Genomic DNA, 114424 nt, shown 5'->3' with positions numbered 1-114424 from the left:
GCCGTGGTCTGGGCCGGCCGGCTGCTGCGCGCCCCGCTGCCGGAACGGGTGGCCGGTATCGACCTGTTCATGCGGCTGCTGGCAGAGTCCGAGTCGGCGGGCATCTCCGTGTACTTCCTGGGCGCCAAGGAAGAGGTGCTGGAGGAGATGCTGCGCCGGGTGGCCGACCGCTTCCCCGGCCTGAAGGTGGCCGGCAGCCGCAACGGCTACTTCGACGACTCCCAGCAGGAATCCATCGCCGGCGCGATCGCCGACAGCGGCGCCCAGATGCTGTTCCTCGGCATGACCTCGCCGAAGAAGGAGATCTTCACCGCCGCCTACGGCGAACGCACCGGCGCCCGCGTCGTGCACGGCGTCGGCGGCTCCTTCGACATCCTGGCCGGAATCACCAGGCGGGCCCCAGTGGTCTGGCAGCGGCTGGGAGTCGAGTGGCTCTACCGCGCACTGCAGGAGCCGCGCCGCCTCGGCCGGCGCTACGTCACCACCAATGCCGCCTTCCTCCTCATGACGGCGCGGGAGCTCATCCGGCTCACCCCGTCATCCGCCTCCGCGAACAGGAGCAACTGATGCGTGTCGTCGTGGTCGGACAGGGATACGTCGGTCTGCCGCTGGCCATCCGCGCCGCCGAGGTCGGACACGAGGTGATCGGCTACGACGTCGACTCCCGGCGGATCAAGACCCTCGCCGCCGGTGAGTCCTTCGTCGAGGACGTCTCCTCCGAGCGGATCCGCGCGGCCCTGGACAACGGCTCGTACCGCCCGAGCGAGTCGGCCCGCGACTGCGGCGGTTTCGACATCGCCGTGGTGACCGTGCCGACCCCGCTGCACGAGGGCACTCCCGACCTCCGGTACATCAGGGAGTCGGCGGTCACCCTCGCCCGGTACCTGCGCCCGGGAGCCACCGTCGTCCTGGAGTCGACGACCTATCCCGGCACCACCCAGGAGCTGTTCGCGCCGATCCTGGAGGACGGCTCGGGCCTCGCCGCGGGCGCCGACTTCCACCTCGGGTACAGCCCGGAGCGGATCGACCCCGGAAACGCCGTCTGGGGGTTCAAGGAGACCCCGAAGGTCGTGTCCGGGGTCAACGAGGCCTCACTCAAGGCCGTTCAGGACTTCTACGCGCAGCTCGTCGACACCACCGTGCCGGTGAGCTCACCCAAGGAGGCCGAGCTCGCCAAGCTGCTGGAGAACACCTTCCGGCATGTGAACATCGCGCTGGTCAACGAGATCGCGATGTTCGCCCACCACCTGGACATCGACGTCTGGCAGGCCATCGACGCGGCCTCCACCAAGCCCTTCGGCTTCATGAAGTTCACGCCCGGACCGGGTGTCGGCGGCCACTGCCTGCCGATCGACCCCTCGTACCTGTCCTGGCGGGTGCAGCGCGAACTCGGCCAGAGCTTCCGCTTCGTGGAGCTCGCCAACGACATCAACAACCACATGCCCGAGTACGTGACGCGCCGTATCAGCGACCTGTTCAACGACAGACGTCGTTCGGTGAACGGCTCACGCGTCCTGCTGCTCGGGCTGGCGTACAAGAAGAACACCAGCGACGCCCGTGAGTCGCCCGCCCTGCGGATCTCCCAGCTGCTGCTCGACATGGGGGCCCAGGTCAGGGCGGCGGACCCGCACGTGGTCGAGAGTCTGCCGGTGGACAGCCGGCTGGTGCGGGTCGAACCGACCCCGGAGGAGCTGACGGCCGCCGACGTGGTGGTCCTGCTCACCGACCACGACAGCTTCGACTACGAACTCATCACCGAACACGCCCCCTTTGTCCTCGACTGCCGCCGCCGGCTGTCGGCGGGCCCCACGATCGAGGTGCTCTGAACATGACGCGAGTCGTCTGCGTCGCCGGGGCGCGCCCCAACTACATGAAGATCAAACCGGTGATGGACGCCCTGGAAAGCCGGGGCGCCGAGGTGATCCTCGTCCACACCGGCCAGCACTACGACCCGGCCATGAACGACGTGTTCTTCGCCGACCTCGGCATCCGGCCGCCCGACCGCTTCCTCGGGGTCGGCTCCGGCAGCCACGCCGAGCAGACCGGACGCGTGATGACCGCGTTCGAACCGCTCCTCGACGAGGTGTCCCCGGACATCGTCGTGGTGGTCGGCGACATCAACTCCACCCTGGCCTGCGCCCTGGTCACCGCGAAGGCCGGGCCGCTGCTGGCCCACGTCGAGGCCGGTCTGCGCAGCCGCGACTGGAGCATGCCGGAGGAGGTCAACCGCGTCGCCACCGACCGGGTCAGCGACTATCTGCTGGCCCCGTCGCCCGACGCCGTCGACAACCTGCGCGCGGAGGGGTACCGGGACGACCAGATCCACCTGGTCGGCAACGTCATGATCGACACTTTGCTGGCCAACCTGGAGCGGGCCAGGGCCTCGGACGTTCTCGACCGGTACGGCCTGTCCAAGGGCGAGTACGGCCTGGTCACCCTGCACCGTCCCGCCAACGTGGACGACCCGGAGGTCCTGGCCGCGCTGCTGAAGGCCCTGGGCGAGATCGCCGGCCGCTGCCCGCTCCTGCTGCCCGTGCACCCGCGCGCCTCGCAGCGGCTGGCCGAGATCGGCGTCCCCGGGGGCATCCGGCTCGTACCGCCCGCCGGATACCTGGACTTCATCGCCCTGCAGGACTCCGCCCGCATCGTGCTGACGGACTCCGGTGGCATCCAGGAGGAGACCACCGCGCTGGGCGTGCCGTGTGTGACCCTGCGGGACAACACCGAGCGGCCCATCACCGTCGAACAGGGCACCAATGTGCTGGCCGGCCGGGATCCGGCGCGGATCGTGTCCACCGTGAACCGGGTACTGGACGCTCCGCCCGCACCGCGCAGGCCCGACCTGTGGGACGGCCGCGCGAGCGACCGGATCGCCGATGTGCTGCTGGAGGGGGGCACCGCGAGCACCCGGCAGAGACCGACCGACCAGCCGGGAGCCAGGGACCGCACGTTCCCCATATGATCCGCTTGAAACACATGCTCGTAGAACATTTGGCCGCAATGGGGGACCGCCATGGATCTCGCTGAGATCTTCCGTGTCACGCGCAGGCGCTGGTACGTCCTGTTGCCCGGACTGCTGCTGACCGCCGGTCTGGTGGCCGCCGTGGTGATGCTGGTTCCGGTCACCTATCAGTCGCAGAGCACGGTGCAACTTCTCAACTCGCAGAAGGCCACCGTGGCCTACGGCGGCAACCCCTTCCTCAGCACGCAGACCTCGCTCACCGGCATGGCCGACAGTCTGGCCCGTAACCTCAACTCGGACAGTTCCGTCCGGGAGCTCAAGTCCCGTGGTGCCACGGGTACGTTCGAGGCCAAGATCGCCGACAACGCGCAGGGGCCGCTCATGTGGCTCACGGTCACCGGCACCGACAGGGACTCGGTCCTGGCCTCGGACCGCATTCTGACCGCGTATGCGGGGGACCGGCTGAAGCAGTTCCAGGAACAGCAGTCGGTCGAGCCGCAGGCCATGATCCGGCTGTGGCCGATCGTGAACCCGCAGCCGCCGGTGGCGCAGACCAAGACCAGGCTCGAGTACATGATCATGGCCGGCGGTATGGGCCTGGTGCTGAGCCTGATCGCCGTCTTCTACGTGGAGGCGCGCCGCCGGACGCACCCGGTGGCGAACCCGGAGGAAGTCGCACAGCAGGCCGCGCAGCCGGTCGACGCCCCCGAGGCGGCGCCGGCGGCCGAGTCCCGCGCGACCGCCCCCCGGCCGGCGGCCGAGGAGTCGGTCGCGGAACAGACGATCGCTCTGCGCACCCCGCCCGCCTGGGCGCGGTCCGCCAACAGGCCTGCCGCGGAGCCGAGAGCGGGGCGGGCCGCCACGGTCGTGGCACCCGCCGCCGAGCCGCTCGACGAGGAGTCGACTCATGGACAGCGTTCGCACACCGGACAGCGGGACCGCTGAACCCAGCGACACCCCCGCTCCGCCCGCTGCCCCCTCCCTGGGCGGGAAGGTCCGTTCGGCTGCCCGCTGGAGCCTGATCAACACCGTCGTCATGCGGCTGGGCAACTTCGCGACCGGCATCCTGCTGGCGCGCTTCGCCCTCGGACCGGCGGAGTGGGGTGTCTACGGCATCGCCCAGACGGTGCTGCTGGTCCTGCTGTCCGCGAACGAGCTGGGCGTGGGCCTGGCCATCGTGCGCTGGGAGGGCGACGCCCGGCGGTTCGCACCGACCGTACTGACCCTCAGCGCCCTCTCCAGCGGCCTGCTGTACGTGGCGCTGTTCGCGGCGGCGCCGACGGTGGCGGGCCTGCTCGGCTCGCCGGACGCCGCGGGCGTACTGCGGGTGATGTGCCTGTGTGTGGTGATCGACGGGGTGGCGCAGGTGCCGGCCGGTTTCCTCACCCGGGAGTTCGCCCAGGGCAAGCGGATGATCGTCGACGCCCTCAACTTCGTGGTCAGCACCTCGGTGACGCTGCTGCTGGCCTTCGAGGGCTGGGGCGCGATGAGCTTCGCCTGGGGAGCCGTGGCGGGGAACGTCGTGACGCTGTTCGGCTGCTGGCTGGCGGCGCCGGGCACCCTGAAGTTCGGCTGGGACCCCGATCAGGCCCGGGCGCTGCTCAGGTTCGGACTGCCGCTGGCGGGGGCGAGCATGCTGGCCCTGGCGGTGGTCAACGTCGACACCATGGTGGTGGGCGCGACGCTGGGCAATGTGTCGCTGGGCTTCTACGTGCTCGCCTTCAACATGTCGGGCTGGCCCGTGCGGATCATCTCCGAGGCCGCCCGCCGGGTCTCCTTCGCCGGCTTCTCCCGCCTGGCCGACTCACCGCAGGCGCTCGCCCAGGGCTTCAGCCGGGCCCTGGGTGTGGTGATCACCGGCACCGTCCCGCTGTGCGTCCTGCTGGCCTGTCTCGCGGAGCCGGCCATCGTGACGATCTACGGAGACCGGTGGGGCCCCGCCGCCGCGGCACTGCCCTGGCTGATGGTTCTCGGCCTGATCCGCATCGGCAGCGAACTCGCCTACGACTGTCTGGTCGCGATCGGCCAGCGCCGCTCGCTCTTCCTGGTGCAGGGCCTGTGGCTCGCGGCCCTGGTCCCGGTGCTGCTCGTCGCCGCCCGTATGAACGGCATCGTCGGGGTCTCGCAGGCCCATGTCCTGGTCGCCGGCGGCCTGGTGGTGCCCGTGTTCCTGGTCGCCCTCAGCCGTGGTGGCATCGGCTTCGGCCGGATCGCCAGGGCCTGCTCGTGGCCCTTCATGGGCGGGGCCGTGATGGCCGCGATCGTCCTCGGCCTGCAGCGGCTGTTCGGCGACGGCCGGCTCGCGCTTCTCGCCATCAGCACGATCGCCCTGGCCGGCTACACGCTGTGCGTACTGCCCAGCCGTGACTTCCTGCGCGGTGTCGACCGCGGCGACCGGCCCCACCACGGCCGGCACCGGTCCTCCGCATCGGTCCGGCCTCCCCAAGAGGACATGAGGTGAACCCGATGTCACGGCGCATCAGCCGGAACTCGCTCGTGGGACTGCTGCTCGCGGCGCTGCTGGCGGTCCTCGGCGCGGCCTGCTCGGGATCGGGATCGGACCGGTCCCTGTCGCAGGACTGCCAGGACGACGGGCCGACCTGCCGTACGAGCGGGGCCCCGGCGTCACCGAGCCCGGATCCGTCGGCCAGTGTCGGCGAGGCGACGAGCAGCCCCACCGCGTCGCCGTCCCCGACGAAGAAGCCCACCCCGACCACCAGGCCCACTCCGTCCCGGAAACCGACCGCGACGCCAGGCACCGGCAAGGCGTCCGGCGCCCCGGCGGCCAGGACCGACTGCGCCTCGCCCGGCGACTGCGGCTTCCCCGACGCCGACACCACCGGACCGCGGACCGCCCTCAAGCCCCACAGGACCGGGTACTGGGCCGTCCGTACCAACGGGCTCGTCATCCGGGGCCAGGACATCACCGGCACGCTCGACATCTACGCGAACAACGTCACCGTCATCGACACCAGGATCACGTCGGACAGCTGGTGGGGCATCAACCTGCGCCCCGGATTCAGCGGCCTGAAGGTCCTGCACTCCACCATCACGGCCGTGCCCGGCAAGGGGCCGGACAACGGGGGCGTGGACTACGCGGTGTCGAACATGGGGGTCAGCTCCATCGAGGTCGGCTGGTGCGACGTCTCGGTGTACGGCGACGCCCTGTCCATGGGGCAGGGGAACCTGCACGACAACTACGTGCACGACATCGAGCCGTTCATCAACCTGGGCGGCGAGTGGCAGCACACCAACACGGTGATCAGCGGCGGCGGCAACACCGGCCACCTGATCATCCGCCACAACACCCTGCTGAACCCGACCAGCCTCAAGCAGGGTGCCTCGGGCAGCATCGGCCTGTTCGCGGACACCGGCGTGGTCCGCAACGTCACCGTGGACGACAACTGGATCGCCGGCGGCGCGTACGCCCTGTACGGCGGTGACACGGGCGCCACCGGGATCAGGGTCACCGACAACATCTTCTCGACGGAGTACCACCCCGGCTCCGGCGGCTACGGCGTGGTCGCCCACTGGAACGCGGGCGGCGCCGGAAACATGTGGCGGAACAACCGGATGTCCGACGGCCGCCTCGTCCAGCCCGAGCCGTCGTCGTGAGCGGCGTCATGCGCCGTGTCGCACGGGCGCCCTGGACACTCCTCAAGGCGCTGTTCGGCTGGCTGGTGCTCTTCGAGGCCAGGAACAAGGTCCTGCTGGCACCCACCGCGGTGCGGCTGCGCCGGATCGAGAACGCCGAGACCCGACGGCTGGGCGCCGGCCTGCCGGCGCCGCCCTCGGCGCTCGTCGCCACGGTGATCGCCACCCACCGACGACCGGAGGCGCTGCGAGCCGCGGTGCGCTCGGCTCTGGACCAGACCATGCGCGACCAGGTCGTGATCGTGGTCGACGACGGCGCCGGACTGCCCGAACTCCCTGACGATCCAAGGCTGTTCGCCGTCTCGCTGGCTCACAACACCGGCGTGGCGGGGGTCGTGCGCAACGTGGGCATCCGCCTCAGCCGGTCGCGGTACGTGGCGTTCCTGGACGACGACAACCTGTGGGAACCCGACCATCTGGAACGGACGCTGGCGGTCCTGGAGTCCCCCGACGGGCCCGACGGCGTCTACACGGCGCTGCGCCGCGTCCTGGCCGACGGAAGCGAGCGGGACGTCCTTTCGGTGCCCTACGACCGGCGCCGGGCCGCCCGCGAATCCTTCCTGGACACCAACGCCTTCGTCGGCCGCCGCAATCGCTCCCTGCGCTTCAGCCGTCTGCGCCGGACACCGGAGGTGATGCCCCGGGAGGACTGGGAGCTGATCCACCGGTACGCCCGTAGGCACCGGGTGCTCCATGTGCCGCACCCCACCGTCCGCTATCTGGTGAACCCGGCCAGCTTCTACACCCGGTGGTGACGTCCGGATGAAGCCGCCCTGCTCCTCCGACCGTTGCTCCTCCCCCGCTGCTCCCCTCCCGTTCCGAACACAGGTGGTTGATCCCATGCCCCGCTCCCGCGCCCTCAGGAACAAGTTCGTCGACGCACCCGGCTCACTGGGCGAACGTATGCGCGTCGCCCGCTGGGAGCGGTTTCGACGGTGCTTCCCCGGCATCGAGAACATGAGCGTCGTGGACCTGGGCGGGACGGCCGACATGTGGCTGCGCGCACCCCTGCGCGCCAAGCACGTCCACCTGATCAACCTGGCGGAGCATCCCGCCGAACTCCCCGACTGGATCACCGCGGAGGTCGCCGACGTCACCGACGAGGCGGTCGCCGCCGAGCTGAGCGCCAAGGGCGGCTACGACCTGGTGTTCTCCAACTCGACCATCGAGCACGTGGGCGGCCACAGCCAGCGCCGGAAGTTCGTCTCGGCCGTCGAGTCACTGGCGCCGCTGCACTGGATCCAGACGCCGTACCGGTACTTCCCCGTCGAGCCCCACTTCGTGGCGCCCGGCTTCCAGTTCCTGCCGCTCGCCGCCAGGGCGCGTCTCGTACGCCGCTGGCCGCTTGTCCACAGCCGCCCCGACAGCCCGGAGTCGGCGATGGACGCGGTGATCAACATCGAGCTGCTGACCCGCACCGAAATGCGCTATCTGTTCCCTGGTTCGGTGCTCCTCAGCGAGCGGGTGCTCGGTGCCCCGAAGTCACTCATAGCCGTCAGAACGGAGCCCGTATGCTGAACAACCTGGTCAACAGACATGACGCGGACCGGTTACTGCGCAAGGTTCGGCGATGGGAACTCGACCCGGTGCTGGCCAAGTTACGGGTGCGGGGCGGTGCGCGAGTGGTCCAGCACTGGTCCCAGGTGGACCCGTCGCTGACCGAGTGGTGGGCGATACCGGCGGTCGTCAAACGCTGGAACCTGCTGATGACCGGCGACCCCGACACCTCCTTTCCCGAGTACGTGGCCGCCGAGCACTTCGCGCCGCGCACCGGTCTGCGCGGCCTGTCGCTGGGGTGCGGCACCGGCGGCAACGAACTGCTCTGGGCGAAGACCGGCGCGTTCGGCCTCCTGGAGGGCGTGGACGTGGCGCAGCAGCGGATCGACTTCGCCACCCGCGCCGCCGCCGAGCACGGCCTCTCCGACGTCCTGCGCTTCCGGGTCAGTGACGTCAACCGGATGGCCGGCGACGGGGAACGCTTCGACGTACTGCTCGGCCTGCAGTCGCTGCACCATTTCGACGACCTCGACGAGACCCTGCCCCGGCTCTCCCAACTGATCGAACCCGGTGGGACGTTCGTGGTCGACGAGTTCGTCGGCCCCACCCGGTTCCAGTGGACCGACGGCCAACTGGAGGCGGCGAACGACCTCCTGGCCCGGCTGCCCGAGGAGCGTCGGCGCCTGGCCGACGGCCGGACCAAACACCGTGTCGTGCGGCCCAGCAGGCTGTCGATGGTGCTGGACGACCCCTCGGAGGCGGTCGACGCGGCGGCGCTGCTGCCGGGCCTGCGGCGCGAGTTCGACGTCGTCGAGGAACGGCCGTACGGGGGTACGGTGCTGCACATCGCGTTCTCGGGGATCGCGCACAACTTCCTTGACCAGGAGCCTGCGACGCTGGCGCTGCTGGAACGGTGCTTTGCTTTGGAGGACGCGGTCCTCCCCGACGTGGGGCACGATTTCGTTGCCATGGTGTGCCGGCCACGGAGTACTGGCTGAGGGGGTACCGCTATCTGTTGTCGGCCTTCTGCGGCGCCGTCGTGGCTTGTCGCGCAGTTCCCCGCGCCCCTATAGGGCGCCCCTGTGGACGCTCGCTGTTATGGGCCCGGCGTGTTGCGCAGGGCGCCCGGTCGGGCCAGCGCGGCTGCCGCCGCGCGGGCGGCCGGGCGGCCCAGCGCCGCCCGCGAGGTCTCCCGGAGCAGGACCGCCGTACGGAAGGCCGCTGTGGGCAGGGCACCGTGGCGTTGGCGGTACAGGCGGACGCGGTTGAGGGTGAGCAGGGTCCACAGGCGGGGTGACACCTGGGAGTCGCCGCCCAGGTGAACGGCCTCGGCTGTGGGCTCCAACTGGGTGGCGTAGCCGCGGTCGCGGGCGCGCAGGCAGTACTCGGTCTCCTCCGAGTAGAGGAAGAAGGACTCGTCCCACAGGCCGCAAGCGGCCAGGCAGTCCGCCGAGATGGCCATGAGCGCGCCGGTCGCCCAGTCCGCGCGCGTGGGCCGCCGGTACGCGGCGGGGTCGGTGACCAGCTCGCTCAGGCGCGGGAACCGTCCGGCCCTGGTGTTCCCGATGAGGGCTTCGCCGAGCGCCCGGGTCACACTCGACTCGCGGCGCAGCGAGCGGTGGGGTGTGTCGCTGCCCTCTTCGTACAGAAGGGGTACGGCGATGCCGACACCTTCGCCGAGACTGTCGACGAGGCGTTTGGCGCAGCCCTCCCGCATCCGGATGTCGGGGTTGCAGATGAGGACGGTCCCGTACTCACCGGCCGCACCCAGCGCCGCGTTGACCCCGGCCGCGTACCCGGCGTTGCGGCCGGTCTGGACGACGGTGGCGTCGGGGGCCAGTGTCCGGAGAACCTCGACGGTGTCGTCGGCGGAGTCGTTGTCGGCGACGACGAGGCGCCAGTCGAGGCCGGCCATGCCGTCGGGAAGCGCGGCGAGGAACCCGGGAAGCACCGAGGCACTGTTCCAGGTGACGACGATGACGGCGACGGGGCTCATCGGGACTCCACGAGTTGGGGGAGCTCGGCTTCGGATGCCTCAGGGAGAGCTGGGGCCTTCGCGGTTGCCTCGGCCTCGGCCGCCTCGCGGCGGATGAAGCCGAGGTAGCTGCCGCCGGCCCCCAGGGTCAGGAAGAACATCCCGGCGTACATGGGGAAGCTGAGCGCGTCGAAGGTGGCGCTGATGACCAGGGCGACCAGCGCCGAGGCGAGGAACGCCTGCCCGAGTTCCCGGTCCGACTCGGTGCGGGCGAGCCGGCGGATGGCGCCGCCGGTGTGTATCCCGGTGACGAACAGGGCGAGCAGCGCGATCAGCCCCACGATGCCCATCTCGGCGAGGGTCAGCATGTACTGGTTGTCGGTGAAGAAGTACAGGTCGGGGGTGAAGGTGCCGAACCCCCTTCCGAACCAGGGGTGTTCGTCGAGATAGGGGACAATCGCGCTGTACTTCACGGTGCGCGCCTGGGTGCTGCTGTCGGAACCGGCGAAAAAGGTGGCGAACAGGTTGGTGATGGTTCCGATCAGCCCGGGAATGATCACCTTGAAGCCGGCCACCGAGGCCACCACGATGCCGATCGCGGCCCAGCGACGCTCCGGCTTCCAGCGGGGCACCATCACCAGGATCACGATGGCGGCGCCGATGATCGACGTCCTGGACACCGTCAGCGGAAGCGCACCCGCCATGATCGCCACCGGGGCCCAGCGGCGCAGCGCGCCGGCGTGACGGCGTACCGGATCGAACGCCTGGTGGACGGCGAAGGGAACGAGGATGGCCAGCATCCCGCCGAACTCCAGCGGATGCGCCGTGGTGGAGCGCGGCCGGGTGAACGAGCCGCGGTCCATGGCACTGATCCCGGCGGTGCTCGACTGCAGACCGGGGATGTGGATGGAGTCGGCGATGTTGGTCGCCGCGAAGAAGTCGTAGTAGCCGATCAGGGCGACCACCGTGCCCAGGACGACGAGCCGGCGCATCAGGGTCTCCAGCCTGCCGCGATCCTGGATGCCGGCCGAGGTCAGCACCACCAGCGCCACCCACACGCCGAGCCCGATGAGCCCCCGGTCGGCTCCGAGGACCTCCTCGTGCGAGCTGTCGCGGCTCGCGTCCGCGAGGTACGACAGCAGCACCGCCACGGCGAGCAGGCACATCGCCACGCGCGGCAGCCTGGTGCCCTCGGCGGGACGGATACGGCCGCCGAGCCAGGTCGCGAGGTACCAGAGAAGCCCCAGCAGTGCGAAGACGTTGGCCGGGGTGCCGACGCCGCCCAGCGCGGGCAGGGTCAGGTTGGACGGGACGAAGAAGGCCAGCGCCAGATAGCCGGTGAGGATCGTCGTGGCGTCCAGCCTCCGCACCAGCAGGCCCCTGGGCTCCCGCTCGGGCGGCTGGGCGCGATGGCGCCTGGGCACGTATCCGGCCGTGGCGCGTCCCCGGCGGCGGACCACCGCGACACCCTCGGCCAGGATGGACAGCAGGAACGCGCTGACGATCCCGACGATGAGGACGGACGCGATGTTCTGGTACCGGGCCTTCGACTGTGAGACCGGTGTCTGCGGCAGCACGACCGGTGCGGCCTGCACGGAGTACTTCGCCGGCACCTTGGAGGCGGCCTGCAGGGCCTTCAGCTGCTCCCCGGTGAACTTGGTGAGGATGGTGGTCTCCCGCAGCACCTTCGCCCGGTCGGTGCCGGTGACGCTCAGGGTGAGCAGCGGGCTGTCGGCCTCCGGCGCGAACCCGGCCGTGTACCGGTCGGTGACCCCGCGGGAGTGCAGTTCCTTGGCCGAGTCGCTCGACTGGAGGGTCCTGATCAGTACGTCGGCCGTGACGACCAGTGAACCGCCCGCGTTCGATATGGGGTTGCCGAAGGTCGGCGCCAGATCGGCGACCGCGGTGGAGTCGAGGAGCGTGACGGAACTCTGCGACTCGTAGGACACCGGGATCGTCCGGTACAGATAGCCGCCCGCGAAAAGGCTGAGCAGGGTGAGGGGCACCATGAAGTACCAACGCCTGCACATGATCGCCCAGATGTCGCCAAGGCTCATGTTTTCTCCCCCCGGCCCGGTGCCGCGTGACCGGACGTCCGGGCTCTGGCACAGCATAGGCCCCGTGATCTGGTGGCGATCTGCCCCCGCGCCTGCGAGGATCGGTGCCGACGGAAGGAATCCCCGTGTCGCCCCGTGACGTCGCCGAAGCGCTGCTCCGCCGCTGGTACGTGCTTGTGCTCGCGCTCCTGCTGACGGCCGTCGGCGCCTACCCGGTGATCCGCCCCGCTCCGCGGTATGTGAGTTCGGCGGTGGTCGTCCTCAAGCCGCCGGTGACGGGGAACCAGCCGAACCAGCTGACGAATCTGCAACCGCCGCTCGCCACGCTTTCGTACGGCGTCATCCAGCAGCTCGAATCGCCTGCCGGGCGCAGGGAGCTGAGTTCCGCGGGCGTCCACGGGACGTACCAGTTGATCCCGCGCAACAGCGGCACCAGCGCTACGCCCGCCTATCTGATCCCGTCGCTGCAGATCCAGGCGCGGGCGTCCGACCCGGTCGAGGCCGACACGGCGGTCCGCAGGATCATCGACGTGTACTCGGGGCATGTGGCGGACGTCCAGGAGGCGCAGGGGATCTCGGCGGCGGCGCGCATCAACGCCTCCGTCCTGGTCGCCCCGAGCGCCGCCCAGGTGCTGGGCACCAAGAGCCGCGCGGTGGCCGGTACGGCACTGCTGGGCGTCACCGCCGCGCTCCTGAGCGCGCTGTGGTTCGACCGGTACGCACTGCGCCGCAGGAGCAGGAAGGACGCCTCGCCGGACCCGCGCCGCCGCGCGAGTACGGTACCCGTGGCCAACTGAGCCGGGCACCGTCACCGCGTACTGAACGGAGCGTTCGCGCATCAGATGCCGCGGCGCTTCCAGGACTGCCACCACAGCCACTCCCGCCCGCGATCGACCACTGCCGACCACACCAGCGGCTGGAGGTACGGCATCAGCCCGGCACCGACGCGCTGGCGCCGGTACAGCGCCTGGTACTCGGGAAGGGCGGTGAAACCGGGGCGGCACTCCGCGGCGAAGGCGACGAGGTCGTCGACCGGGACGATGTCGGTGCGCCCCCGGTCGTAGGCGCGGTACGCGCGCCGCAGGGCATAGCGGGCGAGCCGGGTGTGCACCGTGTCGGCCAGCCGCTCGGCCTGCGGGAGCTGGTCGGCGCATTTGGCGAGGACGGAGTCGAAGGCGACGAGGCGTTGGCGGAGGTCGTCGAGCTGGCCGCCGAAGTCGGTGGTGGACATGTTGTTGCCGTGGACGCGGTAGAAGGCCTGGTCGGCGCCGCGTATGTAGCCGACGTCGGCGCGGGCGGCGAGCCGCATCCACATCTCGATGTCGCCGGCGTGCGGAAGTTCGGGGTCGTAGCCGCCCACCTCGCGCTGCAGGCTGGTGCGGACGACGACCTCGGGCGAGGTGATGCAGCCGGTGCCTTCGCGGAACCGGCGCTCCAGCCACCAGTGCCCGGGATAGACGACCGAACCGGTGCTCTGCGTACGGGCCTTGGGCAGCGGGCCGCCGTGCTGGAAGCGCAGGGGACGGCCGTAGGCGAACCCCGCCTCGGGATGGGCGTCCAGCAGGGCGGCGGCGCGCACCAGGGCGCCGGGGACCAGCCGGTCGTCGGCGGAGAGGAGCGCGACGTAGTCACCGTCGGCCCACTCGAGGAGGCCCTCGTTGTAGGTGGCGATGTGTCCCTTGTTGCTTTCGTGGACGCGGACCTGGATGCGTGGGTCGGCGGCGGCCAGCTTGAGAGCGGTCTCCGCCGAGTCGTCGGGGGAGGCGTCGTCGATGATGAGTACCCGGACGTCAACGCCGTCCTGCTCGTCCAGGACACTGCTCACGCAGTCGGCGAGGAAATGGCCGTACTTGTAGCAGGGGATGACAACACTGACGGTACTCATCTGTTGGGGAAGCCAATCCCCGGCGGTGGCCTCCCGCGAGTGTGCGGGAGGCCACCGCCGGTGGGTTGTGATCGGTCAGTTCTTCTTGCGGACGGTCTTGCTGGTGAGGGTCCAGACCCGGGACGTCACCGTGTGGTGCTGCTTGTCCTGGGCCGTGACCGTGATCCTGAACCGCGTGCCGTCCGGCAGCGGGGTGGACAGATGGACGGACACCTTGTGGGTGGCCCGGTTGTAGGAGAGGACGGCCTTGGCCTTGAGCTTCCCGGCGGCAGCGGCCTTCGCACCCGGCAGGACGGTCACCGTCGCCTTCACCGTGGACAGCTTGGCGGTGCTGGGCAGCGAGGTGACCAGGGGGTTCGCCGCGTCGGCGGTGTGTGCCAGCGCGGAGGTGCCAACTTCCGAGGAAGTGCCCGACGTCAGTGACGCGGACGGGTCGTCGGCGGTGAAGACCGGACCGACCCAGTAGTTCGCGGATCCGTAGGAACCGTTGGGGAAGGCCACGTCACTGCCGTACCGGTACAGCCCGTTGTGGGCCGTGCTGATGTCGGCGGTGGCGGTCAGCGGATAGGACTTGTGGGCCGACGCGAAGTAGCCGCCGTCGACCGCGTAGTTGCCGTTCGGCGCGTGGTAGGAGACGACGTACGCGGTGTCGGCGCTGATCGCCACCGGGGTCGCGAAGGTCATCGTCTGCCAGCCGGAGGCGGACTCGGTGGTGAAGGTGCCGGAGGCGAGGAGCGTGCCGTCGGCGGACCAGAGGCTGCCGGTGTGGGTGCCGGTGTTCGTGGCGCCCTTGTAGAAGGTGACACCGGTGACCCAGCCGCTCGCCGAGGACTGGAACCTGGTGCCCAGTTCGAGGGAGTTGGGGTCGTCGGTGACGGCGGTCCTGGCCGGCACGGTGCTGGTGGTCCACAGCGTGCAGGGGCAGGTGACCGCGGGCGGGGTGGAGCTGGTGGTGAACGACCACGTCACCGGGGCGGTCATGGCGTTGCCCCACAGGTCCTCGGCCTGGACGGACGCGGTGTACGTGGTGTGCAGTTCCAGTTCCGTCGACGGGGTGAAGGTCGCCTTGTTCGACGCGGGGAGGGTGATGGCCCCCGGCACGGTGTTGCCGTTCGGGTCCTTCACGGTGAACGTCAGCGTGTCGGCGTCGATGGCGTGGTCGAAGACGGCCGACACCGGTGCCGTGATCGACGCGCCGGTCGCCCCCGACGTCGGTGAGGTCGAGGTGACGACGGGCGGGGTCGTACTGGCCGTCGAGGTGTCCAGCACCACGTCCACCCAGTAGTTGCTGCCCGAGGACGCCGAGGACGGGAAGGCGCTGGTCGAGCTGTAGCGGTAGACGCCGTTGCCGCCGTCGGTGCCCGACTGGAGTGCGGTGAGCGGGGCCAGGCCGGCCGCGCTGTTGGAGAAGTAGCCGCCGTCGTAGGAGTATCCGCCGTTCGGGGCGAAGTACGAGGCGACGTAGGTGGTGTTGGCCTTGACGGTCACCGGGGTGGCGAAGTTCAGCTGCTGCCAGCCGGAGGCCGTCTCGTTGGTGAAGGTGCCGGTGGCCAGGCGGGTGCCGGAGGCGCTCCACAGGCTGCCGGTGTGGGTGCCGGTGTTGGCGGGTGACTTGTAGAAGCGGACACCGGTGATCGAACCGGCCACCGTGGTACGGACCTTGACGCCGAGCTCCAGCGGACCGTTGTCGCCCGCGTTGAGGGTGCCGGGCACCGAGGTGGCGGGCCAGACGGTGCAGGGGCACGCCTGGGGGCCGACGGTCACCGGGATGGTGGTGACGGCGCCGATGTTGACGCTGTCGTCCACGGCACGGACCTTGACGGACGCGGTGCCCGGGGCAGTCGGTGTCCAGCTGTAGGTCCAGGACGTCAGTCCGGTGGCGGCGTTCCAGGTCGTTCCGCCGTCGGTGGACACCTCCACGCGGGCCACCACGCCCCCGGAGTCACTGGCGGTGCCACTGATCGTGACCGGCTTCAGTGCCGGGACGGTGACCCCGGAGGCCGGGCTCGTCACGGTGACGGCCGGGCCGGTGGTGTCGGTGGTGGCCGTGGCGGAGACGAGGTTGCTCTGCAGGGTCAGCGGCTGGACGCCCATGTCGGCGAGGATGTTCACCGTCGCCTGCTGCATCCGGGCGTCCTCGGTGACCACCACGTCGTCGGGGTCATAGGTGGGGAGGTTGGTGAGACCCCACGACCACTGCACGGTCCCCGACCCGAACACCAGTGCACCGGAGTCCTGGTCGCGGAACTCGACGAGACTGTGCGTCGCGGTGCCGTTGCCGTACATGTTGCCCCAGTCGAGGCGGTACTTGCCGTCGGTGATGTCCACTGTCGTGGACGACACGTCGATCGCACCGGCGGGTCTGGTGCTGTTGGTGAGGTCGCTGTCCCACTCGTAGCCGAGCGTGCCGGTCGGGAAGGTGGCCGTCTGGCTCGACGTGAGGTTGGCGATGGAGGTGTTGCGCCAGATCCGGTTCCTGCCGTACGAGCCGGGGACCGTGATCGCGTCGTCGCGGGAGCCGTTCACCTGGAACATGGAGCCGGTGAGGATGTTCGGCGGCTGGTAGGTCTGACCGTAGGAGGTGCTGGTCGGGTCCATCCAGGTGCCGGTCCAGGTGCCGCTGGGGTCGGCGATGCCGTTGCCCTGCGCCATCTTGGTCATCTTGTAGCAGACCAGGGTCCGGTTCGCCGTGCTCGTGCCGTCGTTGCTCGCGGCGAGCCGGGTCTTCCAGAACACCTCGTTGCCGCTGAAGAAGGCCTGCCGGACGCCGGCCTTCCTGGCCGCCAGGACGTTGGAGTACTGGCTCTGCGTCCAGTACTCGTCGTGGCCGGAGGACAGGTACACCTTGTGCTTCGGCAGCAGGGTGGCGCCGTTGGCCGACACGTCCACGCCCGACAGATAGCTGACGTCGTAGCCGTTGCGCTCCAGCCAGGACAGCATCATGAACTCGGAGCCGTAGATGCCGTTGTCACCGCCGATGTCCAGCGGCCGGTTGTAGCTGACCTCGTAGGCACGGCCGTCCGGCGCAGGGCCGGCGCCTCCGTAGAGGTCCTGGCCGCCGTAGTCGTTGTAGGCCTGCCAGGTCTGGTCGCTGGTCTGCACGACGATGTTGGAGGTGCTGGAGTCCTTGCGGACGACGAACGGGTACGGCATGAGGCCGTCGCCGTCGTTCTGTGTCAGGTTCGCGATGTACAGGCCGGACACCGCGTCGCTGGGCACCGTCCAGTTCACCGTCACGGGCCAGCTGCCGCAGTCCACCAGGCCGGTGCTGCTCTTGGTGGTGCAACTGGCGGGGTTGGAGGTGTAGTTGGCCGGATAGTTCACGGCCACCTGGGCCGCGGTCGAGATCAGGCGCGCGCCGTCGCCGCCGTACCAGCCGAGTCGGTAGATCTCCACGTGGTACGAGACCGGCGACTGGATCTTGAACTGGACGGTGTCACCGGCCTGGACGCTCTCCTTGGTGGAGAACCCCTTGATGCCACCGTAGGCGTTCGGCGCGTACCAGTCGGACATCGGGCTGCCCGACTTGGAGTTCTCGCAGACGATCGCGTTCGAAGCCGTTCCGCACGGATCGGATGCCGCCTGTGCGGGCAGGGCCTGCGGGAGCACCGCCCATATCAATGCTGCTACGACGGCGAGGCGCCCGCCCCGGATCCGTCTGCTCCATCTGTTCATGTGTACCTCTCAGCGGTGCTGTGCACTGTGCAGGGGCCGACCCATGCAGTCGGGGTGGAGCGTGAATGTGGGGGCCGGTCAGCTTTGGAGCGCCCTGGCGAGCGTGTCCACGACGCGCTGCTGCTGATCGGGGCTTATTTGGGGGAAGAGCGGCAGCGACAGGATGCGGTCCGCCGCCTTCTCGGCGTGGGGGAAGTCGCCGCGGGCGTGGCCGAGATGTCGGTATGCCTCGGTGAGGTGGACGGGGGCGGGGTAGTGCACGCCCGCGCCGATGCCTTCCGCGTTGAGCTTGCCTACGACGTCGTCGCGGTCGGTGCCGGCGACCTGGACGACGTACAGGTGCCATACGTGGACGTTGCCGACGTCCGTCGTGGGGAGCACGAGCCGCCCGGCGGACGCCAGGTCGGCGAGCAGTGTGTCGTAGCGGGCCGCGGCGGCCCGCCGGGACGCGTTGCCGTCCGCCAGCCGGGCCAGCTTCGCCCGCAGGACGACGGCCTGCAGACCGTCCAGGCGGCTGTTGAACCCGGGTACGTCGTGGCGGTACTTGGCGACGCCGCCGTGGTTGGCGATCGCGCGCACCAGGCCGGCCGACTCCTCGTCGTCGGTGAGCACCGCGCCCGCGTCGCCGTAGGCGCCCAGGTTCTTGCCCGGGTAGAAGCTGGTCGCCGCGATCCCGCCGTTGCCCGGCGACCGTCCGTCGCGGGTGGCGCCCTGGCACTGGGCGGCGTCCTCGACGACCCGTACGTGGTCGGGCAGCCGACCGGCCAGCCCCGTCACCTCGGCCATCTGCCCGTACAGGTGCACCGGCACCACCGCGCGGGTGGCCGGGCCGACCGCGTCCAGCGCGGCCTGCGGGTCGAGCAGGTAGGTGTCGGGCAGGCAGTCGGCCAGGACCGGTCGCGCGCCGATCCGGGCCACCGCGCCCGCGGTGGCGATGAAGGTGTTGGCGGGTATGACGACCTCGTCGCCGGGCCCCACCCCGCTCGCTCGCAGGGCGAGTTCGACCGCGTCGGTGCCGTTGGCGACGCCCACGCAGTGCGCGACACGGCCGAACTCGGCGTACTCGCGCTCGAAGGCCCCCACCTCGTCGCCGCCGATGAAGGCGGTGTTGGCCAGGACTCGTTCGAATCCGGCCCGTACCTCGTCGGCGACCTCCTCGTGGGCCGCCTTGAGGTCCACCAACGGAATCTGGTTCATGCGACTGGTCCCCCCAGTTGCTGTGTCAACAGTTCGTCCTGCGCGGGCGCCGCCGCCGCGCGCAACCGCCGGGCCGGGCTCCCCACCCAGACCTCGCCCGGCGGCACATCACCGAGCACGGCACTGCCCATCCCGACCAGCGACCAGGCGCCGACCACCGTGCCCTCCCTGACCAGGGCCCCGGAGCCCACATAGGCGCCCCGCTCCAGCCGCGCTCCCCCGCCCAGCCGGACGCCGGAGGCGATCGTGGCGAAGTCCTCGACCACGTCGTCATGGGTGAGGACGGCCTGCGGCATCACCGCGACATGCGCGCCCACCCGCACGGCGGCGGTCAGGACGCAGTGCGCGAGCAGCACCGAGCCGGGGCCGACCTCCGAGGTCGCCGACACCGACGCCGTCGGGTGGATCACGGTGGCGTAGCGGTCCGTGGACAGGCCGAGCCTGCGGACCAGGCGGGCCCGGGCCGCGTAGTCCCGGGGGTTGCCCACACAGATCACGACCCGCGCCCCGGGCAGGTCCTGGACCAGGTCGCAGCCGCCGAGTACGGGCACGCCGTCCACCTCGGTACCGTGCAGGGCGGAGTTGTCGTCGAGGTGCCCGAGCATCTCTATGTCACCCGCGTCCCGTACGGCCTGTGCGGTCTCCCGGGCGAAGCCGCCCGCGCCGATGATCAGGAGTCCGCTCATCTTCGGGCCTGTTCGCGCAGCGCCGCCACGACGCGGTCCTGCTGGGCCTCGGTCAGCGTGTGGAACAGCGGCAGGATCAGCGAGTCGCGGCTGATCCGCTCGGTGACCGGCAGCGGCGCGCTGGGGTGGCCCTCGTAGGCGGGTTCGAGGTGCGAGGCCATGATCCCGCGCCGGGCGGAGACGCCGGCCTCGGCGAGCGCGGCGAGCAGGTCGTCCCGGCCGACGGGGAAGTCCTCGTCCAGCAGCACCCAGTAGGACTGGAAGTTGCTCTGCCCGTGCTCGGGGTCGCGTACCGGGGTGAGGCCGGGGACGTCCCGCAGCAACACGTCGTAGCGGGACGCCAGTTCGCGGCGGCGGGCGATCATCGCGTCGAGTTTGCCGAGCTGGACCAGGCCGATCGCGGCCTGGACGTCCGTCATCCGGTAGTTGTAGCCGACCTCGAGGTAGCTCTCCAGGACCGGCTTGCTGCTCGAATGGCGTTCGGCGGCCGAGGCGTTCATCCCGTGCTCGCGCAGCCGGCGCAGGCGTGCCGCCCACTCGGCGTCGTCGGTGGTGATCATGCCGCCCTCGCCGGTGGTGACGAGCTTGCGGGGGTGGAAGGACCAGGCGGCGATCAGCGCGCCCTGTCCGACGGGCTTGCCGCCGACGGTCGAGCCGATGGCGCAGGCCGCGTCCTCGACGAGGGGCAGGTCCCAGTCGGCGCAGGCGGCGCGCAGGCTGTGCACCTCGGCCGGTACGCCGCCCTGGTGGACGGCGAGGACGGCCCTGGTGCGGGGGGTGCGGACCGCGTCCACGGTGGCCGGGGTCAGGTTGCCGGTGGCGAGGTCGACATCGGCGAACACGGGTTCGGCGCCGACGTAGCGCACGGCGTTGGCGGTGGCGATGAACGACAGCGAGGGCACCACGACCTCGTCGCCGGGCCCGAGACCGAGCGCGACGAGCGCCAGGTGCAGGGCGGTGGTGCAGGAGCTGACGGCGATGCCGTGTTCGGCGCCCACCCGCTCGGCGAAGGCCTGTTCGAAGGCGGCGACCCGGGGGCCCTGGGCGACCCACCCGGACAGCACGGCGTCGGAGGCGGCCTTGGCCTCCTCCTCGCCGAGCCAGGGGATCATCACCGGGATGCGGTCGGTGCTCACTTCGCGGCCTCCGCTGCGGCGGCGTCGGCGACGCGCTCGGCACGCCACCACTCCACCAGGTCCCTGAGCCCCGTACGCAGGTCGATCCGCGCCGTGAAGCCGAGCCGCTCGGCGGCCTGGGTGGTGTCGGCGAGCCGCCGGACCACGCCGTTCACCGCGCGGGCGGGCCCGTGCTCCGGCTCCAGGCCGGACGCGCCCATGGCCTCCAGCAGACCGTCGGCGAGTTCGCGCAGCGAGGTCTCCGTACCGCTGGCGACGTTGAACACCTCGTCGGTGAGGTCCGACTCGGCGGCCAGCACATTGGCTCTGGCGATGTCCCGGACGTCGACGAAGTCCATGGTCTGGGTGCCGTCGCCGAGGATCAGCGGCGGCTCGCCCGCCTCGATGCGCTCCATCCAGCGGATGAGCACCTCGGTGTAGAGGCCGTGGATGTCCATCCGGGGGCCGTAGACGTTGAAGTAGCGCAGCGCCACGTAGTCCAGTCCGTACATGGCGTGGAAGCTGCGCAGCATGCCCTCGTTGAAGGCCTTCGCCGCGCCGTAGAACGTGTCGTTGTTGTACGCGTGGTGGCGCTCGGTCGTCGGGAAGGTCTCGGCCATGCCGTAGACGGACGCCGAGGACGAGGCGATCACCTTGCCCACCCCGGCCTCGGCCGCCGCCTCCAGGACGTTGAAGGTGCCGTCGACCATGACCTCGTTGGCCAGCCGGGGTTCCTGCGCGCACTGGGTGATGCGTATCGCGGCGAGGTGGAACACCAGGTCGGCGCCCTCGGTGACCTTCCGTACGGTGGCGGCGTCCCGGATGTCGCCCTCGACGACCTCGACGACGCCGCTGGGCATGGCCTTGGCGAGGTTGGCCCGCCGTCCGCGCACGAAGTTGTCCAGCACCACGATCTCGCGGGCGCCGCCCTCGGCCAGGAGGTCGACGAGATTGGAGCCGATGGTGCCCGCTCCCCCGGTGACCAGGATCTTCTTGCCTCGTACGCTGCTCAACTGCCCTGCCCTCTCAGTGAATGGGAACGTCAACGTCCGGCACGCAGACCGACGACCGCGCCCTTGAATTCCAGACTCCGGGACGCCGCCTCGAGAATGTCGAGCACCCGCAGGCCGGCCCGGCCGTCGGTCAGCGGCGCCCGGCGCTGTCTGATCGCGTCGCCGAACTCGTCGACCATGCTGCGCAGCGCCTCCTTCTCGCCGATGGCGGGCGCGACCATGTCTCCGGAGCGGTAGGACACGAGCATGTCCCGGCGCTCGTCGGCGCCGATCTCCTGCGGCGCGGCGAGGTCCACTCCCCGGTCGTAGACGGCCACGCGCTGGAGGGGGTTGAGGTCGTCCCAGACCAGGGTCCGTTTGGCGCCGCCCACCATGGTGGTGCGGACCTTGGTCGGCGACAGCCAGTTGACGTGCACGTGGGCGATGGCCCCCGTGTTGAGCTGAAGCGTCAGATAGGCCACGCAGGCCTGTCCCGCGCCGATCGGGTCGGCCCCGTGGGCGGCGACCGCGACCGGCTCGACGTTGTCCGGGAGGATGAAGTCCAGGATCGACAGGTCGTGCGGGGCGAGGTCCCACATGACGTCGATGTCCTTCTGGACGAGCCCGAGGTTGATCCGGACCGAGTCGACGAAGTGGATCTCGCCGAGTTCCCCGGAACGGACCAGCTCCCGGATGCGGCCCACGGCGGGCGTGTAGCAGTAGGTGTGGTCGCACATCAGGGTGAGCCCACGCTCCTCCGCCTCGGTCACCAGGCGCATCCCGTCGGCGTAGGTCGACGCGAGCGGCTTCTCCACGAGGACGTGCTTGCCGGCGCGCAGGGCGGCCAGCGCGATGTCGAGGTGGGTCCCGGCGGGCGTGGCCACGGCGATGGCGTCGACGGTCGGATCGGCGAGGACGGCCGCGTAGTCCGAGGTGGCCTGGACGGTCGAGTAGCCGCCGAGGACCCGCTGGGCCCGGTCCACGTCGAGGTCGCACAGCCAGCGCAGCCTGAACTGCTCGCTGGCCTGGAAGTTGCGTACGAGGTTGGGACCCCAGTAGCCGGCCCCGACGACCGCGATCCCCAACGGTTGTGCGCCCTGCGTCACTTGGTTCCTCTTCCGTCGGTCCATCAGTAGGCCCCCGTTCCGCGCACCACCGCGGACCCGGTGCGCGCCAGGATCTCCAGGTCGAGACCCATCGACCAGTTGTCCACGTATCCGAGATCGAGCCGGACGGCCTCGTCCCAGGGCAGGTCGGAGCGTCCGCTGACCTGCCACAGCCCGGTGAGGCCGGGCTTGACGAGCAGGCGGCGCTTGACCTCCGGCGTGTACTCCTCCACCTCCTCGGGCAGCGGCGGACGAGGGCCGACGAGCGACATGTGGCCGCTGATCACGTTGATCAGCTGCGGCAGTTCGTCGAGCGACGTGCGGCGCAGCACCGAGCCGACCCGGGTGATCCGCGGGTCCTCCTTCACCTTGAACAGCAGACCGTCGCTGTTCTCGTTGAGGTGCTCCAGCTCCGCCCGGAGGGCCTCCGAGTCCGGCCGCATGGTGCGGAACTTGAACATGGTGAAGTGGTCGCCGTACCGGCCCACCCGCTGCTGCCTGAACAGCGTCTGCCCGGAGCTGTCCAGCCGGACGATCAGGGCGATCAGCAGCATGGGCAGCGCGAGGAACGCCAGGAGCGCCGCCGCGAGCGACCGGTCGAGCAGTTCCTTGGGCAGCCGGGAGATCCGGGTGAGGTTCGGGGCCTGTATCCGGACCAGCGGCACCCCGTTGGTGGGGCGTACCGCCAGCCGGGAGGCGGACACGTCGGTCAGTACGGGGGCCAACAGGAAGTCGACGCCCTGCACGGCCGCTGTCCAGGACATCCGGCGCAGGACGGAGGCATCGGCCTCGGGGATCGGCACTGCCACCACGGTGCTGATGCCCATGACCCGGACCACGTCGTCCATGTCGCCGACGCCGCCGAGTACGGGGAGTCCCAGCTTGTGGATCTCCGACCGGTTCTTCGGATCGCTCAGGCAGACTCCGGCGACGTGCAGTTCCTGTGTGCCGCCTCGGCGGAGTACGGCGACCAGTTCCACGATGCCGCGTGACGGCCCGACCAGGAGCGTCGTGCTCCGGTCCCGGCCGCGGGCCCATCTTCGGTGCAGTCGGCGGCGGAGCGCGTAACGGCCGGGGAGGGCGATCACGACAGCCGGCACTGTGGCCATGATCATGTCATGAAGAAGTCCCTCGTCGTGCGCGACCAGATAGTGCGTGCCCGCGGCCAGCGCCGGCAGCACAAGGGCGCCGCGGAGCACCCGTCGATACTCCTCGGTTCCCAGACCCAGAGCGGTGCGGTCGTAGGAACGATGGGCGACCATGACCACGATCCACATCGGGGGCAGCACCAGGGCCACCGCCCAGCGGCCGTACACCGCGTGGATCAGGAAGGCCGCGGCGACGGCCGCGAAGCCGTCCGCGACCAACAGGGCGATCCGGTATTTGCGATCCCAACGTCTTCGGCGAGCTTCCGGAGTCCTGCGTTCCACAACCGGTTGCTCATGCGTGACCTCAATGGCCATGCTCCCCCCACCACATGCGCGGCTACCCCCCGATCGAAGTGCCCTCCACACAGCGACACTGGAAAGCCAGGGAGCGTCAGCGGTTCCCCAACCGCTTCATGCCCCCCAGCATGCATTTCCTGCAAGTTCAAATTCGTGCAAAAAGCCGCACCATGACATCAAGTCAAGGACAGTTCCCCACCCAAACCGGTCCGGCGGCACTCAATCTAGACCACAGAACGCAATGACGGGAACGGTTGAACGAAACACACATCGCATTAGTGACACTGACGGCATACTGCCCACGTGACGAGCATCGTGATCCCGGCCCACAACGAGGCGCAAGTCATCGGCCGACTCCTCGATTCGCTGATGGTCGACTCCGCCGACTCCGCGGACTCCGCCGACGGCGAGACCGACATCGTGGTCGTATGCAACGGTTGTACGGACGACACCGCGCGGATCGCCGCCGCCCGCGGACCGCGCGTCCGCGTGGTCGAGATCCCCACCCCCTCGAAGCACGCCGCCCTGCGCGCGGGAGACGACCACGCGCGTGGCTTCCCCCGCCTCTACGTGGACGCCGACGTCGTGATCACGGGCGCGGACGTACGGGCACTGGTCGAGCCGCTGAACGACGACACCTCGGGCATCCTGGCCACCGCCCCCGAGCGGCGGATCCCGCTGACCGGCTGCGGCTGGCGGGTGCGCGCCTACTACCGGGTGTGGCAGCGCCTCCCCGCCGTACGCGAAGGGCTGTTCGGCCGGGGCGTCATCGCGCTCTCCAAGGCCGGGCACGCCCGGATCGCCGTGCTGCCCCCGCTGATGGCGGACGACCTGGCCGCGTCCCTGGCGTTCGCTCCTGGGGAGCGGCTCGTGGTCGGCGGGGCCGGTGTCGTGGTCCACCCGCCGCGCACCTGGCGGGATCTGATGAGACGGCGGGTCCGGGCCGCCGTGTCCACCGCCCAGGTGGAGCAGCATCAGGGGCCGGAGGACGCCTCGGCACGCACGAGCGTGGCGGATCTGAAAGCCCTGGTCCGCAGGGATCCGAAGCTCCTGCCGAGTGTCGTAGTCTTCCTCGCGGCGGCGGTCGCCGCCCGGCGGGCATCCAGAAAGGCCATCCGGGCTCAGGACTTCGGTACCTGGCTACGGGACGAGAGCAGCCGGCAGAACTGATCGCACCGCACCTGGAGTTCCCGATCATGTATCTCACCGACCGTTCCGCCCCCGGACAGGCGGACACCGAACAGGGCCGAAGACGCGGCCCGGGGCACAAGGTCGCCCCGGTCGTGCTCGTGCTGGGCTCGGTCAGTCTGATAACCGACATCTCCTCGGAGATGGTCACCGCCGTTCTGCCGCTCTACCTCGTCACCACGCTCGGTTTCACCCCGCTGGTGTTCGGCACCCTCGACGGTGTCTACAACGGCGTCAGCGCGCTGGTGCAGCTCACCGGCGGCCACCTCGCCGACCGGGTGCGCAACCACAAGCTGATGGCCGGGCTCGGGTACGGCCTGTCCGCGCTGTGCAAGCCGCTGCTCCTGCTCGTGAGCAGCATCGGCGCGCTCGGCACGGTCCTCGCCCTGGACCGGACCGGCAAGGGCCTGCGCACCGCGCCGCGCGACGCGATGATCTCCCTGTCCACACCGTCCGAGAGACAGGGCCGCGCCTTCGGCGTGCACCGGGCGATGGACACCACGGGCGCGATGCTCGGCCCACTGGCCGCCTTCTTCATCCTGCGCGCGGCGACCGACGGTTACGACGCCGTGTTCGGCGTGAGCGCGTGCGTCGCCGTGCTCGGCGTGCTGGTGCTGGTGCTGTTCGTACCGGGCAGACGGCAGGGCGCACGGCCGGACGAAACGGGCGCGACGGACACCAAGCCGCCCGTGCGCGTACGCGAAGCGCTGGCGCTGCTGCGGCTGCCGCGGCTGCGGGCACTCGCGATCTGCGCCGCGCTGCTCGGCCTGACGACGGTCAGCGACGCCTTCGTCTATCTCCTCCTCCAACGGCGTGCGGGCATCGCCGACGAGTGGTTCCCGCTGCTGCCGCTGGGCACCGCCGCGGTGTTCCTGCTGCTGGCCGTGCCCCTCGGCACACTGGCCGACCGGATCGGGCGGCGCACCGTGTTCCTCGCCGGGCACGCCAGTCTGCTCACCGCCTACGCCCTCCTGCTGTGGGCCCCGGCCACGCCGGCCCTGCCCTTCCTCGTCCTCGCCCTGCACGGCGTGTTCTACGCGGCCACCGACGGCGTACTCCCGGCCGCCCTGGCCGACATCGTGCCCGAGCAACTGCGCGCCAGCGGCCTCGCCATCGTCGGGACGAGCCAGGCGCTGGCCCGGTTCTGCTGCTCGCTGGCCTTCGGCGCCGCCTGGACGGTGTGGGGCGACGGCCCGGCACTGGCCGGATCGGCGGTCGGTCTGCTGTGCTGCGCGGCCGTCGCGGGCATGTTGCTGCGGCCGAGCGGTGAAACCCGATGACCACCACAGTCACCACGCCCCAGGGATCCCCATGACATCGCTGCGCCGCCGCCTGCTCATACTCGTCACGGGGGTGCTGATCCTCGCGGGCGTGGCAACCGGCGTGGTCCTGCACGCCGCCGACCGCGCGGACCGGGCGAACCGGGCGCAGCCGGGCGGTCCCTCCGTCAGCACGGGCAGGCTGACGCTCGACCAGAAGAGCCGCCTGACGTTCGTCAACGCCGCCTCCGGCCCGCATCGCACCGCGGTCGCCTCGGTCCCGTCCACCGACCCCGGGGCCGGCCGGACCGCCTCCGACCTGAAGTGCGCGCGCTTCTACGCGGCGGCCGGCACCGGCGTCTGCCTCCAGTCCGTCCCCGGTGTCCTCAAGCAGAGCAACCGCGCCCTCCTCCTGGACGCGAACCTCCGCACCCTGCGCACCTATCCGCTCGCGGGCGCTCCGAGCCGGGCCCGGGTCTCGCCCAGTGGCCGCTTCGTCGCCTGGACCGTCTTCGTCTCCGGCGAGTCCTACGCGTCCGCCTTCTTCTCCACCCGGACGTCGATCCTGGACACCCGCACGATGAAGCTGACGCCCAGCCTGGAGACGTTCTCCATCGTCCTCGACGGCAAGCCCTACCGCGCCTCGGACGTCAACTTCTGGGGTGTCACCTTCGCCTCCGACGACGACACCTTCTACGCCACCCTCAACACAGGCAGCAAGACCTACCTGGTCCGCGGTTCGCTGTCCGAGCACAAGGTCACCACCCTGCTGGAGAACGTGGAGTGCCCCTCGCTCTCCCCGGACGGGACGCGCGTCGCCTTCAAGAAGCGGGTCCTGTCCCGTACCGCCCTCTGGCACGAGTACGTCCTCGACCTGGGCACCCTGAAGGGGACGGCGCTCGCCGAACGCCACAGCGTCGACGACCAGGCCACCTGGCTCGACAACAACACCGTCGCCTACGCCCTCCCCACCGACGGCAAGGTCGGCAGCAGCGACCTGTGGACCGTACCCGCGAACGGCACGGGCAGCCCCCGCCTGCTGATCGCGGGGGCTTCTTCCCCGGCGCCGCTGTAGACGGCGGCGGACGGGCCCGCCCGCGTCGAGGTGAACGCGGGCGGGCTCGTCGCGGTCAGGGGGCGCCGCGATCGCAGGAGAGGTCTCGCAGCCGCACCGCGTCGGCCATCGCCTGCATACCGGTGTCGTTGGGGTGGAGGTGATCGCCGTTGTCGAAGAACGGCAGGATCCGCTCGTGGTCGTAGGGGCTGCGCAGGATGTGGTCGAAGTCGGCCACGGCGTCGAACTCGCCGCCGGTGCGGATGAATTCGTTGACCTCCCGCCGGACCGCCTCGGCCGCCGCGTCCCACTCGGACCAGCCCTTGAAAGGCCCGACCGTCGCCCCGACGACACACATGCCGGCCGTGTGCGCACGGTCGATGATCCGGCGGTAGCCGCCGATCAGGTCCTCGGCCGTGACACCGGTGTGGGCCTTGATGTCGTTGACGCCCTCGAAGAGAAGGACCGTGCGTACGCCCGGGTGGGAGAGCACGTCCCGTCGCAACCTGTTGAGGGCGCTCTGCCCGGCTCCGTCGGCGAGGACCTTGTTGCCGGAGATCCCCTCGTTGGCCACCCCCTCGATGTCGGTGTCGTCGGCGGCCCGAAGGCGGCGGGCCAGGTAGTCGGGCCAGCGGCGGTCGTGATCGGCGGTGGACTGCCAGCCGTCGGTGATGGAGTCGCCCAGGGCGACGACCGCACCGACGTCCGGGCCCGTCCGTACGGTGACGGCGTCCAGGTAGAACCAGGAGCCGGTGGTCCCGGTCCAGTTGGCCGCGCCCTCCTCCGCCACGTGGTCGCCCGCGCTCGTGTAGGACGTCCGCATCGCCATGCCGTGACCCGTGGCCGGGCCGCCGGCCTCGGCCGCGTACAGGCTGACCACCAGCGAGGTCGCCGCCGGCAGCCGTCCGGGCAGCGGATCACTGAGCACGGTCTCACCGGCGGGTACGGTGACGGACCGCTCCCCGCCGAACGTCAGCGGCCGGTTGCTCCCCCGGACCAGGGCGGCGCCCTCCTTCTGCACGCCCGCGTATGCCCGGCCGAGGGTCAGGGGCCGGTCGCCGAAGGCGTTGGACAGGCGGACGCGCAGGTGGGTGCCGCCTGCGCTGGTCCGTACGACGAGCCGGTATCCGCGGTTCGAGCCGGCCTCGCCCATTCGGTCGGCGCTCGCACCCCAGGTGACTGTCTCGTGCGCCGAGGCATGCGCGGGAGTCGTGGCATGGGCGGGAGTCGTGGCATGGGCTGCCGTGGCCGACGCCGTCAGCAGCTGTGCGGCAGCGGTCCATGCGACGACCGGAAGGGCGAGTCGCCGAAGCAAGCCCGGGAGGCGGACGGTGTGTCGACGCACCGCTTCACCGCCCCAGGTCGCGCAGCGTCACGGACCGGCCGGGTGACAGGGTGAGTTCCCGTCTCCTCGCCCCGTACGCCAGCGTGGTCGTGCGGCCTCCGACACTCGTCACCGTGGCCTCGGTCGGCCTGCCGTCCTTCCAGCTCAGATCCACGGTGAAGCCGCCGCGTACGCCCACTCCCGTGATCGATCCGGACGCGGCCCAGGCGTCGGGCAGCGCGGGCAGCAGTTCGACATGGCCGGGGCGTGAGTACACGAGCATCTCGATCATCGCGGCGGGCGTGCCGAAGTTGGCGTCGATCTGGAAGATGCCGCGGCCCTGCTCGACCTGGTAGATGTCGAACAGGTTGGGCGCGGTGCCGTTGCTGCCGTCGGCGGAGGGCCGCAGGTTGTTCACGACGAGCTGGTAGGCCTTCTCGGCGTCCTTCAGACGGGCCCAGCACAGACTGCGCCAGGCGTTCGCCCAGCCGAAGCTCTCCATGCCGCGCGCGGTGAGCAGCGCCGTCGCGCCCTCGACGATCTCTTCGGGCGTTGATCCGTCCGGGCGGATCCGGTCGCCGGGGAACAACTGGACGAGTGGGGAAAGGTGCCGGTGGGTGCTCTCCCCCAGGTTGTCGGGGGACATCCACTCCTCCAGCCAGCCCGTCTTCGGGCTCACCTGAGGCAGGTAGAGCCGTCTCTGCAGGCCGGCGACGGTCCGGGCGTACGCACTGTCCTTGCCCAACACCTCACATGCCTTGCGGTAGTTGGCGAACAGTGACCAGACCAGTTCCTGGGCGTACGTGATGCCCTTGGCGTCGAGCGGGCCGTGCTCGGGCGACCAGTCACTGTCGGCGACGAGGACCTCCCGTTCCCCGCCGGTGACCGGGTCCGTGACGGTCGTCGTCAGCAGCCTCGCCTCCCAGAACTCACAGGCGCCCTTGAGCATCGGGTGGATACGGGCGAGGTGGGCGCGGTCCTGGGTGAACTCGTAGTGTTCGTAGAGGGAGTTGCACAGCCAGGCGTTGCCGGCCGGGTGCCACCACCAGCCCATGCCGCCGTGGATGTTGGTGGAGATGCCGACGGTCCAGCCGGCGATCCTCCCGGTGGAGTTGCGGTAGCGGTTGCGGGGGTCGTTGAAGTGGGTGCGGGTGAGTTCGGTCCACGAGGGCAACTGGGCCAGGCAGTAGTCGGTGAAGGCGTCGAAACAGTCGGACAGGGCGGCCCGGTCGGCCATCCAGTAGTTCATCTGGAGGTTGATGTCGGTGTGGTAATCGCCCATCCAGTCGGGGTCGTTGCCGTCCAGCCACAGGCCCTGGAGGTTCAGCGGCAGACTGCCGCGTGAGCCGGCGATCATGAGGTAGCGACCGAACTGGAGGTAGGACGCCTCCAGTTCGGGATCGGGCGTGTCATCCGTGTGGCGTGCCCTGATCCGCTCCCAGGTGTCCATGCCCCGTTGCGGCGCGGTGGAGGTGCCGAGCGACACGTCCATGCGCTCGAACAGCCTCCGGTGGTCGGCGACATGGGTGTGCAGCAGGGTGGTCGCGGAGTGCCCGGCGGCGCCGAGGACCTTGGTGCGCGCGAGCTTTCGGGGGTCGAGCGACGGATCGCGGTAGTCCTTGGCCGCGTCGGGCGCGTAGTCGGTGCCGCCGGTGACGATCACCGTGACGCTCCCGCAGTTCCGGAAGGAGATCCGCGCCCCGTCGACGGCGACGGTTCCCCCGCTGCCGTACGCGGTGACGGCCGCCCCGTACCGCAGCCGGTTGGGCAACTGCGCGCCGAAGGAGGCGTAACGGCCCGCCGGTACACCCGTGGTGGTCTCACCGTGGGTGCCCTCCAGGCTGATGTCACCGGTGTAGCGCCCGCCGCCGTCCTGGGTCAAGTGCAGGACGATGACGTCGTCGGGGGCGCTGGCGAACACCTGCCGCCGGTACGTCACACCGGAGCGCACGTAGGAGGCGGTGACCAGGCCCTGACGGAGGTCGAGGGCGCGCCGGTAGCCGGAGACGGCCGAGAGGTCGTGGTCGGGTATGTCGACGGTCAGCTTGCCCAGCAGGGTGAACGAGCCGAAGTTGTCGCGGGCGTAGGGGAACTGGCCGTCGTTGTCGAGGGTGCCGTTGCGTTCCCCGGTCCACATGGTGGCGTCGGTGATGAACAGCCGTTCCCGGCCCGGGTCGTTGCTCACGAGCGCCCCGAGGCGGCCGTTGCCGACCGGGAGGCCCTGGGTGATCATCGAGCCGTCGTCGGCGGGTGCCTGCCACCACAGTTCGGTGGAGGTGCCCTTGGGCAGCATCGGGGAGTCGGCGGGTCTCGCGGGTGCGGCGGAGGCGGTGAATGCGGGCCCGCCCAGGGCGGCGAGGGCTCCGGAAGCGGCGGCGAAGGAGAGAAGGCCGCGTCGGCCGGGGAGGGGTCGCGGCGAATCGGGGCGTGGGGTGTCCATGGATGCGCTCCCTTGCGAATCGGCCGTCAGGACAGGTTCGGTACGTCGACCCGGTCGATGTCCGGGGCGTAGCCGTCGCCGCTGTCGAAGGTGATGGTGTTGGCGCCGGCCTTCAGGTTGAGCGGCACGCTCACCGTCTCGACGGTCCCCCAGTCGCCGGTGGAGGGGAACTTGTGGCTGGTGGCACCGCCGCCGTTGGCGGAGATCCGCACGGACCGCGCGTCGCCGCTGACGTAGGCGATGTCGACGACGTACCGTCCCGCCTTCGCGACCGAGACGCCGTTCACCGTGAGCTTCCCGCCGACGTAGAGGTTGCCGACCTTCTTGCCTCCGGAGCAGGCCCCGCAGCCGGCCACCGAGGCGTTGCCGCTGAGGGTGTTGGTCCCCGACTCCGCCTCGTAGGCCGTCTTGGCCAGTGCCGGGCCCTGCTGGGTGACGGTGAACAGCCGCGAGCCGTGCGTGGGCAGCGCCTGCGTGACCTTGTCCGTGTACGTGCCGAGGTTCTCGTGGTTCCACAGGTCGCGGACCTTCGCCTTGCCGGAGAAGCCGAGGGTGGACCAGTCGGCGGTCACGGACGCGGGCGCGTTCCCGAGGTTGAACAGGGCGACGGTGAAGCTGCCGTCGGGGTTCTCGGCCGCCCAGACCTGCTGGTCGTCGGAGGGGGTGAGGGGCCTGGCGGGCGGGGTGGCGCCCTGGTTGACCGCGATGACCTCCTTGTTGGTGAGCAGGGAGAGCCCGTAGGAGTCGAGGCGCGTCAGGTCGTCACCGGTGTAGAGGGGCGACTTGGCGACGGCCCACAGGGTGGCGTAGCTCTGCCGTTCGGCCTTGGTGAGCCCGTCCATCTCGCCGTTGCCGACGTTGAGGGAGTCCAGGTCGTTCCAGCCGCCGGGGCCGGCGTGGCGGGTCCAGGCGGGGGTGTCGTCCCACCGGTCCTCGACGGAGTTCTCCCAGGTGACCAGCGTGTTGCAGTAGCACTCGACGTCGGTGTCGACGCGCCAGCCGTTGGAGTAACGCTTCCAGTCGGCGGCATGGCCGATGTCGAGGGACCAGGACAGTTCGAGGTGGATCGGCCGGCCGGTGGCGGCGATCGCCTTCTGCCATGCGGCGACATCGGCAACGTTGTCGTAGTTCTCCCCGCTCTTGAACGAGCCCGGACCGACACCGTCCAGTTTGAGGAAGTCGTAGCCCCAGTCGGCGAACAACCGGGCCTGGGAGTCGATGTACTTCTGGGCACACGGCCGGGAGAAGTCGATCTTGTACGCGCTGTCCCACCCGTTGGTGGTGCGCAGGTCGCCGTGGACGATGTCGGCGGTCGTGCAGTCCCCGGCGTTCCAGACGGGAACCCGGCCCTCGCCGTACGCCTCCTTCTCCAGGCCGACCGGCAGATAGATGCCGGCCTTGAGCCCCTTGGCGTGGAGGTCGTCGGCGACGGCCTTCATTCCGCGGGGGAAGCGCCCGGGGTCGGCGGCCTGTCTGCCGTATCCGTCGAAGCGGGGCTTCCAACTCATGTCCCGCCACCAGCCGGCGTCGATGTTGACGTACTCGTAGCCGTACGGCCTGAGCTTGGCGGCGAGGGCGTCGGCCTGCTTCAGGACGTTCTTCTCGGTCAGATAGCTGTAGTCGCCGTCCGGGTTGAGCCCCGGATACCTGGACGACTGCATGCTCCAGCTCGTCCAGCCCATGTACGGCCGGTCCGTCGGCGCCGGGGCGGCGTCCGCGGCCGGGGTGGCCGTGGCGGCGGGGGTGAGCGCCGCGAGGCCGGCGGTCAGGGCGAGGACGAGCAGAGCTCTGCCGGTGCGGCGGGCTCGGTAGGGGGACAACCGCATGACTGTGACCTCCGGGTCGGTGAAGGACGTACGGGTTCGCGGGTGCGGTGCTGGTCCGGTTGCGGGCGCGCCGAATCGCGCGTCCTGGGCGGCGGGGTGGAACGGACGGGCCTCGGCGGTCCGCGTCACTGCTCCTTGGGCGTGTCCGATCTGATGAAGGACTGGATGGCGGTGGCCGCCGCGCCACGTGCCCACTCCTCGAAGGGCAGCGGACGCGTCCTGACGTCGCAGCGCGCGGCGGCGCCGAAGGCGGAGGCGGCGAAGGTCTCCCTGATCCGCTCGGCGAACAGGTCGTAGGCGGCGAGTCCTTCGCCGGAGATGATCACTCGTTCGGGTCCGAGCAGATTGACCACGGACCCGATGGCCCGTCCGATGGCCGCGCCCGCACGCGCGTACACCTCGCGGGCTCCGGGGTCGCCGCGGTGGGCGAGTTCCAGAGCCTCGGCCGCGTCGGCCACGTCGATCCCGGTCTCCGCCCGTACGTCGCGCACGATCGCCGAGTCGGAGGCGATGGCCTCCACACAGCCCCGGTTGCCGCAGTGGCACCGCGGGCCCGCCGGGTCGAGGGAGAGATGCCCGATCTCACCGGCGACACCGTGCGCGCCGGACACCACCCGGCCACCCACGACAAGACCGCAGCCGATACCGGCACCCACCGTGACCAGGGCGAAGTCGGACAGGCCCACGCCCGCGCCGAACCACTGCTCGGCGACGGTGAGCGCGCGGACGTCGTTGTCGACGGTGACCGGCAGCCCGACGGTCATGGCGGCGAGGTTCGCGAGCGGCACGTCACGCCAGTCGAGAAACGGGGAGTACCGCACCATGCCCTCCGCGCGGTCCACCTCGCCGGAGACGGCGACTCCCACGCCCCTGACCGGTACCCCGAACCCTTCGGCGTCGGTGAGCAGTTCGAGGACGAGGCCGCTGAGGGTGGCGAGCACTCCCCCGGGGCGCCGGTCGCCGAGCGGGGTGTGGCGGGCGACCCTGATGCGGCAGCACAGATCCGTCAGCACGGCGATGATCTCGTCGCCCGTCACCTTGACCCCGATGAACAACGCACGGTCGCCGTCGACCCGCACCGGGTTGGCGGGGCGGCCGAGCGCCCGCCGGTGCTCCTCGTCGACGTCCTCGATCAGGTATCCCGTCTCGATCAGAGGCCGGACGGCCTTGGTCACCGCGGCGGGAGACAGGGCGGCCCGCCGTGCGATCTCCGCCCGGGTGAGCGGGCCGTGGGAGAGCACGATGGTGAAGATCTGGGCGGCGGCGGGCGTATGGGCCGGGAACGTCTCGGAAGGGGGCGACGAGAGCATGGCCGGAACGTACGGTTCATTCTTTTCTGTTGTCAATAAAAGAAGCACGATTACTGTGAAGTCGCTGTCCCTCCTTCTCGTACTCGCGCGTCAGCCAAGGAACGACAACCGCGTCCAAGAGCTCGCGGCGAGGGCGGAGCCGACGGTTCACCGACACGGCGGTTACGACGATCAACAGGAGAGAATGATATGTGAGGGGAATGTAAAGACAAGGGGGCAACTGTGGTAGCGGACAAGGTAGTTGGGGACAGCGGGGACGGGGCCCCGTTGCTGGGCCGCTCCGTCGAACTGGCCCGGTTCGACGCGCTGCTCGACCGTGCCGCAGACGGCGCGCGCGGCACGGCACGGGGCGAGGATCTCCGTGACAGCGGCCGTTCCCGGCTCGTCGACATCACCGGTGAGGCCGGCATCGGCAAGAGCCGGCTGCTCGGCGAGGTCTGCGCGCGGGCGCGCCGACGCGGAATGACGGTACTGCGCGGCAGAGCCACGGAGTACGAGCGGCAGGTGCCGTTCCAGGTGTTCACCGACGCGCTCGCCCACCTCGACCCGCACGCCCTGGACGGCTTCCAGGAGACCGACGCGGTGGCGCCCCTTCTCCAGCGGAGCGGCGCGGTCGACCGTTTCGGACTGCACCGGTCCACGGCCGCCCTGCTCGCCCGGCTCGCCGCCCCGTCCGGGCTGCTGCTGGCCCTCGACGACCTGCACTGGGCGGACCCGGCGTCACTGGAGCTGCTGGACCATCTCGTACGCCATCCCGTGCACGCCCCCGTCGTCCTGGCCGTGACACGCCGTGACCGCCAGAGTCCCGAGTCCCTCGCCGCCAGGCTCACCCGAGAACTCGACACCGGCACGGTCGTCAGACTCGGTCTGAGACCGCTGAGCGCACGCGACTGCGCCGAACTGGCCGGCCCCGGCCTGCCGCCCTCCGAGTCCGCCGCGCTGTACGCCACGAGCGAGGGCAACCCGTTCTACTTCCTGACCCTCCTTCAGGCCCACCGCGGGGGTACGTCGTCCGAGTCCTCGGCGCCGCCCGGACTCGGCACCCTGCTGCTGGACGAACTGACCGCGCTCGCCCCCTCCCGGCGCGGCATCGTCGACGCCGTGGCGGTACTGGGCGAGCACGCCACCCCGGCGATGGTCAGCCGGGTGACCGGCCGCTCCGGCACCGAGTTCACCGCCGACGTCCACGCCCTCACCCGACGCGACCTGTTGCGCTCCGCCCCGCAGGGCCTGCTGACCCTGCGTCATCCGGTCGTGCGAACCCTCGTCCACGAAAGCACGCCTTTCTTGAGGCGCGTCGAGATCCACCGGCTCGCAGCGCAGGAACTGGCCCGCGCGGGTGCCTCCGCCGCCGAGCGGGCCCACCATGTGGAACAGTCGCTGACCGCCTGGGACCCGGCAGCGGTGGCCGTGCTCGACGAGGCCGCCGCACGAACCGCCCGAACGGCCCCGGCGAGCTGCGCCCACTGGCTCGATGTGGCACTCCGCCACCTTCCGCACACTCCCGAACACACCGCCCGGCGGCGTGAGTTGATCCTGAGGCGGGCCCGCGCCCTGGCCGCGTGCGGTGGTCTTCGCGAGAGCCGCGACCTGCTCCAAGAGCTGATCGCCACCCCGCGGCGGTCACCCGGTGGCCCGGCCACCGGCGAGAACCAGGGCCGCCTCAGAGCGCGCGCGGTCGTCCTGTGCGCGCTGGTGGAGCGTCATCTGGGGCGCTGCACCGAGGCAGTCGCGCTGTTGCGCCGCGAGCTGGCTCGCGGCCCCGCCCCGGCCGACGTCGTCCGGCTCGGCCTGGAGCTGGGCTCGGCCGCGCCCCAGGACAGCGACACCTCGTACGCCCAGGTGCGCACCGAGGTCGAGGTGGCGCTCGCGGCGGCCCGGTCCATGGGGGACGAGGTCGGGGAGGCGGGCGTCCTCGCCGTCGCCGCCCTGGGAGAAGCGTACGAGGGCAACATGACCGCCGCGCATGGATTCGCCCGGCAGGCCGCCGCCCTGGTCGACTCCCTGCCCGACAACGATCTCACCGCGCTGTGCGAACCACTGGCCCGGCTCGGCTGGGCGGAGGCCTTCCTGGAGCACTACCCGGACGCGGAGCGGCACGCGCAGCGCGGCCTCGACATCGCCCGCCGCAGCGGCCAGCTCTATGTCGTGCCCCATCTGCTGCTGTGCCTGTCCCATGTCCGGGTCCAGACCTGCCGGATCTCCTCGGCGCTGGAACTCGCCGACCAGGCCGAGGACATCGCCCGCGGGATCGGCAGCGACCAGTTGCTCGCGTTCGTACTGGCGAGCAAGGCCGCGGCACTCGTCGCCGCCTGCCCGCCGGGCGATCCGCGCCCTCTCGCCGTCGCCGAGGAGGCGGTGGCCGCGGCCGGTACCGGGGTCGACTGGTGGGCCTCCACGGCCTGGTGCATCTTCGGTTGGGCCGCGCTCATGGCCGGCGATCCGGTCCGCGCCCGGGACGCGATGCTCCGGGCGGGCGGCCCCGAACTGCAGCGGATCCAGCCCTCGATGCGGCCGCTCTACCTGGAGATCCTGGTCACGTCCGCACTGGTGACGGGCAGGGCCGAGGAGGCCTGCGGCTGGGCCGAGCGGGCGCGTAAGGAGGCGGAACAACTGGGGCTGCCGATGCTGCGGGCGTCCGCGCTGCGCAGCGCCGCCCATCTGCCGCTTGCGCAGGGGGACACGGCAGCGGCGGCGGACCTGTTCGCGGAGGCCGCGGCGGAGAGTGCCCGCTGCGGCGCGGTCTTCTGGGAGGCCCACTCCCTGCTGCTCGGCGCCCCGCTGGAAGCGGCGGCGGGCCATGGCCGGGACGGCACGCGCGCCTGGCTCAGGGGGCGCCGGCTCGCCGAGGCGGGCGGCAGCGGAATGCTGGTCGGTCTCGCCGACGCCACCCGTCCGCCCGGTGACGGCTCCGAGGCTCCGTACGCTTCCCCGGACCGCGCCGAACTCACCCAGCGGCTGGCCACCCTGACCGCCCGGGAGCTGGAGATAGCCGAACTGGTGGCGCAGGGGCTCACCAGCCAGGCCATCGCGGACCGGCTCTACCTCAGCCGGCGTACCGTCGAGACCCATGTCTCCCGCGCCTTCCGCAAGACCGGGGTCTCCTCACGTACCGCCCTGGCCACGCTGATGACCCGCCGCCGCACCGGGAGCCGTTTCGGGGACGCCCGCGCGGAGCAGGACTGAACCTGGTCCAGGTGCCCTCGGCGGTGACCGGTGAGCTCTGCGAACCGGCCACCGCGGTCTCGGCCGGGAAGCCGCCTACCTGACGTCGACGAAGTCGCCGGGCGCCGTCGCGGAGCCGGTCGTGGCGGTGCCGGCGAAGACGAAGCGGTAGTCGCCGTCGACGCCCGCCTTGGTGGTGGTGCTCAGGGCACCGGTGCGGCTGGTCTTGACCGTCTTGAGGGTGGTGTAGGTGCTGCTGCCCTTCTTGCGGAACTGCAGCTTCACCGGCTGGGTCGCGTATCCCGTGGTCTTGCCCGTGCTCCAGTCGGCGCGGGTCAGCTTGCCGGTGACCGTGATGGTCTTGCCCTTCTTCACCGGCTCCGGGGAGGCGTTGACGGTCAGCTTGGCGGCACGCTTGATGCTGGTCCTGGCGACGTCGTCGTCGTAACTGGCGTTCGCGTAGAGGTCGTAGGCGCCCAGGAAGAGTTTCCAGGTCCCCGCGATGCCGTTGCCGTCCTTGAAGTCGACCGCGGGGTCGATGGTGAAGACCGTCTTGCAGCTGTAGCTGTAGCCGCCCTCGACCGTCGTCTCCGTGCAGACGGGGTTGTCGTCCGTCCCCAGGGCGCCGGTGATGGTGTCCGTGCTCGAACTGTCGGTGCCCTGCCACAGGAACGCCATGGTGAGCGCTACGCCTTCCTCGTCGAAGGCGGTGAACGTGACGGGAACGGCCTTCTTGCCCGTTACGCCGAGCACGATGTCCTTGCCGTTGTTGACGACTCCGTCCTTGAAGGTGGTGCCGCCCAGCGAGTCCTTCGGCTGAACGCTCCACGAGGCGAGGGCTCTGAGATCCGTCGCCGCCCCAGGGCGCTCCGCTGCCTGGGCGGCGCCCGGAAGAACGAGCGCCGAGAGTACGACGGCGCAGGAAAGGACGGTGGTCGCAGTGTGCATACGCATGTGATTCCCCCAGGTGAGGTCGGGCGGTCCTGCCGAACTGACCTTATGGCAGGGCCCGTTGATGTGGTGAAGAGAGGTCGGTGCGCGCCCGGATCCCGCAGAACGGAAGGGGCTCAGGGCGTGGGAGAGCGGAGGACGTCGTCGAGGTCGAAGCTGTGGTCGGGCGTCGGGTAGATGCTTGTCGGGTAGCGGCTCGTCGGGTGGAAGTCCGTCGGCCGGGAGCCCGGTGTGGGTACGTCGGCCGGGTCGGCGGTGGGCTTGCCGTCCGGGCTGCACACCTGCGGTGCCGAGGGCTCGGACAGTTCGTGGTCGGCGACCCGCTGCGACCGGAAGTCCACATGTGCGCGACCCCAGGCGTCCTCTTCGCCGCCGACCTCGACTTCCTTGACAGGCACGACGGAGTCTGTCCGCCCGTCCAAGCGTCTCGGTACGTACCTCATCGGTCGAACCAGTTCCTGGCTTCCACGGTGCTGAAGCCCCGCAGCACGAGGAGGGCGAAGGCGATGCCCGGGAGAACCGAGACGCCGGCTCCCTGGAGCAGGCCCAGCACACCGCTCAACAGGCTCAGCGCCTCGATGACGATGACCGTGACACGTATCCCGTTCAACCGCCTGTCCGCGAAAACGCCGCACAGCAGAAGCGCCCCGGCGATCAGCAGCGACAACACCGCCAGGAACCGGAGCAGCCCGGCCCCCTCGTCCTGACCGTGATCCGCCGCGTCGTTCACCACGGCCAGCAGCAGGGCGCCGGCCGCCAGGTTCAGCACGGCCTGGACCCATACCCCCACCAACGCCAGCCTGACGTTCTTCGGCAGCTGCGCTTTCACGCTCGGTGTCGTCATGGAGGCAAGAAAACGGCACGCGTGTCAGGGACACCTCGGTAGGAGTACGTATTCCATGTACGTATGTGCCATCGCCGCTGGCCGCCGCGGCTCGTACCGGTCGAAGGACGGTTTCGCGCACAGCCGGAGAGATCCGCCGGCGTCGAACCATCCCCGCGTCCCACGTCGACCTCACGCGGAACCACCAGGGGCACGCCTCAATCGGGCCAGCGGCGAGCTCCTGTCGAGCCACACCGCACTGGACCTCTCGAACCCGCCCGCGGCGGATTCCCCTACCGACGGGCGAGGCTCCACCACATGTGCGGGCGTGGAGTCTCGTGCCCGTTCCCCCGGTGCCGATGTCCAGGGCCTGTCCGGCGGATCATGCCGGAGACGCGGGGCTTGGCACGCCCTCCCCCAGAGGGGGGACCCCTGCGGCGTTGTCGTCGGTTGCCGACTCCCCCACGCTCGAACAACCTCGCGCGGGGGACCCCCATTCGCCCCGCTCACCTTCGTTTATCCGGCGCCGCAGCGCCCGTGGATCGGGTCACCTAGGGGTGTTGCCGCACCTGAGCGGAGTGCGGGTGGAGCAAGTGAGCCCAGAGGGCGGGGTGTTGCGCATTGTGGCCGCAGCCCCGGAGTGGGCTCCGGTACCGGTCGGCACGTGAGGCCCTTCGGTTGGATCTTTCTGTCGCAAGATCGTTCCTACCAGAGGCCAGCTCATTGGAGACGAAGAGTGCGCTCGTTACCTTTCGTCAGCGCGGGCGCGGATCCCTTCATTCGAACAGTATCCGGTTCCGTCTCGCTTCAGGCATAGCAGCCCCAGCAGTCGACCGAAATCATCGACCACCGCCAACCGGCGTCGCGCCTCGAATCTCATCACTGTTGCAGCAGCATCAAGTGGGTACGACGCCTGCACCGTTCTCCCGACGAGAGTTCCGAACTCCGTGACGGCCGCGGAATTGGAGGCGTCTTCGGGGATGTCCGGTCGCTCGATCGTCGTTATGAGCCGTCCGTCCGAGTTGACGACCAGGGCCATGTGGACGTGATCGTCGCTGAAAAGAGCTCGGAGGTCGTCCACCCTGGAGAGCGGTCCCAGGGTCTTGGGACAGGTGACCATGACATCTGCAACACGATTCCGCACAGTGGATCCATAGGTCATGGATCCGCCCGTGACGCTGCTCATTACAGGTACCAGTCCTTTATCTTCGATTTTTCACCTCACGGTATTGCTCCGAAACTGAAATGCCTTCTTGCGCGACACCCGCAACGGTGTGGGCGCGGGCCCGAACTCGGCGGATCCGAGGACGGTTTCGCGACCCAGCACCGGCTCACCGACTTGACCAGTGGTCGGGTGATCGTCTTCGGTCAGGACCAGTCCGCGCATGGTTATGGCGGCCGGGCGACTCGGGGTCGCCGGCCGGGTAGCGCCGTCAGCGCGGCGCGGAAACCGTCGACGGAGAGCAGGACCACGGGTGATCATCCGCCACTGATCGGTGGCAGCACAGCGATCTCGTCGCCGTCCTCGCATGGGGCGCCGCGCATCTCGTCGTACAGCATCTCTCCGTTGAGCCACACCCGGGAGTTCGCCAGCACGTGGGCGAACCCGCCGCCGTAGCGCCGGCGTGCCTCGTCGAGCACCTCGCCGAGCGTGCTGCCGGGAATCACGTCGCGAGCTCGGCCTGCCGCCTCCCGCGCGGCCGCGAACAGCAGCATTGTGGGCATGAGCCACTCTCCCCTTCGTTCCAGGTCACCCGCCGATGTAAGACATCTCCACCCGATCGCCGCGTGATGGTGTGCGGCGTCCGCGCAACTCCGAATAGCGGTCCTCCCGGGCGCCCCAGAGTGCGCGGATGGCGGAGCGCAGTTCCTCGTCGGAGGCGCCCGCTCGCAGCAACGCCCGCAGGTCGGTCCCGCCGGAGGAGAACAGGCAGGTGTGCACCTTCCCTTCGGCGGACAGCCGGGCTCGCGTGCAGTCCCCGCAGAACGGCCGCGTCACCGAGCCGATGACACCGATCTCCCCGACGCCGTCCCGGAAACGGTAGCGGGTGGCCACCTCGCCGACGTCGGTCGCACCGAGCGGTTCGAGCGGGTAACGGACGTCGATCAGGCGCACGATCTCGGCGGCGGGCAGCACCTCACCGAGCTGCCACTCGTTCGTGGCTCCTACGTCCATGTACTCGATGAAGCGCAATATGTGGCCGCTGCCCCGGAATCGCTCGACCATCGGCAGCACGCACCCGTCGTTGACTCCCCGCTTCACCACCATGTTCACCTTGACGGGGGTGAGGCCGGCGCGTGCGGCGGCGTCGATCCCGTCGAGGACCCGGCGCACCGGAACCGCGGTGTCGGCGAGTGCCCGGAACACGGCGTCGTCGAGCGCGTCCAGGCTCACCGTCACCCGGCGCAGACCGGCCTCCGCGAGGCGTTCCGCGTATGTCGGCAGCAGCAACCCGTTGGTCGTCATCGCGAGATCGAGCCCGGGGACCGCGGCGAGCAGCGCCACGAGGTCCGCGACGCCGCGTCGCAGCAGCGGCTCGCCCCCCGTGAGCCGGATCTTGCGCACGCCGAGGGAGGCGAACACCCGCGCCAGGCGCGCGATCTCGTCGAAGGTCAGCAGATCGGCGGGGCCGAGGTAATGGTGCCCCGGGCCGAAATGCTCGCGCGGCATGCAGTACCGGCATCGGAGGTTGCACCGGTCGGTGATGGAGATCCGCAGGTCGCGAAGGTGACGGTACCGGCGGTCGGCGACGGGCGTCATCGTCACGCCGCCGGTTCCGGGTTCCGGGCGAGGCACCAGCGGTGTGCCGCGGCGGTGACGTCGTCGATCTGGTTCCCGGTCGCCACCCAGCCGCTCGTACCGTCCCCGCCGTATTCGCGTTTCCATACCGGAACGGAGTCCTCGAGGACGTCGATGCAGAAGCGGGCCGCGGTGAACGCCTCGCCGCGGTGGGGTGCGGAGACCACGACCAGGACGCTCGCCTCGGTGACCGCCACCGGCCCGATGCGGTGGAACAACGCCACACGCCCGAGGGCGGGCCACCGGTCCCGGGCGGCTTGGGCGATCTGGCGGAGTCGCGGCTCCACGTGCCGGTCGAACGCCTCGTAGTCGATCCCGACGATCCCGGTGTGGTGCCCCGCGAGGTCGTCGTTGTTGTCGCGCACCGTGCCGGTGAAAGTGACGACCGCGCCACAGTGCGGCACGGTCGCCCATTCGATCGCCTCGGCAACCGGGACGCGGTCCCGAGTCAGGGCCACTCGGACTTCCTCGACCGATTCTTCCGGACAGCGGATCTGATCATTCACGACGGCTATCACGATGCGTTCCCTCGGGTTCTGGATCGGCACTGGCGTTCATCTTCACCGGTCTGGGCCGGCCGCACAGGACTCCGCGCGACAGGCTTTTGACCAGCGGCGACGGGAACGCGTAGGTGAAGCGGGATTTTCCGGCTGTTTACATTGCGACAACGATCCGCCTATGGACAGGGCCGAGTATTTCGCCGAGGAGGACTATTCCGACGCCGGGTGGGCACAGAACACGATCGAGGTAGGGCCATGACAGCGGCGGGGTCGAACGAGACGAACACCAGCAGACGTGAGGTCTGGCGGGACCTTCTTCGGGACCATTTCGTCAGCCTCGACGTGGACGTCGAACGGGGCTGCGGCACGTTCGACGGTGCCGTACGCAGCGACTTGCTCGGCCACCTCCAGGTGTCGGGAGTTCGCTCGGTGGACCAGGACGTCATCCGCACAAAGGAACTGCTGCGACGCGACAGCGAACGCTACTTCCAGGTCTGCCTGGTCCGCCGGGGTGAGGCGCGTGCCGTGCAGGACGGGCACGAGGCGACTCTTCGACCCGGCGACTTCGTCATCTACGAGACAGAACGCCCCTTCCACTGGTGGCTTCGTTCGGGTGTCGCCTCCCCCTACTGGGATCTCGCCGTCTTCACCTGGCCCCGCGACACGATCCAGCTCAGCGACAGCGAGTCGGCCTCGCTCACCTGCCGGGCTCTGGACGGCGGCAGCGGCATCACCGGGGTGCTGAGCAGGATGCTGACCGACCTGCTCGTCGCGAAGCCGACCGTCAGCGAGGGCGGCGCCGTCCGGATCGCCGATGAGATCGGCGACCTGGTGGCGACCATCGCGACCGAGGCACATGGGCCCGCTGCCGACACCGACCGGCACGCGGGCCTGCTGCGGCGGATCGACACCTACATCGAAGAGCATCTCGGCGATCCGGAACTGTCCCCGGAACGCGTCGCGCAGGCGCACTTCGTGTCAACGCGCCAGCTCCAGCGGATGTTCGCCCGCCGGGGACAGACGGTGTCCCAAGTGATCCGGCGCCAGCGACTGGAGCGGTGCCGACGTGACCTGCTGACCCGCCGGGGAGGCGAAGCCAGACTCACCGAGATCTGCGTCCGCTGGGGGTTCACCGATCTCGCCGTGTTCAGCCGGGCGTTCCGCGAGGTCTACGGCACGTCGCCCACCGCCTACCGCGCTCATGCCCGGGCGTAAGGACTGTCACTGGCCAGGTGCGCCATCGCTGGAGTGCCCCGGCACCGTGCCCAGCGCGGGATCGATCATGGGGACGAGGTTGTTCACCGCGAGTGCGGCCTCGCCGAAACCGACTGAGATCAACGCGACCTTGCCGTCGTAGTCGGCGATGTCGCCTGCGGCGTACACGCACGGCCGGCTCGTGCGCATGCTCCGGTCGACCGCGATGTGCCGCCCCCGCATCTCAAGCCCCCACCTGGCGAGCGGGCCGAGGTTCGCGGCGAAGCCGAGCGCGGCCACCACCGCGTCCGCCCGCAGGCTCTCGGTCGCCCCGGTCTCGAGGTCGCGCAACTCCACCTGTTCGACGCGGGTGTCGCCGCTGATCCGGTGCACCTCGTGCGGGGTGTACAGCCGCACGGACGAGGCGCGCAGCAGCCGGACGCTGTGCTCGTGCGCGCGGAACCGGGGCCGGCGGTGGACGAGCGAGACCGTGCGGGCGAGCGGTTCGAGCGCCAGCGCCCAGTCCACCGCTGAGTCCCCTCCACCGACGACCACCACATCGGCGCCGGTGAGTTCGGCCGGCTTCGGTACGAAGTAGCGCAGGCCACGGTTCTCGTACTCGGAGCCTGTAGGCAGCGGGCGCGGCGTGAAACTGCCGATCCCGCCGGTGACCAGCACTGCTTTCGCCGTGACCACCGTGCCCCGGTGGGTGGTCACGGCGATGCCGCCCGACGTGTCCTCAAGGGTCTGCGCGGTGTGCCCGAGCAGGTACCGGGGCTTCGCCTGGGACGCCTGCTCGACCAGGGCGTCGACGAGGTCCTGCGCCTTCACGGCGGGGAAGCCGGCGACGTCGTAGACCTTCTTCTCGGGATACAGCGCCGCCATCTGGCCACCGGGCCGGCCGAGAGCGTCGATGACCGTGACCGACATGCCCCGGAACCCGGCGTAGTAGGCCGCGTAGAGGCCAACCGGCCCGGCGCCGACGAGCAGGAGGTCGCTGTCGTACGTGTCAGCGCCAAAACCGGTCTCGTGCTCAGCCCTCACCGGTGCCACGCCTTTCCCGCAGCAGCGGGTGGTCCACGCCGACCGGTCCGCGCGACGACGCACCGCCGGCCGCATCCTCGTGCGCTTCGAAGAACTCGACAGCGGCCGCGGTGAACGGGGCCAGGTCCACGGGGATCCTGTGTTCCCAGTGGATCGCGTCGCTCGGGCAGGCGGGCATGCACTTCCCGCAGTCGACGCATTCGTCGGGGTGGATGTACATCATCCGGTCCCCCTGATAGATGCAGTCCACCGGGCATTCCTCGACGCAGGACTGGTCGAGGATGTCCACGCAGGCGTCGGTCACGACGTAAGCCATGGGTCAGGCCTTCTCTATCTGGACGAGTGTGTCGGAGAACGTGGGCGCGTTGCCCAGGTCGGCGAAGGCGGTGGGGTTCAGGGACGCCATCGTGGACAGCGACTTCGTGTGCATGCGCCAGCCGCCGTACGCCGACACGGCGACGCCCGCCAGGACGGACTTGTCCGCCTTCGCCTTCACCACGAACGAGCCGCGGTCGTTGAACACCCGCACGTCGTCGCCGTTGGCGATGCCACGCTCGGCGGCGTCGTCGGGGTGGATGAGGACGGTGGGCTCCCCTTGCACGCGCCGGTGCAGCGGCAGGTTGGCGCTGCTGGAGTTCAGGTAGGCGTGCGCCTTCGGGGTGATGAGGCTGAGCGGGTGCCGTTCGGCCAGTTCTGGATTGGTGCGCGCCGACTCGCGAGGCGGTACGTAGTGCGGCAGCGGATCGACCGGGGTGCCCGGCTGGTGGTCGTTGGAGCCCTGCCGGAACAGCGGCACCACGAAGTTCCCGACGGCTTCCGCGATGGAGGACTTGAGCTCCACCTTGCCGGACGGGGTGGGGAAGTCGCCCTCCGCGTACGGTGCGTACTGGTCGGCGGGCGGCACGCTCAGCCGCTGCCAGCCCTTCTCCTTCAGCGACTCGACGGTGATGCCCTGCATGGCGGGCGCCGACCAGTCGAACGCCTCGGCGATCATCTCGTCGTCCGTACGCCGGAACACCGGCTCGGTGAAGCACATCCGTGCCGCCAGCCGCCGGAACATCTCTGTGTTGGGCACCGCTTCGCCGAGCGGCTCGATCGAGCGGTGGTTGTAGGTGACGTAGAGGTGGCCCCAGGAGAACATGATGTCGTCCTGCTCCAGCTGGGTGGTGGCGGGCAGCACGATGTCGGCGAACTGGGCGGTGTCGGTCATGAACTGCTCACTGACGACGGTGAACAGGTCCTCCCGCATCAGTCCCTCGATCAGCTTGTCCTGATCAGGGCAGACGACCACGGGGTTGGAGTTGTAGACCATCAACGCATTGATCGGCGGGTCCAGTTCGAGCCCACCCGTGAGCGCCTGCCCCAGCAGGTACTGGTTCACGACCCGCTTGCCGGGCTGGAGCATGTCCGGACGCATCATCGCGCCCCAGTTGACCGGGAACGCCCACAACGGCAGCTGCAGAATCCCGCCACCGGGGTTGCGCCACGCACCGACCAGCGCGGGCAGACAGGCCAGCGTCCGCACCGTCTGGCCACCGCCGGCATGCCGCTCCACCGCCACCCCGATACGGATCACCGACGGCTGCGCGGAGGCGTAGCCGCGGGCGAGCCGGCGGATGTCCTCGGCGGGGATCCCGGTCTCCTCCGCTGCCCATTCGGGGGTGTACTGCTGCACCCGGTCGACCAGTTCCGCATAACCCACCGTGTAGCGGGCGATGTAGTCGTCGTCGGTCAGGCCCTCATTGATGATCACGTGCATCATCGCAAGTGCCAGCGCGCCGTCGGTGCCCGGCCGGATCGGGATGTGCCAGTCTGCGGCCCTCGCGGTACGGGTCTTCACCGGGTCCACCACGACCACGGTGGCGCCCCGCTTACGGGCTTCCGCGATGAACGGCCACAGGTGCAGGTTGGTGCTCATCACGTTGCAGGCCCAGATCAGGATGAACTTCGAGTGGACCAGGCTCTCCGGATCCACTCCGGCGCAGTCGCCGATCGTCATCGTGTAGGCCGTGCACGCACCGGAGTCGCAGTAGGTGCGCTCGGCGACAGTGGCGCCGAGCCTGGCGAAGAACGGATCGCCGACGTTGAGCCCGTTCAGGATTCCCTGAGTGCCCAGGTAGCTGCACGGCATGATGGCCTCGGGCCCGAACTCCGCGGAGATCGCCCGGAACCGGTCCGCGATCTCGCCCAGCGCCTGGTCCCAGGTGATCCGCTCGAACCGACCGCTGCCCTTCGGCCCCGTTCGCCGCATCGGGTACAGCACACGGTCCGGGCTGTACACCCGGTCCAGGTAGTTGTCGACCTTCACACACAAGCCACCGCGAGTGTACGGATGCTCCCGGTCACCGGTCACGCTCACGGCTTTGCCGTCCGTGACGGTGATCCTCATCGCGCAGGTATCGGGGCAGTCGTGCGGACACGCACCGCGCACCTCGACGGTACCGGTCGCTGCTGTTGCGCTCATCTGTCTTCCCCTCGGATCGCGTCTGTCTCGATCGTCGAAGTTCCGGCAGCCGACGGGTAGGCAACAGGCGACAGGCTTTTGACCAGGCGCGACAGACCCGGGTCACACGCCTGTGCGCTGACGGTGCGTCCGCGGGAAGCGTCGCCACGTCTGGGCCGTGGTTCCCGGGGTGTTCAGTCACTGGCCTCACGAAACCGAGACCGTCTTCGTCGCCTTCGTCGCGCCGCGAAACTCGATCGCGGCACCCCGCTGTGCGCCGATCAGCTCGGTTTCGAGTCCGGTGCTCAGGCTGGTCGGCTTCGGCGCGGCAGAAGCCGCGGCGGGCGAAGACCACGCGAACATTGCCGCCGGACTCTCCCACCCCGCCGGCGACGCTTTCCGCCGCCTCGCCACCCTCCGCGTCACGTGATCAAACCGGCCCCCTTGCGTACCGGTCCTGCGGCGAGCAGGCTCCGCCGAGACCCCCGCCGCAGGTCTTGCAGCGGCGGACGGCGGCGCGCTCGAGCAGCAGCGTGGCAGCCGTCCTCGGCGGCGGCGCCGGCCCGGCCTGCCCCGACGACGATCACGTCCCAGACGCCGGGCGCACGGACCGGGGCGGAAGACGACGGCATGCGGCGGTCACCTCCCGGCTGGTCGAACGGGTGGGCGCAGGCCGCCAGCAGCCGACGGCCGACCAGGCGACGGCAGGATCGCTCCCGCACGGAGCGTCGGGCAGGCCCACACCACCGTGGCGGGGACGTCCAAGGCCGGTTCGCGCTGGAGGCGGAGCGCAGGGCGACGGCCAGGAGAGAGCCCGTTCGGCGTCGGGGCCGCCGCAGTCCTGCGGGTCACCGTCGACGACGGCACCGGCTTCCCCACCGCCGCTCACCTCGCCTCCCACGCCGGGCTCGCCCCACCACGAGGAGGCCCCCTCGCGACTGATGCGGCGCGAGGGGGCTGCGGAGAACGGCCCGACGATTGTCGGATGGCGGTTTGTCAGCGCACGGTCATCCGCACCGGCACCACCGGGTACGTGTACGGCGTGTCCGTGCTGACCGCGAGCGCGGCCGTGTAGGTCCCGGCCATGTCCACCGCCGTCGCGCCCGCGTCCAGCCGGACGGTGACGGTCAGGCGCTGGCCGGGGGCGAGCGTATGGGTGGTGGACGTAGTGGAGAGCCAGCGGACGTCGGCTGCCGGGACGCAGCTGTCGAGGCCCGGCAACTGCTCGACATTCGCACGGGCGTCGAAGACGCTCGGCGCACCGCCGACCCGGTAGAACCCGCAGGCGCCACCGGCCCGGTAGAGCGGCGTGGAGGCGGCGGGCAGGGCCGTCCAGGTGCGGGCGGCCGGATCGTAGGCGTAGCCGGCGCTGGTGACGGCGCCGAGCAGGTTGCTGACCCCGCCGGAGAGGAGGAAGCGGCCGTCGGCGGTGGTGGCGGCCGAGGCCCACAGGTCGATGGGAAGGTCGGTGATCGGAGTCCAGGCGGTGGTGGCCGGGTCGTAGGCGTAGCCGTGCCGCGTACCCTCCACCACGGTGGTGCCGCCCGCGCAGTACAGGGTGCCCGAGACGGCGCCGCAGCCGAGCCAGGAGATGGCCTCGGGGTAGGGGGTGGTGGCGGCCCAGGTGTCGGTGGCCGGGTCGTAGACCTGCACTGCGGTGGCGCCGGTGCAGTATCCCTGGCCGCATCCGCCGACCAGGTACCACTTGCCGTCGAGTGTGGCGGAAGCCGCTGCCGCGTACCCGGCGGGCACCGGGGCGGCGGTGGACCAGGTGCGGTGCTGCGGGTCGTAGACCTCGGTGGTGGTCACGGTGCCGCCGTCCGCTGTCCAGCCGCCGGTGACGTACAACTTGCCGTTCAGGAAGGCGGACTGGGGTGACTCGCGGGGGGTGGGGTGGCCGCCGGGGATCGCCGTCCAAGCGGCGGCGACGGGGTCGTAGACGTAGCCGCCGGACAGAACGGAGGCGCCGTCGGTGCCGCCGACCGAGTAGACGCGACCGTCCGGGCCGGTGGCGACGGCGTTGTCGATGACGGGGGTGGGGTAGTCGGCCAGGGAGGTCCAGGCCGAGGCGGCGGGGGTCACGTCCGTGGACGTGGACGTGGTCTTCGGCTTCGTCTTCGTCAGCCGGTCGGGGGTGAAGTCACCGGGAACGTACTGCGGAGCTGCCGCGCGGGCCGTCGTCGCCGTCGGGATGTCCCCGGACCGCTCGGTGAGGCTGACGGTGAGCGGGGCCGAGCCGGTGTTGCGCAGGGTGACCTGGGCGGTGGTGGCTTTCCCCTTGCGTACGGTCTTGTCGACCGCCGCCGGGCTGATCGCCAGCTGTCCGGCGAGCAGCACCGCGTCGAGGCGGGTGGCGTGGTCGGCCTTGACGTTCACCTTCTTCGTTGCCGTGGTGTAGTGCTCGGCGCTGAACGCGACCTGCTGACGACCCGTCCGCGGCGCGAAGCGTACGTACGAACCGTCGCCCGCCGTGGTCGCCTTGACGCCGGTCCTGCCGCTCACCGTCGCACCGCTCAGCTGCCGGCCGGTGTTGCGGTCCGTCACCGTCCCGTACAGCAGCCCACCCGGCACCGGCTTGCAGGTCATGCCGCCGAAGGCGACGTCGTCGACCTGCCAGTAGTAGGCGTAGTCGCCGTTGTAGCGGAACCGCACCTGGACGGCGGACTTCCCCGCCGCGTCCGGGAGGGCGATGCTCTGCGTCCCGGGGCCCGCGGAGTCGGTGTCACGGTGCCAGACCGTGGACCAGGTCGTGCCGCCGTCGACGCTGAGGTCGATGTCGGCCTTGGAGTCGTCGTCGAACGGCTTGTAGAAGGTGCCGAAGCGGACCGCGGGCGTGTCGTAGCCGGTCAGGTCGAGGACCGGGGAGAGGAGGGAGGTGTTCTGCCGGTCGCCGGAGTAGCCGCTGTCGGCGATGGCGAAGTCGCCCGACCCGCCGGTGAGGTTGCCGCGCCCGGCCGGGTCGTCGAAGCGCCAGGTGTGGCCGCTGCCGGTGACGCTCCACCCGGCGGGCGCCTGCGTGCCGTCGAAGGTCTCGGTGGCCTCGCTGAACGTCTGCTTGTAGCCGGGCGCCACGCAGGCGGCGGCGTCGACCGGGATGCCGAAGTCCTTGCGGCCGGCCTTGGCACCCACCGTCAGGTCGGCCGTCGTGACCTGGTAACCGGTGTAGACCGGGTCGACCTGCAGGGTGTAGGTGCTGTTGGCGGGCAGTTCGAGGGTGTAGCGGCCGGTCGCCGGGTCGGTGTACGTCCGAGTGGACGGCTCGTTGGTGACCTGGATGCCCGCAGAGAGCGGCCAGCCGTGCCCGGAGCCGTCCTGGATCCGCCCGCTGACGGTGACCAGGGGCTGGGCGGAGAGCGTGAAGTCCCGGGCCACGGTCGCGTCGTCGCCGACCTCGACGGCGGCCGGCGTGGTGGTGCCGTAGCCGAACTTGGCGGCTGTCACGTGGTACGTGCCCGCCGGGAGCGTCATGTCGTACGTGCCGTCGGCGCCGGTCGTCGTGGCGTTCGCGCCGGCCGTGATCCGCACCCCGGCCACCGGGCCGCCGGCGGACGGGTCGGTGACCTTGCCGGTCAACCTGCCGTACGGGCCGGTGGTGAAGGCGACGGTGCCGTTCGGGGTGCCGAGGCCGGTGGGGCCGTCCCAGCCGGGGCCGGCGGTGCACAGATAGGCGATGGCACAGGTGCCGTTGGTGCCGCTGGTCACGTCGTTCAGAGCGCCGTTCGGCGCGCCGTCGCGGGCGCCGGAGTGGGCGTACGGGTAGGCGTTGGGGTAGGTCTTCGCGCCCGGCTTCCCGGCGAGCGCGTAGGTGGCGGCGATGATCGGGGCGGACGCGCTGGTGCCGCCGTAGACGCCCCAACCGCGGTCCTCGTACGTGTTGTAGACGCTGACCCCGGTCGCCGGGTCGGCGACGGCAGACACGTCCGCGACGGCGCGGTTGGCGCAGCCCCGGTCGGTCTGGAAGGACGGCTTGGAGGAGTAGGCCGAGCAGCCGCTGCCCGCCCCGGTCCACGCGGACTCGTTCCAGCCCCGGGGTGTCCCGCTGTCCCGGCTCAGCGAGGTCCCGCCGACCGCCGTGACGTACGGCAGTGTGGCCGGGTAGCTGTTGCCGTAGCCGTTGTCGCCGGTGCTGAAGGTGATCGCCACGCCCAGGTGCTTGTAGTAGTCGTCACCGGGCAGGTCGCCGAACGCGCTCTCGCTCCCGCCCCAGCTGTTGGAGACGTACGCGGCGCCGAGCGCGACCGCCGTGTTCTCCGCCTCGCCGAGGCCGTCGATGGACGGCTCGTCGGCCTCGACCAGCAGGATGTGACAGAGCGGGCAGGCGGCGCTGACCATGTCGAGGTCGAGGGCTATCTCGCCGGCCCAGCCCTGGTCGGGCTGTGGGTACTCGGTGCCGCCGCGCTGGTCGGTCTTACGGAAGCAGCCGCCTGCGGTGGTGCAGGGCGGCAGGCCGAACTGGGAGCGGTAGACGGCCAGGTCGGCCTCGGCGTTCGGGTTGTCGTAGGCGTCGACGATGGCCACCGTGACCCCCGCCCCGGCCACGTCGGACGGCAGGTCGTAGGCGCTCTGGAGGTCGGAGGGGCCCAACCCGGCGGGGGCCAGCAGGGGTTGGAAGCCTTTGCCGGTCTGCCGGACATCGTCGCGGGCGACCGCGAAGCAGGCCATCTGGTTGGGTTTGTCGGGTCTCGCGCAGAGGGGGTGCGTCGGCACGGTCGGGGCCGTCGAGGCGGTGTCGGCGGTCGCCTCGGTGGTGGCGGTGGCGGTGGCGGTCTGGGGAAGTGCCCAGATCAGTGTCATCAGGATGCTGAACAGGGCGGTTAACGCCGCCAGTCGGGTACGGAACAGTCCCACCTTGATCATCCGAGTCCTCCCAGATATTCACGGGCATAAGGGAAACGATCAGGCGGCAGCGTATTCCTTGTACATGTCACGTGTGTGAAGTTGTGCGCTCCTGTTTGATCGATTGGGCGGTAGGCTGCTGCCGCCGGGCGCCCCGCCGCGCGAGGCAATGCGCCGCCTGCCCCGGTCAAGCCGCACGCCGCCGAATCACCCCACCAAATATCCCGCCCGCTGAAGCCATCTCCCGTCACGCGAGCAAGCTGCTCGCCGCAGCCGGCCTGCACCGGCCACACATACGCCCTCAACGCCCTGGTGGCTGCCCCGCACTCACCGCACCCGTTCCGGTAACCGTCTTGACCTCGGACCCCGAGGACCTCCTCATGCTGTGCGGTCCTGGCATCCGCGTGGTGAAATTCTGAACCGCGCCGCAACCATGGCCTGGAGATCTGCCCGGACAACAGCACGCTTCATCAGAGTCTGACGGGCCGGATCTTCACCCGTTCTCGACGGCCTCGCCCGCGCCGCCGCCGAGGCCGTCGTCAAGCTGACGCCCCGTACCCGTACGCGAGGCCGCTCACACGGGGAGGGCCAGGCCAAGCTTCCTGCCAAGCGCAGACCCACCACGCCACGTCGCGCACGGGCTGAAGGAACCGGCGAAGAGCACACCGCCCGGCCACCCCGGAGGGGAGCCCTCCCTCAGCACGCCACGGCCAGAGCTCCCCTCACCTGTCGTGGTGCCGGGTCACCGGCGCCCCGCATACCGCTCTCGCGGAACTGGGCGTGGAAGCGGAACTGCGCGTGGAATGGGCGCAGTTGCCCGCAAGTGCAACGCCGTCGCGGGCCGCTGACGCTGGTTGCGGAACTGCCGCATCAGCTCAGCCCACACCAGCAGGATCGTCGCGGGCGCGGCGGCGGCGAACAGCATGTGCGCGCTGTCCTCACGCGCGCTGCGCGACGCCCACAGGCTCCAGGCGAGGGCCGTGGGGGGCTCTTCGTCGGGCAGACACAGGAGTGTCCTGCGGGTGATCGTGATGTGTTCGGCGGCCTGGCCGAGTCCGGCCAGTAGCACGCTCAGGTGCGCGATCTGCCCATGAGCGGCCTCCGCTTCCACAGCGATCTGCCGCTGACACCATCGGCCAGGCCACCATCGCGACGGCGGCAAACATCCCCACACCGCACAGCACGAGCAGCAGCGGGACGGTGGATCCCCGCGGGGCGCGCTCCGGGCGCGTGGTGTGCGGCATCACGGCTTCTTCCTCATCTTGGACGATCCCCGGACGTCGTAGTCCCTGGCGAGTCCGACGGTGTGCAGATGGGCGACCTCCGGCTGGGCGATGTCGTAGTCGAGCAATCCGGGGATGCGGATCTTCAGGTTCGCCTTGTGCTCACGGGGGACACCCCAGTCGTAGCGCTTCTTGATCTTCAGCGTGTAGGTGAACCCGTACTTGGTCCGCAACGAGCCAGATGCCCGCCACTGGAGGTGGTAGAGAGCGTAGTACCAGTCCGAGGACTTGTACCGGCCACTGGGATCGGCCTGGGTCCCCTTCCAGCCCGAGTCGAACACTCCGCGCATTTTGCCGTCGAGGTAATGGCGTACGGCAAGCCGGAAACGGGGGATTTCCTTGAGCATGCTGTCGGGGTGCAGCTTGAAGGTGGTCCCGACGTTGTACCTAACCGAGGAAGCTCAACCGGACCAGACGGTCCGTGTTCTGGGTGTTCGTGTCCACCAGGCAGACCGACTGCCATGTCCCCAACTCGAGTCGCCCGCCCAGCACCGGCAGCGTTGCGTGCGGCGGGACGAGGGCCGGGAGTACGTGGTCGCGGCCGTGGCCGGGGGTGCCGTGACGGTGCCGCCAGCGGTCGTCGGAGGGAAGCAGCGCGTGCAGCGCGGCGAGGAGGTCGCTGTCACTGCCAGCCCCCGTTTCGATGACCGCGACTCCGGCGGTGGCGTGCGGGACGAAGACGTTGAGGAGGCCGTCCCGGCCGTCCGCCACCTCCCTCAGGAAGGTCTCGCAGTCATGGGTGAGGTCGACGACCGCCTCCTCGGTGCCGGAGACGATGTTCAGGACGCGCGTGGTGAAGGCATTGGACATGTCCCCCATCATCACCCGGCCACCGGGAGCCACTCCTGACCTCTCTCCCACCCCTTGATACGAGTGGTCCATTCCGCGAGACACCATTGACCGTGGTCACGTCACCTGGCTACTTTCAGCGGCATGTTGTGTTCAGCCATGCTCACCACGCGCGGTCACATCGACCTGCTGCGGGTGGCCTCCGCCGCGTGTCGCCGCGGCTGCTGACGCCCTTTTCCGCTCCCTTCCCGCCCGTCTGGGCACCGCCCCACCCGCACGTCCGCGATCTGCCCTGATCCGCTTCGGACGCGGCGGCGCCGTGGGACACCTCCTCCCCGGCCGCTCCTCCCCTCTCCTCGTGGAGCACTCATGAGCATCAGCCATGCCCCACCCGGCTCCCCCAAGCCCGATATGCCGACCCAAACCGTCCGGGTACGCCCGAAGCCGCCTCCGGTGACGCCGAACGTGCCCTCCCCGACCTCGAACCCATCGTCCCCAGCTCCACGCGCCGCACCCACGTCCCCCGCTGGCTGCGCCGTACCTCGGGCCCGCTCCTGCTCCTCGCGCTCTGGCAACTCCTCAGCGGTACGGGCGCGCTGACGGCCGACATCCTTGCCTCACCCGGGCGCATCGCCCAGGTCGGCAGCGATCTCATCGCCGACGGTTCACTGGGCAACGCGATGGGCACCTCGCTCCAGCGGGTCGCCCTCGGGCTGCTCCTCGGTACCGTCATCGGCACCGGACTCGCCCTGGTCTCGGGCCTGTTCCGGGTCGGCGAGGACCTCGTCGACGCACCTGTGCAGATGCTGCGGACCGTGCCGTTCGTCGGTCTGATCCCCCTGTTCATCATCTGGTTCGGCATCGGCGAGGCCCCGAAGATCGCGATCATCACCCTCGGTGTGACCTTCCCGCTCTACCTCAACGTCTACGCCGGGATCCGTGGTGTGGACGCCCAGTTGATCGAGGCCGGGGAGTCGCTGGGGCTGTCCCGCCGACGCCCTGGCCGCGTACACCAGCGGCAGCGTCGACGCGTGGGCGGTGTGGGACCCATACACCTCTCAGGTGCTCAAAGGTGGACAGGGGCGCGTCCTGGCCGACGGAGAGGGTGTCGTCAACGGGCTCAACTTCCAGGTGGCGGCGCCCTCCGCACTGGGGGACAGCAAGAAGGCGGCCGCCATCAAGGACTTCGTGGAGCGGCTGCGGCGCGCCCAGGACTGGGTGTACGCGCACCCCGACGCGTGGGCCAAGGTGTGGGCGAAGGACACCGGGCTGCCGTACGACGTGCCGCTCGCCTCGGTGAACCGGTCCAACGCGACCCGTGTCCCGGTGGCGATCGACGACGCGCTCGTCGCCTCGGAGCAGAGCATCGCGGACACGTTCACCAGCCTCAAGCTCATCCCGAACAAGGTCGACTTCGCGAAGTACGTGGACCGGCGCTTCAACGACGACCTGCCCCCGTCCACCACCGCTCCCCGTCCCAGCAAGGAGTCGTGACCACCGCCGCACCCTCGTGGACCGGCGTGCGTACGCCTTCAACACCGATGGAGTGAACCGCCCCGTCACGTGCGTACGACCGCCGGACAACGAGGAACTCACCCAAATCGCCAAGCAGGCCGAGCAGTTGGGCTTCACAGGTGTACTGACGCCGACCGGCACCTGGTGCGAGGACGCCTCGCTGACGACCATGGCACTCGCCCAGCACACCGAACGGCTGAAGTTCCTGGGGGCGACCTGCCGGCGCTTCACCCACGGGCGGTTGCTGCTGAACGTCGTCACCGGTGGCGACGCCTCCGAGCAACGGCGCTTCGGCGACCGCCTCGACCACGACCGGCGGCACGCCCGTACCGACGAGTTCCTGCCCGTCGTACGACAGGCGCCCGACCCGTTGCCGCCACTCCTCTTCGGCGGGTCCTCCCCGCCGCGAGGCCCGTCGCGGCACGGCACGCGGATGTGTTTCCGACCTGGGGCGAGCCGCCAGCGCAGGTGAGGCAGAAGATCGACTGGATTGCCCGAGGGGTAGAGACGGTCCGCTTCGGGGTCCAGTTGCACACCATCTCGCGGGACTCGTCGGCCGAAACCTGGTCGACCGCGTACCGGCAGCTCAGCCGCCTCGACGGGGAGACGATCGCGGCGGCACAGGCGGCACTCGGCCGCAGTGATTCGGCGAGGCAGCAGCCCATGATCGCCCTGCACGGCGGCTCCCGCGGCAGACTGGAGATCTCTACGAACCTGTGCGCGGGCCCCGCGCTCGCCGGCAGCCACACCGAAGTCGCGGACCTCATCGAGGAGTACCACGCACTGGGCGTCGAGCACCTCTTGCTCTCCGGGTATCCGCATCCGGAGGAGGCGTACTGGTACGGCGAGAGCGTGATTCCCGAGCCGGCGGCTCGCGGGCTGCTGGAGCGTACGCCAGGGGCAGCCGGGGGTTCGCCGATGCTCGTGGCGAGCGGTCGCTGAACGCGCGACGGCCGTCGCGGGAAGATCCTCGACCCTCCCCCGGTTAGTAGAAGCGTGAACGATACCGGGATAGCTGATGGCGTACGAGAAGTCGATGTCGTCGTCATAGGCGCCGGCCAGGCCGGTCTGGCCGGCGCCTATCACCTGCAGCGCACCGGCTTCGTGCCGGAGCGCGACTTCGTCGTGTTCGATCACGCGCCGCGTCCCGGTGGCGCCTGGCAGTTCCGCTGGCCGTCGCTCACCTACGGCAAGGTGCACGGGATGCACGCGCTGCCCGGCATGGAACTGACGGACTCCGATCCGGCGCGGCCGTCCGCCCAGGTCATCGGCGAGTACTTCGACACCTACGAGCGCACGTTCGATCTGAAGGTGCGCCGTCCGGTGGAGGTACGGGCCGTGCGTGAGGGCGACGGAGACGCGCGACTGCTCGTCGAGACCTCGGACGGTGACTGGTCCGCGCGGGCGCTGATCAACGCCACCGGCACCTGGGACCGGCCGTTCTGGCCGCGTTACCCGGGCCAGGAGACCTTCCGGGGGCGCCAGTTGCACACCGCGCAGTACCCCGGGCCCGAGGAGTTCGCCGGGCAGCGGGTGGTCGTGGTGGGCGGGGGCGCGTCCGGTACCCAGCATCTGATGGAGATCGCTCCGTACGCCGCCGGGACCACGTGGGTGACCAGGCGTCCGCCGGTCTTCCGCGAGGGGCCCTTCACCGAGGAGTTCGGGCGGGAGGCCGTCGCCCTCGTCGAGGAGCGGGTACGGCAGGGGCTGCCGCCGAAGAGTGTCGTGTCGGTCACCGGACTGCCCCTCAACGACGCGATCCGGCAGGCACTCGCCGACGGGGTCCTCGACCGGCGGCCCATGTTCGACCGGATCACCCCCGACGGGGTCGAGTGGGCCGACGGCGAGCGCGTCGACGCCGACGTGATCCTCTGGGCGACCGGATTCCGGGCCGCTATCGACCATCTCGCCCCGCTCAGGCTGCGCGAGCCCGGCGGCGGCATCCGCGTCGAGGGCACGCGTGCGGTCGCCGATCCGCGCGTCCATCTGGTCGGCTACGGACCGTCCGCCAGCACGATCGGCGCCAACCGGGCCGGGCGGGCCGCCGTACGGGACATCAGGCGGCTGCTCGACCAGGAGCCGGCCGCTGTCTGACGTCCCGTAGGGCCGCGCGACCCGTCAGGTCACTTGGCAGGCTGCCCGCTCTGCCGCCCCTGAGCAGGGCTCTTCTGGTTTTTCAAATTTTTCTGGTTCTGGTTGAACTCGGCCACGTTGCGCTGGTGTTGGGCGTAGTCGGCCGTGAAGCGCGTGTCGCCGGGCTTGACGGTGACGAAGTACAGCCAGTCGCCCGGGGTCGGGTTGATGGCGGCGCGCATCGCCTCCTCGCCGGGGTTGGCGATCGGCGTGGGCGGCAGGCCCATGCGCTGGTAGGAGTTGTACGGGCTGTTGAGACGGGTATCGTCGGCCGTCGTTTTCAGCGTGGACCTGTTCAGCGCGTAGTTGATGGTCGAGTCCATCTGCAGCGGCATCCCGCGTTCGAGCCGGTTGAAGATGACCCGGGCCACCTTGCCCATGTCCTGCTTGCCTGCGGCCTCGGCCTGGACGATGCTCGCGATGGTGACGGCCTGGTAGACGTTCATGGCGTTGCGCTGTGCCCCGGCGGTGACCGGCGGGCCGCCGAACTTCTGGTTGGCGGTGTCGACCATGAACGACAGCAGGGATTCCGGGGTGGCCTTCTCCTTCAGCGGATAGGTCGCCGGGAAGAGATAGCCCTCGGGGTTGCCCTCGGCGTCGGTGGGGAGTTTCAGCCGGGCCTTGCCGAGCGACTTCCTCGTACTCCCGGCCGGCAGGGCGAGGGCCTTGTCGACCGCCTCGTACACCTGGATGGAGCGCCAGCCCTCCGGGATCAGGAGGGAGGTGGGCCGGGGGTCCCCTTCGCTGTCGACGCTCAGCAGCGGCACCGCCACGGCGGTGGCCGCGACGACTGCACCGGTCGCGATGAGGACGGCCCGGCCACGGCGCGTCAGGCGAATCGTTCTCCGTGACGGAGTGTTCATCTGCATGCGGGCACGGTAACCCGCAAAACCTTATAAACCCGACATATCTTCATCTTGTCCGATCGCACATGTCACCCGGTCGGCTCCAGCTGGGCGTCCCGGCGTACGAGGGCCGCATACCGCCCGTCCTGCCGCAGCAGTTCCTCGTGCGTGCCCCGTTCGACCGCGCGCCCGGAGTCCAGTACCACGATCTGGTCGGCGCCCCGGACCGTGGACAGGCGGTGCGCGATGGTGAGCGTGGTCCGGTTGGCCGACAGGGCGTCGATGGCTTCCTGGACGGCGTGTTCGGTACGTGTGTCCAGGGCGCTGGTCGCCTCGTCCAGGATGAGGACGGGCGGGTCGCGCAGGATCGTACGGGCGATGGCGAGGCGCTGTTTCTCGCCGCCGGAGAAGCGGTGGCCGCGCTCGCCGACGACCGTGTCGTACCCGTCGGCCAGGGACGAGATGTGGTCGTGGATCTGGGCCGCCCGCGCCGCCGCGTGCAGTTCCTCGTCGGTGGCGTCGGGTTTGGCGAAGCGCAGGTTGTCGGCGACCGTGGCGTGGAAGAGGTACGTCTCCTGGGAGACGACGCCAACCGCGCGGGCGAGCGTGTCGAAGTCGAGGTCGCGGACATCGACGCCGTCGATGGTGACCCGGCCGCCCGTCACGTCGTACAGCCGGGGCACGAGGTGGCCCAGCGTGGACTTGCCGGCGCCGGTCGGTCCGACGATCGCCAGGCTGCCGCCCGCCGGGACGGTGATGTCGACGCCGTCGAGGATCGGGCGGCTCTTGTCGTCGTAGCGGAACTCGACGTCCTCCAGCCGGACTTCACCCTTGATTGTGTCGAGGTGGACCGGGTTCTCGGGCTCGGTGATGTCGATGGGCAGGTCGAGGTACTCGAAGATGCGCTGGAAGAGCGCGAGCGAGGCCTGGATCTGGACGCCGGTGCTCAGCAGGCTGACGGCGGGCCGGAACAGTCCCTGCTGGAGCGAGACGAAGGCGACGAGTGTGCCGATCGAGACGGTCGGGCCGCCGAACTGGAAGGCGAGACCCGCGGCCCAGTATATGACGGCGGGCATGGCGGACATGACGATGCCGATGACGGCCATCCGCCAGCGGCCGGCCATGCTGGCGCGCACTTCGAGGTCGACCAGGCTTTCGGACTCCGCGGCGAAGGACTGCGTGAGCGAATCTGAGCGGCCCATCGTGCGGCCGAGCAGGATGCCGCTGACCGACAGTGACTCGGTGACCGTGGCGGCCATCGCGGCCATCTGCTTCTGTCGCTGGGTGGTGATCCGCTTGCGTTCGTTGCCGACGCGGCGGCTGATCCAGACGAACACCGGCAGCAGGAGCAGCGAGACGACGGTCAGGCGCCAGTCGAGGGCGACCATCGCGACGATCGTGGCGACGACGCTGGTGAAGTTGGAGACGAGAGAGGTCGCGGTGGAGGTGACGGTGGCCTGCATACCGCCGATGTCGTTGGCGATGCGCGACTGGACCTCGCCCGTGCGGGTGCGGGTGAAGAAGGCGAGCGACATGTTCTGCAGCCGGCCGTAGACGGCGGTGCGCAGGTCGTGCATGACGCGCTGGCCGACGGTCGTGGAGATCAGGGTCTGCAGCACACCGAGGACGCCACCGAGGACGGCGCTGACGATCATGCCGAGGGCGAGCAGACTGAGCAGTCCGGTGCGGCCCTCGGGAATCGCGACGTCGAGGATCTCCTTCAGGAGGAAGGGCGTCGCGACGGAGACGAGGGACGCCGCGGCGACGAGCAGACCGACGACGGCGAGCCGGCCGCGGTAGGGGCGGAAGAGTTTCAGGATGCGGCGGACCTGGCGCGGCTGGTCCGCCGAGTCGACGGACGGGGTCCAGGCAGGTTGGCGGTCGGGTTTCATGGGCTCCTTCGGGAGACTTGGTGATGACGATTGGCGGAGCATAGCTCATTGTTACCTATACTCACAATGAACTGCATCCTGATATTGTTCCCGCATGAGTTCCCCCGACGCCGACGGTCCGCTCGCCGACCAGTTGCTGAGTCTGACCCGCCGTCTGCACCGCAGCCACAAACACCAGCTGGAAGAGCGCGGAGTCGGTATCACCCCGGCCCAGTCCCGGCTGCTGCGCACCCTCTCGCACCACCTCCAGCACCACGGTTCCCCGCCGCGGATGGCCGATCTGGCGGAGCGCCTGGAGGTGGTGCCCCGGGCGGTGACGACGCTGGTGGACGCGCTGGAGGCGAGCGGCAAGGTGCGCCGGGTGCCCGACCCCGACAACCGCCGGGTCATCCACATCGAACTCACGGACGACGGACACAAGGCACTGGGCGAACTGCGCGGAGCGCGCAGGGCGGCGGCGGAGGAGATTCTCGCGCCACTGACGGACTTGGAGCGCGATGTACTGGGCAAGCTGCTGGACACGCTGATGGACGGGGGCGGGGCGCCGCCCGAGCGGCGCTGCTGAACCGGAGCGCCACCGGTCCTCCCAGACCGACGGGCCGTGGATCCGCCTCCCGGACTGCTGGAGGCGGACCCACGGCCCGTTTCGAACATCAGGGGTACGCAGGTCAGCTCGCGGGCTCCTTGGCTGCTGCCACCTGCGCCGGAACCGCCGCCTCCGCGGGTTCCTCAGCGTCCGCCGCGTCGTCCTCTTCCGAGATCACGATCTCCCGGTCCAGCACCTTCTTCGCGCGCTCCAGGTCCAGTGCGCCCTCCCAGCGGGAGACCGCGAAGACGGCGACGCAGTTGCCGAGCAGGTTCGTGACGACGCGCATCGAGTCCATGATGCGGTCCACACCGAGCAGCAGGGCGACGGCCCCGGCCGGGATGGCACCGAGCGAGGAAGCGGTCGCGGACAGGGCGAGGAAGGCCGAACCGGGGATGCCGGCCATGCCCTTACTGGTGAGCATGAGCACCAGGACCACGGTGATCTGCTGGCCGAGGCTGAGGTCCACGCCCACGGCCTGGGCGATGAACAGGGTGCCGATGGAGAGATAGAGCGACGCGCCGTCGAGGTTGAAGGAGTACCCCGTGGGCAGCACCAGACCCACGGCGTCGTCGCGCGCTCCGGCCTTGCGCAGCTTCAGCATCACGCGCGGCATCACGGACTCGGTGGAGGCTGTGCCGAGCGCCAGGAGCATCTCCTCACGGATGTAGCGGAGGAACTTCCAGAGGCTGAGCCCGGTGACCATCTTGAGAGCGACGGCGAGCAGCACGACGAAGAGCGCGGCAGCCGCGTAGCAGAGGATGATCAGCTTGGCGTACGTCTCGATCACGCCGAGTCCGTACTGGCCGATGAGGACCGCCATCGCGCCGAACACCGCGATCGGGGCGAGTCGCATGATGAAGCCGACGACCGCGAAGATGATCTCCTGGGCCTGCTCGATGGCGGGCAGCACCTTCGGCACCCTGGTGTGGCCGAGGTGGAGCAGGGCGGCGCCCACCAGGCAGGCCAGGATCAGCACCTGGAGGAGTTCGTTCTCGGCGAAGGCGCCGACGAAACTGGTGGGAATCGCGTTGACGACGAACTCGGTCGTCGAGGGCAGCGAGCCGCCACCCGTCTTCGCGTCGATCGCCGAGGTGTCGAGCGTCGACGGGTCGACGTTCATGCCCGAGCCCGGCTGGACGATGTTGGCGGCGAGGAGCCCGATGACCAGGGCGAGCGTGCTCGCCACCTCGAACCAGATCAGGGCCTTGAGCCCGATCCGGCCGAACGCCTTGAGATCTCCGGCCTTGGCGATGCCGACGACGACCACGCAGAACACGAGCGGCGAGATGATCGTCTTGATGAGCCGGGTGAAACCGTCGCCGAGCGGCTTGAGATCCGTGGCCACTCCGGGCCACAGCTTGCCGACGACGATGCCGAGCACAAGCGCGACGGCAACCTGCGCGAACAGTGAGGTACGCAGTATGCGTACGACGCGTCGCGGCAGGGACGGTACGGACTGCGGCACGAGCACTCCTCCAGGAAGTTTCTGGGATGCGGAAAAATGATTCCGCGTCGCACACTATTGAGGAGCCATGGATCCCGTCTGCAACCTCGGTATTTCAGCGGTGTAAATCATCGACCGTCCCCACCGCGCGCACAGCGTTCTCAGCAACCGCCGCGGTCCTCCGTGAGCACCCCCTGCACGCTCACCAACGAGCGGTCGTGGCATCCGGCCGAGCCGTACAGCCGGTAGCGCTCGCTCGTCGTCCCGACGGCGTGGCGCTGGTCGCGCGGCACGTTCGCCGTATACGTCGCGTCGCCCGTGTACGCGTCGTCGAGCCACGACCACGCCGTGCGCCGGCCCGCGAACGTCTCGGTGACGGCCTCCCGGTCGCCGAGTGTCAGCACGGTCCGCAGTCGGTCGCCCGCACCGAGCGTGGTCGTGCCGTCCATCGTGTACGTCCGCTGCGTACGGGTCGTCCTGGCCGGGCCGCGTCCGTCGACGGTGACGTTCTCGGCGTCCGTCCAGGTGGCGGTGAGTGCGTCGGTGTTCTCGCCGTCGGTCCAGCGGTGCTCGGAGGTGTTGGCGAGGGCGCGGCTGACGGTGGTGACGACCCGGCCGTGCGAGGTGTCGACGTACCCGGCGACGGTCAGCCGGTGACCGCCGTCGGTGTCGAGGCGGTGCTGCTGGTCGGCCGAACCAGGTGTGTACGTCGAGGAGTTGGCGAGGTCCCCCGCGTGGTGGGCGGTGAGCCTGCCGGTGACCCGCGCGCGCTCGGCGTCCTGCCAGACGAGGACGTTGACGGGGGTGCTCCAGCCGGCCTGTCCTTCCGGGACGCCGACGACGGAGACCTCCACGTCGTGCGGCCGGCCGTCGTTGAGGAGTCCGGCGAAGGGGGTCAGATCGTATTCGATCGGTTTGATGTCGAAGGCGCGTGGTCCCGGCACCACGTACCAGAGAAAGGGGTTGGACCAGCCGCCGGTCCACACGGTCGGGAACGGGGCTGCTATTCCGGCCAGTTGACCGTCGACCTTGATCTGCACCTCGCGGTACGGGCCGTCCGTGGCCTTGCAGGAGTAGGGGGCCGCATCGGGGACGGTGAGGTACCAGTACTCCTCACAGCCGCCGCCGGAACCGGTCGCGTACACCTCGGCGACGATGCGTTCGCTGTTGCGTGGAGTGGTGAGCGTGCCGTCCTGGAGGGTGAGGACGCGGTCGGGAGTGTCCTTCGCGGCGGGTGTGCCCGCGTAGAACGTCAGCGTGACCTTGACGTCGAAGATGCCGGTGTAGGTGTCGTTGACAACGTTTCCGATGAGCATCTCGACTGGCTGGGCCCTGCTCAGGGTGTCGCTGTAGCGCGTGACGTCCTTCTCGACGGACCAGGAGATGCCGTCGGGCGAGGGCTGCGGAGTGGAGGTACGGAGTACTTCGACGCCGCCGATGTGCAGGTAGCCGAGGCGGTCGTACTGACGCCCCTTGACCTTGCCCTCCATCCGCAGCACGACCTTGCTCCAGCTCGAGCCGCAGCCACTCGGGGGCTTGTACGTGCCCTCGTAGGGGGTGAAGTCCTGGAACCGGGCCTCGGCGACGGTGACTTCGCAGGACCTGGAACCGACCGGCCGCTTGACCGCGGGCGCCGCGGTGACCGGGTCGTGCCAGTCGGTGCCGAACTCGGCGGGTACGTCGAGGGGCTGGGCCGCAGTCTCGGCCGACCGAGCAGGCTCCGCTCCTAGGAGGGTGCTCGCCAGGAGGGTCGCTCCGGCAAGCATGGACATGATGATCCGGCTTCTCATGGCCGGTGTTCTACGGGCAGTCGGCCCCGCGCGGCAATGAGGCGAACAACCGCCAATCGGGCCGAAACCACGCCTCTCGCCGGAAAACCGTTTGCCTCCGACCACACGGTGACGCGAACCTTTCACGGCCCGTTGTCGGCCTTTCCGGCCCTTCCCTCCCCCACATCCACCCCCTCACGCGAGATGCGAGCCACTGGGACGTCATGAAGATCCAAGACCTTCCGTACCGAGACCCGGGTGTACCGGACGCACGCTCGGGCCCCAGATTTCTGTGGTGGCTCTTCCGCAACCAGCTCGGCGGGCAGCTCACCGCCCTCGCCTGGGGACTGGTGCACTTCGTGGCCGTGTCCGGGCTGCCGTTCGGCGTCGGGTTCGCCGTCCAGGCCGTCGTCGACCGCTCGGGCGAGCGGCTGGCCCTCGCCGGCGGGCTGATGGTGCTGTGCGGCGTCGCCATCGCACTCGGCGACAGCATGCTGCACCGGGCGGCGGTCACCAACTGGATCACGGCGGCGGCCCGCGTCCAGCAGCTGCTGGCCCGCAGGACCGCCCAGCTGGGCTCGGCCTTGACGCGGCGGGTCGCGGCCGGTGAGATCGTCGCGGTCTCCACGGGGGACGTGGAGAAGATCGGCTGGTTCGTGGAGGCCTTCTCCCGGTTCACCGCCGCCGCGCTGACCGTCGTACTGGTCTGCGTCGGTCTGTACGTCTACCAGCCGGCGCTCGGCATCGTCGTCGCCGTGGGCATCCCGGTCCTGGCCATCGCCGTACTGCCGCTGCTGCCGCGAGCCACCCGGCGGGCCGACTTCCAGCGTGAGAAGGCGGGCCGCGCGACCGAACTGGCCTCGGACACCGTCGCGGGACTGCGGGTGCTGCGTGGCATCGGCGGTGAGGAACTCTTCCTCGACCGCTATCGCCGGGCCTCGCAGGAAGTGCGGCACGCGGCCGTGCGCAGTGCCCGTATGTGGGCGCTGATCTCGGCGATCCAGGTGCTGCTGCCGGGGCTGCTGATGATCGCGGTCGTCTGGCACGGTGTGCACCTGGCCAGGCAGGGCCGGATCACCGTCGGCGAGCTGGTCACCGTGTACAGCGCGGTCATGCTGCTGACGTATCCGCTGCGACACTTCGAGGAGATCGCCATGGCGTACTCCTTCTCCCGGCCGTCGGCGAAACGGGCCGCTCGGGTGCTGTCCCTGGAACGCGCCACGGACACGGCGGGCTCGCGTGAGGCGGTGGTGCCGGCCGGGGATCTGTACGACCCCGCGACCGGGCTGCTGGCACCCGCCGGCTGTCTGACCGCGGTGGTGTGCGGCGATCCGGACGCGGCGGGTCTGCTGGCGGAACGGCTCGGCGGCCATCCTTCCGAGAAGGGCACGTCGGCACTCCTCGGTGGCGTACCGCTGGACGAGCTGCCGCTCTCCAGCACCCGCACGGCCGTCCTCGTCCAGGACAAGGACCCGGTACTGCTCTCCGGTTCGCTGCGCGAGCTGCTCGACGTGCCCGCCTCGGGTGCGGTGAGCGCCGCCGAGGCGCTGTCCGCCGCACAGTGCGGCGACGTGCTGGAGGCGCTTGTGCAGGGGTCGCTCGACGCCGAGGACCCGTTGGACGCGCGGATCACCGAGCGCGGGCGGTCGTTGTCGGGCGGGCAGCGCCAGCGGCTGGCGCTGGCCCGGTCACTGATCACGGATCCCGAGGTGCTCGTGCTCGACGAACCGACGTCGGCCGTCGACTCGCACACCGAGGCCCGGATCGCGGACGGGGTACGGGAGTTGCGCGCCGGCCGGACGACGGTGGTGTTCACCTCCTCGCCGCTGCTCCTGGACCACGCGGACCGGGTCGTGCTGATCCACGAGGGCGAGGTCGCGGCCGTCGGTGTGCACCGTGAACTGGTGCACAAGGAACCGCGGTACCGGGCCGTGGTGACCCGGGAGACCGAGGACGAGGAAGCCGTCGGCCGCGGCCTGGACGACCTCGATGACCTGGAAGAGCTGGCAGAACTCAAGGAAATCGGAGAGACGGCATGATCGGCGTGGCGCCACCGGCGTACGACCCGGCGGCCCCGACAACGGCGAGCACCCTGCCGGTCGGCGCCCCCGCGACCGTACGCGCCTACGTGGCCGAACTGTTCCGCAGGCACCGGCGTGCCTTCCTGCTTCTGGTCACCGTCAACACGGTCTCCGTGGTGGCCTCCATGGCCGGCCCGTACCTGCTGGGCGACCTCGTCGAGCGGGTCTCGGACGACGCCCGTGAACTCCATCTGGAGCTCGTCGTCGGACTGTTTGCCGTCGCGCTGGTCGTGCAGGCCGTGTTCGTACGGCAGGTGCGGCTGCGCGGCGCGATGCTCGGCGAGCGGATGCTGGCCGACCTGCGCGAGGACTTCCTGGTCAGGGCGGTCGGGCTGCCGCCGGGTGTCCTGGAGCGGGCGGGCACGGGTGATCTCCTCTCCCGCATCACGACCGACATCGACCGGCTCGCCAACGCGATGCGCGAGGCAGTACCACAGCTCGCCATCGGCGTGGTGTGGGCGTCGCTGCTGCTCGGCGGTCTCGTCGTCACGGCACCGCCGCTGGCGCCGGCCGTGCTCCTCGCGGTGCCGCTGCTGGTGGTCGGCTGCCGCTGGTACTTCCGGCGCGCACCCTCCGCCTACCGCTCGGAGGCCGCCGGGTACGCCGCTGTCGCCGCCGTGCTCGCGGAGACCGTGGACGCAGGACGGACCATCGAGGCCCACCGCCTGGGAGACCGCCGGATCGAACTGTCCGACCGGCGGGTCAGCGAGTGGACGGCCTGGGAGCGCTACACGCTGTGGCTGCGGTGCGTGCTCTTCCCGGTCATCAACGCCACCCATGTGACCGTGCTGTGCTCGGTTTTGATGGTCGGCGGGGTCTTCGTGCTCCAGGGCTGGATCGGCGTCGGCCAGCTGACCACGAGCGCACTGCTGGCCCAGATGCTCGTCGACCCGGTGGGGATCATCCTGCGCTGGTACGACGAGCTCCAGGTGGCCCAGGTGTCGCTGGCCCGGCTGGTCGGCGTCCGGGACATCGAGCCGGACGCCGGTGACCCCACGCTGGCCCCGGACGGGCGCGACGTGCAGGCGGACCAGGTGCACTTCGGCTACCGGGAGGGCGTGGACGTGCTGCGCAAGGTGTCCCTGGAGGTCGCGCCCGGCACCCGGCTGGCCCTGGTGGGCCCCTCGGGCGCGGGCAAGTCCACACTGGGCAGGCTGCTCGCCGGGATCTACGCACCCCGGACCGGCCGCATCACCCTGGGCGGCGCGGAGCTGTCCAGGATGCCCGCCGAGGAGGTCCGCTCGCACGTCGCGCTGGTCAACCAGGAGCACCACGTCTTCGTCGGCTCCCTGCGCGACAACCTGCTGCTCGCCCGTACGGACGCCGGGGACGCCGAGCTGTGGGCGGCGCTGGGCTCGGTCGACGCGGACGGCTGGGCCCGGGCCCTGGACGAGGGCCTGGACACCGAGGTCGGCTCGGGCGGGTTCGCGCTCACCCCGGCGCAGGCCCAGCAGATCGCGCTGGCCCGGCTGGTCCTGGCCGACCCGCACACGCTGGTCCTGGACGAGGCGACCTCGCTCCTCGACCCGCGTGCGGCCCGCCATCTGGAACGGTCCCTGGCCCGGGTCCTGGACGGCCGTACGGTCGTCGCCATCGCCCACCGGCTGCACACGGCCCATGACGCGGATGTCATCGCCGTCGTGGAGAACGGCCGGATCAGCGAGCTGGGCAGCCACGACGAGCTGGTCGCGGCGGACGGGGCGTACGCGGCGCTGTGGCGGTCGTGGCACGGGTGACACACCGGTGATCGGACAGCGGGGCGGGGCCGGGTCGGCTTCGTCCCGTTGCGCGGTCCCGGCAGGGGGTGGAACGCTGGAGGCGGCTGCCCGCCCGTCCGGGCGGCGCCGGGGCCGGTCCCGACCCACCTGGAGGTACCCGTGGACAGTGACGAGGGATGGGGAGACGACGTCTACCAGCCCGACGGATCCGAGGTTCAGGACGACGCGGGCCTCCTGGACGCCGAGGACACCCTGGTCACCGACGGGGTCGATGATCCCCTCGACCGTGGCTGGTCGCCTCCGGACCGGGCCTGGGCGGTGGAGCGCAGCGGTGTGACGGCGGCGGAGCGCCGACAGGGCGAGACCCTGGACCAGCGCCTGGCCGAGGAACTGCCGGACGTCACGGCACCGGACGGCGACGGCATCGGCGACTGTGCGGGCACGGACGGCGAGCCCCTGGACAACGAGGTGGGCGCCGCCCGCTCCGGTCGTCTGGTGGCCCCCAACGAGGGCGCGCACGAGGACGGGGAGAGCGGGCTGATCGCCACCGACGTGGGGATCGACGGCGCTGCGGCCTCTGCCGAGGAGGCCGCGATGCACATCGTCGACGAGGACGCCCTGTCCGGCTGACCGCCCCCCTGACGCAAGGGCCCCGCAGGGCCGACAGCCCGAGCCAGGAGTACACGCATGCAGCAGGACAAGCAGCCCGCCTACCAGCCGGTCGTCTTCCGCGACCGGACCGCCGGGTACGCCTTCCTGACCCGGTCCACCGCGACGAGCGAGCAGACCATCGAGTGGGACGACGGCGAGACGTACCCGGTCGTGGACGTGGAGATCTCCTCGGAGAGCCACCCGTTCTACACCGGCAAGGCCCGGACGGTGGACACCGAGGGTCGCGTCGCGGCCTTCGAACGGCGGTACGGCGGCGGGGACGGCCAGGACTGAGAAGGCCGTCTCAGCCGCCGGCGTCAGATGAAGTTGAGCGCCGCCGCGCAGCCCACTCCCCCGAGCAGCATGAACGCCGGCATGAGCACCTTCAGCTCGACCCAGCTGCCCGCCCGGAACCGCAGCGCCTTCGGCGGGCCGATGGGGTACCAGCGCTTGCGGCCGATCGGGACGGGCCACAGGACCGGGCAGCCGGACACCGTCAGCGCGTCCCCGATGTCGTGCACCAGCCCGCCGAGCACGATCGGCAGCCCGAGCCACAGATACGTCTGTCCCGGGTCCGTGAACAGCCAGTCCGCGCCGTTGCCCGGCTTGTCCAGGACGCCGGCCAGGATCCAGGCGCTGGTCGCTGCCAGCAGCCAGACCAGGACGTCGGCGCTGGAGCCGCGCGTCGCCCGCCACAGCAGGCCTTCGATGGCGAGCACGATGTGCACGAAGAGGATCGCCAGCACCGCCCAGCGGCCCCCGGTGATCGCCGCCGCGGAGGCGCCCCCAGCGATCAGGACCGCCCACAGCCAGGTGTGCGTCAGCGTCCGGTGCCCGCCCGAGCGGCGCGGGTCGCCCTGCTTCTTCGTCGCCTTGTAGACGGCGTAGGAGAGCTTGTCGACGATCTCGCACAGACCGCGCGAGACCGGACCGAAGGCGCGCGAGATGGTCGCCGCCTTGTGGTCGAGGTCCGGGCCGAGTGCGGCACCGGCACAGATCAGGGCACCGACCAGGACCACCGGCCAGGGCATCGGCTTGCCGGCCGCGGCCGCGGCGGCTCCGACCCCGAGCCAGGCTGCGGCCCCCGAGAGTGAGTGTGCTGGTCCCATCATGGCCGTGTCCCGCCCTATTCCTCGTACGCCGCTGTCCAGTTGACCGGGTGCGCTGACGCCCCGTCGGCGACACAGCGTAGCGGTCATGATCTTCGGACTGGCATCCGATTCCCCCTTCACCTGGGATCACAGGCAAGATGGGGGCGTGACCCTCATCGATCAGCTGCCGCAGACCGCAGACCCCGACGCCCTCTACGAAGCCTTCGAGTCGTGGTCCCAGGAGCGCGGTCTCACGCTGTACCCGCATCAGGAGGAGGCGCTGATCGAGGCGGTCTCGGGTGCGAACGTGATCGTGTCGACGCCCACCGGCTCCGGCAAGAGCATGATCGCGGCGGGCGCGCACTTCGCCGCGCTGGCCCGGGACGAGGTCACCTTCTACACCGCTCCGATCAAGGCCCTGGTCTCGGAGAAGTTCTTCGAGCTGTGCAAGATCTTCGGCACGGAGAACGTCGGGATGCTGACCGGCGACGCCTCGGTCAACTCCGATGCCCCCGTCATCTGCTGCACGGCCGAGGTTCTGGCGTCGATCGCGCTGCGCGACGGCAAGCAGGCGGATGTCGGCCAGGTCGTGATGGACGAGTTCCATTTCTACGCCGAGGCCGACCGCGGCTGGGCCTGGCAGATCCCGATCCTGGAGCTGCCGCAGGCGCAGTTCATCCTGATGTCGGCGACGCTGGGCGACGTCTCGATGTTCGAGCAGGACCTCACCCGCCGCACCGGCCGGCCGACCTCGGTGGTCCGCTCGGCGATCCGCCCGGTCCCGCTGTCGTACGAGTACAAGCTGACCCCGATGACCGAGACCCTGACGGAGCTGCTGGAGACCCGGCAGGCGCCCGTGTACATCGTGCACTTCACGCAGGCGCAGGCGGTGGAGCGGGCGCAGGCCCTGATGAGCATCAACATGTGCACGCGCGAGGAGAAGGACAAGATCGCCGAGCTGATCGGCAACTTCCGCTTCACCACCAAGTTCGGCCAGAACCTTTCCCGTTACGTCCGGCACGGCATCGGCGTCCACCATGCCGGCATGCTCCCCAAGTACCGCCGTCTGGTCGAGAAGCTGGCCCAGGCAGGCCTGTTGAAGGTCATCTGCGGCACGGACACCCTCGGCGTCGGCGTCAACGTGCCCATCCGTACGGTGCTGTTCACGGCGCTGACGAAGTACGACGGCAATCGTGTGCGGAACCTGCGTGCGCGTGAGTTCCACCAGATCGCCGGCCGGGCGGGCCGCGCGGGCTTCGACACGGCGGGCTTCGTCGTCGCGCAGGCGCCCGAGCACGTCATCGAGAACGAGAAGTCGCTCGCCAAGGCGGGCGACGACCCGAAGAAGCGCCGCAAGGTGGTCCGCAAGAAGGCGCCCGATGGTTTTGTCGGCTGGACGGACAACACTTTCGAGAAGCTGATCACCTCCGATCCGGAGCCGCTGACGTCCCGCTTCCGGGTGACCCACACGATGCTGCTGTCGGTGATCGCCCGCCCCGGCAATGCCTTCGACGCGATGCGGCACCTGCTGGAGGACAACCACGAGCCGCGCAAGCAGCAGTTGCGGCACATCCGGCGCGCGATCGCCATCTACCGCTCGCTGCTGGACGGCGGCGTCGTCGAGAAGCTGGACCAGCCGGACGCGACCGGCCGCATCGTGCGCCTGACCGTGGACCTCCAGCAGGACTTCGCGCTCAACCAGCCGCTGTCCACCTTCGCGCTGGCCGCGTTCGAGCTCCTGGACCCGGAATCGCCTTCGTACGCGCTGGACATGGTGTCGGTGGTCGAGTCCACGCTGGACGACCCGCGCCAGATTCTCGCGGCCCAGCAGAACAAGGCGCGCGGTGAGGCCGTCGGGGCGATGAAGGCGGACGGCGTCGAGTACGAGGAGCGCATGGAGCGCCTCCAGGACGTCTCGTACCCGAAGCCGTTGGAAGAGCTGCTCTTCCACGCCTACAACACGTACCGCAAGAGCCACCCGTGGGTCGGCGATCATCCTCTCTCCCCCAAATCCGTCATCCGTGACATGTACGAACGGGCCATGTCCTTCACCGAGTTGGTGTCCTACTACGATCTGGCCCGTACCGAGGGCATCGTGCTGCGCTATCTCGCCGGCGCTTTCAAGGCCCTCGACCACACCGTCCCCGACGACCTCAAGTCGGAGGACCTGCAGGATCTGATCGCCTGGCTGGGCGAGATGGTGCGCCAGGTCGACTCCAGCCTGCTGGACGAGTGGGAGCAGCTCGCCAACCCGGAGGTGATGACCGCCGAGGAGGCCCAGGAGAAGGCGGACCAGGTCAAGCCGGTCACGGCCAACGCGCGTGCCTTCCGTGTCCTCGTCCGCAACGCGATGTTCCGCCGCGTCGAGCTTGCCGCGCTCGACCAGGTGGGGGCCCTGGGCGAGTTGGACGCGGAGGCCGGCTGGGACGCCGACGCGTGGGGCGAGGCGATGGACAAGTACTGGGACGAGTACGAGGACCTCGGCACCGGCCCCGACGCCCGCGGCCCCCGGCTGCTGATGATCGAGGAAGAGCCGCAGAACAGGCTGTGGCGCGTCCGGCAGGCCTTCGCCGACCCGAACGGTGACCATGACTGGGGCATCAGCGCGGAGGTCGACCTCGTGGCCTCCGACACTGAGGGCCGGGCAGTCATCAAGGTCACTGCCGTCGGCCAGCTGTGAGCACAGGAGAATCGCACCCATGACGAACGCAGCCGAGAGACTCGTCGACCTGCTCGACCTGGAGCAGATCGAGGTCAACATCTTCCGTGGCCGCAGCCCCGACGAATCCCTCCAGCGGGTCTTCGGCGGCCAGGTGGCGGGCCAGGCGCTGGTCGCCGCCGGACGCACCACGGACGGCGAGCGGCCGGTCCACTCGCTGCACGCGTACTTTTTGCGCCCGGGCCGCCCGGGCGTGCCGATCGTGTACCAGGTCGAACGGGTCCGTGACGGCCGGTCCTTCACGACCCGGCGGGTCACGGCCGTGCAGCAGGGCCGCACGATCTTCAATCTCACCGCCTCCTTTCACAAGCCCGAGGAAGGCAGCTTCGAACACCAGCTGCCGCCGGCCCGGAAGGTCCCCGACCCGGAGTCCCTGCCGAACGTCACCCAGGAGATCAAGGAGCATCTCGGCGCGCTGCCCGAGCAGTTCGAGCGAATGGCGCGCCGTCAGCCCTTCGACATCCGTTATGTGGACCGATTGCTCTGGACCGCCGAGGAGGTCCAGCAGTTGGAACCGCGCAGCGCGGTGTGGATGCGCACGGTCGGCCCGCTGGGGGACGACCCGCTCGTCCACACGTGCGCGCTGACGTACGCCAGCGACATGACGCTGCTCGACGCCGTCCGCCTCCCGGTCGAGCCCCTGTTCGGCCCGCGGACCTTCGACATGGCCTCGCTCGACCACGCCATGTGGTTCCACCGGCCGTTCCGCGCGGACGAGTGGTTCCTGTACGACCAGGAGTCCCCCATCGCCACGGGCGGGCGCGGGCTGGCCCGCGGACGGATCTACGACGTCGAGGGCAGGCTGCTCGTCTCCGTCGTCCAGGAGGGGCTGTTCCGGAAGCTGAGCTGAGGAGTCCTGTCCTGTTCAGACCCGCGCGGCCCGCTTCCGGTCCCGGGCGGGGCGTGGGTTTCTGCCGCGCAGTCGGCTCAACAGGCCACGGGTTCGCTCGGGTGCCCCGGGTCGGCTGTCCTGTTGCGGGGGCACGGACCGGGCAGCCTCCTGCCCGAGCTCTTCGTACAGAGGCGGGACCTGTTCCGGCATCGGGCGCGGTGCGGGTCGGTGGTCGCGGGCCTCGGCCAGGGTTCCGGTCAGTTCTGCGCGGAGCCAGGCGATCTCGTCCGGGTCGTCCGCCGTCATGATCCGCTCCGCGATACGGGCGGCCGGCGAACCGGGCACCCCGTTGGCCGGCCGCTCCGGCCGGAAGCGGTTCAAGTGAGCGCGTTCGTACGGGTCGTCGATGATTTCCGTGACCTGGGCGGCATCGAGGAAGGACGCCACGACGGCGGCCCGCGCCCACGGGTCGTCGGCCGGCCGGAGCAGGAATCCCAGTTGTCGTCCCCGCCAGTTGCGAGGCCTCAGGTCAAGGCCTGCTTCGAGTTGGTCCCGCAGGCTTCGAGAAGTGCGGCCGGTCAGCAGCAGGGCGGAGTCCTTGCCTGCGGCGAACTGCCGTAGTTCGTCGGCGAGATAGAGCCAGACCACGGCCCTGTAGCGGTTGAGGTAGAAGTTCACGGGCGTCACCAGTCCCAGCCGCGCAAGGCGGGTGAACCGGGTGGTCGTCACATCCATGAGCTTCGCGCCATCTGCCGTGCCCACCGCCCGGACGCGTTCGCGCAGCGTCTCGGGGAAGTGGGCGTCGTTGCGCAGCCGGTCGATCTCGTCACGGCCGACGCGTCGGCCGCCGCCCCCTTCGTCAGGAACGGTACGGACACACCCGAGATGGACCGCGAGGTCGAACTCGCGGCGTTTCAACCCCAGTTCGCGTGCGGCACGGCTGGGCGCGAAGGGCGTTGCGGAGGTGTGGAGCGTGCCTGCGGCCGGTGCGGTGGCCGTCTGAGTGGGTTGTGTGGTGCTGACGCCGGACATGGTCGGTCTCCCCCGTGGAGTGGATGGCCCGCGCCGTGTGCGCCGGCCTCGGGAAAAACCGTAGCCGGTTCGGTGTCCGGAGCGGCGAGCCTGTGGACAACTCTCCCCGCAAGGACATATCCACAGGTCAGAGATCTGACGCCGGAGTCTGCTCGGGTGTCCTGGCATCCACGTCGAGGTGCTCGCCGACCCGGTTGACGAGCAGTGTCATCTCGTAGGCGATCTGGCCGATGTCGGCCTCGGCGCCACTGAGTACGCACAGACAGCTGCCGGTGCCGGCCGCCGTGACGAACAGCACCGCGTCATCGAACTCGATCATCGTCTGGCGTACCTTGCCCGCGCCGAAGTGACGTCCCGAGCCTTTCGCCAGGCTGTGCAGGCCCGAGGACACGGCGGCGAGATGCTCGGCGTCCTCGCGTCGAAGTCCTGTGCTGGCGCCTGTCACCAGCCCGTCGTTCGACAGGACCAGCGCATGTCGTATGTGTTCGACACGCTCGGTCAGATCGTCGAGCAGCCAGCCAAGTCCTTGGTTCTGCGCCATGTTTCTGATCTCCCCCTGCGGCAGGTCCTCCAAGCCGAAGGATCCGGTCAGTCAGCCTTCCCCACGGCCGCCCTCCGAGCAAGGAGGATGGGTGCATGGCACAGAAGATGACTGACGAGGAATGGCGGGCCTTCGTCTCGCACGGCACCCGCACCGGAAAACTGTCGACCGTCCGCGCCGACGGGAGCCCCCACGTGGCCCCGATCTGGTTTCTGCTCGACGGTGACGACCTAGTGTTCAACACGGGGAAGGACACGGTGAAGGGGCGCAACCTGGCCCGTGACGGCCGGGTCGCCCTGTGCGTCGACGACGACCGGCCGCCGTTCGACTATGTGGTGATTCAGGGCCGGGCGACGCTGTCGGAGGAACTCGACGACGTCCGGCACTGGGCCGCGCGCATCGGCGCGCGCTACATGGGCGAGGAGCGGGCCGAGGAGTTCGGCGCCCGCAACGGCGTTCCGGGGGAACTGCTCGTCCGCGTGCACATCGCGAAGGTGTTGGCGCAGACCGCCGTTGCCCACTGAGGGAGGACGCGGCTGAGCCGCGTCCTCCTCGTTTCAGCTCACGGAGTCGAGCAGCCGGGCGGTGTGCATCCGCCCGGCGTACTCGACCAGCCGGATCAGCACTTCCTTGCCCGAGTCGCGGTTGCGGGCGTCGCAGAGCACCACGGGCGTGCCCTGGTCGAGGTCGAGGGCGCGCGACACGTCCTGGACGCCGTAGGAGCGGGCGCCCGCGAAGCAGTTGACGGCCACCACGAAGGGGATGTGCCGGTGCTCGAAGTAGTCCACGGCGGGGAAGCAGTCCTCCAGTCTGCGGGTGTCGGCGAGGACGACGGCGCCGAGGGCGCCCTGCGACAGTTCGTCCCACAGAAACCAGAAACGGTCCTGGCCCGGCGTGCCGAACAGGTACAGCGAAAGGCCTGAGCGGATGGTGATGCGGCCGAAGTCCATGGCGACGGTCGTCGTGACCTTCTGGTCCACGCCGTCGGTGTCGTCCACCAACTGGCCGGCCTCACTCAGCAGTTCCTCGGTACGCAGCGGCCTGATCTCACTGACCGCGCCCACCATGGTGGTCTTGCCCACGCCGAACCCGCCGGCGACCAGTATCTTCAACGCCAGGGCGGACGTCTCGTCGTCCGTGGCGTCGGAGTGCTCGGAGACCATCGATCACTTCTCTCGGGAGGGCCGGCAACGGTCGAAGTCCATAGGTGCGTGCCACGCCCTCGCGGAGGGTCCGCGCGCGGCGTCGCCGCGTGTGGGCGAGGTCAGCATCATGACAACTGCCGCTCCCCGCCGGGGAATTGGACCGGTATTAGACCGATGTGACCGGCTCGCAGCCGTTCGGTGTCCGGAAGGGCGCACAACTCGGCGTGGTCCGGACGGTTCCGTGTCTGGCATCTACAGCGCCCTCAGTCCTTCGATCACCTCACGCAGAATGCGTTCGTCGGGCAGCTGCGCGGGCGGCACCGGACGGCTGACGGTGACGCAGCCCAGCTCCAGCAGGTCGCCGAGCAACACCCTCACCACACCTACGGGGAGGTCGGCGTCAGCGGCGAGTTCGGCGACGGACTGTGTCTCCGTACGGCACAGGTCGATGAGCGCCCGATGCTCGGGCCCGAGCGCGGTGTCGTCGTTCATGCCGGGCGCGCCCGTGTCGAGCGTGACGAGTGCGATCAGGTCGAAGCGCACCCCCGTGGGGCCGGGTCTGGTGCGTCCGCCCGTCATCGCGTACGGGCGGACGAGGGGCCCGGCCTCGTTGTCGTACCACTGGCTGCCCGGCTCCTGCAGGGTGCCTGTCGTGTCCTCGGTCATCCGCGCGGGCCGCCCTCTCGCCTCATCCGGCGGCGGGCGGGCGGCCCGCTGCCCGCGGCGCCGTGTGGAGGTGCTCGCCCACGCGTTTCACCAGCCGTGCCATCTCGTACGCCACGAGGCCCATGTCGGCGGTCGCCGCGGTGAGCACCGCGAGGCAGGAGCCGTCGCCCGCGGCGGCGACGAACAGGAAGCCGTCATCCATCTCGACCATGGTCTGCCGCACGCCGCCGGCGCCGAAGTGCCGTCCCGCGCCCTTGGCCAGGCTGTGGAAGCCGGAGGCGACCGCGGCGAGGTGCTCCGCGTCCTCGCGTTTGAGATCGGTGGAGGCGCCCACCGCGAGTCCGTCGTTGGACAGCACCACCGCGTGCCGTACCTCGCTGACGCGCAATACCAGGTCGTCCAGCAGCCAGTCGAGTTCGCCGGACCGCCGATCCGCCCTCGTGCTCGGGTCCTTGATCATGCGCGGTCTCCTTCGCTGCTGTCTCTGCCGGTTTCGGGGCCTCGGGTGGCTCCGCGGCGGGGTGAACTGCCGCCGCCGCGCACCCAGCCGTCGCGGTAGGCCACCATGCGGTCCCGTACGGCCTCGGGGGTGCGCTTCTCCTCACTCCGGGAACCCTGCGTGCGGGTCGGCTCCTCGGGGCGCTGTTCGCGCAGTTGCGGGGCGAGGTGCGCCTGCCGGACGCGGCGTGGGAGGTCGTCGGACTCCTCCGCGTCGCCGGGTTCCTCGGGCGTCCGGTGCAGTCGCAGGGCGGTCACTCCTGGTGGTGGGGTTTCGGGGGCGGTCTCCGCCGGGGCCTGTGCGGTCGCCACCAGTGCGGGGCGGTCCGAGGACGCCCGGACCGGTTCCTGGTGCGGGGCGGCGGCAGCGGGCACGCGCGCGTACTCTCGTTCGACGGCCGGCTCCCGGTCCACAGCTGCGCGGGGGGCGCGTTCCGCCGCGCCACCGTGCAGCAGGGCCGTGGGCAGCAGGACGACCGCGGTGGTGCCGCCATAGGGCGAGGTCCGCAGGTGCACCTTGATGCTGTGTCGCGCGGCGAGTCTGCTGACCACGAAGAGGCCGAGCCGGTCGCTGTCGAACAGGTCGAGTGTCTCGGACTGTTCGATGCGGCGGTTCGCCTCGGCAAGGGTCTCCTTGCCCATCCCGAGTCCCCGGTCCTCGACCTCCACGGCATAGCCGTTGCCGACCGGTTCGCCGGTGATGCGCACCCTGGTGTGCGGGGGTGAGAACTGGGCGGCGTTCTCGACGAGTTCGGCCAGGAGGTGCGTGAGGTCGGCGACCGCGGCGCCGGTGACGGACGCCTCGGGGAACTGACGTACCTCCACGCGCGCGTAGTCCTCGACTTCGGAGACGGCGGCGCGGACCACGTTCGTCAGGGAGACCGGCAGCCGCCAGGCCCGTCCGGGTGCCGCTCCGGAGAGGATGATCAGGCTCTCCGCGTGGCGCCGCATACGGGTGGTGAGGTGGTCGAGCCGGAACAGGTCGCTGAGCTCGTTCGGGTCGTCTGACCTGCGCTCCATGCTGTCGAGGAGGCTCAGTTGACGGTGTACGAGTACCTGGCTGCGGCGCGCGAGGTTGACGAAGACCCCGGAGATGCCGCTGGCCAGTTCCGCGCGTTCCACGGCGGCGCGCAGGGCCGCGCGGTGCACGGTGCCGAGGGCCTCCGCGACCTGTTCGGTCTCGTCCTCGGCGGGCGGTCCGGGGGGCGCCTCGGCCCGGATGTCGATCTCCTCTCCGGCGCGCAGCCTCAGCATGGCCTGCGGGAGTTTGTGCCGGGCGATCTCCAGGGCGGTGTTGCGCAGACTCACCAGCTCGACGACGAGGCCGCGTCCGATGCGTACGGAGATCACCAGGGACGCGACGACGGAGGCCAGGCCGAACAGCACCGCGGCGCCGGCCGGGGTGAGCAGGCCCCGGGTTAAGGGGTCCGCCCGGTCCGCGACGTCGTGGCCCGCGTCCGCCTCGATGGCACGCATGCCACCCTGCACGCGTGCGTGTGCCTTGGTCCAGGTGGCGTCGGGCGCGGCAGCGATCGCCCTGGCGCCCGGGCGGGCGCCGAGCACCTTGTCCTCGACGACGGCCAGTGTGGCGTACGCGGTGCCTGCCGCGACGCTCTGCCAGGTGGCTCGTTCGGGGCCGCGCAGGTCCGAGGCGGTGGCTTCGAGGAGGGTACGGCGGGTGTCGACGGCTCCCGTGAACAGCCGCAGCCGCGGTCCATCGAGGCGCCCCGCGAGCCGCGCCCCGGCGAGAACGGCGTCCTCCTGGGCCAACGCCTCTCCCGCGCGGGAGAATTCGAGCAGTACGCGCGCGTCGGAGCCGAGTTCGGCGTCCTGGATGCCGGTGAGCGCGCCGCCCACGGCGAAGGCCGCCGAGATGCTCCTGGTGTACTGCGCGTATGTCTCGGCCCAGCCGGTACGGCGGTCGAGCACCGAGGCCCGCAGTGTGCGCAGTTGTTCGACGCCGGCGACGAAGGTCTCCAGGCGCTCCGCGACTCCGGCGGGCAGTTCCTCGCCGTCGGCGACGGTGTTGCGGGCTCCGAGGCGCAGCTTCGCCACGGTCCGGTCGGTGCGCTCGCCGAGCGCCCTGAGGTCGCCGCCGGGGACGGCCGCCGGATCGGTGGCGTGGCGTACGGCGGCCGTGCGTTCGGCCTGGAGTGCGGCGACGGCGGCGGCGACCGGCGCACGCACCTGGGAGTCGACGCGCTGCAACTGCCGCAGCCGGGCGACGTCCTGGGCTGTGGTGACGGTGGCGTACGCCCACAGCGCGAGCAGGGACACAACCGGCACCATCAAGAGACAAACGATCTTCGCGCGGACGGATCCTGGCCGCACGCGCCAGCGTCCCGGACGCGTGGGCACCTCGTCGGGCAGGGCTCCGAAGGATTCCTCGGAGTCTTCGTCGGCCGGCGGACCGGCGTGCGCGCGGCGTCCGCGCGGCGGGGGCGCCGTCCCGGCGCCGGGTATCGGGGTCCTACGGGGTGTGCGCATGGCCTCCTCGCTCGTAGTGGTTCGGGGCGCGCTTGCGGGCGTCGTCGACCCGGTGCGCGCGCCTACCGGGCAGCGGCGCTGTCGACCGGTCGCTGGGCGGACGCGGATGCCTCGCGTTCCCCGGCCGTCGGCGACAACGCGACGAACGCCGAGGTCAGGAAGAGGTAGGACCCGAGGCCGACGGCGAGGGGGAAGATGAACTGCATCGCCGTGGCCCCGGGCAGCGTCTCGCCGGAGGGCGTGACGTCCACGTGCACCGCGAACATCCCGGTGTAGTGCATGCTGCTGACGGCCGCCCCCATGACGAGCGAGGCGACGGTCACCGCGATCGGTGACTTGATGTTCAGCGCCGCCCACAAAGCCGCGGTGGCCGCTACGACGGCGATCACCACGGAGAGCGCGACGAGCGCCGGGTCGTACTTCACGTCTCCGTGCAGCCGTACCGCGGCCATGCCGAGGTAGTGCATGCTCGCCACGCCCAGCCCGGTGGTGAGTCCACCGACGAAGAGCGCGCGGGCGCGGTCGTGTCCGTAGCCGACGGCGAAGACCCCGGTGGAGACGACGGCCATGGCGACGAGGAGGCTGAGGATGGTCAGCGGCACGTCGTAGCGGATGTCGGTGCCGCGGACGCTGAAGCCGAGCATGGCCACGAAGTGCATGGTCCAGATGCCGGTGCCGAGCGCGGAGGCCGCGGTGACGAGCCAGTTGCGGCGCGAGCGGCCGGTCGCGCCGAGCGCACGGACGGTGCAGCGCAGCCCGAGGGCGGCGCCTATGCAGGCCATCACGTATGACAGTACGGGGGTCAGCCAGCCGAAGGCGGCGTGGTCCAGGTGTCCCATGACCACGGGACGCTAGTGGGGGCACGGGAGCACAAAGGGGGCGCATTTCGAAAGGTATTGAAATATGGCAGGGAATTGCGCCTGAACGATCGCATCCCGCTCGAACGTGTGCGCCGTAGGGTACTTCTCGTCCGTGCGGGATCATGCGGAACATGAGCGACGACCACACACACGTCCAGGAGTTCTTCGCCGCCCGCGCGGCCGACTGGGACAGCAGGTTCCCGGACGACGGGCCCGCCTACGCCGCCGCGGTCGCCGAGTTGCGGCTGCGAGCGGGAGCCCGCGTGCTGGACGCGGGCTGTGGCACCGGGCGAGCTCTGGCGCCGCTGCGTGACGCCGTGGGACCCTCGGGAGTGGTCCTGGGAGTGGATCTGACCCCGGCGATGCTGGAGGCCGCGGTACGCGCCGGACGAGGCCTCGACGGGCAGCTGCTGCTCGCCGACGCGGCCGCTCTTCCGCTGCGTTCGGGGTCCCTCGACGCCGTGTTCGCGGCGGGCCTGATCGCGCATCTGCCGCAGCCCGGCGAGAATCTGCGGGAACTCGCGCGCGTGGTACGCCCCGGCGGCATCCTGGCGCTGTTCCACCCGATCGGCAGGGCCGCCCTGGCCGCCCGGCAGGGCCGACGGATCACCCCTGAGGACCTGCGCGCGGAGGCCAGTCTCGGCCCGCTGCTGGCCGGTTCCGGGTGGCACATGACCTCGTACATGGACGAGGACGCACGGTTTCTGGCGCTGGCCGTGCGACCCGCCTGACCCGGGCGGTCGTCGGCGACCGAGGCCCCTCACCGCACCTGCCCTCTTCTGCCGCCGGAACTCCGTCTCTACGTTGGACAGCAGCAGATGAACGATCAACCGGTACAACCACACAGGGGGAAGGTGGTCCGCATGTTCGGCGGTATCCAGAAATCGTTCACCAGTTTTCTCCGTTCCTGGCGCTCGGAAGCGGGCGCGGGACGGGAGAAGCGCACGCACAATCTCTTCGAGGCCGCTGCTGTGTATGTGTCGGCGTGTGCGGAGGACGACCAGGATCAGATGGACGAGGCCGTGACCTGGGTGTCGCCGGAGGCGCTGTCGTTCGGGGTGAACGAGCTGGCGTGCCGTGCCGTCATCGCCCTGGCCAGAGAGCGCGAGGCGTCGCCGCGGACGGTCGCCAGAGAACTCCTCGGCCTGCCGATGACCTGACCTAAGCGGGTACATCCGGTCGATTTCCCCCTGGCCGGCGGGAAAACAGCAGCTCCGGGTGGGGTGGGAGTCGTGACAGCGGCCTTCCGATCGGATTAGGGTGCGCGCCGATGGACGAACAGATGGGGAGACTGGGATGGCAGAGACGGACGAGGACGCCGTCGCCACCGCGGACGACGCGCTCTTTGTGCTCACGGCGGCGCTGCTGACGCCCGCGCAGTTCCCGAGCGTGCTGGGCGACGACTATCCGGAGGCGTGTGCGGCGCTCGGCCTCGCGCCTCTCGCCGACGGGTACGGGCTGGTGCTCGGCCAGGACGGCGACGGCGCGCGGTGGACGGTGGCCATCGACGACGTCTCCCTGGTCGCGGTCGCGATCGCGTCGTGGGACTGCGGCATGGAGTACGACCTGTCGCCCGAGGAGCACACGGTCGTCGCGGCCCTGCCCGGCTGGCCTCTCGCGGTCGCCGTCGCAGCTCCCGACGTGCCCGCGCCGCACGACCCGGGCCCCGAACTCACGGACCGGCCACCACTCGCTCCGCCGGACACCACCTCGTGGGGCCCGGCACAACGGCGTCTGGGCGCCGACGAGATCGCACGCCAGTGGGCGATCTGGCGGGAACAGCTCAGCGACGACGACTTCACCCCTCCGGGCGACAGATCAGCGGCGCCCGAGAACGAGCCGGCCGGGGCCGAACCGGACACGGACCGGGCTGCGGACACCACAGACCCGGCCGAGGACGCCACGACCCCGACCGATGACACCCTGGGCCGGGCCGAGGGGACCGTGAACCGGCCCCGTGGCGGCATCCGGCGCGTCCTCGCGGAGGCACGCGCGTACGTGGAGACCCCTCCACCCCTCGGCCGTGTCCGCTCCTCCTTCGCTCCGGGGGACGCGAGGACACTGCGCGCCGACGGTCCCGGCTGGTCGCTGGTGGCCAGGACCGACGACATCGCCTTCGTCCTGCTCGACGAGGAGCCCGGCGAGGTGATGCCGGTGGGCCGGGGCCCGGAGCTGCCCGGCCTCCTCGAAGCGCTCGACAAGATGGCCGTACGCCCCAGCTGAGCCCACCGACCGATGCCGTCCGGATCCGTGTGGTTCCGGACGGCGTTCGGCCCGTCGACGCACTCCGTGGGCCACACGGGGTGTCAGCGGGAGTGAGGCACGCGCGCCATCGAATGGCGCCGACTCAGCGGCCGATCTCCTTACGTGTGACGCGGCGCAACCTGCGCCGCTGCGCGGGGTCCAGCGCGAGATAGGCGGCCGCCGGGACTCCCAGCACTATCAGTAGCGCGGCCCACCAGGGCAACCAGATCCACAGGATGATCCCGGCTGCCACGCCCCCTGCGGCGATCTTCGCGTTCCTCGACATGACTGTCGCCTCCTCCGCGGCCAGTGCCGCTCTCTGCCATGAAAACGGGTCCGCGCCTCCCACAGTTCCGGACCGCGACCCTGAGACGTCCCTGAGACTCGACCCCTACTCGCCCCTGAGGGGCTCTCCTGCCTCGTACATGTGCAGCAGGGCCTGCCGGTACGAATCGACGAGCCCCGTCTCCGTATAGGGGATACCCACCTCCCGGCAGTAGGCGCGCACCATCGGTTGGGCGAGCCGCAGCTGCGGGCTGGGCATGCTCGGGAAAAGGTGATGCTCGACCTGGTAGTTGAGGCCGCCGAGGAACCAGTCGGTCAGGGCGCTGCCGCGGACGTTGCGCGAGGTGAGCACCTGGCCGCGCAGATGTCCCCAGCGCTCACCCTCGGGGTCGGGCATCTCCATGCCCTTGTGGTTGAGGGCGAAGGCCATGCCCAGATGAAGGCCGGCCAAGGCCTGGTGGAGGGAGGCGGAGGCGGGTGCCCGGCCCGGCGAAAGGGAGTCCAGCGGCAGCGGCGCGTACGCGGCGACTTGAGTCATCAGGAGCAGGTCTTCCGCCCGTTCGTAGTACGACCGGCCGTAGGCAGCCCTTCGGAGGCCTTAGGCCATTTGTGCCTGGCGGTCCGGTGGCTCGGCAGCGTTGCCGGTCCTGGCGGAGGAGTGGGCGGTCGAGGGCGAAGTGCTCGCACGCGCGCGTGCCGCGCTCGACTCGGCCTGGGACGAGGACGAGCGGCCGGTGCTGCGGGCGGCGCACAACCGGTGGACGGTGATCTGCGCGGGCAGCCAGCTGCGACTGGCCGGCCACCGCTGGTGGCCGCACCGGAAGCAGAGCGGCCCTCGGGCGCCCGCCGGACGGGCGGCTCCGGACCCGGGGACCGTGCCGGCGTCGATGAAGCAGCCAGCCGTGGAGGACTCTCAGGTCCCCGATGGGGACGAGGGCGACGGGTCGGAGCCCCGGTGTCCCGCGGGTTCCGGCCGGGGCGCAGGACAGGTCGATGGGGCGGCACGCACGCGTGGACCACGGTCCGCCGGGACGTCAGATCAGTGGTGTGGTGAGTTTCCGGGTGTCGGAGCCGAGGTCGGCGGCCAGACTGCACGCGACGTTGTCGATGCCCAACCGATAGCCCGCGGTGTCCGGATACTGCACCAGGCTGCCCTTCACGCTACCCGCTGGCTGTTCGGCCGCCTCGCGTTCCAGGACCGGCCGGCACAGGGCGGCGGCGGCGTTCTTCAGCGCATCGTCCGTCGCGTAACCGCCTGCGAGTTCGGCCACCTTCACGACCTCGGCGTCATGCGGATCCTCGCATGCGCGCTTCGCGGCCTGTCCGGGATGGGCGGCATCGGTGTTGAAGCAGTCGCCGGTTCGCAGCAGGTAGTACGGCACTTCGTCGTCGGCAAGCGGGATGAGCGACTCCAGGTCGCTCGGGAACTCGCTCGGCACGTCGGTGGGGAACTCGGTCGGAAGCTCGGTGGGGAGTCCGGACGGCAACGTGGGCAGCTTCGTGGGAAGTCCGGTGGGCAGTTCGGTCGGGATACTGAACGACGGCTCGGGGGTTCGGCTCGGGCTTCGGCTGCTCCCGGGCGGGCTCTTGTCCGGAGTGTCGTCACTTCCGGAGAACATGAGCACCACCGCGACGATGGCTCCGACCACGACGATCGCTGCGAGCAGGATGAACAGAGTGCTCGGACGCCTGCCGGGGCCTCGGGGACCGCCCGGGCCGTCGGGCGGTTCGGGCGGCAGCGGCGGCGGCAGCCAGCCCCCGCCGCCCTGTACAGGCGGTACGTCGCCTCCCGGAGGAGGTCCGTACCCGCCTTTGCCGTTGCCGTCATAGGGAGGGCCGTAGCCTCCCCCGGCGGGCGGGCCGAAGCCACCGGGAGGTGGGCCGAAGCCACCGCCCGGAGGCGGACTGCTCCCCGGCGGCCCGGGCGGCTGGGGCGGTACGGGCGGCATGGCCATACCGTCAAGACTCGCCGCGAACCGGTCAGCACGCCACCCCCACGCGGAAGTTGATACCGGCTCATGCCATGGGCCGCATGATTCCGGAGCAATCCGCGGAAGGACCGCTCACAGGGGATCAACCGGAGCACAGTTGTATGCGTCAGTGACCAGGGACGCCCATCGGTGGACAGGCGTCCCCGGCGCGCGACTCAGCCTCGGGCGCCCAGCAGATGGTCCATGGCCAGCTGGTCGAGCTGCTCGAAGGCCATCCCGCGCGCGGCCGTCGCCTCCACGTCGAACTCCTCGAAGGCCGAGCGGTCCGCGAGCAGGCCCGCCAGACCGTCCGCCGCCGTCTGCTGTGCCAGCTCGTCCAGACGCGAGGCGCGCAGCGCCGCCTGGACCTCCGGGTCGGCGCGGAAGGCGGCCGTACGCTCCTTGAGGATGAGGTAGTTGCGCATGCATCCGGCCGCCGAAGCCCACACGCCGTCGAGGTCCTCGGTCCTCGGCGGCTTGAAGTCGAAGTGCTTCGGACCCGCGTAACCGGCGGTCTCCAGAAGGTCGACCAGCCAGAAGGCGGCACGCAGGTCACCGGCGCCGAAGCGCAGGTCCTGGTCGTACTTGATGCCGGACTGGCCGTTGAGGTCGATGTGGAAGAGCTTGCCCGCCCACAGCGCCTGGGCGATGCCGTGCGGGAAGTTCAGCCCGGCCATCTGCTCGTGCCCGACCTCGGGGTTGACGCCGTACATCTCCGGGCGCTCCAGGCGCTCGATGAAGGCCAGGGCGTGGCCGACCGTCGGCAGCAGGATGTCGCCGCGCGGCTCGTTCGGCTTGGGCTCGATCGCGAACTTCAGGTCGTAGCCCTGGGAGATCACGTACTCGCCGAGGAGGTCGAAGGCCTCCTTCATCCGGTCGAGTGCGACCCGTACGTCCTTGGCGGCGCCGGACTCGGCGCCTTCCCGGCCGCCCCAGGCGACGTACGTCTCCGCGCCGAGTTCGACCGCGAGGTCGATGTTGCGGATCGTCTTGCGCAGTGCGTAGCGGCGCACTTCGCGGTCGTTGGCGGTGAACGCGCCGTCCTTGAAGACGGGGTGCGTGAAGAGGTTGGTGGTGGCCATCGGCACCTTCATGCCGGTCGCGTCGAGGGCCTGGCGGAAGCGCTTGATGTGCGACTCACGCTCGGTGTCCGAGGACCCGAAGGGGATCAGGTCGTCGTCGTGAAAGGTCACTCCGTGGGCACCGAGCTCGGACAGACGCTGGACCGTCTCGACCGGGTCGAGCGCACGGCGGGTGGCATCGCCGAACGGGTCTCGTCCCTGCCAGCCGACGGTCCACAGGCCGAAGGTGAACCTGTCCTCGGGGGTGGGCTGGTAGTTCATGCCGCGGCTCCTTGCTTGCTCCGACTATTTCGTCATGGCAGTTTACAAATTAGTATGCGGAAGCATCTCTGGGAAGAGACAACGTGTCCCTGAAACGTTTCCCTGAGCAGAGACTGAAGGTGGGGACGGGTCACCGCGACCCGGACAAGCACCGGAAAACACCAGGCCAGATCCCGCGGAGCCGCGGAAGAGGGAGAAACGCGATGTCAGCAGCCGAGGGTCCGCTCGTTGTCGGCGTGGACACGTCGACCCAGTCCACCAAGGCGCTGGTCGTCGACGCGGCCACCGGCCAGGTCGTGGCGAGCGGCCAGGCAGCGCACACCGTCACCACCGGGGCGGGGCGCGAGAGCGACCCACGGCAGTGGTGGAACGCCCTGTGCGAGGCACTGAGCCAATGCGGTGACGCGGCTCGCGAGGCCGCCGCCGTGTCGATCGGCGGCCAGCAGCACGGGCTCGTCACCCTGGATGCCCGGGGCGAGCCGGTCCGTCCGGCGCTGCTGTGGAACGACGTGCGCTCGGCGCCCCAGGCCCGCCGACTGGTCGAGGAACTCGGCGGTGCGAAGAGCTGGGCGGAGCGCACCGGAAGCGTGCCGGGAGCCTCCTTCACGGTCACGAAGTGGGCCTGGCTGGCGGAGCACGAGCCGGAGGCGGTTCGCGCCGTCAAGGCCGTACGGCTCCCCCACGACTACCTCACCGAGCGCCTCACGGGCCAGGGCACCACCGACCGCGGCGATGCCTCCGGCACGGGCTGGTGGGCGTCCGGGACGGAGGCGTACGACGCGGAGGTGCTCGCGCACGTGGGGCTCGACCCCGCGCTGCTGCCCCGGGTGGTCCGGCCGGGTGAGGTCGCCGGTACCGTCCGTGACGGCCACGACCTGCCCTTCTCCAAGGGCACCCTGGTCGCCGCGGGCACCGGGGACAACGCCGCCGCCGCGCTGGGCCTCGGGCTGCGCCCCGGCACTCCGGTACTGAGCCTCGGCACGTCGGGCACGGTGTACGCGGTTTCGACGCACCGGCCCACCGACCCGACCGGCACCGTCGCGGGCTTCGCCGACGCACGGGGCGACTGGCTGCCGCTGGCCTGCACCCTCAACTGCACGCTCGCCGTCGACCGCGTCGCGGCCCTGCTCGGCCTGGACCGCGAGGCCGTCGAACCCGGTACGGCCGTCACCCTCCTGCCCTACCTGGACGGCGAGCGCACCCCGAACCTGCCGGACGCCTCGGGGCTTCTGCACGGGCTGCGTCACGACACGACCGGCGGACAACTGCTCCAGGCCGCGTACGACGGGGCGGTGCACTCGCTGCTCGGCGCCCTCGATCTGGTGCTCGACGCGGAGGCGGACCGCTCGGCGCCGCTGCTGCTGATCGGCGGCGGCGCGCGCGGTACGGCCTGGCAGGAGACCGTACGACGGCTGTCCGGGCGGCCCGTCCAGGTGCCCGAGGCCAAGGAACTGGTCGCGCTCGGCGCCGCGGCACAGGCGGCGGGCCTGCTGACCGGCGAGGATCCGGCCGCGGTGGCCCGCCGCTGGGACACGGCCCGGGGGCCGGTACTGGACGCGGTGGAGCGGGACCAGGCGACGCTGGACCGGATCGCCGGGGTACTCTCCGACGCATCGCCGCTGCTCGAGCGGGGGACGGATGCCGTCTGACGGTCCCAGGCACGAACACGGATCGACGGAGCCGAACCGACATCCGCTGAAGGACGCCGACCGCCCCTGACGCCGACGTACGTACGCCCGTCCGCGAACGTCGGCTCACGGACACCGACCGAGGACTGACGGAGGCATGACCGCACCGCTGCACGAGGCCCGTCCGCCCGGCGCCGGCGCCCGGCTGCCCGACACGCAGCAGGGCATGCGCCGCCGCAACCTCGCGCGCGTGATGCACACCGTCAGCGCGGAGGGGCCGCTGTCCCGTGCCGGGGTCTCCTCACGCATCGGGCTGACCCGGGCGGCGGTGTCGACGCTCGTGGACGAGCTGATCCGCTCGGGGCTGCTCGAAGAGCTGGGCCCCGAGCGGCCCGGCCGGGTCGGGCGGCCCGGGTCGGCGCTCGCCGTGAGCGGGCGTGGTCCGGCCGGGATCGGCGCGGAGGTCGGTGTCGACCATCTCGCGGTCTGCGCGGTCGATCTGCGGGGCGCGGTGCGGGCGCGCGCCGTGCGACACGGCGCCAACCGCGGGCGCTCCCCCGAACCGGTGATCGAGGAACTGACCGGGTTGGTGCGGGAGGTGATCGCCGAGGTGGAGCGCGAAGGCCTGTGGCCGGCCGGTCTCGCGGTCGCCGTGCCGGGGCTCGTGGCCCGTGACGGGCGCACGGTCGTCCGCGCCCCCAACCTCGACTGGCACGACACGGATCTCGGCGCGCTCCTGCCCCCCGGGTTCCCACTGACCGTGGACAACGAGGCCAATCTCGGCGCGCTGGCGGAACTCTGGCTCGGAGACGGCACTCCGCCCGACTTCCTGCATGTGTCGGCCGAGATCGGCATCGGCGCGGCGGTGGTCGTGGACGGGCGGCTGCTGCGCGGAACGCGTGGGTTCGCGGGCGAGCTGGGGCATGTGCCGGTCCGCCCGGATGGGCCGGAGTGCGCGTGCGGCGGGCGCGGGTGTCTGGAGCAGTACGCGGGTGAGGAGGCGGTCCTGCGGGCGGCGGGGATCGAGCCGGGCGAGGACCGCGTCGGGCTGCTCGCGGAGCGCGCCGCGCAGGGCGACACAGATGTACGACGGGCTCTGGAGGGAGCCGGCACGGCACTCGGTATCGCACTGACCGGGGCGGTCAATCTGCTGGACCCCGAGACTGTCGTCCTGGGCGGTGCGCTGTCCGGGCTCGCGCCGTGGCTGCTGCCGTCGCTGGAGGCGGAACTGGCCCGGCGTACGGCGGGACCCGCCTGTGCGGTGTCGGTGTCGCGGCTGGGCCCCGAGGGTCCACTGCTGGGCGCCGCACACTCGGTGGTGCGGGCGGTGCTGGACGATCCGGGGGCCGTGGCGGGGCGGGGCTGAGCTGCCCCGACCGCGGCTTCGATCCCCGGCGCAGCACGGCACCGTCACCCGTTGGAGTGGCCGAGTTATCCACAATCACTCGGTCATCCACCGAAATTCATGGGCTCTTCCTGCCCGACCGCGAAGCCCCGTAGCGTGATCCACGTGAGGCGCCCGTCACGTTGCCGGTTGGTGCGCCCCTCCGCCGACCTTCCGCAGAACGGAGCTGTGCAGCGATGACCGACCCCAGGATCTTGACCGTGCGCCCCGAACCGGGCGAGTACGCCTGGACGTTCGGCGGCGCGCCGCCCGTCGCGCGGATCGCGCCGGGCACTGTCCTTGACCTGTACACGGAGGACTGCTTCGCCGGACGGGTGCGTTCCGAGAAGGATCTGATGTCCGAGGTGTGCGAGTTCCCGTTCCTGAACCCGCAGACGGGTCCCTTCCATGTGGAGGGCGCGGAACCGGGTGACACGGTCGCGGTGCACTTCGTGTCCATCGAACCGGCCCGGGACTGGGCGGCGTCGACAACGGTCCCGTTGTTCGGGGCGCTCACGTCCACGCACACCACGGCCACGCTGCAGCCGGCGCTGCCGGAGACGGTCTGGATCTGGCAGCTCGACCGGACGCGGCGCACGGCGCTGTTCCGCGCGCGGGAAGGCGACATCGAGATCGAGCTGCCCATGGATCCGATGCACGGCACGGTGGGCGTGGCGCCCGCCAACCTGGAGGTGCGGTCCGCGCTGGTGCCCGACGCGCACGGCGGGAACATGGATACGCCGGAGATGCGCGCCGGTGTCACCTGCTATCTCGGGGTGAACGTCGAGGGCGCGCTGCTCAGCCTCGGCGACGGTCACGCCCGCCAGGGCGAGGGCGAGACCTGCGGGGTCGCCGTCGAGTGTGCGATGAACACCGTGGTGATCGTCGAGTTGCTCAAGGGAGTTGCCACCCCCTGGCCGCGTATCGAGTCCGACACGCACATCATCTCGACGGGCTCGGCACGGCCGTTGGAGGACGCGTTCCGGATATCCCAGCTCGACCTGGTGCGATGGCTGGTGCGGGACTACGGGTTCAGTGAGCTGGACGCGTACCAGTTCGCGACGCAGGCCGTCGAGTCGCCACTGGCCAACGTCTGCGACACCAACTACACCTGCGTGGCGAAGATCCGCAAGGAGTGGCTGCCCGCCCGCGAGACCCATCGCGGGCTGCACGCACAGCTGCGCGAGACGGCGACGGCACTTCAGCGCTGAGCCGAGCACTTCTCAGGCATCCGCATCCTCCGGGCACGCCGACGCGTCTCATCAGCAGTACTTGCCATTCCCCCGCAGTCCCCGGTCTCCCGCCCTCTATCGAAAGGCATTTCACGTATGGAGCGGACCAGGTCGTTCCCCAGCAGACGGCGCGTGTTGAAGAGCTCAGCGCTCGCCGCCGGCACCTACGCCCTGCTCCCCGCTCCCCGGGTCGGGGCCCCGACCCGGTCCCTGGACTACCCGCTCGCCACGTGGGAGCCGGCGACCGCCGCCAACTACACGCGGTCCGGTCGCCCGGTGACCGAGGTCCCCGGCCTCGTCGTCATTCATGTCACCCAGGCCTCCTACGCCAACACTCTCGCCGTCTTCCAGCACCCGCGGAAGAAGGTGTCCGCGCACTACGTCGTGCGGTCCGGCGACGGACACGTGGCGCAGTGCGTACGGGAGCGCGACATCGCCTGGCACGCCGGCGACTGGAACCACAACCTGCGCAGCATCGGCATCGAACACGAAGGGTGGGTGGACCGCCCCGGCTATTTCACGGACGCCCTGTACGAGAAGTCGGCGGAGCTCACCGCGACGATCTGCACGCGCTACGGCATAGCGAAGGACCGTACGCACATCATCGGGCACTACGAAGTGCCTGGCACAGATCACACCGATCCGGGGCCCGACTGGGACTGGGCGCGTTACATACGCCTCGTCAACGCCGCCTGAGCGAAGCGGCGGTACCGTCGGTCGGTCTCCTGGCGTCGAAACGGTTGTCCCTGTCCATCCCCCGAGTGACGATGTCACCAGCCGCATCGCCTTCCGGGAGGCCCAGTTGACCGATCCATGGGTGGCCCTGGAACAGGGAGCCGACCCCGTCGAACGGGGACGGGTGCTACGTCGCGCGCACGAGACGTTCACCGAGGCGGGGACGGTGACAATGCCGGTGCGTTCCGTGGTGGCGGACTCCTGGAGACGTTCCGCCCGGGCGGGGGTGGGGCCGGACGGCACGGCGAGCGTGGAGCTGGTCGACGGCGACCTCGGCGCCTACCGTGCGGAGCATCCGCTGGCCCGGGTGATGCCCCTGTTCCGTGAGCTCATGGGCACCTTCGCCGCCGACGGCGAGCATCTGCTGGCGGTGTGCGACGCACAGGGCAGGCTGATGTGGGTCGAGGGGCATCCGGGCACCAGGCGGCTGGCGGGGCGGATCAACTTCGTACCGGGGGCGCGCTGGGCGGAGTCGGCGGTCGGTACGAACGCGCCGGGTACGGCGGTCGCCGTGGACCGGCCGGTGCAGGTGTTCGCGGCCGAGCACTTCATCCGGCAGGTGCAGCCGTGGACGTGCGCGGCGGCTCCGGTGCACGATCCGCGCACGGGACGGGTGTTGGGCGCCGTGGACATCACCGGCCGGGACGGGCTGGCGCATCCGCACAGCCTCGGGTTCGTGCAGGCGGTGGCGCGGGCCGCCGAGTCCCAGCTGGCGCTGCTCGTGCCGGCCGGCCCCGCCAGGGACACGGTCGAGCTGACCGCGCTGGGCCGTGACGAGGCTCATCTGCTCGTCGCGGGGCGCGCGTTGCGGCTCAGTCGTCGGCACAGCGAACTCCTCGTCCTGCTCGCCCGCCATCCGGAAGGGCTGACCGGGGACGAGTTGCTGTGCGCGCTGTACGAGGACGAGTCGGTCACACCGGTGACGCTGCGCGCCGAACTGGCCCGGCTGCGCCGTGTCCTGGCGCCGGGGTTGCTGGCGTCGCGCCCGTACCGGCTGACGGTGCCGGTCGAGTCGGACATCGACGTCGTGGAACGCTCGATGGAGACGGGTGCGGTCACGACGGCGGCGCGGGCGTACAGCGGTCCACTGCTGCCCGGTTCACGGGCACCGGCGGTGGCTCGGCTGCGGCGCAGGCTCGCCGACGGCCTGCGCACCGCGCTGGTCGCCCGCCGGGACCCGGATCTGCTGGCCGACTGGGCGCACGCGCCGTGGGGCGAGGACGACCTCGACGTATGGCGTGCGCTCGCGGCAGTGCGACCGACGGCGGCCGTACGGGCACGCCTGAACGAGCTGGAGGCGGAACAGGCGGCGCCGCGGGGTTGGGCACATCAGGCGGCCCGGCGCTGACGGAACGCCGGCAACGAAGGCCCGGGCGGCAGGTCCTGTGGCTCACGCGGGTGTCCGGCACCTGTCGATCCACGCCGCGGCGCCCTCGTAGGCATCACGTGCCGTGGCTGACCCCGCACGCATCCCATCCGGCCCCACCCCCAGGCGACCCGTACGCAACCTGTCTGCAACCTCGCCGCTTCTAGCCTCGCGGCGAGAGCGGCCCAACGGCGGGCGGCTCTGCTGAAGGAGGCAGGCCAGCATGACCCGTTACGCGGCGCCCGGTACCGACGGCGCGATCGTCTCCTACCAGGCGCGCTACGACCACTTCATCGGCGGCGAGTACGTGCCGCCGACCCGGGGGCAGTACTTCGAGAACCCGAGTCCGGTGAACGGGCAGCCGTTCACGGAGATCGCGCGGGGCACCGCCGAGGATGTGGAGCTCGCGCTCGACGCGGCGCACGCGGCGGCACCGGCCTGGGGCCGTACGTCGGTGACCCAACGGTCCGACATCCTGCTGAAGATCGCCGACCGGATGGAGGCGAACCTCGAAGCGCTGGCGGTCGCCGAGACCTGGGAGAACGGCAAGCCGGTACGGGAGACGCTCGCCGCCGACATCCCGCTCGCCATCGACCACTTCCGCTACTTCGCGGGCGCGATCCGTGCGCAGGAGGGGTCGCTCGGCGAGCTCGACGACGACACGGTGGCGTACCACTTCCATGAGCCGCTCGGTGTGGTCGCGCAGATCATTCCGTGGAACTTCCCCATCCTGATGGCGGTCTGGAAGCTGGCGCCGGCGCTCGCGGCGGGCAACGCGGTCGTGATCAAGCCCGCCGAGCAGACACCGGCATCCCTCCACTACTGGATGAGCCTGGTCTCGGACCTGCTGCCGGCGGGTGTGGTGAACATCGTCAACGGCTTCGGGGTGGAGGCGGGCAAGCCCCTCGCGTCCAGTGCGCGGGTGGCGAAGGTGGCGTTCACGGGTGAGACCACGACGGGGCGGCTGATCATGCAGTACGCCTCGGAGAACATCAAGCCGGTCACACTGGAGCTGGGCGGCAAGTCGCCGAACATCTTCTTCGACGACGTGTGGGCGGCGGACGACGACTTCCGCGACAAGGCGCTCGAAGGCTTCACCATGTTCGCGCTCAACCAGGGCGAGGTGTGCACCTGCCCGTCCCGCGCACTGGTCCAGCGCGGCAACTACGCCGAATTCCTCCAGGCCGCGGTCGCCCGCACCGAGCTCATCAAACCGGGACACCCGCTCGACACGGACACGATGATCGGCGCGCAGGCCTCCAACGACCAGTTGGAGAAGATCCTCTCGTATCTGGACATCGGCCGCCAGGAGGGTGCCAGGATCCTCACGGGTGGCGAACGCATCGAGTACGACGGAGAGTTGAAGGGCGGGTACTACGTCCAGCCGACGATCTTCGAGGGCGACAACCGGATGCGGATCTTCCAGGAGGAGATCTTCGGGCCCGTGGTGTCCGTGACCTCGTTCGACGACTTCGACGACGCGATCAAGACCGCCAACGACACGCTGTACGGTCTCGGAGCGGGTGTGTGGACCCGGGACATGAACACCGCGTACCGTGCGGGCCGCGCGATCCAGGCGGGCCGGGTGTGGACGAACTGCTATCACGCCTATCCGGCGCACGCGGCGTTCGGCGGCTACAAGCAGTCCGGGATCGGGCGTGAGAACCACAAGATGATGCTGGAGCACTACCAGCAGACGAAGAATCTGCTGGTGAGCTACTCGCCGAAGAAGCTGGGCTTCTTCTAGGCACACGAAAAAAGGCGCCTGACCTGGACTTTCACCCGTCAGGCGCCTCTCGCTCAGCCCGCTCTCGACCGAGCCCGGCTTGCGTGCTAACTCCCAATTCCTCCCACAGCCCTACCCCTCCTGACCAGTACTTCCGGACCAGTCACGGACCAAAGCCCCGGTTCAGCCCTCTGGTGCGTCGCCTTGGCTGACGCGCTGCCACTCGTTCATGGACTTCTCGATGAGTCGGTTCGCCTGCTCTCGAAGGCCGTCGAGGAACTTGGCGTTGTGGCGGAAGAGAACCTCGATGCTCTGGCCGGCGCGGCGGGCGCATTCCGCCGGGTCCACTCCGGAGTAGAGCCAGAACGAGATCCCGGCGTGCCGGAGAGCGTAAGGTCGCTTGGCCAGGCGAGAAGTGCGCTCAGTACGAGTCAGGGCGTACTCCCGGGCCCGCGCCCACGTGATGCCGTATGCGGCAGCGTCCACGTAGTTGCCAGCCTGGTTCCGGAAGAGTCGGCCGTCGGGTGCCATGTCGTACCGTTTCACATGGGCACGCAGCATGCGTACGAATTGCGGCGGGATGGGAACAGGCCGCGTCGCGCCTGCCGCGCGACGCTTGAGCGACTGCACCTCGTGCACCTCACCGTCGTCGGTCCACTCCTTTCCAGACGTGACAACTCCGCCCGAGAGGTTGAGCATCCCCCATCCAGTCTTCGGCAAGTGGCACTGATCGATCCGAAGATGGATGACCTCAGCTGGCCGCATAGCCGCGAAGTACATGCAGCCGAAGAACGCTTCAAGATGAGGACCCCGCCCCCGCTGGCGAGCAACGGCCTCAAGCAGTCGAAGCACCTGGGCCGGATTGGGAACGGCGGCCGGATCCACCTCCTCATTGACTGCTGGCGCTTTCCACCTGAGCCCGTTGAGGGGGTTTTCCGCGAAGTACCCTTTCTCCACCGCAGTGTTGAGAGCTTCGTTGAACGCAGCCCTCTTGCGTCGGGCTGTCTTGGCCGCAGCCGCCTTGCCGTCCAGTTTGCGGCACATCGCATCGCGGGCCCGCCTCAGAACGTGGGCTTCCGCGAGAGCGCTGACCGGCAGAGAGTTCCGCTTCATCCAGTCCAGCGCGTGGAGCCACTCCTCGCTGGGCTCGCGCTGCCAGGCTTTCTTGTTGAATGCCCACGAGTACAGGGCACGCCGTAGTATCCGCGGATCGGAAATCGTTGCGCCGGGGCGTACCAGGGCGGGCGTGATTGTAGCGAAGGCATCAGCCAGGGTACGACGGGTGTTGCCCGGCGTGCGCTCCCATCTTTCCTCGATGTATTCGTGCGCCAGGTCATACCACGTAGTCCGCTGCTTGATGGCCCGCAACTCGGATGCCGGCAAGCCGGTGTGCTCATCAAACGGCTCACCGGGGCCTCCCCCTGAGTGGTGGTCACGCTGATACTGGATCTGCTTGATCCGGAGGAAGCGAGAAGACGGCCGATGGCGATGAAGGACTATTCGGACGAGTTCAAGGCCGATGCCGTGGCCCTGTACGAGTCCACACCCGGGGCGATCTACAAGAGCATCGCCGCTGACCTGGGCGTCAACGGGCCACTCTGCGGGAGTGGGTGCTGCGGGACCGCGAACGCCGTGGCGTCACCGCCGCGGCTGCGAAGCCGGGCTCCACGCCCCCAGCGGCGGTGCCGTCCGCTGATCCGGACGAGCGGGTGCGGCAGTTGGAGGCCCGGGTTGCCGAGCTCGAGGCAAGTGAGCGCAAGCTCGCCACCGAGCGGGACATCCTCCGCAAGGCGGCCAAGTATTTCGCCGGAGAGACGAACTGGTGATCAGCCGCTTCCAGTTCGTTGACGACCACCGGGACACCTACGAGGTGAAGCGGCTCTGCCAGGTCCTGGACGTGAACCGGTCCAGCTACTACAAGTGGCTCGCCGGCGCCGATGCCAGGGCCACCCGGCAGCACAAGGACCGGGTCCTGGCCGAGGAGATCCGTGAGGTCCACGGCGAGTCCGGCGGCGCCTACGGCTCCCCACGCGTGACCGCCGAGCTCCGCGCGAAAGGGCGGCGGGTCAACGAAAAGCGGGTCGCCCGGATCATGCGGACGTTCTTCATCACCGGTATCCGCCTGCGCAGACGCGTGCGCACCACCGTCGCGGACCCGGCCACCTCACCGGTCCCGGACCTGTTCCAGCGGGACTTCACCGCCACCGAACCCGGCCTGAAATACATGGGCGACATCACGTATCTTCCGCTCTCAGGCGGGGAGTTCCTCTATCTCGCGACGGTGCTGGACTGCTTCAGCCGCAAGGTCGTCGGCTGGTCCATCGCCGGCCACATGCGCACCAGCCTGGTCGCCGACGCGCTGCGGATGGCGGCCTCGACCCGTGGCAGCCTGGACGGCGCCGTGTTCCACTCCGACCACGGAGCGCAATACGGATCCCGCGCCTTCGCTGATCTTTGCGCCCAGTTCGGGGTGATCCGGTCGATGGGCGCGGTCGGCACCAGCGCGGACAACGCGGCCTGCGAGAGTTTCCACGCGTCCCTGAAGCGCGAGACCCTCCAGGGCGCCCGCGACTACGGTGACGCCGGCACCTGCAGAAAGACGGTATTTGCCTGGCTGACCCGCTACAACACCCGCCGCCGGCACTCCGCCAACGGCCACCTCAGCCCCAACGAATACGAACACCGACACCGCACCGCTAAACTCACGCTCGCCGCGTGATCAATAACCGCGTGCCCACCTTCACGGGGGAAGGCCCAAGAGCGGCTCTGTCTGGAATGACAACCCGACACTGCCGTCGGGCGGTGCGATCTCAACCCAACCCGGTTCTTCCTTCTGTATCGGCCACCCGAGCAGGTCCTGGTAGAACAGCGCCAGCTCGTGGGCGTTTGGTGCATCAAGAGTGGTCGCGGCCAACGTGAAAAGCGGTTGGACCTTCATGCAGTGCTGCTGCCCGGTTTCGCTTTTGAAAGGCCGGACGTCACTCCTTCGACCGCTTACCGGCACCTCGCGATGCCGCCGTCTGCGACGCCTCGCTCCGCCCCGTAGGTCTTCGACCCGCACTGAGCGCGAACTTCACCCTTCTGTGTCTCCCCAGAATTTGCGCAGGGCGGTGACGAGCGCCGCGGGTGCCTCTTCGGCGATGTGGTGTCCGGATTCGATCGGGGCGCCGTCCAGGTGGTCGCCGGCCCAGTCACGCCAGACGCTCAGCACGTCGCCGTAGAGACCGACCATGTCGTCACGGGTGGCCCACAGCACCTGCAGAGGACAGCCGATGCGCCGGCCGGCCTGCCGGTCGGTGTCGTCGTGCTCCCGGTCGACACCGAGGCCGGCACGGTAGTCCTCACACATTGCGTGCACGGTGGCCGGATCATGGATGGCGCGCCGGTAGTCCTCGTACGCTTCGGCGCCCATGTGCTCAGAGGTCGCCTTGTACCAGGCGTCGGGGTCGGCGTTAATAATACGTTCGGCGGGCTTGTCGGTCTGTCCGAGGAAGAACCAGTGCCACCAGCTGGCCGCGAAGGTCGCGTCGCATTGCCGCAGCGCCTCCCCGATGGGAACGGCGTCCAGCACGCTGACGGCGGACACAGCTTCCGGGTGGTCCAAGGCAAGACGCGTAGCCACGTACGCACCCCGGTCGTGTCCGACGACGGCGAACCGCTCATGCCCGAGGCGGCGCATGACCTCCAGGCAGTCACCGGCCATGGCGCGCTTGGAGTACGGGCTGTGATCCGGGTCGCTCGGGGGCTTTTCGGACTCACCGTAGCCACGCAGGTCGGGGCAGACCACCGTGTAACCGGCAGTGGCCAGCAACGGGGCGACGCGGTGCCATGTCGCGTGCGTGCGCGGGTGCCCGTGCAGAAGCAGCACCGCAGGACCACTGCCGCCGTAACGCACCCGCAGCTGAGCCCCATCCCCTTCGCAACGAGCCAGCTCGAAGCCGTCGAACATGGTGGAACCTCCTGTCCTCACGACATCACGGCTCGCCTGCCCCGGCGCGCTCCGTACACACGGTCGTCGTCGGGTCGACCGCATGCGCAGGCCTCAGATGAATGAGGCGCACCATCGGTGGGACGGCCTCCACCACCGAGGGGATCAGCAGCATCGCGTCGGCATGGACGTACTGACCATGTCGATCACGATGACGGCGCTCTTCCCACGGCTCATGCGTTCATGATCCCGCTGTTCCGTTTCGTTCGCGGTTTCCGCCTGCTGCTCACGGTGATGTTCCAGCGGGTGAACCTCCGGCGCGGGCGGGTGTGCGGCTGGGTTGGGATCACCGAAAGGGGTACCCAGCTCCTGCGGATCACGCGGCTCGCCCTCTGGACGGAGAAAACCGTCCCGCCCTCCCTCAACGATCGGACCCCTGTGAGCGCCAAGAAGAAGAACCCCGTGACGGCAGTCACCGACAAGGTCGCCGACAAGGTACGAGAGGTCGTCGACCCCCACAACAAGATCCCGGGCGCACCCAGCCCGGTGCCGCCGACGGTCGATGAACCGACCGAGCCGACAGGTCCACTGCCGCCCAAGCCCGACCAGCGCGGCCCGGACACGTACAGCCCCACCGGACAGGCGACCGGCGTCGCGCAGGACGAGGTCGCGCAGGGCGGCGAGTTCCTGACCACGGCGCAGGGTTCGCGGCTGAACGACACCGACCATTCGCTGAAGGCGGGTCCGCGCGGGCCGGTGCTGCTCCAGGACCATCACCTGCGCGAGAAGATCACCCACTTCGACCATGAGCGCATCCCGGAGAGGGTGGTGCACGCGCGCGGCGCCGCCGCCCACGGTGTCTTCCAGGGTTACGGCACCGCGGAGAAGATCACCAAGGCCGCGTTCCTCGGCAAGGACGTCGAAACCCCGGTGTTCGTGCGCTTCTCCACGGTGCTGGGCTCACGCGGCTCCGCCGACACCGTGCGGGACACCCGTGGATTCGCGACGAAGTTCTACACCACTGAGGGCATCTACGACCTGGTCGGCAACAACATCCCGGTGTTCTTCATCCAGGACGCGATCAAGTTCCCTGACGTCATCCACGCGGGCAAGCCGCACCCGGACCGCGAGATCCCCCAGGCCCAGAGCGCCCACGACACCTTCTGGGACTTCGTCACCCTGCACACCGAGGCCACCCACCACACCCTGTGGAACATGTCCGACCGCGGCATTCCCCGCTCGTACCGGATGATGGAGGGCTTCGGCGTCCACACCTTCCGGTTCGTGAACGCCAAGGGTGCGACCACGCTGGTGAAGTTCCACTGGAAGCCGAAACTCGGCGTGCACTCCCTGGTCTGGGAGGAAGCCCAGATCGCCGCCGGTGTGGATCCCGACTTCCACCGCCGGGACCTGGCCGACGCGATCGAGTCCGGCGTCCACCCCCAGTGGGAACTCGGCGTCCAGACCTTCCCCGACACCGAAGACCAGATGTTCGAGGGCATCGACCTGCTGGACCCGACCAAGATCGTCCCCGAGGAGGTGGCACCAGTCCAGCCGATCGGCCTGCTCACCCTCAACGCCAACCCCTCGAACTACTTCGCCGAGACCGAACAGGTCGCCTTCCACCTCGGCAACCTCGTCCCCGGCATCGACGTCACCAACGACCCCCTGCTCCAGGGCCGCCTGTTCTCCTACCTCGACACCCAGCTCACCCGACTCGGCGGCCCCAACTTCAACCAACTGCCCATCAACCGGACCCACGCGCCCGTCAACGACATGCTCCGCGACGGCATGCACCAGACAGCCGTCCACCGCGGGGTGGCGCCCTACCACCCCAACTCCCTCGACGGCGGGTGTCCGTTCCTCGCCGGCGCGGACACGGGTGCCTACATCGAGGTTCCCGAGCAGGTGCCCGCGTCCCGCAAGGTCCGCGAAGCTGCGGCCTCCTTCGACGACCACTACAGCCAACCCCGGCTGTTCTGGCTGAGCATGACGCCGACCGAACGTGAACACATCGTCGCGGCCTACACGTTCGAACTGAGCAAGTGCTGGGAAACGGCGATCAAGGAACGGGCCCTGAAGGTACTCGCCAACATCGACACCGAGCTGTGCGCACAGGTCGCCACCGGACTCGGCCTCCCCGCACCCGCGCCGACCGTGACGCTGACCGACCCGGCCCCCAGCCCGGCGCTCTCCCAGCTCGGCGGCACCTGGCCGCTGGACGGACGGATCGTCGGCATCGTCACCGCCGGGGACCAGGAACTGTCCGGCGTACGGTCGGTCCGGGAAGCCGCTCTGGCCGCCGGCCTGGTGCCGCTGGTGATCGCCTCGACCGGCGGCGTGCTCGACGGTGACGGCGAGCCCGTGACCGTACAGCGGACCTTCGCCACCGCCCGCTCCACCGAGTTCGACGCCGTCCTCGTGGCCGGCGCGCCCGCACCGGGTGCCGATGCCTACGGGGCCCGCGACGCCAAGGTGGACGACGACATCGCCGTGACGGCGGGCATCGATCCGCGTGTGCTGCTTCTGCTCACCGAGGCTTACCGCCACGGAAAGGCGGTCGGGGCGTGGGCCGATGGAACCGAAGCACTGGAGGTCGCCGGTATCGCTCCTGACGCCCCGGGCGTGGTGGTCGCCGAAACCGCCGACGCGGGACTGCAACAACTCGTCGGCCTGCTGGCCCGCCACCGTGCCTGGGACCGCTTCACCCCTGCGCTCTGACCTCCGCCTGCGGCTCCCACCTCTCCCAGGGGGAGCCGCAGGACGTCCGCGCCTCCGCCAACCTGATCGGCCGCGATCCGGACGCCACCCCCGATACGTCCGGAATCTATTGTTCCGCCCTTTATGAATCAGTTGGGCCCCAGGGGTACTCGTCAGAGGCGCCTCCCGTCCGGGACGACGCGGATGGCAAGGGCGGCGGAACCGAGACTGGCCCGAGGGGCCGGGGTGCGCAGCGACGGAGGAGGACGCATGAGGGCGTTGACGTGGCACCGCAGAAGGGACGTACGGGTGGACACCGTCCCCGATCCCACGATCCAGGATCCGACCGACGTGATCATCAAGGTGACGACCGACGTTAACGGTGGAGCGCACCATTGAGGTCGCCCGGCACGGCCTTAAGTCGACAGTTCAGCAAGCCGGGCGACCCCTGCCCACACCTGCTCATCAGAAGGCACACCACCCCATCCAGCCGCTCTGGCAGTCGCCGCTGTGACGGCGAGCGCCGGTGGTGCTTCGGCCTACGACCAGCACGCCGAGTACTCCCAGCAGGAGGTGCTGGACGTGCAGTGTAACGATGTCACCAGCCAGTTCGGCGCCGTCAACGTCAATCAGGGCCCAGTGTGCATCGACTTCGGCTCCGACAACGGTGAGTACCAGGAGTCAAGCAAGGACGAGACGGGTATCACGTGCGACTCAGCCGTCACGCAGGTTGGCCTGGTCAACGTCAATCAGGGCCCGGTGTGCATCCGCTTCTGAGCCGCCGTTGAGCGCCTCCCCCGAGGCGTGACGGCTGTGGCGAGGCTGTGTGCGGTGTCCCGGCTCAACGTGGCCGGGCGTTGATCGCACGCGCACGGCCGGCTGGAGCCGTTTCACGCCTGCGGGGCGAGGTGTGCCCGCCGGGACCTGGTCCTCGGTAAGGAGACCGGCGCTCAGGGCGTCGGTACCGGTGAAGTAGTCACTGAAGGGCCACCGATCGGGGGACAGGTCGCCATTCCGCTGTGGGCTGACACCGCGCCCTCAACGCGCCGATGGACTCGTTAGTCCGGCTACTGGCGGTGCCGGCGGGCGGCCTGCCGCGGTGGCAGGGTCAGGGTGATTTGCCGGACGAGTTGCTGGAAGCATGCGAGGGATGCGAGGACGGGCAGAGCAGCTCCGGAGGTAGCGGTGAAGGTTTTGTCTGCCTGTGCCACGCATAGCATTATCGCGATGGAAGAGAACAGCAGAACGATGAACCATGAGTGCACGGCTCGGCGCCGATGCAGGGCAGTGCGGAGGATGGAGAGAGAGGCCACCATCCAGGGGCCGTACACGAGTAGGGGCCATGACGGGACCGTTCCGCGTCCGGTGCCGGGCGTGATGTTCTGCAGAGGCCGGTAGGCCACCATGCCGCCGAAGACGCTGACCATCGCCACGATGACGGCAACGAGCGCGACGATGACGAAGCTGCCGGTCTGCAACCACTTGAGCCGGGCTTTTCGGACTTGGATTTTCCGGTGCCCGGCGGAGGAGTGTCGGGTGGGCGGCAGTTGAGCGGTGATCTGCGCCAGGCTCTCCATCGAGTCGGTGAAGTCGGCGCCGGACGAGGGCTCGCTGCATGGTGGCGGCACCCTGGCCGTCTGCTGCGGGGGGACAGCCTCTTGCAGGAGGTAAGGGCTCGCAGAGAATCAACATGCGGGTTTGATCTCCTTCAGGGAGTGGGTTCCGTACTGGTCGAGGTGGGCGGCCACGTCAGTCGGGGTGCGGAATCTGGCGGTTGAGGGGTGGATGGCGTGATCGTGTTCGGCCAGTAGCGGGCGTGCTTCCTGGACGGCCCGTGTGAGAGTGCTTCCGGTGACGCCGAAGAGCCGGGCGAGCAGGTCGTGGGTGCCGATCTTGCGGAGGCAGAGCACGGTGGCCAGGATGCGGTCTGTGTCGGAGAGCTTGTCCTTGGCGCCGGCACCTCGCCTCCGTCGGCGCTCGCCGCCCCGGTGCTCGTGGCGGGTTTGCTCGCGTCGTTGCGCGAGCGCGGGGAGCAACGCATGCACCAGAGTGTCGAGTTGGGCAGCGGTCATGCCGGTCAGCTCCGGGTCGCGGAGAGATTGGGCGTCAACGCCGTCCGGGGGCGCGGCCGGGCGGGCGGTTGGGGCGATGGCGGCATCCGGTTCTGTCTCATGGCGTGGGGCTGGGAGAGAACCGGCGGGGCGGAGCGTGTAGTTCCAGTCGCCGTGGAAGCGGTGCCGGTTCATTGCCAGTGCGTCGATCTCGGCGTCGGTGACCTTCACGCCGGTGTCGTAGGTGCCGGGGTCGAGCTCGGCTTCGATTTTGAGACCGGTGCGGGTGGTGGTCGCCGCGATGCTGTCCACGATGACTTCATGGCTGGTCAGTGGTCTGCCGCGCCAGTTCATGGTGATGTGGGAGAACAGCCGGTGCTCGATCTTGTTCCACTTCGAGGTCCCGGGCGGTAGGTGACAGACAGTGATCTGCAGGCCCGTCCCGGAGGCGAGAGCGGCCAGTTCACTCTTCCAGGCCCGGGTGCGGTAGCCGTTGGAGCCGCCCGCGTCCGCGGTGATCAGAACACGGGTGGCGTGCGGGTAGTCGTGTCGGCCACGGGCCTGCCACCAGCGCCGGATCGAGGCGACAGCGAATTCGGCGGTGTCGTGGTCGGTGCCGACGTTGACCCAGCCGGTGTTCGCCGCGAGGTCGTAGATGCCGTAGGGGATCGCCTTGCCCGGTCCCTGCCGGTCCAGGAAGTCATGCGTTTTGACCAGCACGGGTTCGCCCGCGGGCCGCCACTGACGCCCGGCGTTCTTGTAGTCGCCGACCAACTCCTTCTTCTTGGTGTCCACGCTGATCACCGGGTCCCCGGCACGCATGTGTTCCCGGGCCTGGTCGTTGATGTAGTGGAACTGGGCATCACGGTCCGGGTGTTGTGCGCCCTCGATGGTCTTCGCGTTGGCCTGCAGGCTGAAGCCCTCCTCCCGGAGCAGGTCCCCGACCGTGTCCGCGCTCACCTTGTGCCCCTGGCGGGTGAGTTCGGCGGCAAGCTTCCTCGTCGACTTGGTTGTCCAGCGCAGTGGCGATATCGGATCCCCGCGTACGTCCGGCTCGACCAGTGCGAGCAGGGCCGGCCGCAGCCCCGGGTCCACCTCGGCGGCCTTCTTGCGCCCGCCGCCGGGACGGCGAACCCGCCCCAGCGGTCCCTCACCCGCCTCCAACTCGTCCACGCCCTTGCGAACCGTGGTCTCGCTGACCTGAGCCGCCTGCGCGACCACTCGGACACCACCGTGCCCCAGGACCCGGGCCTCGGCTCCCATCAGCAGCCGGCGCTGCCGCTCGTCCAGATGCGGGAACAACACCCTGAACTTGACAGCCAGTTGATCACGCGTCGCGTCAGGGATGCCCATACCAGGTGAACGAGCCCGGATGCGTGAAGCAACACGTTGATTCTCTGCGAGCCCTTAGGTAGCCGATAGATCACCTCGCCTCGCCCATCCGGGCTCACGCGTCACGCCACGACACAGCTCGGAGACCCCGTGCCTGGAGCCACGCGAGGCACCCAGGGTCCTGGAGGCCCGCACCCTTGGAGAACACCACCAGATCGTGATCGCTACAGGACGGTGCCGAAAATCTCATCCCGCCCCTTGCAGCGACGACGGCTTTCCCGCCGACCGTGCGGGCGGGCGGGCGGATGCACGACGATCGTCGCGCCGTGCACGCTTCCCAGGGGCCCCCGCCCGCTCGGCGAACATGCCGCAGCGGCCAGGCAACTGCCGTAGCAGTAGAAGCGGACGTCACGCGAGAGCCCGGGGTGCACAGTCCGCCGGGGCGCCGCGCAAACGCGGTTGCGGCGCGACTGCCGACCGCAACCAGGGCAAGACGGGAGCGCCCGGGCATCGCTCGTAGGGGAAGCTGGTGTGCAAGCCAGGGTTCGCCTGTCAGTTGAGGGTCAGATGCAGGCGGCCGGTGGTGCCGGCCTGTTGGGCTTGGACTTCCAACAGGTCGCACAGCTGGCGCACGGCCCACAGGCCGTGACGTGGCGGTTGTGTGGGGCTGGGCGGCAGGTAGCCGAGGTACCAGTCGGTGGTTGTTTGACCACTGTCGGTGACATCGCAGACAATCCGGCCTCCGTCGCGCCAGAGCGTGACCCGTCCGGTGCCGCCACCATGCTGGACAGCGTTGGTAGCGACCTCGTTGACAGCGAACGACCACGTAGTTCGGCGTGCGGCTGACAAGAGGGCTGACCTGCCGTCGCGTACGTGCACAGGATCGCGGAGGCTCGCCGACTGCCGCGCTTTAACACAAGCTGCGCCACCGTGCACGACATGCGCACTACGCCATTCGGATCCACGCTGAGAAGCGGCACCACCGGCTGCAAAGCCCGACCACCCCTCGGGAGGTCCTGTGATCCTGCTCGCTCTGCTCATGCCCGCCCTGATGATGGCGCTTCTCTTTGGCATGGACGCTCTGGAGAATCGCCTCTTCCCCTGCCCCGCAGCGGCAGATGACGTGAGGACCCCAGCCGCCTACACAGCCGCGCGCTTCCCCTGACAGCAACACACGGATGGTCGGCCAGGAGGTGCTGAGCTCCGCGGACGCCCTGCCTGGATACGTGGCCCATCGGCGCCATCTGAAAGAGTCCGGCTTTCAGACGGCGCCGATGGGGCCACGGCGACCTTGATAGGGGGATCCGCTCCCAGGCTCCCAGGCTCCCTTCGAGACCGGACAGCGTGCTTCGGGTGCCGACGTGAAAGGTCCCCGCTGCCCGAGGCGCGGGGACCATCTGCGTGGTGCAGCTCTCTGGGACTCCGTGGCGCAGAGCAGGTGCTCAATCGCCGTAAGGGTCGCGGCTGCCGGACTTCGCCAGGCCTCGGCTGATCATGTAGCCGACGGTGAGGATCACGATGTACATCCATGCCTTGTCGGCGCGGAAGTAGTCAGCGTGGCCGTCGTCGTCTCCGACGACCATGGAGGCGATTAGCACCGCCACCACCGAGGCGAGATAGACGAAGAGCTCGGTGGTCTTGAAGGCCGCCTTCGTCTCCGTCGACAGTCGACGCGGCCGGTGATCGACCGCACCTTCACGCGTGTGGGGGCTGGCGTTGCCAACCGGGTTCGCAGTGCTCATGAGAAGGCACCTTTTCTTGTCGTGGGGAGCACCTCGTGCTCTCCTCGGGCTGGGAAAGCGTCAAGATCGTCTGCACCCACCGAGTGCCCATATGTGGTGATATAAACAAGGCGTCAAGGCGCAGCCACGACAATCAGTGACGCCGGCCTGGCGACGGGCGCCCTGTACCCATCGGCAAACGAGTGAACAGGACCGCCATGCTCGTCCCCCGCGGCACATGGGGAACGTGCGAGGTAAACGCGGATCCTCTGCAAGCCCACGGCAGCCCGCCCCCGGCCGGCCCCGCCACCGCGGGGTCAGACGGGGGCGGCAAAGCCAGACAGGCGGCTCCTGGCAGGGCGGGGCCGGCTGTCAGTCCTTCGCGATCGCCATGCCGAGGAAGATCCCGACCAGCAGGGCGACACTGCCGGTAGCCATCACCGCCCACGTCCCGGTCTGCGTCGCGGCGAACGTGGTGGTCATTCCCGCCTGCGCCGCCGCCTGCGTGGCCTGCGCCCCGGCCATGGACGCTTCCTGGACGGCCAGACCCGTCTCCAGCGCCTGAACCTTGCTCTCCAGCTCCGACTGCTCCATCGTGCGATTCCTCTCTCACAATGTGCCGACCGATTCCGGCATCACCGACCATCGATTCCCCGCCGCAGTGGAACAGCCCTCATGGCCAGCTTCGGAACACCCGTTTGCCAACGACGGGCGCCCTCGCCGAGAGCCGGCGGCCACGCGGCGGGATCGGCAGGGTGCCAGCGGGCTCGGTGTCGATGCCGAAGGCAGGGGCCAACGGGCCGCAAGGCCTGCGCGTAGAAGACGGTCAGTACATGTACTCAGGCCGCCACGTGTCGTGCGTGGCGCGGAGGCCGGTTCCCAGTGAGGTGATCTGTCGTCATGACAGGCACGATGGCACGAGGTTCGGCGGTTGCCCCAGCCCCCTTTGCCAGAGCTTTGGCGCTACCGGTGCCCGGGTTGTCCAAGGCCCGTCCGAGCCTGAACACAACCTGAACACGGTGGCCGATGGGCTGGTCAACGGCGCGCGGCCGGTGATATTGGCGATCTCCCGACGTAGCCACACCAGCCGAGAAGCAGGAACGCAACAGCCGACCACCCGAATGCTCAGTGGGCCGGGCAACCCTGTAGCGGCGTTCGGACTGGCCGGGTGGTGATGTGGAGCCTTTCGTCGCCCGGGTGGATCGGCGTTGCTCGCTCCCAAGTCACCGTCCGCCTCGCCGTTCCGGCTGATAGGGGCTCCACCCCTTCAGATGTGGTTCGAGCTCCTCCGGTGTCGGTTCACGCGTGTTCGGCATCCCCGGAAGCGGGTCACCGGATCGAGCGCCCGCGCGTAGCCGTACGCCCACTCCAACCAGCGCCGGGCCGAGTCCAGAACCGCCTCGTCCATGGCACCGCCCAGCTCACCGAGACGACGTTCCAGCGCCGTGCAGTACTCACCGAGCACAGCAGCCTCCCGCCAGCGTTCGGCCTCTTCGCGAAGCACCTCGGCGAGTTGATCCCGAACTGCTCGCTCCTTCGCCTTCTCCACAGCCGCTCGCCAGCAAACCGCGCGCTCCGCTGCGGCCCGCTCCTCGTCCTTCCTGCGCTGAGCGTCCTCCAGCACTCGTACTTCGATCTCCCCCAGAATCAAGCCCAGAGCATCCTCAAGCACCCGGTCCTTCCGGTCCCGCCATCGAACCGGCCGGCCTGACTGGCCGGACCGGCCATGGTCAAGCTCGACAACGAGACGCGCGGAGCGCTCCGGATTAGTGGACTGCGGAAACTCCTGCCTGACAGTGACCGCGTGCCCGAAGCCGTCGACGACCACGTCCACTCCGCCCTCGCGCCGCGAATAGTACGACCGGCTCGGCCGGACCTCGTACCCTCGCCGTACCGCCTCAGCAGCCCTCCTGCCCGTACGAGCAGTCGCACCATCCGGAGATGCCGGTGTCCCCCCGAGGCTGAGCTCCACCTCGTAGATGTCCGTGCCGTGCACCACGGCGGTGACCGAGCCCTCCTCCACTTCCAGACCGGTCACTGCGTCCAGGTACCCCAGCCCCCGATCGAAGGACCGGACCCCGGCCAGCGCCCGCAGGTCGTCCTCGCCGAATCCCACCACTGTCCGTGCCACACCGGTATTCAACCGCTCCCGCGGGCTGAGAGACGCAAGATCCGCCGGCCTCACCGGAGCACCAGAGTGCTACAGGGTGGCACTCTGTAGCACCAGGCGGCTACCGTGAAGCCATGACCGCCCAGCCCGAGATCACCCAGCGCGATCTGCGCACCAAATCCAAAGAGATCATGGACGCCGTCCAAAGCGGCCAGTCCTTCACCGTCACCCGCGACGGTCACCGCATCGGCGAGCTGATCCCCCTGCGCCGCCGTCGGCGCTTCGTCCCGCGCGGCGAGTTCGCCGCCATGTCCCGCACCGCCTGCGACGTCTCCCTGGACGCCTTCCGCGCCGACCAGGACGCCACCGCCGAACAGGAGCAGGACGACCTCTATGCCCGGTGAGCATCAGCCCGTCGCATACCAGCAAGGGCTCCTCGACACCAACGTCATGATCCTGCGCAAGTGGATCGACCCCGGAGAGCTGCCCGCCGAACTTGCCATCACCGCCGTCACCCTGGCCGAGCTCTCCGCGGGCCCCCACCAGGTGCGCGGCAACGCCGAGCAGAACGACTACGACGAACACGCCGAGCGCGCCCGCCGCACGGACATTCTCCAGCGCGCCGAGAACGAGTTCGACCCCATCCCCTTCGACGCGGAAGCCGCCCGCATCTACGGCCGCGTCTGCGCCGCCGTCATCAGCGCCGGACGCCAACCTCGGCGCCGCATCGCCGACCTGATGATCGCCTCCATCGCCGTCGCGGAAGACCTGCCCCTGTTCACCACCAACCCGGACGACTTCAAGGGCCTGGACGACCTGCTCACCGTCGTCCCCGTCACCCGCCCGAAGGTGCTGCACGACCGGTAGGCCGCCACGGCACCAACCGCACACGCCCTCCGTGAGCCGGAGTGGGCGGCATGCCCGGCATCCCAGACCTCAGCACGGAGCCGCCCCCGGCACGGCACGTCCATGCCCCGCCCGCGAGCCCAGGCCCGCACCTCGGCCACGCCCGGACGGCCAGGGCGACGAAGCAGGCGACCCGACGGGCAAGTTCGCCGAACGGGGCCGCGCCCACCATGCCCGGGTCCACGAACTCCACGACCAGGACATGGGCCTGCGCCACATCGCCCGCCATCTGCGCTGGGACCAGCACACCGTTCAGCGGTACGCCCGCGCCGACCGCTGGCAGGACATGGTCAAGGGGTGCAAGCAGCAACTCCCCAGCAAACTAGACCCGTTCAAGCCCTACCTGGCACAACGCCGGGTCGAGACCGATGGGAGGGTGTCGATCCTCGACCTCTACCGGGAGATCACCGCTCACGGCTTCCGCGGCCACTACTCCACCGTCCGCGACTGGGCCCGTCACGGCCTGCCCCGACCCGAAGGTTTCACTTCCGCCCCGCCACTGCCGCCGGTACAGCAGGTTACCGGCTGGCTCACCCGGCGCCCGGCCACCCTCGCCGAGGAGGAGAAGGTACACCGCAAGGTCGTGCTCGACCACTACCCAGAGCTGGCATCCGCCGCCTAGCTGACCAGCTCCTTCGCGGAAATGCCCACCACGCTGAGCGACACCCGGCTGCCCGACTGGATCACCGAGGCTACCAACGCCAACCTGCCCGGCGCAGACCACACACCACACGCCGTTCACTGCCGCGTGGCCGAAGCGCTTCAAGGTGTCTGCTGCGGAGTCCTGCCATCCCGCAGAGAACCCTTCGCCCACGGGGCCGCACCCATGAACACCGACGCTGACTCTGTCGGGGATCTTGGCGGTCTGCTCAGTCTCTGGCGGACCGCCAAGACCTCGGCCGGGTGGTTCCGTGCTGGTCCAGGTGGTTCTGGAAGGCGGTCGGCGGCCGGGGCGGAGGTGCTTCTCCGCTCGGCGACCGTCGGCTGAGGCGCTCGATGTTTGCGGCGATGGCTGTGAACACGTGCTGTAAGTGGGCCTTGTGCTGTCCCCGGTAGCGGCAGCGGCGCATGCCGTGCCCGTGGGCGAGCTGGTTGACGGTGCCTTCCACTCCGGAGCGGACCGCATAGCGGGCCCGCCATTCGGGTGTCTGTTGCTCGGCGCGCACGCGGAGTTGCAGGTCACGGAGGTCTCGCGGGGGGAAGCCCACGCTCCGGGCGCTGTCGGCGGTGGTCGTGCAGCGGGTGCGGAACGGGCAGGGGCGGCACTGGCTCTTGGTGAACCGTGCCACGATCAGAGGCGCCGCGGTGGGCGAGGAGGTCGGATAGGGACCGTGCCATCCCGCGCTGGTCTCGCCCTGCGGGCAGGTGACCTGCCGGCGGTCGAAGTCGATGTGGAAGTCGTCGCGGCCGAAACCGTTGTTCCTGCGGTTCTGGCGGGTGGTGTTGACCGGCAGTGGTCCGGTGACCGTGACCTGGTGTTCGCGGGCCGCCTGTTCCAGATGGACCAGGGAGGTGTAGCCGCCGTCGACCAGGTGCTCGGCGGGCAGCAGCCCGCGGCGCTTGAGCCGGGAGTGGATGCCGGGCAGAGCCTTCGCGTCGTAGCCGGTGGCGTCGGTGGTGGCCACATCCGTGATCACGTTGACGCCGTCGGGATCGCAGGTCTCGGTGAGATGCGCGACGAACCCTGTCCAGCGGGTGACGTGTCCGCGGCGCGCGTAGCGGGCCGTCGGATCGTAGGGCGAGACGACTGCGACGGCCGAGGGCGGCAGGCCGCCGTCCTCGGCGATGTGCCAGCGCAAGCGGCCGGCCCCGTCGCGGTAGTAGTTCTGCACCATGATCTGCCGCAGGGCCTGGACGCGGGGACCGGACAGGCGTTCCGGCCCGTGCTGCCCGAGATGCTCGATCAGCCGGACGGCGTCACCTCCGGTGGCGAGGATCCTGGTCTCGGGCGGGTGGGGTTCTTGCCCAGACGGACCGGGCGGCCGTAGCGGCGCCCCCACTCTTCGTCGACCAGGCCTTCCAGCAGGTGCGGAGCTGTGCCGGCCAGTTCTTCCAGCGCGGCGCGGACGGCCTCAGTGACCTCGATCCGGAGACGGGCGACTCCCGCTGGTCGGTGCGGACCGCCGCCAGGGGAAACCGGGGCTACGTCCGCTCGGGCACCGTCGTCGGCCTCCTCGACGACAAGGTGCTGCGCGGCCTCGACATCCGCACCGGCAGGGCGCGCTGGGAAGCCGGCTCGACACTCGCCGGGCTCCGACTGCTGGCACCGCAAGGGGCCTGTTCCTGTGCGCGGCCCGAAAGGGCCTGTACGCCTTCGACGCGGGCACCGGCGAACAACTCTGGTTCCACGAGGTCATCGGAGCCTCGGGCGACTGGGGCGGTACGGTCGTCGGCCACGATGTCTTCGCCACCGTGGCCACCACCCTCTTCTGCTTCACGCTGGCCGAGCGCGGCTGAGCAGCCCGTCGAAAGTGCCCAGAATCTGGAACGCCAGCCCGGCTGATGGGTGTCTGAGCCGCACCCATCCCCACGGCGGTCAAGTACGTCCGGGCCGCTCACGCCGAGAAGTTCATCGCCGAGCCCACCATGGCCCGACCATCGGTGCGGTGTCCCCCGGCAGCGGCCACCGGGTCTCTTCACACCTGCTCGGTGGCCCAGGCGAATATGCGGGGGTAGAAGTTGTCCAACACGGCGTTGGCCACGGTCCGGGCGCCGGTCGAGCACGGCTTCGCGCACCTGAAGACAGCGGGTCCTCGGAAAGGTCCGCGTAGAGGCATCCGCACCTCCGATCTCGACCGATCCGGACCAGCACGGGTCTCGCCACTACGGTTCCGATCGACCAGTGATCGGCTATGACCGCTTGATCTTCATGATCGGGTGGGCCTTCCCCCGTGAAGGTGGGCACGCGGTTATTGATCACGCGGCGAGCGTGAGTTTAGCGGTGCGGTGTCGGTGTTCGTATTCGTTGGGGCTGAGGTGGCCGTTGGCGGAGTGCCGACGGCGGGTGTTGTAGCGGGTCAGCCAGGCAAATACCGTCTTTCTGCAGGTGCCGGCGTCACCGTAGTCGCGGGCGCCCTGGAGGGTCTCGCGCTTCAGGGACGCGTGGAAACTTTCGCAGGCCGCGTTGTCCGCGCTGGTGCCGACCGCGCCCATCGACCGGGTGACCCCGAGCTGGTCGCAGAGATCCCTGAAGGCCCGGGAGCCGTACTGGGCCCCGTGGTCGGAGTGGAACACGGCGGCGTCCAGGCCGCCGCGGGTAGAGGCCGCCATCCGCAGCGCGTCGGCGACCAGGTCGGTGCGCATGTGGCCGGCGATGGACCAGCCGACGATCTTGCGGCTGAAGCAGTCCAGCACGGTCGCGAGATAGAGGAACTCCCCGCCTGCGAGCGGGAGATACGTGATGTCGCCCATGTATTTCAGGCCGGGTTCGGTGGCGGTGAAGTCCCGCTGGAACAGGTCCGCAACCGGTGAGGCTGCCGGGTCCGCGACGGTGGTGCGCACGCGTCTGCGCAGGCGGATACCGGTGATGAAGAACGTCCGCATGATCCGGGCGACCCGCTTTTCGTTGACCCGCCGCCCTTTCGCGCGGAGCTCGGCGGTCACGCGTGGGGAGCCGTAGGCGCCGCCGGACTCGCCGTGGACCTCACGGATCTCCTCGGCCAGGACCCGGTCCTTGTGCTGCCGGGTGGCCCGGGCATCGGCGCCGGCGAGCCACTTGTAGTAGCTGGACCGGTTCACGTCCAGGACCTGGCAGAGCCGCTTCACCTCGTAGGTGTCCCGGTGGTCGTCAACGAACTGGAAGCGGCTGATCACCAGTTCGTCTCTCCGGCGAAATACTTGGCCGCCTTGCGGAGGATGTCCCGCTCGGTGGCGAGCTTGCGCTCACTTGCCTCGAGCTCGGCAACCCGGGCCTCCAACTGCCGCACCCGCTCGTCCGGATCAGCGGACGGCACCGCCTCCTCACGTTGGGCGGTCGGCTTTGCAGCCGCGGCGGTGATCCCACGTCGTTCGCGGTCCCGCAGCACCCACTCCCGCAGAGTGGCCCGTTGACGCCCAGGTCAGCGGCGATGCTCTTGTAGATCGCCCCGGGTGTCGACTCGTACAGGGCCACGGCATCGGCCTTGAACTCGTCCGAATAGTCCTTCATCGCCATCGGCGGTCTTCTCGCTTCCTCCGGATCAAGCAGATCCAGTATCAGCGTGTCCACCACTCAGGGGGAGGCCCCGGTGACCTGAGAAGTACGAGGCTAGGCGGTTACTTCCGGACGGATCAAGGCTCCCCCATGCTTCCACGATGAGTAGTTGACCTGTGTCGCCGAAGGTGGATCATGCACACACTGCGATGTTCGAGTGCCTGCTTTGGCAGTTCAAAGCCACCCTGGGCGGGGCCGGCCCTCGCTTCTCCGGAAACCCTCGACAGAATCGGGGCATGAGAGAGATCAGTGATTGCGGGGCCCTGAAGGCTCACTGCGCAGGCGACACGCTGTGCATGTGGGCAGCTCAGGGCCTGGACGGACGCAGCCGAGCCTGGGTGAGCGAGGACCGGCGCGCGGTTGCCATTGCTGGACCGGTTCTCTCGGCGCGGGACCGGCTGGCGGTTTGGGGAGCCCCCGATGCCGCGGTCCAGTTGGTGAGTCAAGTGCTGGCCCAAGTGGGTCCTACCTATAGGCCGCTTGGTCGTAGCGCCCTGATTGACATGCTCGTCCACGAGGTCCCAGGACTGACACCGGTCGGCACCTTCGGCTGGATGGACCGCCAGGGCCTCACAGGTGACGGATCGC

The 114424-nt window shown here is 69.9% G+C and carries 95 protein-coding genes and 8 pseudogenes (2 of these 103 only partly in view); 48 read left to right on the top strand and 55 right to left on the bottom strand.

What is annotated here, in order from left to right:
* The 9 genes from ACW4TU_RS40140 to ACW4TU_RS40100 all read left to right on the top strand — a co-directional run.
* Positions 1–567, top strand: partial view of a WecB/TagA/CpsF family glycosyltransferase gene (locus tag ACW4TU_RS40140; RefSeq protein ID WP_457421625.1) — the 3' portion only. 204 nt of this gene lie to the left of the window's left edge; the window shows 567 of its 771 coding nt (coding positions 205–771); the start codon falls outside the window, past its left edge; the stop codon is at positions 565–567.
* Entirely contained in the window at positions 567–1826 is a 1260-nt protein-coding gene (locus ACW4TU_RS40135) for a nucleotide sugar dehydrogenase (protein ID WP_457421623.1), read from the top strand. The genes ACW4TU_RS40140 and ACW4TU_RS40135 overlap by 1 nt, the downstream gene beginning before the upstream one ends.
* A gap of 2 nt (positions 1827–1828) precedes the next feature.
* On the top strand, positions 1829–2962 hold the full coding sequence (gene wecB / locus ACW4TU_RS40130) for a non-hydrolyzing UDP-N-acetylglucosamine 2-epimerase (RefSeq protein ID WP_457421621.1): 1134 nt from the start codon (positions 1829–1831) through the stop codon (positions 2960–2962).
* Between the two features lie 51 nt (positions 2963–3013).
* On the top strand, positions 3014–3907 hold the full coding sequence (locus ACW4TU_RS40125; RefSeq protein ID WP_457421619.1) for a YveK family protein: 894 nt from the start codon (positions 3014–3016) through the stop codon (positions 3905–3907).
* On the top strand, positions 3870–5423 hold the full coding sequence (locus tag ACW4TU_RS40120) for a lipopolysaccharide biosynthesis protein (protein WP_457421617.1): 1554 nt from the start codon (positions 3870–3872) through the stop codon (positions 5421–5423). Before ACW4TU_RS40125 ends, ACW4TU_RS40120 begins: the two co-directional genes overlap by 38 nt.
* 5 nt (positions 5424–5428) lie before the next feature.
* On the top strand, positions 5429–6577 hold the full coding sequence (locus ACW4TU_RS40115; RefSeq protein WP_457421615.1) for a hypothetical protein: 1149 nt from the start codon (positions 5429–5431) through the stop codon (positions 6575–6577).
* Between the two features lie 8 nt (positions 6578–6585).
* A complete protein-coding gene (locus ACW4TU_RS40110) occupies positions 6586–7371 on the top strand; it encodes a glycosyltransferase family 2 protein (RefSeq protein ID WP_457421613.1) in 786 nt (261 codons plus the stop codon).
* Positions 7372–7456: 85 nt separating this feature from the next.
* Positions 7457–8134 (top strand): class I SAM-dependent methyltransferase, encoded by a 678-nt coding sequence (locus tag ACW4TU_RS40105; protein WP_457421611.1) that lies wholly within the window; start codon positions 7457–7459, stop codon positions 8132–8134.
* On the top strand, positions 8128–9111 hold the full coding sequence (locus ACW4TU_RS40100; RefSeq protein WP_457421609.1) for a class I SAM-dependent methyltransferase: 984 nt from the start codon (positions 8128–8130) through the stop codon (positions 9109–9111). Before ACW4TU_RS40105 ends, ACW4TU_RS40100 begins: the two co-directional genes overlap by 7 nt.
* 98 nt (positions 9112–9209) lie before the next feature.
* Here ACW4TU_RS40100 and ACW4TU_RS40095 read toward each other — a convergent pair whose 3' ends face one another.
* Positions 9210–10109 carry a glycosyltransferase family 2 protein gene (locus ACW4TU_RS40095; protein WP_457421607.1) on the bottom strand — a complete coding sequence of 300 codons (900 nt, stop codon included), beginning with the start codon at positions 10107–10109 and terminating at the stop codon, positions 9210–9212.
* Positions 10106–12145, bottom strand: coding sequence for an O-antigen ligase family protein (locus ACW4TU_RS40090; protein ID WP_457421605.1), 2040 nt, complete (start codon positions 12143–12145; stop codon positions 10106–10108). The genes ACW4TU_RS40095 and ACW4TU_RS40090 overlap by 4 nt, the downstream gene beginning before the upstream one ends.
* 125 nt (positions 12146–12270) lie before the next feature.
* Here ACW4TU_RS40090 and ACW4TU_RS40085 point away from each other — a divergent pair, with 125 nt between their 5' ends.
* Positions 12271–12942 (top strand): hypothetical protein, encoded by a 672-nt coding sequence (locus ACW4TU_RS40085; protein WP_457421603.1) that lies wholly within the window; start codon positions 12271–12273, stop codon positions 12940–12942.
* A gap of 41 nt (positions 12943–12983) precedes the next feature.
* Here ACW4TU_RS40085 and ACW4TU_RS40080 read toward each other — a convergent pair whose 3' ends face one another.
* The 8 genes from ACW4TU_RS40080 to ACW4TU_RS40045 all read right to left on the bottom strand — a co-directional run bounded on the left by ACW4TU_RS40080 (position 12984) and on the right by ACW4TU_RS40045 (position 24264).
* A complete protein-coding gene (locus ACW4TU_RS40080; protein ID WP_457421601.1) occupies positions 12984–14030 on the bottom strand; it encodes a glycosyltransferase family 2 protein in 1047 nt (348 codons plus the stop codon).
* A 75-nt stretch (positions 14031–14105) separates the two neighbouring features.
* A complete protein-coding gene (locus ACW4TU_RS40075) occupies positions 14106–17705 on the bottom strand; it encodes a DUF4082 domain-containing protein (protein WP_457421599.1) in 3600 nt (1199 codons plus the stop codon).
* A 78-nt stretch (positions 17706–17783) separates the two neighbouring features.
* Entirely contained in the window at positions 17784–18902 is a 1119-nt protein-coding gene (locus ACW4TU_RS40070) for a DegT/DnrJ/EryC1/StrS family aminotransferase (protein ID WP_457421597.1), read from the bottom strand.
* Positions 18899–19588, bottom strand: a complete 690-nt coding sequence (locus ACW4TU_RS40065) for an acetyltransferase (protein WP_457421595.1) — start codon at positions 19586–19588, stop codon at positions 18899–18901. The genes ACW4TU_RS40070 and ACW4TU_RS40065 overlap by 4 nt, the downstream gene beginning before the upstream one ends.
* Positions 19585–20724 (bottom strand): DegT/DnrJ/EryC1/StrS family aminotransferase, encoded by a 1140-nt coding sequence (locus ACW4TU_RS40060; RefSeq protein ID WP_457421593.1) that lies wholly within the window; start codon positions 20722–20724, stop codon positions 19585–19587. The genes ACW4TU_RS40065 and ACW4TU_RS40060 overlap by 4 nt, the downstream gene beginning before the upstream one ends.
* Positions 20721–21716 (bottom strand): NAD-dependent epimerase/dehydratase family protein, encoded by a 996-nt coding sequence (locus ACW4TU_RS40055; RefSeq protein ID WP_457421591.1) that lies wholly within the window; start codon positions 21714–21716, stop codon positions 20721–20723. Before ACW4TU_RS40055 ends, ACW4TU_RS40060 begins: the two co-directional genes overlap by 4 nt.
* Positions 21717–21745: 29 nt before the next feature.
* Positions 21746–22801 (bottom strand): Gfo/Idh/MocA family protein, encoded by a 1056-nt coding sequence (locus tag ACW4TU_RS40050; RefSeq protein ID WP_457421589.1) that lies wholly within the window; start codon positions 22799–22801, stop codon positions 21746–21748.
* 23 nt (positions 22802–22824) lie between these two features.
* The gene (locus ACW4TU_RS40045; RefSeq protein WP_457421587.1) at positions 22825–24264 is read right to left on the bottom strand and encodes a sugar transferase; all 1440 of its coding nucleotides are present in this window, start codon (positions 24262–24264) and stop codon (positions 22825–22827) included.
* Positions 24265–24549: 285 nt separating this feature from the next.
* Between ACW4TU_RS40045 and ACW4TU_RS40040 the strand changes: the two genes are divergently transcribed.
* From ACW4TU_RS40040 to ACW4TU_RS40030, 3 genes are read left to right on the top strand one after another with little or no spacing between them, the layout of a single operon-like run.
* Positions 24550–25416 carry a glycosyltransferase family 2 protein gene (locus ACW4TU_RS40040; RefSeq protein ID WP_457421585.1) on the top strand — a complete coding sequence of 289 codons (867 nt, stop codon included), beginning with the start codon at positions 24550–24552 and terminating at the stop codon, positions 25414–25416.
* Between the two features lie 26 nt (positions 25417–25442).
* Positions 25443–26714 (top strand): MFS transporter, encoded by a 1272-nt coding sequence (locus ACW4TU_RS40035; protein WP_457421583.1) that lies wholly within the window; start codon positions 25443–25445, stop codon positions 26712–26714.
* A gap of 31 nt (positions 26715–26745) precedes the next feature.
* On the top strand, positions 26746–27768 hold the full coding sequence (locus ACW4TU_RS40030) for a TolB-like translocation protein (protein ID WP_457421581.1): 1023 nt from the start codon (positions 26746–26748) through the stop codon (positions 27766–27768).
* A 55-nt stretch (positions 27769–27823) separates the two neighbouring features.
* On the opposite strand, the gene ACW4TU_RS40025 is transcribed toward ACW4TU_RS40030, so the two are convergent.
* The 4 genes from ACW4TU_RS40025 to ACW4TU_RS40010 all read right to left on the bottom strand — a co-directional run bounded on the left by ACW4TU_RS40025 (position 27824) and on the right by ACW4TU_RS40010 (position 34647).
* Complete coding sequence (locus ACW4TU_RS40025) at positions 27824–29092, bottom strand: SGNH/GDSL hydrolase family protein (RefSeq protein WP_457421579.1); 1269 nt, start codon at positions 29090–29092, stop codon at positions 27824–27826.
* Positions 29093–29096: 4 nt separating this feature from the next.
* A complete protein-coding gene (locus ACW4TU_RS40020; protein WP_457421577.1) occupies positions 29097–31511 on the bottom strand; it encodes a glycoside hydrolase family 95 protein in 2415 nt (804 codons plus the stop codon).
* Positions 31512–31537: 26 nt separating this feature from the next.
* Positions 31538–33337 (bottom strand): alpha-galactosidase D, encoded by a 1800-nt coding sequence (locus ACW4TU_RS40015; protein ID WP_457430557.1) that lies wholly within the window; start codon positions 33335–33337, stop codon positions 31538–31540.
* A 125-nt stretch (positions 33338–33462) separates the two neighbouring features.
* On the bottom strand, positions 33463–34647 hold the full coding sequence (locus tag ACW4TU_RS40010) for an ROK family protein (protein WP_457421575.1): 1185 nt from the start codon (positions 34645–34647) through the stop codon (positions 33463–33465).
* Between the two features lie 267 nt (positions 34648–34914).
* Here ACW4TU_RS40010 and ACW4TU_RS40005 point away from each other — a divergent pair, with 267 nt between their 5' ends.
* On the top strand, positions 34915–37833 hold the full coding sequence (locus tag ACW4TU_RS40005; RefSeq protein ID WP_457430555.1) for a helix-turn-helix transcriptional regulator: 2919 nt from the start codon (positions 34915–34917) through the stop codon (positions 37831–37833).
* A gap of 75 nt (positions 37834–37908) precedes the next feature.
* Here ACW4TU_RS40005 and ACW4TU_RS40000 read toward each other — a convergent pair whose 3' ends face one another.
* The 7 genes from ACW4TU_RS40000 to ACW4TU_RS39970 all read right to left on the bottom strand — a co-directional run bounded on the left by ACW4TU_RS40000 (position 37909) and on the right by ACW4TU_RS39970 (position 42844).
* Positions 37909–38766, bottom strand: a complete 858-nt coding sequence (locus ACW4TU_RS40000) for a hypothetical protein (protein WP_457421573.1) — start codon at positions 38764–38766, stop codon at positions 37909–37911.
* A 113-nt stretch (positions 38767–38879) separates the two neighbouring features.
* A complete protein-coding gene (locus ACW4TU_RS39995; RefSeq protein ID WP_457421571.1) occupies positions 38880–39161 on the bottom strand; it encodes a hypothetical protein in 282 nt (93 codons plus the stop codon).
* Positions 39162–39202: 41 nt separating this feature from the next.
* On the bottom strand, positions 39203–39607 hold the full coding sequence (locus tag ACW4TU_RS39990; RefSeq protein ID WP_457421569.1) for a hypothetical protein: 405 nt from the start codon (positions 39605–39607) through the stop codon (positions 39203–39205).
* 724 nt (positions 39608–40331) lie between these two features.
* Positions 40332–40772, bottom strand: coding sequence for a CBS domain-containing protein (locus ACW4TU_RS39985; protein ID WP_457421567.1), 441 nt, complete (start codon positions 40770–40772; stop codon positions 40332–40334).
* Between the two features lie 293 nt (positions 40773–41065).
* A complete protein-coding gene (locus ACW4TU_RS39980) occupies positions 41066–41311 on the bottom strand; it encodes a MoaD/ThiS family protein (protein WP_457421565.1) in 246 nt (81 codons plus the stop codon).
* Positions 41312–41336: 25 nt separating this feature from the next.
* Positions 41337–42347: a GTP 3',8-cyclase MoaA gene (gene moaA, locus ACW4TU_RS39975; protein ID WP_457430553.1), complete on the bottom strand. Its 1011-nt coding sequence runs from the start codon at positions 42345–42347 to the stop codon at positions 41337–41339.
* 2 nt (positions 42348–42349) lie between these two features.
* A complete protein-coding gene (locus tag ACW4TU_RS39970; RefSeq protein ID WP_457421563.1) occupies positions 42350–42844 on the bottom strand; it encodes a molybdenum cofactor biosynthesis protein MoaE in 495 nt (164 codons plus the stop codon).
* A 297-nt stretch (positions 42845–43141) separates the two neighbouring features.
* Between ACW4TU_RS39970 and ACW4TU_RS39965 the strand changes: the two genes are divergently transcribed.
* The gene (locus tag ACW4TU_RS39965; RefSeq protein WP_457421561.1) at positions 43142–44101 is read left to right on the top strand and encodes a helix-turn-helix domain-containing protein; all 960 of its coding nucleotides are present in this window, start codon (positions 43142–43144) and stop codon (positions 44099–44101) included.
* Positions 44102–44107: 6 nt separating this feature from the next.
* Here ACW4TU_RS39965 and ACW4TU_RS39960 read toward each other — a convergent pair whose 3' ends face one another.
* From ACW4TU_RS39960 to ACW4TU_RS39950, 3 genes are read right to left on the bottom strand one after another with little or no spacing between them, the layout of a single operon-like run.
* A complete protein-coding gene (locus ACW4TU_RS39960) occupies positions 44108–45124 on the bottom strand; it encodes an NAD(P)/FAD-dependent oxidoreductase (protein WP_457421559.1) in 1017 nt (338 codons plus the stop codon).
* Positions 45114–45440 (bottom strand): ferredoxin, encoded by a 327-nt coding sequence (fdxA, locus tag ACW4TU_RS39955; protein ID WP_457421557.1) that lies wholly within the window; start codon positions 45438–45440, stop codon positions 45114–45116. Before fdxA ends, ACW4TU_RS39960 begins: the two co-directional genes overlap by 11 nt.
* 3 nt (positions 45441–45443) lie before the next feature.
* A complete protein-coding gene (locus ACW4TU_RS39950) occupies positions 45444–47588 on the bottom strand; it encodes a molybdopterin-containing oxidoreductase family protein (protein ID WP_457421555.1) in 2145 nt (714 codons plus the stop codon).
* 169 nt (positions 47589–47757) lie between these two features.
* Between ACW4TU_RS39950 and ACW4TU_RS39945 the strand changes: the two genes are divergently transcribed.
* A complete protein-coding gene (locus tag ACW4TU_RS39945) occupies positions 47758–47997 on the top strand; it encodes a hypothetical protein (RefSeq protein ID WP_457421553.1) in 240 nt (79 codons plus the stop codon).
* 390 nt (positions 47998–48387) lie between these two features.
* Positions 48388–48483: pseudogene (locus ACW4TU_RS39940) on the top strand (transposase); the annotation flags it as partial.
* 80 nt (positions 48484–48563) lie between these two features.
* Here the strand turns inward: ACW4TU_RS39940 and ACW4TU_RS39935 are convergent.
* Positions 48564–52424, bottom strand: coding sequence for a carboxypeptidase regulatory-like domain-containing protein (locus tag ACW4TU_RS39935; protein ID WP_457421551.1), 3861 nt, complete (start codon positions 52422–52424; stop codon positions 48564–48566).
* A gap of 200 nt (positions 52425–52624) precedes the next feature.
* Between ACW4TU_RS39935 and ACW4TU_RS39930 the strand changes: the two are divergent.
* Positions 52625–52822: pseudogene (locus ACW4TU_RS39930) on the top strand (DNA-binding protein); the annotation flags it as partial.
* A 323-nt stretch (positions 52823–53145) separates the two neighbouring features.
* Here ACW4TU_RS39930 and ACW4TU_RS39925 read toward each other — a convergent pair.
* The 3 genes from ACW4TU_RS39925 to ACW4TU_RS39915 all read right to left on the bottom strand — a co-directional run bounded on the left by ACW4TU_RS39925 (position 53146) and on the right by ACW4TU_RS39915 (position 54496).
* Positions 53146–53514 carry a hypothetical protein gene (locus ACW4TU_RS39925; protein WP_457421549.1) on the bottom strand — a complete coding sequence of 123 codons (369 nt, stop codon included), beginning with the start codon at positions 53512–53514 and terminating at the stop codon, positions 53146–53148.
* 132 nt (positions 53515–53646) lie between these two features.
* Positions 53647–54033, bottom strand: coding sequence for a hypothetical protein (locus ACW4TU_RS39920; RefSeq protein WP_457421547.1), 387 nt, complete (start codon positions 54031–54033; stop codon positions 53647–53649).
* Positions 54034–54073: 40 nt separating this feature from the next.
* On the bottom strand, positions 54074–54496 hold the full coding sequence (locus ACW4TU_RS39915; protein WP_457421545.1) for a YjbQ family protein: 423 nt from the start codon (positions 54494–54496) through the stop codon (positions 54074–54076).
* 123 nt (positions 54497–54619) lie between these two features.
* Between ACW4TU_RS39915 and ACW4TU_RS39910 the strand changes: the two genes are divergently transcribed.
* The 5 genes and pseudogenes from ACW4TU_RS39910 (at position 54620) to ACW4TU_RS39890 (ending at position 58084) form a co-directional block, all read left to right on the top strand.
* Positions 54620–54703, top strand: coding sequence for a putative leader peptide (locus tag ACW4TU_RS39910; protein WP_457430551.1), 84 nt, complete (start codon positions 54620–54622; stop codon positions 54701–54703).
* A gap of 452 nt (positions 54704–55155) precedes the next feature.
* A pseudogene (locus ACW4TU_RS39905) lies at positions 55156–55413 on the top strand (ABC transporter permease); the annotation flags it as partial.
* 49 nt (positions 55414–55462) lie between these two features.
* Positions 55463–55969, top strand: a pseudogene (locus tag ACW4TU_RS39900) (type 2 periplasmic-binding domain-containing protein); the annotation flags it as partial.
* 16 nt (positions 55970–55985) lie between these two features.
* Positions 55986–56932, top strand: a pseudogene (locus tag ACW4TU_RS39895) (LLM class flavin-dependent oxidoreductase).
* A 54-nt stretch (positions 56933–56986) separates the two neighbouring features.
* On the top strand, positions 56987–58084 hold the full coding sequence (locus ACW4TU_RS39890) for an NAD(P)-binding domain-containing protein (protein WP_457421543.1): 1098 nt from the start codon (positions 56987–56989) through the stop codon (positions 58082–58084).
* A 29-nt stretch (positions 58085–58113) separates the two neighbouring features.
* Here ACW4TU_RS39890 and mltG read toward each other — a convergent pair whose 3' ends face one another.
* Entirely contained in the window at positions 58114–58992 is an 879-nt protein-coding gene (gene mltG / locus ACW4TU_RS39885; protein WP_457421541.1) for an endolytic transglycosylase MltG, read from the bottom strand.
* 65 nt (positions 58993–59057) lie between these two features.
* Entirely contained in the window at positions 59058–60860 is a 1803-nt protein-coding gene (locus ACW4TU_RS39880; protein ID WP_457421539.1) for an ABC transporter ATP-binding protein, read from the bottom strand.
* A 94-nt stretch (positions 60861–60954) separates the two neighbouring features.
* On the opposite strand from ACW4TU_RS39880, the gene ACW4TU_RS39875 reads away from it, so the two are divergent.
* Positions 60955–61425 (top strand): MarR family winged helix-turn-helix transcriptional regulator, encoded by a 471-nt coding sequence (locus tag ACW4TU_RS39875; protein ID WP_457421537.1) that lies wholly within the window; start codon positions 60955–60957, stop codon positions 61423–61425.
* Between the two features lie 103 nt (positions 61426–61528).
* On the opposite strand, the gene ACW4TU_RS39870 is transcribed toward ACW4TU_RS39875, so the two are convergent.
* Both ACW4TU_RS39870 and ACW4TU_RS39865 read right to left on the bottom strand, forming a co-directional pair.
* On the bottom strand, positions 61529–62914 hold the full coding sequence (locus ACW4TU_RS39870; protein WP_457421535.1) for a cation:dicarboxylate symporter family transporter: 1386 nt from the start codon (positions 62912–62914) through the stop codon (positions 61529–61531).
* 140 nt (positions 62915–63054) lie between these two features.
* Complete coding sequence (locus ACW4TU_RS39865; RefSeq protein ID WP_457421533.1) at positions 63055–64683, bottom strand: peptide-N4-asparagine amidase; 1629 nt, start codon at positions 64681–64683, stop codon at positions 63055–63057.
* A 203-nt stretch (positions 64684–64886) separates the two neighbouring features.
* Here ACW4TU_RS39865 and ACW4TU_RS39860 point away from each other — a divergent pair, with 203 nt between their 5' ends.
* From ACW4TU_RS39860 to ACW4TU_RS39845, 4 genes are all read left to right on the top strand, one after another.
* Positions 64887–66701 (top strand): ABC transporter ATP-binding protein, encoded by a 1815-nt coding sequence (locus ACW4TU_RS39860; protein ID WP_457421531.1) that lies wholly within the window; start codon positions 64887–64889, stop codon positions 66699–66701.
* Entirely contained in the window at positions 66698–68479 is a 1782-nt protein-coding gene (locus tag ACW4TU_RS39855) for an ABC transporter ATP-binding protein (RefSeq protein WP_457421529.1), read from the top strand. Before ACW4TU_RS39860 ends, ACW4TU_RS39855 begins: the two co-directional genes overlap by 4 nt.
* Positions 68480–68620: 141 nt before the next feature.
* A complete protein-coding gene (locus ACW4TU_RS39850) occupies positions 68621–69091 on the top strand; it encodes a DUF5709 domain-containing protein (RefSeq protein WP_457421527.1) in 471 nt (156 codons plus the stop codon).
* A gap of 57 nt (positions 69092–69148) precedes the next feature.
* Positions 69149–69406 carry a type B 50S ribosomal protein L31 gene (locus ACW4TU_RS39845; protein ID WP_457421525.1) on the top strand — a complete coding sequence of 86 codons (258 nt, stop codon included), beginning with the start codon at positions 69149–69151 and terminating at the stop codon, positions 69404–69406.
* A 23-nt stretch (positions 69407–69429) separates the two neighbouring features.
* On the opposite strand, the gene ACW4TU_RS39840 is transcribed toward ACW4TU_RS39845, so the two are convergent.
* Positions 69430–70224 carry a metal-dependent hydrolase gene (locus ACW4TU_RS39840; RefSeq protein WP_457421523.1) on the bottom strand — a complete coding sequence of 265 codons (795 nt, stop codon included), beginning with the start codon at positions 70222–70224 and terminating at the stop codon, positions 69430–69432.
* 145 nt (positions 70225–70369) lie between these two features.
* Here ACW4TU_RS39840 and ACW4TU_RS39835 point away from each other — a divergent pair, with 145 nt between their 5' ends.
* Together ACW4TU_RS39835 and ACW4TU_RS39830 are read left to right on the top strand one after the other, a co-directional pair.
* Positions 70370–72883, top strand: a complete 2514-nt coding sequence (locus ACW4TU_RS39835) for a DEAD/DEAH box helicase (RefSeq protein ID WP_457421521.1) — start codon at positions 70370–70372, stop codon at positions 72881–72883.
* A gap of 19 nt (positions 72884–72902) precedes the next feature.
* Positions 72903–73772 carry an acyl-CoA thioesterase gene (locus ACW4TU_RS39830; protein WP_457421519.1) on the top strand — a complete coding sequence of 290 codons (870 nt, stop codon included), beginning with the start codon at positions 72903–72905 and terminating at the stop codon, positions 73770–73772.
* Positions 73773–73787: 15 nt separating this feature from the next.
* Here ACW4TU_RS39830 and ACW4TU_RS39825 read toward each other — a convergent pair whose 3' ends face one another.
* Together ACW4TU_RS39825 and ACW4TU_RS39820 are read right to left on the bottom strand one after the other, a co-directional pair.
* Positions 73788–74786, bottom strand: coding sequence for a DUF6397 family protein (locus ACW4TU_RS39825; protein ID WP_457421517.1), 999 nt, complete (start codon positions 74784–74786; stop codon positions 73788–73790).
* A 127-nt stretch (positions 74787–74913) separates the two neighbouring features.
* Positions 74914–75327, bottom strand: coding sequence for a roadblock/LC7 domain-containing protein (locus ACW4TU_RS39820; protein ID WP_457430550.1), 414 nt, complete (start codon positions 75325–75327; stop codon positions 74914–74916).
* Between the two features lie 95 nt (positions 75328–75422).
* Between ACW4TU_RS39820 and ACW4TU_RS39815 the strand changes: the two genes are divergently transcribed.
* Complete coding sequence (locus ACW4TU_RS39815; RefSeq protein WP_457421515.1) at positions 75423–75851, top strand: PPOX class F420-dependent oxidoreductase; 429 nt, start codon at positions 75423–75425, stop codon at positions 75849–75851.
* Between the two features lie 33 nt (positions 75852–75884).
* Here the strand turns inward: ACW4TU_RS39815 and ACW4TU_RS39810 are convergent, their stop codons facing one another.
* The 5 genes from ACW4TU_RS39810 to ACW4TU_RS39790 form a co-directional block, all read right to left on the bottom strand.
* Entirely contained in the window at positions 75885–76490 is a 606-nt protein-coding gene (locus ACW4TU_RS39810; RefSeq protein WP_457421513.1) for a GTP-binding protein, read from the bottom strand.
* Positions 76491–76724: 234 nt separating this feature from the next.
* Complete coding sequence (locus ACW4TU_RS39805) at positions 76725–77138, bottom strand: DUF742 domain-containing protein (RefSeq protein ID WP_457421511.1); 414 nt, start codon at positions 77136–77138, stop codon at positions 76725–76727.
* A 22-nt stretch (positions 77139–77160) separates the two neighbouring features.
* Entirely contained in the window at positions 77161–77598 is a 438-nt protein-coding gene (locus ACW4TU_RS39800) for a roadblock/LC7 domain-containing protein (protein WP_329280272.1), read from the bottom strand.
* A complete protein-coding gene (locus tag ACW4TU_RS39795; RefSeq protein ID WP_457421508.1) occupies positions 77595–80123 on the bottom strand; it encodes a sensor histidine kinase in 2529 nt (842 codons plus the stop codon). Before ACW4TU_RS39795 ends, ACW4TU_RS39800 begins: the two co-directional genes overlap by 4 nt.
* Positions 80124–80185: 62 nt before the next feature.
* A complete protein-coding gene (locus ACW4TU_RS39790) occupies positions 80186–80962 on the bottom strand; it encodes an MHYT domain-containing protein (RefSeq protein WP_457421506.1) in 777 nt (258 codons plus the stop codon).
* A gap of 143 nt (positions 80963–81105) precedes the next feature.
* Between ACW4TU_RS39790 and ACW4TU_RS39785 the strand changes: the two genes are divergently transcribed.
* The 3 genes from ACW4TU_RS39785 (at position 81106) to ACW4TU_RS39775 (ending at position 83206) form a co-directional block, all read left to right on the top strand.
* A complete protein-coding gene (locus ACW4TU_RS39785) occupies positions 81106–81714 on the top strand; it encodes a class I SAM-dependent methyltransferase (protein ID WP_457421504.1) in 609 nt (202 codons plus the stop codon).
* Between the two features lie 132 nt (positions 81715–81846).
* Positions 81847–82143, top strand: a complete 297-nt coding sequence (locus ACW4TU_RS39780) for a hypothetical protein (protein WP_457421502.1) — start codon at positions 81847–81849, stop codon at positions 82141–82143.
* A gap of 136 nt (positions 82144–82279) precedes the next feature.
* Positions 82280–83206 carry a hypothetical protein gene (locus ACW4TU_RS39775; RefSeq protein WP_457421500.1) on the top strand — a complete coding sequence of 309 codons (927 nt, stop codon included), beginning with the start codon at positions 82280–82282 and terminating at the stop codon, positions 83204–83206.
* A gap of 124 nt (positions 83207–83330) precedes the next feature.
* On the opposite strand, the gene ACW4TU_RS39770 is transcribed toward ACW4TU_RS39775, so the two are convergent.
* The 4 genes and pseudogenes from ACW4TU_RS39770 to xylA form a co-directional block, all read right to left on the bottom strand.
* On the bottom strand, positions 83331–83513 hold the full coding sequence (locus tag ACW4TU_RS39770; protein ID WP_164316518.1) for a hypothetical protein: 183 nt from the start codon (positions 83511–83513) through the stop codon (positions 83331–83333).
* A gap of 105 nt (positions 83514–83618) precedes the next feature.
* Positions 83619–84074: pseudogene (locus tag ACW4TU_RS39765) on the bottom strand (acyl-CoA desaturase); the annotation flags it as partial.
* Between the two features lie 472 nt (positions 84075–84546).
* Positions 84547–85467: a hypothetical protein gene (locus ACW4TU_RS39760; RefSeq protein WP_457421498.1), complete on the bottom strand. Its 921-nt coding sequence runs from the start codon at positions 85465–85467 to the stop codon at positions 84547–84549.
* 191 nt (positions 85468–85658) lie between these two features.
* Entirely contained in the window at positions 85659–86825 is a 1167-nt protein-coding gene (gene xylA / locus ACW4TU_RS39755; RefSeq protein ID WP_457421496.1) for a xylose isomerase, read from the bottom strand.
* A 203-nt stretch (positions 86826–87028) separates the two neighbouring features.
* Between xylA and xylB the strand changes: the two genes are divergently transcribed.
* The 6 genes from xylB to exaC all read left to right on the top strand — a co-directional run bounded on the left by xylB (position 87029) and on the right by exaC (position 94917).
* Entirely contained in the window at positions 87029–88474 is a 1446-nt protein-coding gene (gene xylB, locus ACW4TU_RS39750; RefSeq protein ID WP_457421494.1) for a xylulokinase, read from the top strand.
* A gap of 136 nt (positions 88475–88610) precedes the next feature.
* A complete protein-coding gene (locus ACW4TU_RS39745) occupies positions 88611–89819 on the top strand; it encodes an ROK family protein (protein ID WP_457421492.1) in 1209 nt (402 codons plus the stop codon).
* A gap of 215 nt (positions 89820–90034) precedes the next feature.
* A complete protein-coding gene (locus ACW4TU_RS39740) occupies positions 90035–91048 on the top strand; it encodes an acetamidase/formamidase family protein (protein ID WP_457421490.1) in 1014 nt (337 codons plus the stop codon).
* A gap of 117 nt (positions 91049–91165) precedes the next feature.
* Entirely contained in the window at positions 91166–91765 is a 600-nt protein-coding gene (locus tag ACW4TU_RS39735; RefSeq protein WP_457421488.1) for an N-acetylmuramoyl-L-alanine amidase, read from the top strand.
* Positions 91766–91871: 106 nt separating this feature from the next.
* Positions 91872–93152, top strand: coding sequence for a winged helix-turn-helix domain-containing protein (locus ACW4TU_RS39730; protein WP_457421486.1), 1281 nt, complete (start codon positions 91872–91874; stop codon positions 93150–93152).
* 241 nt (positions 93153–93393) lie between these two features.
* A complete protein-coding gene (exaC, locus tag ACW4TU_RS39725) occupies positions 93394–94917 on the top strand; it encodes an acetaldehyde dehydrogenase ExaC (protein ID WP_457421484.1) in 1524 nt (507 codons plus the stop codon).
* 162 nt (positions 94918–95079) lie between these two features.
* Here exaC and ACW4TU_RS39720 read toward each other — a convergent pair whose 3' ends face one another.
* Complete coding sequence (locus ACW4TU_RS39720) at positions 95080–96279, bottom strand: tyrosine-type recombinase/integrase (RefSeq protein ID WP_457421482.1); 1200 nt, start codon at positions 96277–96279, stop codon at positions 95080–95082.
* 99 nt (positions 96280–96378) lie between these two features.
* Between ACW4TU_RS39720 and ACW4TU_RS39715 the strand changes: the two are divergent.
* Positions 96379–97615: pseudogene (locus tag ACW4TU_RS39715) on the top strand (IS3 family transposase).
* A gap of 21 nt (positions 97616–97636) precedes the next feature.
* On the opposite strand, the gene ACW4TU_RS39710 reads toward ACW4TU_RS39715, so the two are convergent.
* Positions 97637–97834 carry a VOC family protein gene (locus tag ACW4TU_RS39710; RefSeq protein ID WP_457421480.1) on the bottom strand — a complete coding sequence of 66 codons (198 nt, stop codon included), beginning with the start codon at positions 97832–97834 and terminating at the stop codon, positions 97637–97639.
* A 135-nt stretch (positions 97835–97969) separates the two neighbouring features.
* Positions 97970–98845: an alpha/beta fold hydrolase gene (locus ACW4TU_RS39705; protein ID WP_457421478.1), complete on the bottom strand. Its 876-nt coding sequence runs from the start codon at positions 98843–98845 to the stop codon at positions 97970–97972.
* Between the two features lie 222 nt (positions 98846–99067).
* Here ACW4TU_RS39705 and ACW4TU_RS39700 point away from each other — a divergent pair, with 222 nt between their 5' ends.
* The 3 genes from ACW4TU_RS39700 to ACW4TU_RS39690 all read left to right on the top strand — a co-directional run bounded on the left by ACW4TU_RS39700 (position 99068) and on the right by ACW4TU_RS39690 (position 102301).
* Complete coding sequence (locus tag ACW4TU_RS39700; RefSeq protein WP_457421476.1) at positions 99068–101545, top strand: catalase; 2478 nt, start codon at positions 99068–99070, stop codon at positions 101543–101545.
* Positions 101546–101794: 249 nt separating this feature from the next.
* A complete protein-coding gene (locus ACW4TU_RS39695) occupies positions 101795–101923 on the top strand; it encodes a hypothetical protein (RefSeq protein ID WP_457430741.1) in 129 nt (42 codons plus the stop codon).
* Positions 101924–102034: 111 nt separating this feature from the next.
* Positions 102035–102301, top strand: coding sequence for a hypothetical protein (locus tag ACW4TU_RS39690; protein ID WP_457421474.1), 267 nt, complete (start codon positions 102035–102037; stop codon positions 102299–102301).
* Between the two features lie 290 nt (positions 102302–102591).
* Here ACW4TU_RS39690 and ACW4TU_RS39685 read toward each other — a convergent pair whose 3' ends face one another.
* The 6 genes from ACW4TU_RS39685 to ACW4TU_RS39660 all read right to left on the bottom strand — a co-directional run bounded on the left by ACW4TU_RS39685 (position 102592) and on the right by ACW4TU_RS39660 (position 108813).
* Complete coding sequence (locus ACW4TU_RS39685; protein ID WP_457421472.1) at positions 102592–103101, bottom strand: DUF2637 domain-containing protein; 510 nt, start codon at positions 103099–103101, stop codon at positions 102592–102594.
* A gap of 108 nt (positions 103102–103209) precedes the next feature.
* Entirely contained in the window at positions 103210–104928 is a 1719-nt protein-coding gene (locus tag ACW4TU_RS39680) for an ISAzo13 family transposase (protein ID WP_457421470.1), read from the bottom strand.
* A 531-nt stretch (positions 104929–105459) separates the two neighbouring features.
* Complete coding sequence (locus tag ACW4TU_RS45680; protein ID WP_473965361.1) at positions 105460–105756, bottom strand: ATP-binding protein; 297 nt, start codon at positions 105754–105756, stop codon at positions 105460–105462.
* 593 nt (positions 105757–106349) lie between these two features.
* Positions 106350–106649: a hypothetical protein gene (locus tag ACW4TU_RS39670; RefSeq protein WP_457421466.1), complete on the bottom strand. Its 300-nt coding sequence runs from the start codon at positions 106647–106649 to the stop codon at positions 106350–106352.
* 351 nt (positions 106650–107000) lie between these two features.
* Positions 107001–107222 (bottom strand): hypothetical protein, encoded by a 222-nt coding sequence (locus ACW4TU_RS39665; RefSeq protein WP_457421464.1) that lies wholly within the window; start codon positions 107220–107222, stop codon positions 107001–107003.
* A 673-nt stretch (positions 107223–107895) separates the two neighbouring features.
* Positions 107896–108813, bottom strand: coding sequence for a hypothetical protein (locus ACW4TU_RS39660; RefSeq protein WP_457421463.1), 918 nt, complete (start codon positions 108811–108813; stop codon positions 107896–107898).
* A gap of 59 nt (positions 108814–108872) precedes the next feature.
* On the opposite strand from ACW4TU_RS39660, the gene ACW4TU_RS39655 reads away from it, so the two are divergent.
* The 3 genes from ACW4TU_RS39655 to ACW4TU_RS39645 all read left to right on the top strand — a co-directional run bounded on the left by ACW4TU_RS39655 (position 108873) and on the right by ACW4TU_RS39645 (position 110266).
* Positions 108873–109142: a type II toxin-antitoxin system Phd/YefM family antitoxin gene (locus ACW4TU_RS39655; protein WP_457421461.1), complete on the top strand. Its 270-nt coding sequence runs from the start codon at positions 108873–108875 to the stop codon at positions 109140–109142.
* Positions 109132–109605: a type II toxin-antitoxin system VapC family toxin gene (locus ACW4TU_RS39650; protein ID WP_457421459.1), complete on the top strand. Its 474-nt coding sequence runs from the start codon at positions 109132–109134 to the stop codon at positions 109603–109605. The genes ACW4TU_RS39655 and ACW4TU_RS39650 overlap by 11 nt, the downstream gene beginning before the upstream one ends.
* Positions 109606–109846: 241 nt before the next feature.
* Complete coding sequence (locus ACW4TU_RS39645; protein ID WP_457421457.1) at positions 109847–110266, top strand: hypothetical protein; 420 nt, start codon at positions 109847–109849, stop codon at positions 110264–110266.
* 247 nt (positions 110267–110513) lie between these two features.
* Here the strand turns inward: ACW4TU_RS39645 and ACW4TU_RS39640 are convergent, their stop codons facing one another.
* Positions 110514–111644 carry a transposase gene (locus tag ACW4TU_RS39640; RefSeq protein WP_457421455.1) on the bottom strand — a complete coding sequence of 377 codons (1131 nt, stop codon included), beginning with the start codon at positions 111642–111644 and terminating at the stop codon, positions 110514–110516.
* A 916-nt stretch (positions 111645–112560) separates the two neighbouring features.
* Positions 112561–113797: pseudogene (locus tag ACW4TU_RS39635) on the bottom strand (IS3 family transposase).
* 275 nt (positions 113798–114072) lie between these two features.
* On the opposite strand from ACW4TU_RS39635, the gene ACW4TU_RS39630 reads away from it, so the two are divergent.
* A protein-coding gene (locus ACW4TU_RS39630; RefSeq protein ID WP_457421453.1) for a GNAT family N-acetyltransferase crosses the window boundary here: on the top strand, positions 114073–114424 show its 5' end (the start). Its footprint extends 398 nt past the window's final position; the window shows 352 of its 750 coding nt (coding positions 1–352); it begins with the start codon at positions 114073–114075; its stop codon lies beyond the right edge, outside the window.

Source organism: Streptomyces kryoterrae (assembly GCF_054072135.1).
Note: the sequence above shows the minus strand (reverse complement) of the source record. Positions and strands in the feature narration are given on the sequence as shown.

Bases quoted from the DNA above. Each gene is read 5' to 3' on its own strand.
- ACW4TU_RS40135 (WP_457421623.1), top strand. From the start codon at position 567: ATGCGTGTCGTCGTGGTCGGACAGGGATACGTCGGTCTGCCGCTGGCC.
- wecB (WP_457421621.1), top strand. From the start codon at position 1,829: ATGACGCGAGTCGTCTGCGTCGCCGGGGCGCGCCCCAACTACATGAAG.
- ACW4TU_RS40125 (WP_457421619.1), top strand. From the start codon at position 3,014: ATGGATCTCGCTGAGATCTTCCGTGTCACGCGCAGGCGCTGGTACGTC.
- ACW4TU_RS40120 (WP_457421617.1), top strand. From the start codon at position 3,870: ATGGACAGCGTTCGCACACCGGACAGCGGGACCGCTGAACCCAGCGAC.
- ACW4TU_RS40115 (WP_457421615.1), top strand. From the start codon at position 5,429: ATGTCACGGCGCATCAGCCGGAACTCGCTCGTGGGACTGCTGCTCGCG.
- ACW4TU_RS40110 (WP_457421613.1), top strand. From the start codon at position 6,586: ATGCGCCGTGTCGCACGGGCGCCCTGGACACTCCTCAAGGCGCTGTTC.
- ACW4TU_RS40105 (WP_457421611.1), top strand. From the start codon at position 7,457: ATGCCCCGCTCCCGCGCCCTCAGGAACAAGTTCGTCGACGCACCCGGC.
- ACW4TU_RS40100 (WP_457421609.1), top strand. From the start codon at position 8,128: ATGCTGAACAACCTGGTCAACAGACATGACGCGGACCGGTTACTGCGC.
- ACW4TU_RS40095 (WP_457421607.1), bottom strand. From the start codon at position 10,109: ATGAGCCCCGTCGCCGTCATCGTCGTCACCTGGAACAGTGCCTCGGTG.
- ACW4TU_RS40090 (WP_457421605.1), bottom strand. From the start codon at position 12,145: ATGAGCCTTGGCGACATCTGGGCGATCATGTGCAGGCGTTGGTACTTC.
- ACW4TU_RS40080 (WP_457421601.1), bottom strand. From the start codon at position 14,030: ATGAGTACCGTCAGTGTTGTCATCCCCTGCTACAAGTACGGCCATTTC.
- ACW4TU_RS40075 (WP_457421599.1), bottom strand. From the start codon at position 17,705: ATGAACAGATGGAGCAGACGGATCCGGGGCGGGCGCCTCGCCGTCGTA.
- ACW4TU_RS40070 (WP_457421597.1), bottom strand. From the start codon at position 18,902: ATGAACCAGATTCCGTTGGTGGACCTCAAGGCGGCCCACGAGGAGGTC.
- ACW4TU_RS40065 (WP_457421595.1), bottom strand. From the start codon at position 19,588: ATGAGCGGACTCCTGATCATCGGCGCGGGCGGCTTCGCCCGGGAGACC.
- ACW4TU_RS40045 (WP_457421587.1), bottom strand. From the start codon at position 24,264: ATGGCCATTGAGGTCACGCATGAGCAACCGGTTGTGGAACGCAGGACT.
- ACW4TU_RS40035 (WP_457421583.1), top strand. From the start codon at position 25,443: ATGTATCTCACCGACCGTTCCGCCCCCGGACAGGCGGACACCGAACAG.
- ACW4TU_RS40030 (WP_457421581.1), top strand. From the start codon at position 26,746: ATGACATCGCTGCGCCGCCGCCTGCTCATACTCGTCACGGGGGTGCTG.
- ACW4TU_RS40020 (WP_457421577.1), bottom strand. From the start codon at position 31,511: ATGGACACCCCACGCCCCGATTCGCCGCGACCCCTCCCCGGCCGACGC.
- ACW4TU_RS40015 (WP_457430557.1), bottom strand. From the start codon at position 33,337: ATGCGGTTGTCCCCCTACCGAGCCCGCCGCACCGGCAGAGCTCTGCTC.
- ACW4TU_RS40010 (WP_457421575.1), bottom strand. From the start codon at position 34,647: ATGCTCTCGTCGCCCCCTTCCGAGACGTTCCCGGCCCATACGCCCGCC.
- ACW4TU_RS40000 (WP_457421573.1), bottom strand. From the start codon at position 38,766: ATGCGTATGCACACTGCGACCACCGTCCTTTCCTGCGCCGTCGTACTC.
- ACW4TU_RS39990 (WP_457421569.1), bottom strand. From the start codon at position 39,607: ATGACGACACCGAGCGTGAAAGCGCAGCTGCCGAAGAACGTCAGGCTG.
- ACW4TU_RS39985 (WP_457421567.1), bottom strand. From the start codon at position 40,772: ATGAGCAGCGTCACGGGCGGATCCATGACCTATGGATCCACTGTGCGG.
- ACW4TU_RS39980 (WP_457421565.1), bottom strand. From the start codon at position 41,311: ATGCCCACAATGCTGCTGTTCGCGGCCGCGCGGGAGGCGGCAGGCCGA.
- moaA (WP_457430553.1), bottom strand. From the start codon at position 42,347: ATGACGCCCGTCGCCGACCGCCGGTACCGTCACCTTCGCGACCTGCGG.
- ACW4TU_RS39965 (WP_457421561.1), top strand. From the start codon at position 43,142: ATGACAGCGGCGGGGTCGAACGAGACGAACACCAGCAGACGTGAGGTC.
- fdxA (WP_457421557.1), bottom strand. From the start codon at position 45,440: ATGGCTTACGTCGTGACCGACGCCTGCGTGGACATCCTCGACCAGTCC.
- ACW4TU_RS39950 (WP_457421555.1), bottom strand. From the start codon at position 47,588: ATGAGCGCAACAGCAGCGACCGGTACCGTCGAGGTGCGCGGTGCGTGT.
- ACW4TU_RS39935 (WP_457421551.1), bottom strand. From the start codon at position 52,424: ATGATCAAGGTGGGACTGTTCCGTACCCGACTGGCGGCGTTAACCGCC.
- ACW4TU_RS39920 (WP_457421547.1), bottom strand. From the start codon at position 54,033: ATGCTCAAGGAAATCCCCCGTTTCCGGCTTGCCGTACGCCATTACCTC.
- ACW4TU_RS39915 (WP_457421545.1), bottom strand. From the start codon at position 54,496: ATGTCCAATGCCTTCACCACGCGCGTCCTGAACATCGTCTCCGGCACC.
- ACW4TU_RS39910 (WP_457430551.1), top strand. From the start codon at position 54,620: ATGTTGTGTTCAGCCATGCTCACCACGCGCGGTCACATCGACCTGCTG.
- mltG (WP_457421541.1), bottom strand. From the start codon at position 58,992: ATGCAGATGAACACTCCGTCACGGAGAACGATTCGCCTGACGCGCCGT.
- ACW4TU_RS39880 (WP_457421539.1), bottom strand. From the start codon at position 60,860: ATGAAACCCGACCGCCAACCTGCCTGGACCCCGTCCGTCGACTCGGCG.
- ACW4TU_RS39875 (WP_457421537.1), top strand. From the start codon at position 60,955: ATGAGTTCCCCCGACGCCGACGGTCCGCTCGCCGACCAGTTGCTGAGT.
- ACW4TU_RS39865 (WP_457421533.1), bottom strand. From the start codon at position 64,683: ATGAGAAGCCGGATCATCATGTCCATGCTTGCCGGAGCGACCCTCCTG.
- ACW4TU_RS39860 (WP_457421531.1), top strand. From the start codon at position 64,887: ATGAAGATCCAAGACCTTCCGTACCGAGACCCGGGTGTACCGGACGCA.
- ACW4TU_RS39855 (WP_457421529.1), top strand. From the start codon at position 66,698: ATGATCGGCGTGGCGCCACCGGCGTACGACCCGGCGGCCCCGACAACG.
- ACW4TU_RS39845 (WP_457421525.1), top strand. From the start codon at position 69,149: ATGCAGCAGGACAAGCAGCCCGCCTACCAGCCGGTCGTCTTCCGCGAC.
- ACW4TU_RS39840 (WP_457421523.1), bottom strand. From the start codon at position 70,224: ATGATGGGACCAGCACACTCACTCTCGGGGGCCGCAGCCTGGCTCGGG.
- ACW4TU_RS39830 (WP_457421519.1), top strand. From the start codon at position 72,903: ATGACGAACGCAGCCGAGAGACTCGTCGACCTGCTCGACCTGGAGCAG.
- ACW4TU_RS39825 (WP_457421517.1), bottom strand. From the start codon at position 74,786: ATGTCCGGCGTCAGCACCACACAACCCACTCAGACGGCCACCGCACCG.
- ACW4TU_RS39820 (WP_457430550.1), bottom strand. From the start codon at position 75,327: ATGGCGCAGAACCAAGGACTTGGCTGGCTGCTCGACGATCTGACCGAG.
- ACW4TU_RS39815 (WP_457421515.1), top strand. From the start codon at position 75,423: ATGGCACAGAAGATGACTGACGAGGAATGGCGGGCCTTCGTCTCGCAC.
- ACW4TU_RS39810 (WP_457421513.1), bottom strand. From the start codon at position 76,490: ATGGTCTCCGAGCACTCCGACGCCACGGACGACGAGACGTCCGCCCTG.
- ACW4TU_RS39805 (WP_457421511.1), bottom strand. From the start codon at position 77,138: ATGACCGAGGACACGACAGGCACCCTGCAGGAGCCGGGCAGCCAGTGG.
- ACW4TU_RS39800 (WP_329280272.1), bottom strand. From the start codon at position 77,598: ATGATCAAGGACCCGAGCACGAGGGCGGATCGGCGGTCCGGCGAACTC.
- ACW4TU_RS39795 (WP_457421508.1), bottom strand. From the start codon at position 80,123: ATGCGCACACCCCGTAGGACCCCGATACCCGGCGCCGGGACGGCGCCC.
- ACW4TU_RS39790 (WP_457421506.1), bottom strand. From the start codon at position 80,962: ATGGGACACCTGGACCACGCCGCCTTCGGCTGGCTGACCCCCGTACTG.
- ACW4TU_RS39785 (WP_457421504.1), top strand. From the start codon at position 81,106: ATGCGGAACATGAGCGACGACCACACACACGTCCAGGAGTTCTTCGCC.
- ACW4TU_RS39780 (WP_457421502.1), top strand. From the start codon at position 81,847: ATGTTCGGCGGTATCCAGAAATCGTTCACCAGTTTTCTCCGTTCCTGG.
- ACW4TU_RS39775 (WP_457421500.1), top strand. From the start codon at position 82,280: ATGGCAGAGACGGACGAGGACGCCGTCGCCACCGCGGACGACGCGCTC.
- ACW4TU_RS39770 (WP_164316518.1), bottom strand. From the start codon at position 83,513: ATGTCGAGGAACGCGAAGATCGCCGCAGGGGGCGTGGCAGCCGGGATC.
- ACW4TU_RS39760 (WP_457421498.1), bottom strand. From the start codon at position 85,467: ATGGCCATGCCGCCCGTACCGCCCCAGCCGCCCGGGCCGCCGGGGAGC.
- xylA (WP_457421496.1), bottom strand. From the start codon at position 86,825: ATGAACTACCAGCCCACCCCCGAGGACAGGTTCACCTTCGGCCTGTGG.
- xylB (WP_457421494.1), top strand. From the start codon at position 87,029: ATGTCAGCAGCCGAGGGTCCGCTCGTTGTCGGCGTGGACACGTCGACC.
- ACW4TU_RS39745 (WP_457421492.1), top strand. From the start codon at position 88,611: ATGACCGCACCGCTGCACGAGGCCCGTCCGCCCGGCGCCGGCGCCCGG.
- ACW4TU_RS39740 (WP_457421490.1), top strand. From the start codon at position 90,035: ATGACCGACCCCAGGATCTTGACCGTGCGCCCCGAACCGGGCGAGTAC.
- ACW4TU_RS39735 (WP_457421488.1), top strand. From the start codon at position 91,166: ATGGAGCGGACCAGGTCGTTCCCCAGCAGACGGCGCGTGTTGAAGAGC.
- exaC (WP_457421484.1), top strand. From the start codon at position 93,394: ATGACCCGTTACGCGGCGCCCGGTACCGACGGCGCGATCGTCTCCTAC.
- ACW4TU_RS39710 (WP_457421480.1), bottom strand. From the start codon at position 97,834: ATGAAGGTCCAACCGCTTTTCACGTTGGCCGCGACCACTCTTGATGCA.
- ACW4TU_RS39705 (WP_457421478.1), bottom strand. From the start codon at position 98,845: ATGTTCGACGGCTTCGAGCTGGCTCGTTGCGAAGGGGATGGGGCTCAG.
- ACW4TU_RS39700 (WP_457421476.1), top strand. From the start codon at position 99,068: ATGATCCCGCTGTTCCGTTTCGTTCGCGGTTTCCGCCTGCTGCTCACG.
- ACW4TU_RS39695 (WP_457430741.1), top strand. From the start codon at position 101,795: ATGAGGGCGTTGACGTGGCACCGCAGAAGGGACGTACGGGTGGACACC.
- ACW4TU_RS39685 (WP_457421472.1), bottom strand. From the start codon at position 103,101: ATGGAGAGCCTGGCGCAGATCACCGCTCAACTGCCGCCCACCCGACAC.
- ACW4TU_RS39680 (WP_457421470.1), bottom strand. From the start codon at position 104,928: ATGGGCATCCCTGACGCGACGCGTGATCAACTGGCTGTCAAGTTCAGG.
- ACW4TU_RS39670 (WP_457421466.1), bottom strand. From the start codon at position 106,649: ATGAGCACTGCGAACCCGGTTGGCAACGCCAGCCCCCACACGCGTGAA.
- ACW4TU_RS39665 (WP_457421464.1), bottom strand. From the start codon at position 107,222: ATGGAGCAGTCGGAGCTGGAGAGCAAGGTTCAGGCGCTGGAGACGGGT.
- ACW4TU_RS39655 (WP_457421461.1), top strand. From the start codon at position 108,873: ATGACCGCCCAGCCCGAGATCACCCAGCGCGATCTGCGCACCAAATCC.
- ACW4TU_RS39650 (WP_457421459.1), top strand. From the start codon at position 109,132: ATGCCCGGTGAGCATCAGCCCGTCGCATACCAGCAAGGGCTCCTCGAC.
- ACW4TU_RS39645 (WP_457421457.1), top strand. From the start codon at position 109,847: ATGGGCCTGCGCCACATCGCCCGCCATCTGCGCTGGGACCAGCACACC.